The organism is Flavobacterium marginilacus (assembly GCF_026870155.1).
In the GTDB taxonomy this organism is placed as follows: Bacteria; Bacteroidota; Bacteroidia; order Flavobacteriales; family Flavobacteriaceae; genus Flavobacterium; species Flavobacterium marginilacus.
In genome coordinates this window covers 4,498,371-4,613,713 of record NZ_CP113975.1, presented here as the reverse complement: position 1 = coordinate 4,613,713, position 115,343 = coordinate 4,498,371, and the positions used below count along the sequence as shown (strand labels likewise).

Sequence of the window (115,343 nt, the reverse complement as noted above, 5' to 3'; positions counted from 1 at the left end):
TTCTTCAATTGCAGGTTATGTTCTTGGATTTGATGACACTCATTCTTTTAGTTTCTTGATTTTGCTGAAACTGGCAATTGGAGGATATTGTATGGTTGGGGCTTCCAATGCTTATAATCAGGTTATAGAAAAAGATTTGGATGCTCTGATGGACCGTACCAAAAATCGTCCTGTTGCATCTGGAAGAATGTCTCCCCGTTTGGCATTGATTGTAGCAAGTTTCCTTACGCTTTTAGGAATAGCTTTACTGTATACGATAAATCCAAAATCGGCCATGTTTGGTGCAATTTCGATTTTTTTATATACCAGTATTTATACACCGCTGAAAACATTAACACCGCTTTCTGTTTTTGTTGGTGCTTTTCCTGGAGCAATACCTTTTATGTTAGGATGGGTTGCTGCTACAAATGAATTTGGGATAGAAGCAGGAACCTTGTTTTTGATTCAGTTTTTCTGGCAATTTCCTCATTTTTGGGCTATTGGCTGGTTTTTATATGAGGATTATGAAAAGGCAGGTTTCTTTATGCTGCCTACTGGCAAAAAAGATAAAGGAACTTCACTGCAGATTATTTTGTACAGCGTATGGCTGATAATCGCATCATTGTTGCCTGCGTTGGGATATACAGGGCGTTTGTTTATTTCGCCGATAGCTGCAGTTTTGGTGTTATTTCTTGGACTTTGGGTTCTTTTTTATGCAGTTCGTCTGTATCAGATAAAAACAGCAAAAGCAGCGCGAACATTAATGTTAGTTAGTGTTTCGTATATAACGTTATTACAATTAGTATATATAGTAGATAAATTTTTAAGATAATTATGGAAGTTACAATGACAGCCGAAGATTATAAGTCAAGAACGGCAAGATCGTACAAGCTGATTTTACTGTTCGCTATGGTGAGCATGACAATGATGTTTGCAGGTCTCACTAGTGCCTATGTGGTAAGTCAGTCAAGAGCAGACTGGCTGAAGGATTTTCAATTGCCATCTGGTTTTTATTTTAGTACTATAGCTATTATTGGATGTAGTGTTACATTTCATTTAGCTAAAAAAGCAATTCAAAAAGACAATCAAAAGAAGACTACGTCGTTGCTTTTGGCTACTTTGGCTTTGGGTATTGCATTTGTAGTACTGCAGTTTGTTGGTTTTGGACAGATAGTAGAAAACGGGTATTATTTTACAGGAAGTGCAAGTTCTATTACTACAACATTTTTATACATTGTAGTAATTGTGCATTTATTGCATCTCGCTGGAGGTATGATATCATTGCTGGTTATTATTTATAATCATTTTAAACAAAAATATAATTCAACTCAAACTCTTGGAATAGAACTAGGTGCGATGTACTGGCACTTTCTTGATTTCTTGTGGGTTTATTTATTTTTATTTTTATATTTCTTTAAATAAGAAAAAAACGTAAATTTGGGAACTTTTTAACGAATAACTTTTATGGGAGCGACAGTTACTACTGCAAATAATGAAAAAACTTGGGGAGGCGGAAATGAGCCAATGGGAGCAAGTTATGGTAAATTGATGATGTGGTTTTTTATCGTATCGGATGCCTTAACATTCTCTGGATTTTTAGCAGCTTACGGGTTTTCTAGATTTAAATTTATTGAAACTTGGCCTTTGGCCGATGAGGTGTTTACACACTTTCCATTTTTACACGGTGTATCTGCACCTATGTATTATGTGGCATTAATGACTTTTATTTTGATTTTCTCATCTGTAACAATGGTTTTAGCTGTTGATGCAGGACATCAGATGAAAAAGGATAAAGTAGCCCTTTATATGTTTTTAACAATCATTGGAGGTCTTATATTTGTTGGTTCTCAAGCTTGGGAATGGAAAAATTTTATTAAAGGAGAATATGGTGCTGTTGAAACTACAGGAGGAAGTCTGCTTCAGTTTGTTGATAAAGAAGGACACCGTATTGCTTTAGAAGATTTTGCTGCTAAACTACCTGTTGAAAGAGAACAGTTATCTAGAGCTAAAGCAAAATGGTTTATGGAAGAATCTTCTATTCCTAGTTATACAGTTGCTGAGGTTCAGGCTGGTTTTAAAGCACATCCTGAAGTTTTGGTTAGAATTGAAACTTTAAATAAAAACAAAGAAAAAATTGTTCTTTCAAGAGAAGATTCTCAAAAGCGTTTAGATCAGGCAAAATTAGTAATTGAAGGAGCTAATCTTACTCATAATGAATATGGAAGCAAGCTTTTTGCTGATTTCTTTTTCTTTATCACTGGTTTCCACGGATTCCACGTATTTTCAGGTATCGTAATCAATATTATTATTTTCTTTAATGTTCTTTTAGGAACTTATGAGAAAAGAGGAAGTTATGAAATGGTTGAAAAAGTGGGGTTATATTGGCACTTTGTTGATTTAGTTTGGGTATTCGTATTCACATTCTTCTATTTAGTTTAATTTTAGATTTATTATTATGTCACACGAACATGTTTCTAACACAAAAAGAATCTGGACTGTTTTTGGAATTCTTTCTTTTATCACAACTATTGAGGTTGGTTTTGGTATCATCCGGCCAGATGCTCTATATATGCACAATTTTTTAACAATGAGTTTGTTGAACTGGTTGTTTATCATATTAACATTGGTTAAAGCTTACTATATCGTATGGGCTTTCATGCATATGGAAGGAGAGGAAAGATCATTAAGAAATGCAGTTGTTTATCCTTTAATTTTCTTAGTTTGTTATCTGCTTTTTATTTTATTGACTGAAGGAGATTATGTATTTGAGGTTTTTAAAAATTCTACAATTAAATGGAATTTTTAACTAGATATTAATTCAATATAAAAGGTGTCCATATTAGTGGATGCCTTTTTTTATTTTAATACAATAAATTTTATAATATCTAATGAAAAAAAATATTGTTCTTTTTGTGTTGTTTATATTACCTATCGTAGCATATCTTTTTTTTGCTTCGGGGGTTAATAGTTTTACAAAATTGCCAGTTATTACACCAAAGATTTCTGATTTTGGTAAATGGAAATCTCTTAATGGTGAAAAAGTAACTTTGAATAACAAAATCACAATTCTTGGTTTTTCGGGTACAGAAATTCTTAAAAACAGAGGTAATTATTTCAATTTAAATGAAAAGATTTACCAGCGTTATCATGATTTTAAAGATTTACAGTTTGTTGTCGTAGCTCCATTGGGAACAGAGGAAGAAGTTAAAAGTGTACTTAGTGCTTTGGGAACTTTTACAGATGTGAGTCAATGGCATTTTATTTTTACTACTCCTGAAGAGATTAAATTATATTACAGCGGACTGAAATTAAAAGGTAATTTAGATGCAGATTTAGGAACTTCTTATGTATACATTGTAGATAAGGAAAGGAATTTAAGAGGAAGAAAAGAAAAGAAAGATTACAAAGAAGGATACAGTACGTTTCATCCGGCAGAATTAAGTAATGAAATGCTGGATGATTTTAAGATTATCCTTTATGAATATAGAGCAGCATTAAAAAAGAATCATAACGCAACAAAACAATTAGATGTTAAAAAATAAATCATACATAGGGATTTCTTTTATTATATTGGTTTTTGGGATATATGCTATTCCAAAAATTGTTGATAGAGTAGAAAAAAACAGTATTGTTCAAGGTGACCGTTTAGATAAAGTGGACGGTTCTAAAGAATCTGATCAAAAGTTGGTAAAAGTTGGACCAGCTCCAAAATTTGAACTAATAAATCAGGATAACGTAAAAATTTCTAATGATTTTTATAAAGGGAAAGTTTATGTTCTGGAATTTTTCTTCGCAACCTGCCCGTCTATCTGCCCAAAAATGAATGCCAATATGGTGACGCTGCAGAATACTTTTTTTGGAAACCCAAATTTTGGTATTGCTTCGATTACTATAGATCCAGAGCATGATACTCCAGCTGTTTTAAAAGAACACGGAGAATTGTTAGGAGCGAAATCGGCGAACTGGAATTTCCTGACTGGTGACAAACAGTATATCTATGATTTATCTAATAAAGGTTTTAATATTTATGTTGGTGAAAACAGCAAGGTGCAGGGAGGTTTTGAGCATTCTGGACTTTTTGCTCTGATAGATAAAAATGGTAATATAAGATGCAGGAAAGATGATTATGGAAATCCTATTTTATATTATGATGGGTTAGAAAAAAAGGGAGTTAGAGAAATTCAGCAGGACATTCAGATTTTGCTCAAAGAATAAATTAAAGAAGAGATTAGTATACAATGGAAAATAATACCGTAGAACAAAAATATAATAAATGGATTGTGCTGTTATCAATAGCTATTCCTGTTGTGGTTGCCGTTCTTTTTAAAGTGAAGTTAAAAGATTTTGGGTTTGATGTGGTGCCATTAACGTTTTTGCCTCCTATTTACGCAGCAATAAACGGAATAACAGCAATACTGCTGGTTTCGGCCGTTATTGCAATTAAAAACGGAAACAGAAAGCGTCATGAGCTGTTGATGAAAATGGCTATTGGATGTTCCGTTGCTTTTTTAGCAATGTATGTAGTCTATCATATGACTGCGGAGTCTGTTAAATACGGTGGAGACGGAATATTGAAGTATGTATATTTCTTTATTTTAATCACGCATATATTTTTATCAGTTGTTATCATTCCATTAGTTTTGATAACTTATGTTCGTGCGTTAGCACATAAATTTGACAAACATAAAAAAATTGCAAAAATTACTTTTCCAATTTGGCTGTATGTTGCCGTGACTGGAGTAATTGTGTATCTAATGATTTCGCCGTATTATGTTTAAAATTATAAATTTCAAAACTCAAATTTCAAAATCCAAGATTAGAACTGTTCTTTTTGGAATCTGTTTTTTCTTTATTGGAGCGTCATCACATGCCCAATGCGCAATGTGCCGTGCGGCTTTGACTGGTGATGAAAACAAAACACAGGCGGCAGCTGTAAATGACGGAATCGTTTATCTTATGGTGATCCCATATGTACTTGTAGGTGGTCTTGGTTATTATATTTATCAAATGAAAAAAAAGAAACAGTGATTTTTGGCATTAATTATTTGCTTTGAATCGAATAGTATAAAATTAAATAAGGCTCAAAAAACTTTTTTTGAGCCTTATTTTTTCTGAATACTTAATTTTTTAACTGCTTTCCTATTTCAGTCCGTCAATTGAAACGTTTATTACACCATTTACTTTTATAAAAGCAATAATAGCTTGATTTGTCAGCTGTGTTTTCTCAAACTGAATGTCATCCATTTTTCCGTTAATGAAAACACCAGGCATAGGGGAATAATTTTTTAAGTAAACAGCCATGCTTTGTTTGGCTTCGTCTAGATTTTGTTTAATTGAATAACGGCAGCTTTCCTGCATCTTTTTTAATATGATTCCTTGAGCCAGCCAGTTAGCGGTTCTCATTAATCTGCTTTTGGTATCTAAAACATAATCTAATTTATCAAAATAGATTTCTTTGGCAGTGTCGTTATATTGAGGAATTCCATTTAGATAAACGGTTCCGTTTACAGCCCCTAAAAGATCCAAAGCAATAACAATTTTTCCGTCTTTATGCCAAATCGCAACATTTTTAACTTTTACTTTTTTGCTTCCTGAGCCAAATTCCTGTCCGACAAAATTTGCAGTCATTATTCTCGATGCTTCTTGATAAGTCGAAACGGCTGCTATGTTAGCTGTGATTTGTTCTGGAATTTTATCTACAGCTTTTAGTGTAATTTTGTTTTTTTCAAATTTTGATTCAGGTTTTTTGCCAATCAATGTCTCCATATTGCATTTCATGCCCATGTTAAGTAAAAATGAATCATTTTTAAGTTTAGCATTTGTTGAATATACTTCTAAAGGCACAATTCTAAGCCAGCTTTTATATTCTTGACTCATCTCAAAAGGTGTGCTTATTTTAGAAATTGCATCTAAAACATTTGGCTTGAAATCCATAGAATCTTCAATTGCTGTGTCTATGCTTTTTTCTATTTGTGATTTAAAAAGACTTACTGCCGGATTAATAAGGTAAGTTACCGGCATGTTTTTACCAAAAACGGTCATTGTTGGGCTTTCTACCCAGTCAAGAGATTTTAGACTTGTTTTGGAGCTAAGCTTCCAGTTGTTTAAGCTCACACTGCTCAACAATGTAATTACTCCGTTTAGATTAAATTCCTGATTTTTGTATAAATCAACTCCCATGGTTTTTGTCCCGATTCGGTATTTTACCCAAACTTTTAACGGTAAAACAGTTTTTATTTTTTCACCCTCTTTGCCATGGTCATTAACGATGGTTATTGGAGCCTGTTTCCAGACTTTTATTTCAATATTGTCATCTTCAATCTTGTTGTCTTCATAGATTAATCCGTTTAATAGAGTGTTTGTTTGGTTTTCAATATCCTTTAGTTTAATGCTGACCGGCAGATTGATAAACGAAGGAGTGCTTGTGTAAGTTAATGGTACAGCATCGTCTGGTTCAGGTTTTAAGGCTTCAATTTTTTGAGAGACAGAAGAACAGCTTATGTTTAAAGCTGATATTGCTGTGAAAATAATTAGGGCAGATAAATATTTTTGCATTTGTATGTTGTTTTTTACGGCAAATTTAATTAAACAAATATATTTTTTAAATGCAGCTGTAACATTTTTGTCGGAAATAAGTCTTATGTATTGAATTGATAAGCAGTATTTTTTTTCTTATTGATTTTTTGGACTTAGTTATTATGTTTTAAAAGATAGGCAATCATGATTGAAATTAAAGACTTACATAAATCATACAAAATGGGACATACTGAACTGCATGTTCTAAAAGGAATTAATTTCAATATCAAAGAAGGTGAATTGGTTGCTATTATGGGTTCGTCAGGTTCCGGTAAATCTACGCTGCTGAATATTTTAGGAATTCTTGATGAAGCCGATTCCGGACTTTATACTTTGGATAATGTGCCTATTAAAAAATTAAACGAAACTGTTGCTTCAAAATACAGAAACCAATTCCTTGGTTTTGTTTTTCAATCTTTCAACTTGATAAGTTATAAAAGTGCATTGGATAATGTAGCTCTGCCGTTGTATTATCAGGGGATAAAAAGGAAAGAACGCAATGAGATTGCAATGAAATATTTAGAAAAAGTAGGTTTGGCTTCGCATTCACACCATTTGCCAAGTGAACTTTCCGGAGGACAAAAACAGCGTGTTGCAATTGCCAGAGCTTTGGCTTCAAATCCAAAAGTATTATTGGCAGATGAGCCAACAGGGGCATTGGATACATTGACTTCTTATGAAGTGATGGAATTGATACAGGGAATTAATGACGAAGGAAAAACTATTTTGATAGTGACCCACGAGCCTGATATTGCTGCAATGTGCAAAAGAAATGTAGTCCTCAAAGATGGATTAATCATTGATGATAAAATGGTAGAACAAGTTAGAGCTTCTTCTTATGTTTAATATAGAGCGCTGGCAGGAAATATTTGAGGCTATCGCCAAGAATAAACTGAGAACTTTCCTCACTGGAGTTTCGGTTGCTTCGGGTATCTTTATTTTGGTGATTTTGCTGGGAGTTGGTAAAGGATTGCAAAATGGAATTGAAAAGCAATTTGAAAGAGATGCGGCTGGTGTAATTGAGGTTTGGTCCGGAACAACAACCAAAGCCTACAAGGGATTAAATCCTGGAAGAGAAATCCAATTTAGAAATAGCGATTTCGATCTTGCAGTTCAAAAATACGGTGACCAATTGGATAAAAATGGAGCTACTGCTACTGGCTGGGGAATTACCGTAAGTTATGGAAAGGAATCAGGAAATTATCAATACAGAGGTGTTAACACAGACGGTATGGAAATAGAAAATGTATCAGTTATAAAAGGCAGGTACATTAATGCAAATGATTTGAAAAACAATGTAAAAGCAGCTGTGATTGGACAAAAAGTCAAATTAGATCTGTTTAAAGAAAAAAATCCTATAGGAGAACAAATCACTGTGGCGAATATCAATTTTAAAGTTGTTGGAGTATTTACTGATCCTGGAGGGGAAAGAGAAGAAAGTAGAGTATTTGTACCTTTAACTACAGCACAGCAGGTTTTTGGATTAGGAGATAAAATAAGTTATATGGCTTATACTATGAAAAAGAAAGACACTTATGAGGAAGCTGTAGCCGAGTCCGAACAATTTAAAAATGATTATGGAAAATTATTGAGAAGTAAAAATGGTGCTGCTCCTGATGATGAAAGTGCTGTTGGAATTTTTAATTCTGTTAAAGAAGCCAAAAAGTTTTATGATTTAAATCTTTATATCCGATTGTTTTTTTGGTGGGTTGGAATATGTACGATCATTGCAGGTGTTGTTGGCGTAAGTAATATAATGATGATTATTGTAAAAGAACGAACTAAGGAAATTGGTATTCGAAAAGCACTTGGTGCTTCGCCAGTTTCAATTATTCTAATGATTTTGCATGAGTCTATTTTTATTACTACTATTTCTGGATTCATTGGATTATTAACAGGATTGGCTCTTTTAGAATTGGTTGGTCCCCATGCGCAAAGCGAGTATTTTCAGAATCCGCAGGTCGATTTTACTGTTGCGACATCAACCTTAATTGTTTTGGTCGTTGCAGGGGCTTTAGCAGGATTTGTTCCAGCTTACAGAGCAGCAAAAATTAGACCTATTGTAGCACTTAGAGACGAATAATTATGTTTGACAGAGAAAATTGGAACGAAATTTTAGAAGCTTTAACTGCTAATACATTCCGAACGCTGCTTACAGCTTTTGGTGTGTTTTGGGGAATATTCATTTTGGTGATATTATTGGCTGCATCCAATGGTTTAGAGAACGGTGTCAAAAAAGGATTTGATGGTATTGCTACTAATACCATGTTTATGTGGACACAGACTACATCAAAACCATATAAGGGATTACCTAAAACCAGAAGATATGATTTTAAAAATAGTGATGTTGATGCTTTAAAACAAAAATTTCCTGATTTATTGTATGTTTCTCCCCGTAATCAGTTAGGTGATTTTAATGGAGTAAGTAATGTCGTTAGAGGGACTAAAACGGGAGCTTATACTATTTATGGAGATTATCCTGAACTAGTAAAGCAAGAGCAGATGGATATTGTAAAAGGACGTTTTGTAAATCAGCAGGATATTCTTTTGAAACGTAAAGTGACTATAATAGGGCAGGGTGTAATTAATGAATTGTATAAAAATGCCGAAGAAGTAATGGGGACTTATATTAAAATAAATGGAGTCAACTTTATGGTAGTTGGAGTATATAAGTCGAAAGGGCAGAATAATGGAAATGCTGAATCGGCCCAGAAAAATATTTTCATTCCTTTTACTACATTTCAGCAGGCTTTTAATTTTGGAGATAAAGTAGGCTGGATGGCGCTTACTGCAAATGATGATGCCTCGATTACCGAACTTAGACCTGGAATTCTGGCGTTTATGAGAGAGAGACATTCTATTCACCCTGACGATGAAAGAGCTGTAGGTAATTTTGATCTATTTGCCGAGTTTCAAAAAGTGCAGGATTTGTTTATGGTACTTAAATTCATTGCCTATTTTGTTGGCACTTTAGTACTATTATCAGGTATTATTGGAATTTCAAATATCATGCTGATTGTGGTGAAGGAACGCACCAAGGAAATAGGAATTAGAAGGGCATTAGGAGCAACTCCCGGTGCTATTCGATCCCAGATATTATTAGAAGCAATCTTTTTAACAATAATTGCAGGTATGTTTGGAATTGCAACAGCTACTGGTTTAATTGCTGTTTTGAACATGATTTTATCCTCAATGCCATCAGAAGGGATGATGTTTGTTAATCCTAGTGTAGATTTAGTGGTTGTTTTTATAGCCTTGTTAATATTAGTGGGTTCTGGATTGTTAGCAGGTCTTATTCCTGCCCAAACTGCCATAAATGTCAAGCCAGTAGAAGCATTACGAACAGAATAAAAGTCAATCAAAAAATAATAATCGAATAAAAAATTTATAAAATGAAAAAAGGAGTAACCATAACCATATTGATTCTAATTGCAATAGTTTTTTTCGGGGCACTGTATTATTTATATGCCAAAAATCAGGAATCTCCTATCGTTTTTGAAACAGATAAAGTAGAAGTAAAAACTATTGTAAAAAGCACGCTTGCAACTGGAAATATTGTTCCTGATGAAGAGGTATTGATCAAGCCAAATATTTCTGGAATTATTGATGCAGTATTTATTAAAGCAGGAGAGTCTGTTAAAGCAGGTGATATGATTGCCAAAATTAGAGTGGTTGCCAATGTTTCTAATTTGAGTAATTCTCAAAATCAGGTGAAAACGGCTCGAATTGAATTAGATAACCAGGAGAAACTGTATCACAGACAAAAAACATTATTTGATAAAGGAGTTATTTCTGCTAATGATTTTGATGCTGCACAATTGGCTTATAATCAGGCAAAGCAAAACTATAGTGCATCAATCCAAGGATTTGATATCGTAAAAACCGGAACAAGTTCGGGATTAGGAAATTATGCCAATACATTGATACGATCTACTGTAAACGGAATGGTGCTAGACGTTCCTGTTAAAGTTGGAAACCAGGTTATTGAAAGTAATAATTTTAATGAAGGAACTACTATAGCGAGCGTTGCCGATATTGGAAGAATGATATTTGTTGGTAAAGTAGATGAATCTGAAGTTGGAAAGATAAAATTAAATATGCCTATCGAAATTACAGTTGGAGCAATTGAAAATAAAAAGTTTACTGCTGTTTTGACCTACATTGCACCAAAAGGGAAAACCGAAAACGGAGCTATTCAATTTGAAATTAAAGCAACTTTAACCAATAAAGATGATACTTTTATTAGAGCTGGATTAAGTGCGAATGCATCAATTATCCTTGAAAAAGCAGATAAAGTACAGGCAGTAAAAGAATCATTAGTTCAATTTGATAAAAAAACTTTAAAGCCGTATGTTGAAGTTCAGGTAAGCGGACAAAAGTTCGAAAGAAAAGACGTAACACTTGGTGTAAGTGACGGAATCTATGTTGAAGTAAAAAGCGGTATTAAAGCTTCGGATAAAATCAAAGTTTGGAATCAGGGATTGCTAAAAACAGAAGAAGTAAAAAAGTAAAACTCTAAAATAGCTTTTGATATAAAAAATAAGTTAAATATGCGTGGTTTTCTTATTACGCTTTTATTCCAATTAAAAATGAAAAAAATAAATTGTATAAAAATTGCTTTGGTATTCCTGATTGGATTCTCCTCTCAGGCACAAACTAAAGTATGGACTTTAGAAGAGTGTGTGAGATATGCATTAGATAATAACATTACGATAAAAAATTCGGAATTAGATCTTGAAAATGCTGATATTAATAGAAAAGATGCGTTTGGTAATTATCTTCCATCAGTAAATGGAAATGCTTCTCATTCTTGGAATATTGGTCTGAATCAAGATGTTACAACCGGAGTTTTACGTAATCAGACTACTCAGTATTCATCAGTTGGGATAAGTGCAGGAATTGATATTTATAAAGGTTTACAAAATCTAAATACGTATCGAAGAGCAAAATTATCAGTTATTGCATCTAAATATCAATTATTAAAAATACAGGAAGATGTTTCGCTTAATGTAGCGAATGCCTTTCTTCAGATTTTATCTTTTAAAGAAGATTTAAAAGTTAAAAAAGAACAATTAGCTATTGATGAAAAACGTTTAAAACGTTCTGAAGAAATGGTAAATGCCGGAACAATCCCTAGAGGTGATTTGTTTGATTTAAAAGCTACTATAGCGACTGATAAACAAAATATTACGGTTTCTGAGAATAATTTGCTAATTTCAAAATTAAGTTTAGCACAGCTTTTACAATTAAAAGAATTTGCAGATTTTGATGTTGTGGATGATACAAATGTTAAGGATGAAAATAATATTATGTCTCAAAAACCAATTGATATTTATAATAAAGCAAAAGAAACAAGAACTGAATTAAAATTAGCACAAACTAATCTTGAAATAGCTGAAAAAAATGTTGCTATTGCTAAAGGAGCATATCAGCCAACTTTGAGTTCTTTTTATGGTTTTAATACAAGGGCTAGTTATAGTGATCAAATTAAATTTGATGCAAATAACAAACCATATACTGTTGGCCCGGATCCAATATTTAACCAGTTTAGTAATAATAAAGGTCACAACTTTGGGTTTCAATTAAGTGTGCCAATTTTTAATGGTTTCTCTGTTAGAAATAATGTAGAACGCAATAAAGTAAGTTTAGAAAAATCTAAAATAGATTTAGAACAGAAAAGTTTAGATTTGCAGCGTAATGTTTATACAGCATTTACAGATGCAAAAGGAGCTCTTAATACGTATGAGTCAGCTACAGTTGCTTTGGAGGCGAGACAACAGTCATATAACTATGCTAGAGAAAAGTATGATGTAGGATTAATGAATTCTTTTGATTTTACGCAGGCACAAACATTGTTGACAAATGCTCAAACAGATGTTATAAGAACAAAATACGAATACATGTTCAGAATAAAAATACTTGAATTCTATTTCGGAATTCCAATTGTCCCAATTACCAAAAAATAGTTTATTATGTCAAAAAAAACAATTTATATCATATTAGGAGCAGCAGTAGTAATTATTGGATTATTAATAGGGCTTTCAAAAGCAGGAGTTATTGGAAATAAAGATAAAGGGAAGGAAGTAGAAATTGCCAATGCAGAAACCGGTACAGTAGTAGAAACGGTGTCTGCAACGGGTAAGATCCAGCCTGAAATTGAGGTTAAAATTGCCTCTATGGTTTCTGGCGAAATTATTGATCTGCCTATAAAAGAAGGACAGGTTGTCAAAAAAGGTGATTTATTAGTTAAAATAAATCCCGATTTATATACGTCTGGATTGAACAGGAGTGTTGCAAATCTGTCAGGTTCGAAAGCAGGTTTGAGCCAGTCTGATGCATCATTTAATGAAGCTAAGGCAAATTACGAAAGAAATAAAACACTTTTTGAGAAAGGAATCATTTCTAAATCAGACTGGGACAAGGCGGTTTCTTCGTTTGAAGTTGCAAAAGCTAATAAACAATCTGCATATTATAATGTTCAAAGTGCTTCGGCAACTGTAAATGAAGCTAAAGATAATTTAGGAAGAACAGTGATTTACGCGCCTGCAGACGGAACAATATCTGTATTAAATGTAGAGCTTGGCGAAAGAGTTTTGGGAACACAGCAGATGGCCGGTACCGAACTTTTGAGAGTTGCTAACTTAAATAATATGGAAGTTGTGGTTGATGTTAATGAAAATGATATTGTGAAAATAAAAGTGGGCGATTTGGCTAATGTAGAAGTGGATGCTTATTTGAAAAAACAATTTAAAGGAGTTGTTACAAGCATTTCTAATTCTGCCAGTACGGCTTTAACAGCAGATCAGGTGACTAATTTTAAAGTAAAAGTTAGAATTCTGAAAGATTCGTATAAAGATTTAGTGGTAGGAAAACCTGCTTCTTATTCTCCATTTCGTCCAGGAATGACTGCGACAGTTGATATTATCACGACTACAAAAACAAATGTAGTTAAAGTTCCGATAAGTTCTGTTGTGGTAAAATCTGATACAACAGCAGTTAAAACAGGACAGGCAGACGGTCCTGAATCTGATGAAAAAAAGCCAGCTCCTAAAAGTGATAAAAAACTGGAATGTGTTTTTGTAAAAGTGGGTGATAAAGCCAAAATCAAAATCATAAAAACAGGAATCCAGGATGATACTAATATTGAAGTGTTGTCAGGGCTTAAAAAGGGAGATGTGGTAATTACTGGACCTTATACTACAGTTTCTAAAGAATTAAACTCTGGTGATAAAGTATTTGTTCAATCTGAAGAGGGTAAGAAAAAATAGTTTTAATTACGGGTTTTTTCCAAAAAGAATAAAACACTTCTTGAAGTATTCAGGAGGTGTTTCTTTTTTTATAAATATTTCAAAAATCGAAGTAAATTTGCAGGAAGCAATTTGCAATCTAAATTCAATAATTTAAAATCAGCAATCAAAGTGTCTTATATCCTCAATATTGAAACCGCTACCAAAAATTGTTCTGTTGCCTTGGCAAAAAACGGAGAAACCATATTGTGCAAAGAAATTGCCGAAGAAGGATATTCTCATGCAGAACGGTTACATGTTTTTATTGAAGAAATTATCAGTGAAGCTGGTATTCAATTTAAGGATTTGGCTGCAATTGCCGTGAGTCAGGGGCCTGGCTCTTATACAGGTTTGAGAATAGGAGTTTCCGCAGCTAAAGGTTTGTGCTATGCGTTGAATATTCCATTGATAGCGGTAGATACTCTGCAGGCATTGGCTTCTAAAGTTAAAATCTCAGAAGGATTAATTGTCCCAATGATTGATGCCCGCAGAATGGAAGTTTATAGTGCTGTTTTTTCAGCAGATTTGAATAAAAAAAGAGAAGTTTTGGCAGAAATTATTACTGAAAATTCTTTTGAAGATTTTACCGAGAAAGTATATTTTGTTGGAGATTGTAACGAGAAGTGCAAAGCCGTTTTAACAAAAGACAATTTCGTTTTTTTAGATGAAATTAAGTATCCATCGGCTAGTGAAATGAGCGCTTTGAGTTTTGATAAATACAAAATAAGCGACACTGTAGATGTCGCTTATTTTGAACCTTATTATTTGAAAGACTTTTTAATTGCCAGTCCTAAAAAAAGTTAGGATTCATTATTTGTTGTTGTTCGATAGTTCTGAAACATAAGGCTGGAAAGTAATACCTGCATTATCAAAGGCCAATTTACAGTCTTCTAAAGTCGTTGCAACAACACTACTGAAATCTTCGTTTTTAGCCCAAGGTCTTACAGCCAGTTGAATAGAACTATCTGTTAAGTTTTTAACTGATACTTCTGCGGCAGGTGAAGGCAATACTTTTGGATTGTCAGCCAAAGCTTTAGTTATAATGTCCTTTGCTTTTTTTAAGTCGGTTCCATAAGATATTGAAATGGTCAAATCGGCCCTTCTTGTTCCCTGCATCGAATAATTAGTAATGATTCCGTTTGACAAAGAGCCGTTTGGAACAAAAATGGTCTGGTTGTTTCCGGTTACCAATTTGGTAACAAAAATTTGTATTTCAAGTACAGTTGCCATAACTCCCTGAGCTTCGATAGTGTCTCCCACTTTGAAAGGTTTGAAGAGAATAATCAAGATTCCACCGGCAAAATTAGACAATGAGCCCTGCAGCGACATACCAATTGCAAACCCCATAGTTGCCAGAATGGTAACGAATGAAGTAGTTCCGATGCCCAGTTTATCGATGACGGTTACAAATAACAGTCCTCTTAAAACCCAAAGTAAAATGTCGGCCAGAAATTTGGATAATGTTGGATCCAAATTTCGTTTAATCATTAATTTTCTAACAAGTCTATTGATTATTCGAATTGCATAGAGTCCAATAAATAAAATAATAAGAGCAGAAATAACCTCAGGGGAATATTCTGCTATTTTTTTTATGAAAAAATCGGCGTAAGTGGAAATGTAATTTGGATCTAAGGTCATATTTTAATTCATGAAATTCTCTATGAAGAGAGTTGTATATTGAACTGCAAAAATACGATTTTATATTTTTTATAAAAGCTATTCGTGATCTTCTTCTTCCTTTTTTAATGGAGTTTCAACAGTGTTTGGGTCAGAAGAAATTGTTTCTTCGTTGTGATTATCTAAGGTTTCAGTTTCTTTTGTTTTAGCATCGTTTATAATTGATTCTGCTTTTTCGATATATGGAGCCGCTGCCTCTTTTGCTTTGGCGAGAGCATCTTCTATAAAAGTTTCCGCTTTTTCTGCATGCGGCGCTGCAGTTTCTTTAATTTTGTTTACAGCATCTTCTATAAAGGCTTCTGCTTTTTCTGCATGAGGAGCAGTAGTTTCTTTGAATTTGTTTACTGCATCTTCTACGAAGGCTTCAGCTTTTTCTAAATGAGGTGCGGCGGTTTCTTTGATTTTAGTTACAGCTTCTTCTGCAAAAGCTTCTGCTTTTTCTGCATGCGGAGCAACTGTTTCCTTAATTTTCTCTACTGTTTCTTCTACAATGGCTTCTGCTTTTTCTACATAAGGCTGCGCATTTACTTTGGTTTCCTCAATAGCTGCTTCTGCATGATCAATTATTTCGTTTGCTGTTTCTTTGGCTGAGCCAAATAAATTTTTAAAGAATGATGATAGTCCCATGGTTTTTATTTAAAGTTAATGAGTCAAAAGTACCTTTTTTTTATGATTCTTTGAATATATTTTAAAGTAAAACGCTGCAAATCAATTTTTTTATATGGCTGTCTGCAAATAATACCATGTATTTTTTTCGCCACTGATTACACAGATTTTCACAGATTTCAGTACTTTTTTTTAATCTGTGTAAATCTTTTTAATCTGTGGCTAATTTGATTTGTTTGGTATCTTAGATTCAAGTAATAAATGCAACGTGAAAAAAAACTCTAGTGTTATTCTTTTGACCTAGGTCAAAAGAATAACACTAGAGTTGGCGAAAAAATCATCATATCTTTGGGTTGCAACACTCAAAATAGATGGCACATTTAACGTTAGAACAAAGATACAAAATAGAAGTATATAGAAATGCCGGTATCAGTATTTCCGAAATTGCTGAATTGGTAGATAAAAACAAATCAGTTATTTCTCGAGAAATAAAACGTAATTCTGATCAAAGAAGTGGTGTTTATAAAGCTGTTTTGGCGGATAAAAAAGCTTTAAACAGGCATAAGGTTAAGATCAAAAAATGCACTTTAACCTCAGAAGTTGAAGCAAATATTTTGTTTTATTTAAAGCAAGATTACAGTCCTGAACAAATTGTTGGCAGAGCAAAAATTGACAAAAGAGCAATGGTTTCTAAAGAAAGAATCTATCAATATATTTGGGAAAATAAACGCAAAGGAGGACTCTTATATAAACATCTTAGGACCAAGGGTAAAAAGTATAAAAAAAGAGGACATTTAAAGGATAAAAGAGGACTTATTATTGGTAGGGTCGATATTAGCGAGCGTCCAAAGATTGTAGAAAAGAAAAGTAGATTGGGCGATTTAGAGATTGATTTGGTCATTGGTAAGAATCACAAAGGAGCGTTACTAACTATCAATGACAGAGCCTCTGGAATACTTTTTATGGGAAAAGTAGAAAGCAAAGAAGCTAGTGCAATACAGCAGAAAACAATTGAATTATTGAAAGATTGGAAACCAATAATCAAGACCATTACTTCGGATAATGGAAAGGAATTTGCCAATCATCGGGCCATTGCAGAAGATTTAGATATCGATTATTATTTTGCCAAACCCTACCATAGCTGGGAACGAGGAGCCAATGAAAATTTAAACGGATTAATAAGACAATATTTTCCTAAAAAATCTAACTTTGAAAACATCGAAGAACAACAAATAAAAACAGTAGTTAATACATTAAACAACAGACCCAGAAAAAGATTTGGCTATAAAACACCTAATGAAATTTTCGCCGAAAAAATCAATAAATTGAATACTGTTGCATTTATATGTTGAATCCACCTATTAGTTAAGGATAGTCATATTTTTTTTAAAATAAACTTGTTCGAATCTGATTGAAAATTAAATCGTATTAGCGGCAGTGTTCAGGCAGATATTTTTTGTGGCATAAAAAAAGCGTCTCATTTCTGAAACGCTTTTGAATGTTTTTTGACATTTAGACAGCTTCGACTTTGATTCCTTCATCATTCAGCATGCTCTTCAGCATATTTTCAATACCGCTTTTTAACGTAAAAGTAGAAGATGGACAGCCATTGCAGGCTCCCTGCATAATTACTTTTACTGTTTTTGAATCACCATCATAAGAGTCAAAAAGGATATTTCCGCCATCGGCAGCAACTGCCGGTTTTACGTATTCTTCTAAGATATTGATGATTTTTTGAGAAGTTTCGTCAAGGGAATCAAATGATTCATCTTTGGCTTTTTCGTCTTTAACAATGTTTTGAATTAAATTTTCGTCAAGAACAGTTCCGCCGTTTTCAATAAATTGTTTGATGAAAGTTCTTAACTCCAGTGTGATATCCTGCCATTCATTAATATCATATTTTGTAACCGAAATATAATTTTCGTCAATAAATATTTCCTTTACATATGGAAATTTGAATAGTTCTGTTGCAAGCGGTGAAGGCGCACTTTGATCTATGTTTTTAAATTCAACTGCATTTTTTGTAATCATTTTATTGACTACAAATTTTAGCGCTGCAGGATTTGGAGTAGACTCGCCATAAACAGTAATTGCTTGTTTTTTTGGTTTGTTTTCATCAGCGTTAACAATAACTCCGCCTTTATTTACATAGGCTTCTATCTGTTCAGCAACTGCTTCTTTTACATCGTCCCATTCTACTATGCTGAATCTTTCGACAGCAATAAAATTTCCTGATATGTATACAGTTTTTACAAACGGCAGATAAAAAAGCTGCTGTGCAAGAGGAGATGATTTGGCTTCGTCTATGTTCTTGAATTCGTAATTTTCATTTTGAGTGATGAAGTCTGGAAACTCAAATTTTATAATAGTCGGATTTTGTGTTTCTTTTATCGTTATTTTAGTCATGATTCGTCGATTTTTTGCAAATTTACTAAAGTTATTTTCCACGATTAACTATATTTGATTTTTTAATGAATAAATTAACAAAAGTTTTTATTGACGAATTAATTTTATAAAATTCCTTCTAAATGTACCACAAAATCAAGTTAGTAATTGTTCTCTTTTTTATTAGTTTAAGTAGTTTTTCACAGGAAGGAATACCAATATATTCAGATTATTTGTCAGATAATTATTATTTGATTTTTCCATCAATGGCCGGTGCAGCAAATTGCAGTAAACTAAGACTTACTGCAAGAAAGCAGTGGTTCGATCAGGAAAATGCTCCTGCACTCCAGACGTTAAGTTATAATGGCAGAGTAGGAGAGCGGTCAGGAGTTGGTGCTATACTTTTTAATGACGTAAACGGATATCATTCTCAACTCGGTTTCAAGGCGACTTATGCGCATCATATACTGTTTTCGAGAGATGAAGTAGATTTGAATCAGTTATCTTTTGGGGTTAATGTTGGAGTTAATCAAAGCCAGCTGGATGAAACTGAATTTCAGAATTCTGGTGATTATGATCCAGCCCTTGGAAACATACAGCAGCATGCTTCCTATTTTAATTTAGATATTGGAGCATCTTATAATTTACTTGATTTTAGTTTGAATGCAGTTATTAAGAATGTTTTAGAAACACGCCAAAAACTTTATACCGAATATGAAAGCGACAATTTGAGAAAATTCGTCATTAGCGGCGGTTATATTTTTGGGAATCCTGATAAGGTTTTGTGGGAGCCTTCTTTGTTGTATCAGTATGTAGACAAAACAAAGGAAAGTGCATTGGATATGAATATTAAAGCGTATAAGAATTTAGAAATGGGACAATTGTGGGGAGGCTTGTCTTATAGAAAAAGTTTTGATGGCGCTGAATTTACTAATGGCGGAGGTACTAACAGTCAGAAATTACAATATTTAACTCCTGTTTTAGGTTTTAATTACAAAACCTTTATGTTTGCTTACACATACACCCATTTATTAGGCGAAATACAATATGGTAATTCTGGATTTCATCAGCTTACTTTAGGGTTTAACTTTTCATGCAGGCCTCAAAAGTACGATTGTAACTGTCCGGCAATTAATTAATTATAGTTTTAAAATGGTAATAAAATCTGTTAACGGTAAAACACCGAACATACCAGAAGATTGTTATGTGGCTGAAAATGCTACTATAGTAGGTGAGGTCACTTTTGGCGCAGAATGCAGTGTGTGGTTTAATGCCGTAATCCGTGGGGATGTTAATTTTATTACAATTGGTAATAAAGTTAATATACAAGATGGGGCAATTGTTCACTGTACTTATCAAAAGCATCCTACTATTATCGGTAATAATGTTTCTGTCGGACATAATGCGATTGTTCATGGATGTACAATACATGATAATGTACTAGTTGGAATGGGAGCAATAATTATGGATAATTGTGTTGTAGGCAGTAATTCAATTGTGGCAGCCGGGGCCGTAGTTACCCAAAATACCGTTATAGAGCCAGGTTCTATTTATGCTGGTGTGCCGGCTAAAAAAGTAAAGGATATTGACCAGTCCAATTTTGCTGGAGAAATAGAACGTATATCCAATAATTATGTGATGTATTCGAGCTGGTTTAAAGAGTAAAGCAATTCGAGTTAAATATTTATTTTTTCAAAGAAAGAAGCTTTATAACTTTCGCTGATAGGAATTCTTTTATCTGTTATCAGTACTTTGTTTTTTTGAATTGATTTTACATGTTTAATATTGATAATATACGAACGGTGAATCCTTGCAAAGCCTTTAGAAGACAATAAATTTTCCAATTTTATTAAACTGATCAGCGTTAATGTATATTTATTGTCGCTGGTGTAAATTTTTACATAATCTTTCAGTCCTTCGATAAATAAAATTTCAGAAAAATTAATTTTTACATTCTCATATTCAGCTCTGACAAACATAAAATCATGTTCAATTTCTGGTGCATTTGTTATTTGGTTTGGTGCCGAAAGGCTTTTTGGAGCAAAAATCTGCTGTGCACGCAATACTGCTTTTAAGAATCGGTTGAAAGGAATTGGTTTTACCAGATAATCTACAGCACCAAGATTAAAACCTTCGACTGCATAATTAGAATAAGCGGTTGTAAATATGATCAATGGTTTTTTTTCGATAGCATTGATAAAATCAATTCCAGAAAAATGTGGCATTTCTATATCTAAAAAAATTAAATCTACATCTGATTGATTAATTATTGATATCGCATCTATCGCATTAGTAAAAGTGGTTACCAGTTCGAGTGAATCTACTCTTCCAACAAATTCAACCAATAAATCTACTGCTAATGGCTCGTCGTCTATAATAACACATTTCATATTTCCTCCTGTTTTTATAATGTTGGTACAAATGTATTTGTTTATGACTGAATCTGGTCTAATTGTAAAGTCAAATGGACGGTATATTTTGAATCTTTAGTTTTTAAATCCAGCTGATGTGTGTTTGGATAAAGCAGATTAAGCCTGTTTTTGATATTTGCCAAACCAATTCCTGAATTTTCAGGATCTTTTTTATTGTTCTCAATTTTATTTTCTATCCAAAAAGAAAATACATTTTCTTCAATAGTAATTACAATTTTCACATAAGCAGCTCCTTTATAGTCGGTTCCGTATTTGAATGCATTTTCTATAAATGAAATCAATAGCATGGGTTCTATAAACTTATCTTTAGTGTTGCCATGAATGTTTATACTAATGTTTTCAATATTATTAAGCCTTAATTTTTGTAACTCAATATAGTTTTTAATATAATCGATTTCCTTTTCGAGCAAAACATATTTATTATCTGTTTCATACAGCATATACCGCATCATTTCGGATAAAGTTACGATAGCATCGGGAACCAGATCCGATTTTTTATGCGCTAATGAGTAAATGCTGTTTAATGAATTAAATAAAAAATGAGGATTTGTCTGGGTTCTCAAATAGTTTAATTCAGTTGCAGTTCTTTGGCTTTCAGCAATCAATGTGTTTTGCTGGTCATTGTAAAACTCAGATAATGTTTTGATTATTGTACTTATTGCTATAATTAAAATATAAAAGACTGAAGGTACAATTTTGAAGAAAAAAGGCTGCTCCCGTCTGTGCATCCTATGATTAATATTATCATATGGATAAGGAAATTTTTTGAGATTTATGCTATTCGGAGATCGAAATTCTCTAAATTCTCGAAAATCTGGTGTGAAAAATTGGTGTCTGATAAGCATGAAAGCGACAATCAGTACCAATATTATACAGATATAATAAACGTATTTTTTTTGTAAAAGAAAATTAGTTACAAGATATGTGTAATTAAGATAAAATAGGGCTATTCCAGTAAACCATTGAATGAAGAAATCGGTATTAATGTGACTAGGACTTTCATAAAACTGAATAAGTGAGGTACTGATAAAAAAACACCAAATGGCACTATGTATCAGTATTTTATTGGAGCCGCTATTTTTTATTGACACGAAGTTCATCTACAATTTTATTTTTAATAAAATTAAATCATTTTTTGTAATGGTAGGGGAATTGTTAGAGTTCAATTTTTCTAGTACCAATTCTCCCACAGCTAAAGCTTCTTTTTCAGTTTCAAAACTTTTGGACTCACTAATTACAGGTATAATTGACTGTTTTATAATTATTTTACTATTATTGGTAATTTGGTAGCCCCAGCCGTTAACCGTTTTTATGGATTGAATTTCTAATCTCTGTTCTTTTCTGCAGAAAATAAACAGCAGCAGTCCAATTATAAAGATAATCAGACTAAAATTTAAAATATATGACAAATTCTTCTGGGATTTTTTCCAGAAGAATTTGTCGTTACAATTATTAATTATCATCGTCATTTTGCTCTTCTTTTGGTTTAAATTCCCATACATCGTCAAAATAAGAAGTTCCTGATTTTCCTAAGGCAATGAAGCCTCTTTGTCCATCTATTGTAATTCCTACAGCATCTGATCTTCCTGATCCTTCAAGTGCAGTTTTGGTTGTCCAAATATCAGTTTTAGGATTGTACTCCCAGATAGTATTGCCGCTTGATCCGCAGGCAATATAACCTAATCCGTCTATAGTAAAGCTAGACGCATTGGCTCTTGTAATCGAATAAGTGTCGTGATCGCTCTCATCATCATCAAGATCTCTTTTTCTGGTCCATACATCTGTACTAGGATCGAATGCCCAAAAATCCACTTGATTGACACCGCTGTTTATTCCTGTTCCTAAATAGGCAATGTCATTAATTACAAATACAGTAGCATTTCTTCTTTTGTTACCGCTAAATCCATTTACCTGCGTCCAGGTATTATCAGTGTCGTTATATTGGTAAAAATCTTTTAAATAATTACCGTCATATCCAGTTCCAAAATAAGCTTTACCGCCCACTTGAAAACCTACAGCACTATAACGTGCTGTTCCTCCAAAATCTGCTTTTTGAGTCCAGGTATTTGTGTCTGGATTGTATTGGTAAAAATCTTTTAATTTATTAGTTCCATCATAACCAAGACCAATATATCCTTTTCCGTTTAATTCAAATCCGCTTGCAGAGCTTCTGGCAATACCTGTAAAATCTGCTTTTTGTTCCCAATAATCGCCAGTAGAATTGTAAGCCCATAAATCTTTTAGATATTCATCTCCTGTATAACCAGTCGTTACATAAGCAAAAGTGCCAATGACAAAGCTGGTTGCACTTGATCGGGCTGGACCGTCAAATGCTGATTTTTTCACCCAGTTTCCTAGTGTTTCTTCATCATCATCATTACTGCATCCAATGAAAATTAAGCTGATAAGTAATGTGGTAATAAATATACCTTTTTTTAAATGTTTCATAATGTGCATGGTGTTTATTAAAGTTTGTATTTAATGCTTATAGAAAAAACGCCTCCGTTTTTTAAAGTCTGATTTATTTCAGCTGTTTTATTTTCATCCGAAAATTTAAATTCTTTGTTTGTCGAATACCCTCCTTTGAAATTAACAAACCAAGAAGTGTCTATGTTTCTTTCATATTGAAGTGTGGTTTCCATCTGTGAAAATCCAGCTCTAGCCATACTTGTTTTATCATCTGAAATTAGGTTAGGATTCAGGTTGTAAACGCTTCCGCTAAAGTCATTTCTTAAACTAAACGAATCACGAATTGAACTAGAATAGGATAATGCTGTATTTGGAAAACCTAATTTTAATGAAACGTCCTTGTTGAATTGATGATTAAAAGCAAATGTTGGCAGTAGTTGAGGTTTCCCAAAAACAGTCATTCTTTTTATTCCCAAATCAATACTGCTGCTGTTGCTTATTGTCTGACTAATTTCAGCGCCTCCCAAAATTGTTGCATCGGTAATGCTGATACTATTCTGAAAGTTAACAGTAGGCTCGAAGCTTAAATTCAATTTTGTTTTTTTTGAAAATTGATGTGAAAATTCAAAAGCATTGCTAAAACTATTAAAATGAGTATTGCTGTAATTAGTGTTATAGTCTGCTAATAGATAGGTTTCTATTTCGTCAGTAATTGTTGTGCTCTTGTATTTAAAAGTATTTGTCAATTTAGTTGCAGCGCTGATGTCTTTAAAAAACTGCATTCCAATTTCAGTTTGTTTTATTGAGCCATTATCTATTGGTTCAGTTTTGGTATTAAATTCAAGAATATATCCATTTTGCGCATAAGCACTAAACAGCGGAGTTAGAATTAGAATCGTAATAAAGTTGTGTATTCTCATTATTTAATTATTGGTTCAAAAGTAGCTGTGTTGTTAATTAATAAAAAAGAATATATATGCATGGCTTCATTTTATAGACAAATTGGCTATTATATGGGCTGAACCTCTATTTTGGGCAGATTTGCAGTATGTAGACTGATTTTTTGTTTTTATAGATAGTTTTTCGGGGCTGGTATATGTTATTAGGACTGCTGGAATGGGGGCTTATATATTTGCTCAAAAAATAGATATGTACAAGTTCTTGTTTTTAATTTTTTCGGCTTTGTTCATTGTTTCTTGTGACTCTGATGCAGATCAAGGCGATTTTGTTGTTGGAGCAGATTATTTAGCGATAAAGAATAAAGTGATTTCTATAGACACTCTTACTATAGATGTTTCTACTATTAAAATGGATTCTTTGGTTACTTCAAGTGAAAGCAGAATTTTAGTAGGGAATTATGATGATCCGCTTTTTGGAAAAATAAAGTCAGATAGTTATTTCCAGGTTTCGGCAAATTCTTTTAGTCTCATTAGTCAAAGTTCAGATACTGATGCTACGGGATATGTTTTCGATTCCATAGCAATGATCATGAGATATGACGATTACTATTATGCTGATACGACAAAGGTTCAAACGCTGAATATTCATCGGGTATTGAAGAATTTTAAGCCCAATGTTAATGATAATAGTTTTTATAACAGTTCCAGTCTCGCTTATAATGAGACTAGTTTAGGAACGATTACTTATCGTCCCAAGCCCATAGGCAAAGACAGTATCAATATAAAGCTGAGCAATGAATTTGGAACGGAACTTTTTAATAAGTTTAAGAATAATGAAATAGAAAACTCAACAGATTTTACAGAGTATTTAAAAGGATTTGTGTTAAAATCGACTTCTGCTTCATCTTCTAGTATAATTGGATTTAATATGTCCAGTGTACTTCGTCTGTATTATTCTAAAGGGAAAAAAGGAGAGACTGGAGATGATTATGTAATGGATTTTACAATATCTGATGCAGCTAAGCAGTTTAATGCTGTTTCATCTGATAGAACTGGAACCTTAATTCAGGATTTGCCTTTGTCCAAAATGAATTTGTCCAGTATATATACCGGCAACAGTGGATTCATTCAGTCGGGCACAGGAATAGCGTGCAGAATTGATTTTCCTAACATAAAACAATTAAAATATATCTCGGAGAAAGGAGCTATTGTTGATGCAAAACTAATGCTTAAGCCTGTTAAAAATTCGTATTCCGAAATGTTTCCGCTGCCTAAAACCCTTAGTATTTATGTGGTTGATAAATTAAATCGGACAAAGTCAGTTCTTACAAATTCCAGCGGCGAAACTGTAGTCGCAACTCTGAATACTGATAATGATGAATTTGACGAGAACGTTGGCTATCAATTTTCTCTTGGTTCTTTTTTACAAAAAGAAATGCTAAAAGAGTCGGATTCTAAAAGCGGGCTGCTTTTTACTCTGCCAGCTTTATCTAAAGTTGTCGGGAGGGTTGCTCTGGGCGATCAGACAAACAAGGAGAGTAAAATTAAATTACAAATTTATTATATAACATATTAATGAAAAAAAGTGGATCGTTTCTAGTTTTAGCTTTTTTTGCTTCTTTTTGGTCTTATTCCCAAAGTATTGCAACATCTCCATATTCCCTTTTTGGATTAGGCAGTATGTATGAAAGTAATTTTGGATTAACTGCAGGATTGGGCACAGCGGGAATAGCTTTGCCTTCTGATGGTTTTATCAATAATAAAAATGCTGCATCTTTAATTAATCTTCCTGCCAATAATTTCTTTTTTGAAATCGGCGGTACTGGACTTCAATCGTCTTTTGAAAATAATCTCAAAAAAGAAAACAGAAATAATTCTCAGTTTTCACATTTTGCTTTTGCTTTTCCAATTACTAGTAAATCTGCTTTTAGCATAGCAATGATGCCGTATTCCAGTTCTTCTTTTAAGATTTCTGGATTAAAAATCCCGATAATTGACGGCAGCAGTGAATATTATTATTTGGATGTATTGGGAACAGGAGGTCTGAATAATTTAGATTTAGCATATGCTTACAAATTGAGTAATAAATTATCATTCGGTTTTTCTGCTTCGGTTCTTTTTGGGAATACTACAGATAAAAGAAGTTATATCATTAATAATTCGGTTACAAATATTGATAACAAGATAAGTTATGGTGGTATTCGGCCTGCTTTAAGCTCGCAGTTCAAAATGAATCCATCATTGACTTTGGGATTAAATGTAAAATCACCAGCAAGAGTAAATGCTGCCAAAACTCAATCAGTTAGTGTTGTGAATGATTCTGGGACTTCAGATATTGAAACAGATCAGCTGTCAGATACGGATGATTTTTATTTGCCTTTGGATATTGGATTCGGAGTTAATAAATCATTCAAGAATAAATTTAATGTGGCTTTTGACTATGAAAAAAGTTTCTGGAGCGCTACGAATCAATCCGATATGTATGGTAATTTTTCCGATCAGGAAAAATTTTCATTGGGTTTTTCATATTTAAAAGCAAAAACATCCAGAAACTATTTTGACAGAATAAAGTTTGTTGCAGGAGCTCACTATGATACAGGTTATTTGGTTGTAAGTAATAATAAAATTGAAGATAAGAATTTTTCTATTGGCGCTTCTTTCCCATTGGATCATTTATCATCAGCTTTATTCATTTCCTATACTTATGGAAGTAAAGGGCAGATAACTAATTCACTGATACAGGAAAATTATCATAAACTGACACTGAACCTTAATTTAGACGGTATCTGGTTTGTTAGAAAAAAGCTGGACTAGTTTAGAAATCTTTTTTTTCAACTTTGTATTTGTTTTCTAGAATTTCGGTCAGAACTTTTGGGCTTGTGTTTGTGTAAAAAACAGGCTCACTTTTTTCCGCAGCTGAGAAACCAACTTTATCACTGAGGATTTTTTGGGTTTGTCTGGCAACAGCCTGCCCCGAATCAATGATGTGAATGTGTTCTGGAAGAATTTTTTTTATCTGAGGTATTAAATACGGATAATGACTGCAGCCTAATACGAGATAATCAATGTTTTCTTTAATCATTGGGGTAAGATAGGAATGAAGTAATTCTGTCATTTCTGGAGAATCGATTTTACCGTCTTCTATCAGTTGGACTAAACCATGGCCTATTTGTTCGATAATTTTAGTGTCCTGGTATTTCTCTGTTGTTTTATTAAAAAGTTCGCTGTTAAGTGTTCCTTTTGTGGCTAGTATTCCTATTGTCTGTGTTCTGGAGTTAGTTGCTGCAGGTTTTATGGCTGGTTCAATGCCAATAAACGGAATGCTGTATTTTGCTCTTAATTCCTGAATTGCATTTGTAGTGGCTGTATTGCACGCAACAACAATTAATTTACATCCCATTTCTATCAATAAATCAGTGTTTTTCATGCTTAATGCAATGATCTCATTTTTTGATTTTTGTCCGTAAGGAGCATTTTTGCTGTCTGCAAGATAAATGGTTTGTTCGTTAGGCAGTAATTCATGAATGGCTTTCCAGATAGATGTTCCTCCAATTCCTGAGTCAAAAACACCAATAGGGTTATTGTTTGTCATGCTTTTAGATTTAAAAATAGAGCGTTATTTACAGCTGTTTTTTAGAAATTGTTTATTGATAATTGTTTACTGTCTAAAGTGAAATTCAGTAGAATAAATATACTGCATTTTAGACCATAAAAAAAACTGCTCACTCTAAAATAGTTTAGTGTGAGCAGTTTTTAAATCTTTTTTTAGATTAAAAACCTAAATCTTTTTTTACGTCAACAGTAATATTTGTTCCGTCTGCAAGTAAAAGATTAGTGCTGTCAAGTACATACTGGAATCCTTTTGCTTTACCAACTTTTTGGATAGAAGCTTTCACTTTTTCCATAATTGGTTTCATGATTTCACTTTCTTTATTTTGTAATTCTTTTTGAGCGTTGTCTCTAAAGTCAACTATTCTTTTTTGCATATCTTGAACTTCTTTTTGACGTTCTTGATTTACAGCCTCAGTAACTTTTGTAGATTCTTCTTCGTATTTTTTTAATTTTGCTTGGTATTCTTCAACCATTTTTTTGTAATCAGCATCATAAGTAGTACCTAACGTTTGTAATTGCTTTTGAGCATCTAATATAGCCGGCATTTTTCCCATAATTTCATTTACATCAACATGAGCCACTTTTGTTTGAGCTTTTGTAATTTGTGTAGCCCCTATAAATAGTATTGCAGCAATTAGTAAAGTTTTGAATTGTTTCATTGTTTTAAATTTAGTAATTAATTAGTATTTATTATTTCTTTTTTATTTTACTTCATTCGCTTTTTTAAGCGCTTCTTTCTCTTCTATTTCTTTTAATCTCTTTTCTTCGAGCGCTTTTCTGTTTGCTTCTCTTTCTTCTAGTATTTTTTTTCTTTTTTCTTCTAATGCTTTTTTGCGTTCTTCCTGCGCACTTGGTTTGACTTCTTCAGTTCCTGTTTTAGCTGTTTCTGTACTTACAGATGGATCTGTAGTTTTTGTATCAGTGTTTGATGGCGCAACAACTGTGCCATTTTTTTTGGCTTCTTTTTCAGCTAACAGTAATTTCCTTTTTTCTTCGTATTTTTTTTTAGCTTCTTCTTGTGCTGCTTTTTTATCGGCAACCAGTTTCTCTCGTGCAGCCTGTTTGTCTAATATCACTTTTTCTCTTGCAGCCAGTTCAGGGTTTTCATCTATAGCATCTTCTTTTTCTTCTTTGAGCTGTTCTTCTTTGAGCTGTTTTTTAGTTAATTGTTCTCTTTTTTCAGTTCTGTTTAATATTCGGATTACCTGATCACTAATGTCAAATCTTTTTGCTGCGAAAAGGATAGTTAGATGTGAAGATTTATCAAATATAAAGTCGTACTTTTTTGCCTCAGCAATATCTTGAACCGCAGTGAAGACTTGATCTTGTATGGGTTTTACTAAACCTGCTTTCTGGATTATCAAATCTCCGTTTGGACCAAATCTTTTTTGCTGGTAATCTAGTTTTTCGGTTTCAAGAAACTTTATTTCGGTTTCTCTTTCTTCTATCAATTCAGCCGTTAATAAAGGTTTTTCTGCTTTTAGAGCTTCATTAAGTTTATTAATTTCTAATTTTTTTGTTTCAATTTCCTGCTTCCATTTTTGAGCCTTTTGTTCTAATTGAGCTTTGGCTTCGATATAGTTTGGTACATTCTGTAATATGTATTCCATATCAATGTAGCCTACTTTATTTCCTCTGGTCTGCGCATTAATTGCTGTTGAAACAATTGCGGATAAAATTATAAATAAAAATTCTTTTCTCATAATTTTTAATTTTAGAAATTTTAAACCAAATTCACTTAAAACTGTTGTCCTATTATGAAATGTGTTTGCCATCCGCTTGGTTTTATCTGTCCAGGAACAGCATCATAACCATAACCAAAATCAATTCCTAATAAACCAAACGCTGGCATAAATACTCTTAACCCAACTCCTGTAGAACGATTTAAATTGAAAGGCTGATAATCAGATAAATTAGCATATGCCTGACCAGCTTCTGCAAAAGTTAAGGCGTAGATAGAGGCAGATTGTTTTAATGTAATTGGATAACGCAGCTCTAATGAAAATTTATTATAAATGGTCGCTCCATAGGAATCTCCATTTGAATTGGCAGGCGTCAAAGATCCATTTTCATACCCTCTTAATCCTATATTTTGTCTTCCGTCTATAGAACTTCCAGCCATACCGTCTCCTCCTAGATAGTATCTTTCAAAAGGAATCATTCCTCGATCCTGATTATATGCTCCCAAAAATCCAAATTGAACTAAACTGCGTAATACTAATTTTTTATATAAAGAGGTGTACCAGTCACCTGTAAACTGTACTTTATAGTATTCAAGCCATTTGTATTTTTCCTGATCTACTTTTCCAGGATCAGCAACAGCATCTTGATAATTATCTACTTTATTTGCGACAGTTCCTGAGGAAGGCAGTTTGTCTAAGTAATCACCAGTAGAAACAACTCTGTCATTGTTGTCTACGTATGATGTTCCAGCATATTTATATTTATATTTCTCTTGTTGTCCTAATGTCGCATAATCGATTCCATTGAAAAGCGAATATGGAAGAGTGAATTCACCAGTTATTGAGAATTCCGAACCATAAGTTGGGAATATTGGATTGAGTCCTTTGCTGTTACGTGTTAACCCTATATTGTATGATAGATTCTTTGAACTTCCGTTTGCAAAGGTAAATAAGCCGTAATAGTAATTATGCAGATCGTATTGCTGGAACCTTACCGATTGAGATAGGGTAAAATAGTTATCTGGAACAGTCAGTCTTTTTGCCATACCTACGGATAATGACATAATGTTAATGTATTTTGATTTGTCAATTCTCTGTGTTTGATAGTTAGAGCTGTACTGCTGGCTAAAAGCAAATGAAGTACTAAATGAAACAGGTTTTTTTCCTCCAAACCAAGGTTCTGAAAAAGATAAACTATAAGTCTTGTAATACGAACTTGCCTGTAAACGCAATGCTACCTTTTGACCGTCTCCCATTGGAAGAGGGCGGTAAGCATCTTTATTAAACAGATTTTTTGCCGAAAAGTTATTGAATGATAACCCAAGAGTTCCTACGAAACCACCTCCGCCATATCCCCCTTGGAGTTCTATCTGGCTGGCTCCTTTTTCTACAACATTGTATTCAATATCTACAGTTCCAGCTCCAGAATCAACATTTTTGAATTTTGGTTCTATTTTTTCAGGGTCAAAAAAGCCTAATTGACCAATCTCTCTAATAGTTCTTACTAATTCTCCTTTGTTATATTTTTCTCCAGGTACTGTTCTTAACTCACGATAAATAACTTCGTCGTTTGTCTTATCATTTCCTACTACAGTAATTTTATTGAAATAAGCAATTGGTCCTTCGGTAATACGAATTTCAAAATCAATTTTATTATCTACTGTTTTAGTTTCTACCGCATTAATGTTTGAGAATAAATATCCATTGTTTTGGTATAAATTGGTTATATCATCACCATCTGGTTTAGATTTGTCAGCAATTCTTTCCTGTAATAGTACCCCGTTATATACGTCTCCTGTATTAATACCAAGCATGCTTCTTAAGCCTTCGTCTGAATATACTGTATTACCAATGAACTTAATATTACCAAAATAGTATTTAAGTCCTTCTTCAACTTTTATTTTAATATAAATTGCATTTTTTTCTTCATTATATGCAACAGAGTCGCTTACAATACGGGCATCGCGATATCCAATTTTTTTATAGTTGTTGACTATTTTTTCCAAGTCTTCTTGGTATTTGTCCTCAATATATTTTGATCTCTTTAAAAAGTTGATGGAGTTTTTGACTTTTGTGTTCTTCATTGAACTTAAAAGTTTTTTTCTCGGGACTTCCTTGTTTCCTTCAAAATCAATCTTATATATTTTTATTTTGTCGCCAACATCTACTTTTACGAGCATGTTTACCTCGTTAGACTTTAAGGTGTCTTTAGATGTAGTTATATGAACTTTGGTATTGAAAAAACCATCTTTTTTGTATTTTTTCTCAATGTAATTTTTGGTAGTTGTAATTAAATTTTCAGTTACAATTTTACCATTTGTAAGACCATTATCCTTAATAAAAGTTTCGGTTTTGCTTTTTGATACTCCAACAAATTTTACTTGATTTATTTTAGGCAGCTCTTTTATGTTTAAGTCAAGGAAAATGCTGTCATTTTCTATTCTGTTTACATAAAAAGATATCTCGTCAAAAAGACCAAGTTTTCCAAGTTTTTTTATGGAACTGCTGATTTGTTCACCAGGAATTGTAATTTCCTGTCCTTTCTCTAATCCGGCAAATGTCACAACGGTCTGTGGGTTGAAACTTATGTCTCCAACAACTTTTACATCTCCCAGTATGTATTTTTTACCTTGGTCAAAAGGCACCCTGTCCTGTGCTTTAATTTGAGTGAAAGTTCCTAATATTATAAAGGTAAGGACTAGTTTTATGCTTTTATGTAACACTAAAAAATTATTTAATTTGTTCGCTTGTTTTTCCAAATCGACGTTCTCTTTTTTGATAACTAATGATAGCTCCATATAAATCTTCTTCCTTAAAATCAGGCCATAACACATCAGTAAAATATAATTCTGAATAGGCTATCTGCCATAACATAAAGTTACTTATTCTATGTTCACCACCAGTCCTTATTAATAAATCTACATCAGGTAAATTATGCGTGTAAAGATGCTCATTAATAATTGAATCGTCAATAGTGTCTATTGAAATTATATTATTTTTAACTTTATTGCTTATTTCTTTTATTAGATGTGTTAATTCTTCTCTAGATCCATAGCTTAGAGCAAGGGTTAGTGTCATTTTTGTATTTCCTTTGGTCTGCTCAATACAGTCGGATATTACTTTTTGAGCAGCAGCGGGCAGTTTGTCTATGTTGCCAATAGCATTCATTCGAATGTTATTTTCCAGCATTGATTTGAGTTCTTTCTTTAATGATCGTACCAATACTTTCATTAAAGCTTCTACTTCATATTTTGGTCTGTTCCAATTTTCGGTTGAAAAAGTATATAACGTGAGGTATCTGACTCCTAAATTGGAGCACTCTTCTATGATTTTTGTTAAAGATTCTGAGCCGCTTTCGTGTCCAATTGTTCTTAGGAATCCCTGCTGTTTTGCCCAGCGACCGTTTCCGTCCATGATAATGGCTACGTGTCCGGGAATATTGTCTGTATTTATTTCGTTTTTTAGCATCTTTTTTTAATCTGCACAGTAACATGGTTTTTCTCCAAAAGTATAAGTTAGTGTTATACCTGAGAAAACATACCAGTCATTATTATTTAAATTTCCAAATTTTGGTAAACCGCTGTCACTAGGATTACTGCCATCTATATTGTCTGTAAATGAATATCTTGCTCCAGTCTCCAGCCCTATAATAAAACTTCTTGATAAATTAGTTTTAACACCTAAGGTTATTGGAATGGCAATTGTACCCTTTGAACTGTTTTTTTTTGTTTTTCCTGATTCTATATATAGGTCATCATAAAATAAATAGCTTAGACCTGTATATACATAAGGAGTAAATTTTGGTCTTTCCTGATGCAAATTAAAATCAAAAAAATTAAATTCAATTCCAGCTGCTAATTCTTTTATGTTATTTGTAAAGCTGTATCCTCTGTTGTAACGGCCTGGTTCTTTTGAGTTACTGTCATCACCTGAAATTTGTGACTGAGTATACGAAAATCTATAAGCGTGCCTTGGGCTTCTGTTCCATTTATACAAAATGCCAAAAGCAGGTTCATTTGGGGCAATATAAGTTGTTGAGCCTACATCTCCTATATAATTACTCCCTCCAAGAAAAATTCCTATTTCATGTATTTGAGCATGAATGGAATTAATCATGAAAAAGCATAGAAAAGAAATGAAAATTTTCCTCATATAATTAATAAATTGCCTGCAAATATAATAATAATCAATAGTATTCAACATTCATCCGATGAATACTGTCTTTTTTTAGACGAGATCTCTTATTTAAAGTATGAATCTCTTAATTGTAACGATAAAATGATTTATTCAGTATATGATTTTTTAATTTCTTCTATCTTCGCCCCAAAGGAGTTTTGTTCTTAATGTTTTAAAGAATGTTTCTCCTGGAATCTCTACCATGTTTATTTCAAAATCAGTTTTTTTGATGCTCAGAACAGAATCATTTTTGACACTCATAATTCTAGAATCCAAAGAAACTAAGTATTGTTCTTCTCTTCCCGATACTTTTAATCTGATTTCAGTTGTATCTGGAACGACCAGTGGTCTTGCATTTAAATTATGTGGAGCAATTGGTGTAATTACCAGACTTTTTACATCGGGTGTCAAAATTGGACCGCCACAGCTTAGTGAGTAGCCGGTTGTTCCTGTTGGAGTGGCAATAATTAGCCCGTCCGCCCAGTATGAATTTAGAAACTCATCGTTTAGATATGTGTCTATAGTTATCATCGAAGTTGTGTCTTTTCTGCTTACTGATATTTCATTCAGTGCAAAATTAAGTCCTTCAATAGCTGTATTGTCTGGAGAATAGGATATGCTTAATAGGGTTCTTTTGGAAATTTTATACTTTTTATCAATAACAATCTGCATGAAGGCGGCAATGTTTTCCTTTTGTACCGTTGCCAAAAAACCTAATCTGCCGGCATTTATGCCTAATATTGGAATTCCGGAATTTCGTACCAGTGTTACAGCTCTTAACATCGTGCCGTCGCCTCCTATACTGATCAGCATGTCAAAACTGGAATCTAAAACATCATGAGAGGAAAAAGTTTTATACTCTTTTTCGATGATTTTTTTTTCATACAGCATGTTCAAGAAATCGGATTCAATAGCCATTTCTACATTATTATTGTTGAAAAATACAAAAATGTCTTTTATAATTGGTTCTGTGCTAACCAAATAGTATTGGCCATAGATAGCTACTTTCATTTTTTTGATTTTTTTGATTGTTATTGATTTGGGGGCTTTTATTCAATAACTACATATTCAGGTATTTGTCTAAATAATCCGAACGTTCTTTAAGGCTGTTAATGTAATTGTCTTCGTTATGCTCTGAAATGATATCGTAATTATATCTTCTGAAAGTCTGAATAATTTCGTTCAAAGAACCAACGCTGATTTTAAGAGTAATTTCGATAGTATTTACATCTGAATTAGAAATAAACAGTCCTAAAAGTTTGCCATTGTTGCTTTCTACAATCTGTGTTATTTGACTCATCGAATAGTCTATAGCATTTTTACTAACAATAATAATAGCGCCTGGTTCTTTTAAAAAAGGGGCTTCATGAAAAAATTTAATAACATCTTTAATTTCATAATACCCAATATATTTATTGTTTTCATCTAGAATAGGAACCAGATTAGCATGGTTTTTTGCAAAAACTTCCAAAACATCCAGCCAGATCATATTTGCTCTTGCAAAAAAATGTTCTAGAGTATATCTGTAATCAGTGATTTTTTTATCACTGTCAAAGGTTTCAACATCATCGGCTGCAATGCTTCCAATGAAAACTCCTTCTTCAATAACTGGAAAATGCGAAAAGGTTAAGCCGTCAAAAAAATCCTGAACCGCTCCAATAGTTTCTTGGGTGTCAATTGCTTTGTAGTCGTTCGTAATGTAATCTTTTAAATCAGTCATAAATTTTCGCTCAATAAACGATGCAAAATAATCAAAAATAAGCTAAATATGCTACCTTTTACTTTGTATTTTTGTGATTTCAAAATAATAATGCATTCGATTAATACTTTTTCTATGACAAAACTTAGCGTTAATATAAATAAAATTGCCACTTTGCGTAATGCCCGTGGTGGAAATGTTCCTGATTTACTTAAAACAGCATCTGATATTCAGAAGTTTGGCGGTCAGGGCATAACAATTCATCCACGTCCGGATGAACGTCACATACGTTATCAGGACGCACGGGATTTAAAATCTATTGTTACTACAGAATATAATATAGAAGGAAATCCGCAGCATAATTTTATCGATTTAGTTTTAGAATGTAAACCAGATCAAGTAACCTTGGTTCCAGATGCTATTGGAGCAATTACATCTTCTGCTGGATGGGATACCATAAAAAATCAATCGTATTTAGCTGAAGTTATCAAAGAATTTCAGAGAAACGGGATTAGAACTTCCATTTTTGTTGATCCAATTAGTGAAATGATCCAAGGAGCAAAAAAAACAGGAACCGACAGGATTGAATTATATACCGAAGCTTTTGCGCATCAATACAGTCTGGGTAATGAAAAAGGAATTGATCCTTATGTGAAATCGGCAATTTTGGCTAACGAATTAGGTTTAGGAATTAATGCTGGCCACGATTTAAGTTTGGATAATATTAAGTTTTTTAAGCAAAATATTCCGGGATTATTGGAAGTTTCAATTGGTCACGCTTTGATTGCCGAGGCGCTTTACCTTGGATTGGATAATGTGGTTAATATGTATCTGCAAAAGTTGAAATAGTTTTTAAAATTAGTTTTTTGATTCCGGAACGCAGAGTTTAATTCTGCAGTCTAAAATCTAAAATCTGCAATCTAAAATAAAAATGCTCTACTCTAAAATAGAAGGTTCAGGAAAGCCTTTACTTATAATTCACGGATTTTTAGGGATGTCCGATAATTGGAAAACGTTAGGAACTCAATTTGCTGCTGATGGTTTTCAGGTTCATTTATTAGATTTACGCAATCACGGGCGCAGTTTTCATTCGGACGAATTCAGTTATGAAATCATGGTTCAGGATGTTTATGCTTATTGCCAAGAAAATGCTCTCGAATCGATTGATGTGATTGGTCATTCTATGGGGGGGAAAACCGCAATGCTTCTGGCTGCAGTTTACCCAGATTTAGTTGATAAATTAATAGTTGCCGATATTGGACCTAAATTTTATCCTCCGCATCATCAGGATATTTTGGCAGGATTGAATGCTGTAGATTTTTCTGTTAAGCCCAGCCGTAATGAAGTAGAAGAAATAATGAAAAATTACATTCCAGATTTTGGAACTCGTCAGTTTTTAATGAAAAGTTTATTTTGGCAGGAACCCGGACAGCTTGCTTTCCGGTTTAATTTAAAGGTTTTTAATGAAAAAATTGATGAAATAGGCAAAGCCTTAGCTTCTGATCAGGTTTTTGAAAAACCAGTGCTTTTTATCAGAGGAGGAAATTCCAATTATATACTTGACAGCGATTTTGATGGCATTCATAACCATTTCCCAGATTCAAAAATATTTACTATTCCAAACGCTGGGCATTGGCTGCATGCAGAAAATCCTAAAATTTTTTATGAATTTGTAAGTCTTTTTTTAAAATAATGAAGTAATATTTATTACATTTATAAAAATTTTAAAACATATAACTATGAATTTAATTTTGAGAATAATTATTACTGCAGGATTAGTTTTTGGAATTGCTCATTTCTTACCGGGTGTTCATGTAGCTGGCCCGTTTACTGCAATGGTGGTGGCAGTTGTTTTGGGGTTACTTAATATTTTTATTAAGCCTATCATGGTATTGTTGACTTTGCCTTTTACAATAGTAACTTTAGGATTGTTTTTATTGGTGGTAAATGCTTTGATTATTTTATTGTGTACAAAGATAGTAGGAGGATTTGTAGTAGACTCATTTTGGGTTGCTATGTTTTTTAGTATCATATTATCATTATCTCAATCTATTGCTTATTCTATTATTGGAAATGATAAAAAGTAGTTTTTTAGACAATCGTTTATATCGGAAGTTAAAAACAATGTATTTTATTCCGATTTTAATAGAATAAATAGTTTGAATCTTCATATAAAGATGAACTGGATTTGGGTTTTTTAAGATGCCAAATGCTTTTTTTATTAAAGAATGTTCAGTTAAAAGAATTAATTTTAGGTGAAAAAATAGTGAGTATTTAATAATTTTATAATCAAAAATAGAAATCATGAAAACATTAATTATTGTATTAACCGCATTCTTTGCTATGGGAACTGCGGTATCGGCCCAAACGGCAGCACCTCCAAAAAAAGAAGTTCAAAAAACGATGTTTACCTGTCCAATGCATCCTAAAGAAATGAGTGACAAAAAAGGAAAATGCAGTAAGTGCGGCATGGATTTAGTTGCCACTAAAGAAACTGTACATAAAACAGCCGGAAAAGAAAAACAGCCTGCAAAAAGTAAATATGTCTGCACAATGGACGGTTCAGCATCAGATAAGCCTGGGAAATGTCCAAAATGCGGAATGGCAATGACTGAGAAAAAGGAAGATAAAAAAAAGTAAAACATAAATTAGTAGTTTCCCAACAGCCTTAATATAAGGCTGTTTTTTGTTTGCAGCATAATTTGATTTTAAGGTTTGGCTTGACAGGCATAATAAATTTTGATGTGATAAATCAAAAGATATTCTTAATTTGTAGATTTGAAAAAAATAATAATATGCTGGAACTTTCAGAAATCTGGGTATATCCTGTAAAATCGTTAGGCGGAATTCAACAGCAGGAATCAAATGTTACAGATCGTGGTTTGGAGCTGGACAGACGCTGGCTTTTAGTCGATGCGGATGGCCGTTTTTTATCGCAGCGTGAATATCCAGAATTGGCACTTTTTAAACCTGAAATAGCTGGGGATTCTCTAAGAATTACTCAAAGAGTTCTTTCGGAATCGATTGATGTGCAGCTTCGTCCCGTTTTCTCTAAAGAAGAAAAAATTGAAGTAACGGTTTGGGAAGATACTATCGAAGCATATGAAGTTAGTAAGGATAGTTCTGATTGGTTTACAAAACTATTGGGTTTTCCGGTACGGTTGATGTATATGCCGGATGACAGCGAAAGAAAATTAGACCCAGATTACTCAATTACCGGCAATGAGATTACTTCTTTCTCGGATGCTTATCCTTTTTTGATTATCGGGCAGTCTTCGCTGGATGATTTGAATGGAAGACTGGAAACAAAAGTTCCGATGAATCGATTCAGACCCAATTTTGTTTTTACTAATGGAGAGGCTTTTGAAGAAGATAATTGGAGAGAATTTAAAATTGGCAATATTTCTTTTGTTGGAGTGAAGCCTTGTGACCGTTGCGTGATGACCACAGTTGATCAGGAAAAAGGCGTGGTTTCAGGAAAAGATCCTTTGAAAACATTAGCCCAATATAGAAATTTTGGAAACAAAGTATTGTTTGGACAAAATGTCATTGGATTGGGATTAGGAATTGTTTCGGTTGGTGATGAAGTGAAGGTTTTAAGTAAGAGCAAATAATAACGATAATAACCGCAAAGAGTGTAAAGTATTACGCAAGGTTCGCAAAGTTTTGCGGACTTTGCGTTTTTTTTCTTTGCGGACCTTGCGGTTAAAACTCAAATCAATCTTTTTTATGTTGTTCAGTTTGGTTTTGATTTTTAAGAATGATATTATCTCCTGTGTTCATACCGTTTGATATTCCAATCATGAAAGCGGTAATAATCATTATGAATTTTCTTTTTAGCCAATGGGATGGCTGTTTGGATTTCTCCAAATGAGTTTTGTTATTAACCTGAACTCGATTAATAATTTTGGTTGAAAATTTTGTAGAAAAAGGTAAAATTTAGTATATTTAAATTTCTGACAATTAAATATTTAACTAAACTCTACCTTATGATTTGTTTTGATAAAATTACAGATATTTTTTCTATTGTTGATGAATTTTGCAAAGATTTTGATAAAACCACACAGTCTTTTCTGCTAGGAAAACCTTCCAAACGTCCTTCGATTATGTCAAAATCAGAAGTAATTACAATTTATTTACTTTTTCATTTGAGTGGTTTTCGCTGTTTCAAGCATTATTACATTTTTTATGTCCAAAAGCATATGCAAAATGAATTTCCTAATACAGTTTCTTATAATCGCTTTTTAGAACTAATGCAAAGTGTTCTTTTGCCAATGACAATTTTTGCCAAAACCTGTTGCTTAGGCAATTGCACAGGCATTTCGTTTGTAGACTCAACACCAATTAGAGTTTGTAAAAACAAACGAATCAGTAGAAACAAAGTTTTTAAAGGTATTGCCACTACAGGGAAATCTACAATGGGCTGGTTTCATGGGTTTAAACTCCACATCATCATTAATGACAAAGGAGAATTGTTAAGTTTTGCTGTAACTCAAGCCAACGTAGATGATAGAGAGCCACTGAAAAATGAGGGCTTTTTGAATGCTATTTTCGGAAAACTATTTGGTGATAAAGGATATATAAGCGAGAAACTCTCTCAATTATTATTTGTTGATGGAATCCAATTAATTACAAGTATTCGAAATAATATGAAAAATAGTTTGATGGAAATGAGTGATAAAATTTTACTCCGTAAACGTTCAATAATAGAAACGGTTAACGATGAACTTAAAAATATTTGCCAAGTTGAACATTCTAGACATCGTTCATTTACCAACTTTTTGTCAAATCTTATCGCTGGAATAATTGCTTATAATTTTCTGCCTAAAAAACCTTCTTTGAAATACGAAACGATTAAAACTAACCAATTGGCTGTATTTTATTAATCGAGTTCAGGTTATTAAGTTTATACATTTTGTAAATGATAAATGATTAGACATTTTTTATCATCGTTATGCATGGAATTGCATAAATGCTTAGAAAGGATTTCTACGCTATGTATAAATTAATTAGAGAAGTGGTTGCTGGAATTAATGACTTTGCTTAAAAAAGTCATTTGCGCTTTAGCTGCGCTTATGTTTTGATAAAGTAAATTTTGTAATTTTTGAAGATTCCGAGTTTTAAGATTATGGATGTCATGAAATTCTAGATATGCTGAAATAATCGAAAATGCAATCTTTTCAGGGGAATGTTTCTGATGGAATACGTAGGATTTGGAATCCTTAGGATCAAATTCATTTCCAGTCTTAAAATATGAAACCTGATAATACTCCGCAGAATTTGATTTAGAATGTAAAATACCGTCATTCACCATCAAGCCAAAAGCCATAAAGAGTGAAATGAGATATTTTAAATACTTTGTCAATTTATAAAGTTTGAATTATCTATTGCGATGCTAAATTACTATTTTTTTCGTGCAGTTAATATAGTATGTGTTTCTTCATTAGATTCTGGTCTTTTATATTTTACTTTAAATACTGTTAGATCTTCAAATGAATTGTCGAGGAGTTGTTTTTTTAACTGGTCTAATTCATAGAAATAGAAATAACTTCGGTCGCCACTACTACTAGTTTGAAAGTCTGATTTATCAGGGTTGCCTTCAACAAAACTGATGTATAAAAATCCATTGTTGTTCAGTAATTGAGTAGCGCCATGAATTAGTTTTTTGCCATCGCTATGTGATAAATAAGGCAAGCAAAAACCACAAATTATTCCGTCATATTTTGCTATTAGCTCGCTTATATGTCGAATATCCATTACACTGAAACTTGCAGCTGGATTGTTCTTTTTTGCAAGTTCAATCATGTTTGGCGCAATGTCAATTCCGTGTATGTTAAAGTCGGGTCGCTTGGATAAAAGATATTTTGTAATATTCCCAGGACCACAGCCAATTTCTAATATTTCAGCTTTCTCTTTGAGTATTGAATCACATATAAAGTCATAAGTCTTGTCATATAAATCTAAGTTCATAAACTTTTCTTCGTATAGTGAAGCAATTTTGTTCCAGGTTTCAAATGTTTCTTTATAGTTGTCCATTTAAGTGTATCGTTCTGTAATGTACTATGTTTTGTTAATAGGTTTGATTAAACTTCTCTTGTTCGTCGTGCTAATATATAAACAATTCTTAGCAAATTGTCAAAAGACACATTTATGAAATTGAAGTCATAAACAACAAAAATCTTTATAATTTCACCAAATCCCGCGTGAAGGATTGAAGTGAAAAGCCCACAGCCCAGTGAAGCAATAGCGGAACTGAGCGAGGACTTGTAGCGGAAAGCCTGACCCTTTTGGTCAAGCCCAAATTATTTTAACCAATTGTATTTGTGGTATAAACGGCTTAAAATCACAACAAATTCCTGTAAAATTCAAAATCTTAAAATACTTGTTTGGGTTGCAAAAGTTTTGTAATTTTGCGACCCAATTTTATAATGTAAATTAAAGAAGAAGATGGATATCAAAAGAGTAGCAATAGACGCTGTGAATGAAACGATTGTGATGACAGTTGTTCACATGGATTACAAAGGACAAGTAGCGAAAAGAATAAACGAAAAAATGCCTTTGGCGACTGTAAAAGGTTTTAGAAAAGGACAAGTACCAAAAGACCTTGTTGAAAAACAATACGGTAAAGCTATCAAAAAGGAAGAAGTTAAGAAAGTAGTGGATTTGGCTTTGGAGCGTTTTGTACAATCTGAAAGATTGAACCTTTTGGGAACTCCTCTTGCTAAAGAAAACGAAAACTTGGATTGGGATGCAGAAGAATTGGTTTTTGAATACGAAATTGGTTTGGTTCCTTCTTTTGAATTGGATCTTGAAGCTAAAAATGATATCGTAAAATATGTTGTTACTGCCGATGATAAATTAATTGATGGTCAAGTAGCTCGTATCCAAAAACAATTTGGTAATGCAAATCCAGTTGAAAAAGTAACTGCTGATGCTGATGTTACTGGAACTTTTACAAATGCTGAAAACGGAATTGATAATAAAACCACTTTATCTTTAGATGTATTCAAAGACAAAGCGACTGCTGATTTATTTATCGGAAAAGAAGTTGGAGATGTAGTTACAGTAAACACAAAAGGTTTATTCCAAGACGATCACCAATTGATGGATTACCTGAAAGTTGGTCACGATAATGTACATGATTTAGCAATTGATGTTGATTTTACTATCTCTGCTATCAATGTTTCTGAGCCAGCTGAATTGAACCAGGAATTGTTCGACAAATTATTCGGAGAAGGAAATGTTGCTTCTTTGGAAGATTTGAAAGCAAAAATCAAAGAAGATGCTGAGTCTCAATTTGCACAGCAGGCAGACCAAAAATTATTGGCAGACGTTCAAAACTTTTTGGTTGAAAATACCAAATTTGACTTGCCTTCTGAATTCTTAATCAAATGGCTGCAGACTGTTGGAGAAAAACAATTAACTCCAGAAGAAGCAATCGTAGAATACGCAAGATCTGAAAGAGGTTTACGTTTCCAATTGATCGAAGGAAAAGCAATGGCTGCAAGTAATATCCAGATTACTTTTGATGATTTGAAAGCGTTTACAACAAATGCAATCAAACAGCAAATGGCGCAGTTTGGACAAACAAACCCAACTGATGAAGAAGTTCAGGGAATTGTGGCTAGAGTTTTATCTAACCAAGAAGAAGTAAAAAGACTTTCTGATCAAGTGGTTGCTGCTAAATTATTGGATTTATTCAAAGAAAAAGCAAACCCAACTACTAAAGAAGTAACTTACGAAGAATTTATCGCCGCGTCTTACGGAGAATAATTCAGCAGAAAGTCAAAAGTTTTAAAGTCAAAAGTTGTGGAGTGGAACTTTATTAGTTGTATTCCAAATTTTAAGATTTTATTACAGATATGGAAAGATAAAAAATAGTTATATTTGAGCGTCAAAAGATAATTTTTGACGCTCTTTTTTTAAGTTTTAAGCTTACGTCTTAAATTTTTATTTCATAAATTTCAAACTTATAAAATATAATAAGAAGACAAATTGGCATCATTTATAAAAAGGGTATGAACTTTGTTTTATTCGTTTAAAGTCACTTTCAGACTTTAGACTTTCAAACTTTTAAACTTAAAAACATGGACTACGGAAAAGAATTCAAAAAATTTGCGATTAAAGGTCAAGGAGTAAATGCAATGTACTATGATAAAATAGTATCGGCAATGAATCCAAAAGGCATGACTCCCTATATAATTGAAGAGCGTCAGCTGAATATTTCTCAATTGGATGTTTTTTCAAGACTGATGATGGACAGAATTATTTTCCTTGGCACAGGAATCGATGATCAGATTGCAAATATTGTTCAGGCACAATTATTATTTCTGGAAAGTGCAGATGCTTCAAAGGATATTCAGATTTATTTGAATTCACCTGGAGGAAGCGTTTATGCTGGTTTGGGGATTTATGATACCATGCAGTACATCAAACCAGATGTTGCTACTATCTGTACTGGAATGGCGGCTTCTATGGGAGCGGTTCTTTTGTGTGCGGGTGCAGCAGGAAAACGTTCGGCTCTGCCACACTCAAGAGTAATGATTCACCAGCCGTCAGGAGGAGCACAAGGTGTTGCTACAGATATGGAAATCAACTTGCGTGAAATGCTGAAACTGAAAGATGAATTATACCACATCATTTCACATCATTCAGGTCAAACTTTTGACAAAGTGCACAAAGACAGTGAACGCGATTACTGGATGATCGCTGATGAAGCCAAAGAATACGGAATGATTGATGAGGTATTGAGAAGAGGATAAAAAATAGTCGAAAGACGAAAGTCGAAAGTCAAAAGCAATGCTAAGACTTTCGACTTTAAGACTTTCGGCTTTAGACTATAAAGAATGGCAAAACAAGTATTACAATGTTCTTTCTGCGGAAGGAAAAAACCGGAAACCAATTTATTGATTGCTGGAATCGATGCACACATTTGTGATAAATGCATCGAACAAGCACACGGAATTGTTCTGGAAGAATTAAAAACAAACAGAGGTTCGAAACTCGTCGGTGATTTAATTTTAAAGAAACCAAAAGAAATTCGTGCTTTTCTGGATCAATACGTAATTGGGCAGGAGCAGACCAAAAAAGTAATGTCTGTTGCGGTTTATAATCACTACAAACGTTTGATGCAGCAGCAGTTGGACGATGAGGTAGAAATTGAAAAAAGCAATATCATTATGGTAGGGCAGACTGGTACAGGTAAAACTTTGGTTGCAAAAACAATTGCCAAAATGCTGGATGTACCTCTTGCCATTGTTGATGCAACGGTTCTTACCGAAGCTGGTTATGTTGGGGAAGATGTTGAGAGTATTTTGACACGTCTTTTGCAGGCTGCCGATTATGATGTAACCAAAGCTGAAAGAGGAATTGTTTTTATTGATGAAATTGATAAAATTGCCCGTAAAAGCGATAATCCTTCCATTACCCGTGATGTTTCGGGAGAGGGAGTACAGCAGGCCTTATTGAAATTATTGGAAGGAACTGTTGTTAATGTACCGCCAAAAGGAGGACGTAAACATCCAGATCAAAAATTTGTTGAGGTAAACACGCAGAACATTTTGTTTATTGCCGGTGGTGCTTTTGATGGAGTAGAACGTATTATTTCAAAACGTTTGAACCGTCAGGCAGTAGGTTATTCGACTTCCAAAAATGCGGATAATATTGATAAAGACAATTTACTGCAGTACATTATTCCAAAAGACATCAAGGATTTTGGATTAATCCCTGAGATTATTGGACGTTTGCCAGTTTTGACACACATGGATCCATTGGACAGAGAAACACTTCGTGCGATTTTGACGCAGCCAAAAAATGCTTTAATCAAGCAATATCAAAAATTGTTTTTGATGGACGAAGTTGATTTTACTATTACTGATGAAGCTTTGGATTTTATTGTTGAAAAAGCATTGGAGTACAAGTTAGGTGCCCGTGGACTGCGTTCATTATGTGAAGCAATCTTAACAGACGCTATGTATGAACTGCCAAGTTCTGATGATAAAAAATTAGAGATCGATATGGAATACGCCAAAGAAACATTGAATAAAAATTTATTGAAACGTTTGGAGATTGCTTCTTAATTCAAGCTCAAACGGAATCAAAATAAAATTCAAAAGCATCTGTTTCTTAGCTTAAAAAAGTGTAGACATTAGTTTTAAGGCTGTGAAAATATTCTAATAAAAAATAATTGATACATTTGTACTTTGCTTGGAACTTTTTAAATAAGAATTATCAATGAGCACAACTGAAATAAAATTGTACGATATTTTCAGGAAAGACCTTAAGTTGTCTGATGAAAAGGCAAGAATTTTTGCTGAAATAGTGCAGGAAACGGTTGTCAATGAAGTAAAACACCAGCAAACAGAATTTAAAAGTCAAAATAAAGAAGATTTATTAAAACTTGAAATGCAGCTAACTGCAAAGATTGAACAATCCAAATACGATTTAGTAAAATGGTTTGTAGGGCTGTTTTTCGCTCTTGCAATGATGATTATTGGGTTGTATATCAAAAAATAAGTTAGAATTTTAAAACAAAAAAGCCCAAAAAATGAATGCTTTTTGGGCTTTTTTTATTCGGTAATGTGATCAAAAACAGCCTGTAAATAATGCCGGATAAAGTAAAACTAATCGTCGACTTCGTTGTTAATAGCTCTGAAACAGCCCATTTCTGAAGGAATTTCAGTTAGTGAGTCAATTTGAAATTATTTTTTCAAAAGTGTGTTTTTCTTTTCCTTTTAAATGGATGCTTAAATTGATTTAAATTTGCCTATCAATACTGCTGTTTAATTTATTTCAAATTTATATTTTTTTACATCTTCTTTATCGCAGGCAATCGGGATGCCTTGAGAATCCAGAATGAATGCTTCCTGAATATCGGTTTTATGAAGTGTGGAACCGCTGGCTATCAATTTACAGCCATTTTTGTATTTGATAAAAGGACTCTTGTTTCATGCTGAAATCCCCAGACATTTTATGGCTGTCAAAAGCTTCGCTAAAAAGCAGTCATGATTGTTTCTTTATTTTTCTTTCAAGTTTAGAAAAAAAATTTCTGTTCCTGATTCTCTAAACTGCAATTTTAGGCTTTTGTATTTATTCTGCGATGAAATTTTTACAGCTTCAATGCTTAGAAATAGTAATCAAAATGATTTTCTTTTCAATATTATAGATTGCTTTCTGCCTGCGTTATACAGTAGCTTTTTTGTAGTTAAAAAAGAGTTTTGTTTTAGAATATTTGTTAAATTTATGGGAAAAATAATTTGTTATGATAACGGTTAAATGCAAAATAGATGCTTCAATAGATGAAGTATGGAAATTATGGACTACTCCAGAACACATTACAAAATGGAATTATGCCTCTGATGACTGGCACACTCCTTATGCTGAAAATGATTTGCGGACTGGAGGGAAATTCAAGTCTACTATGGCTTCAAAAGACGGAACGATGAGTTTTGATTTTGAAGGCGAATATACAAAAATGGAAAATCATTCCTTGATAGAATATAAAATGGCAGACGGCCGAAAAGTTGATATTTATTTTGTTAGCCTGGAAGATGGAGTCGAAATTATTGAAAGTTTTGATCCCGAGAATATAAATTCAGAAGAAATGCAGCGGGAAGGATGGCAGACTATTTTGGATAATTTTAAAAAATATGCAGAGTGTCTTTAAAAATAATATTAGGAAAATAACAAACAATTAAAATTTTAAAAAATTATGGCAGCAGTTAATCCGTATTTAATTTTTAATGGAAATTGCGAGGAAGCATTTCTATTTTATAAATCTGTTTTTGGTGGAGAATTTCCGTATATCGGAAAATTTAGTGATATGCCTTCGGATGAAAACAGCCCGAAATTATCAGAGGCAGATGCAAATAAAGTCATGCATGTATGTCTGCCGATAGGTGATACCGTTTTGATGGGAAGCGATAGTAATGATGCCAGCGGTGATGTTGTTTTTGGTTCCAATGTTTCGATTTCGATTAATGCAGAAAGTACTGAGGAAGCTGATAGAATTTTTAACGGGCTTTCAGCGGGAGGAAATCCTTTCATGCCAATGAATAAAACCTTTTGGGGCGCTTATTTTGGAATGTTTGTGGATAAATTTGGAATTCACTGGATGGTTAATTTTGATGAAAATCCTGCTAAATAAAAGTCTTTAGATATGAAAGTGCTGAAATTTATAGGGATTGGAATAGTTGGAATTATTGCTTTGCTTTTGATTATAGCAATGGTTGTTCCAAAAGATTATTCGATATCGGCTTCTACAACAATTAATAAACCGCAGGCAGTGGTTTTTGATTATGTGAAAATGATTAAAAATCAGGAAAAATACAGTGTCTGGGTAATGAAAGATCCAAACGTAAAAATCGAATATACAGGAATTGACGGAACTGTGGGGGCCAAATCCTCCTGGGTGAGTCTGGATGATAACGTAGGCGAAGGTTCTCAGCAGATTACAAAAATAACAGACAGCAGAATTGATGTTGCTTTACATTTTGAAAAACCTATGAAAGGTGATAATACAGCCGCTACAATTGTCGAAGCTGTTTCTGATAATCAGACCAAACTGACTAACGAATTTTACGGACATGCTGATTATCCTCTTAATTTAATGTCTTTTGTCTTTAAAGGTTTTGTCAAAAAAGACCAAGAACAAAATTTGGCAAATGTGAAAAAGATTTTGGAAAGCCAGCCTTAATTTATTTTTTACCATTAAGAATTAAGAAATTTAGATTATATGCCTGAACTTCTTAGTGATTTTATACAAAAAAGAAGACCGTTCAATGATGAATTTGAACGGTCTTCTTTTTTATGCAGGCTTTATTTTTGACTATTAAACCTAAGAAGTCAAGCTTAATAATCTTAATATCTTAATGGTAAAAAATGTTTAAACGGTAATTAAATGTTTAAACGATATTTACTTCATCATGCCCCCGCCGCTTTTTACTTTTTCGGTTTCAATATTGGTGTTTTCATTCTGCATTTTCAGATTTCCGAAATTGTAAGTCAATGATATACGGAATGTTCTGGAATCTTGTTTTTGTCTAAAGGAGGTATTCAAATTTTCGCCGGCAATCAATGCATTTACTTCATTTTGATTGAAAACATCAAAACAATGCAGGCCTATTTTTAAATTCTTATCCATGAAATCCCTGTTGAATGAAATGTCAAACTGCTGAATAGGTTTGGTTATTTTGTAAATCTGCCAATTTCCCGGAGGAAGGTAGAAATACATCATTGAGTTCTTTATTTTCCAAGGAAGCATAATCTGCGACTGGAATGCATAATTAAAAATAGCTTTATTGGTATAAGGGAAGTCATAGCCTTTAATATCCGATTTGATATAGTTAAAGTTCACAAAAATGTAATTCATCTCATCGATGTTACCCATTCGTTTTTTAAATTCTTCTTTTCCTTTGAAAATATAATCTAACGGAATCGGGAAATTGGCATAAGCACTAAAGGTATTAAAATGATCAAACTGCTGATACGTTTGGTTGCTCACAGGTTTAGCTGCATCGGCATCGGCACTGAAAACAAATAGGTTGTTGTCTTTGGAAGCAGTGTAATTCATTCCCAGCTGTATAAACTGCATCGCTGTAATTTTGAACTCATAGTTGTTCAAATACGTTGGATCAAGGAAAAGGTTTCCTTGCGAAGTGTTGTATTGATCAAAAGCATTCCCGTTGTTTGGATCCAGATTATTGTAATTCGGCTGATTGATTTTTTTAGAATACGAAGCCGAAATATTTACATTGTCATTTACTTCATAAATAGCACTTGCATTTGGAAACAGATTGGTATTTTTGAATTTTATCGGTTCCGTCAGAGTATTTGTGATTCGTTCTACATGGTAATCTTCAAAACGCAGTCCAGCGGTAAAATTGAATTTTTTTATCTTTTTTCGGGCTTCGGCATAGAACGCCAGATTGTTTTCCGAGTAATCGAAATCAATCCTATTTGCTGCTGAATTGGTGTAATAATTCCCAAGGTCATTTACTTCCAGCACATTGAATTTACCGCCAGTATTGATTGAAAAATCCATTTTTTTGAATGGAATTGCAAAATCATATTTCAGGTAATAATTTTTTAAATCAAAATTAAGACCGCTGTTGGCAAATGAATCTGCATTGGAAATATGATCAATCGCATTCGATTCTGTAATTGGTTTTTTGTCAAATAAATTGCTGAAAGCGGTAATATCAAGCGTTCTTCCTAAAGTGTCAAGTTTGGTCTTGTACTGCAGACTGATTTCGTGATTATTGTTTTTGTTTTTTGTCGTTCCCTGATTGAAATAATCAATGCCATCGCCCATTGTTGTTGCATCATAAACGGATCTGTCATTGGCATAATTTCCGTTGTAATTGAATAATAAATTCGATTTTTCAGTCAGTTTGTAATTGGTGCCTAATCTAAAATACAAGTTTCTGTTTGTGTTTACGGTAAAGTTTTCCTGTTTTAGATACTGCATTGGATTAAAAGCGGTAAACTCCTGTAAGTTGCTGGTTTTCTGTTCGCTGTCAATGTAATTATAGCCCAGCATTGTCTGCCAGCTCAATTCTTTTTCTTTTCCGTTTAAAAGAATCTGCGGGCTTGGTTTTTGGTATTTATTAAAATTATAATTGATGTTAAAACTGGCATTAACACCTTTCATTCTTTTGGAACTTGTAACGATATTAATTACCGATCCGCTGGAATTAGCATCAAATGAAGCGCCTGGATTGTAGATTAATTCTACTTTTTCGATAGCGTTGGCTGGCAGTGTGTTTAGGTAATTTTGTAAATCATTACCAGATAATGTGCTTGGTGCGCCGTCGATATAAATAGTAACCGCTTTTCCGTTTAGAGAAATTCCGCCGGTTGGTGAAGTAATTACGCCAGGTAATTTCTTTACGGCTTCAAGACTGCTCCCGCTGTTGAGCATGCCGTTATCTTTCACGCTGATTGTCGTTTTGTCCGAATCTACCTTGATGTATTTTTTTTGGGCAGTTACAGTCACTTCGTTAAGAGCATTGACTTTTTCCTTGATGGAATCTTTTTCGACTTTTGGAGAATTTTCTCCATTTGTCTTGGCTTCCTGCGCAAATATAATAGTTGTGCTAAGCAGCAATAAGGCTAATACTGTTGATTTCATTAATTGAATGATTTTTTGATTGATGATTGCATACAAGACCTTCAAAATCAAAAAATGTTACAAGAAGAGATAGAAATATTTAAGAAAAGTTTTGAGTATTGGATGGATTTGCTGTTTGCACGCATCGTTTGCCGCCACTTCCGCCACATACACGACTAGAAGAACAGGAGGAAACGATTAAAATAATTAGAAGAAAGAATAGTTTTTTCATTAGAAGTTAACAAAGTGCTGCATTTTTTTCAATTGCTCAAGATAGTCTCTTTTGTTGGATAAACGGGGGATTTTGTGCTGACCTCCCAGTTTATTGCATTCTTTGAGCCAATCATAAAATAAACGCTCTCTGGCGACATTAATCACCAGCGGATTCAGTGTCATATTGTTGTAGCGTTTGGCTTCGTAATCAGAGTTTAAAGACTGTAAAGTTTCGTCTAGAATTTTTTGAAAAGCGGTGATGTCTTTTGGTTCCTGTTTGAATTCAATCATCCATTCATGAGCTCCTTTTTCCTTGTCTTTCATAAAAATAGGCGCAACCGTATAATCGACTACCTCGGTTTGGGTTATTTTGCAGGTTTTGGCAATAGCCTGATCAGTATTTTCGACCATTAATTCTTCTCCAAAAACATTGATGTGATGTTTGGTGCGTCCAGTCACTCGAACGCGATAAGGATCCAAAGAAGTAAAACGTACAGTGTCACCAATTAAATAACGCCACAAACCGCCATTGGTAGTAATCACCATAGCGTAGTTCTTAAACAATTCAACATCGGCTAATCGAATTGCTTTTTGGTCTGGTGTGCCAAAAGTGTCCATTGGAATAAATTCATAAAAAATTCCATAGTCCAGCATTAACAGTAAATCGCTGGAGCCATTTATGTCCTGAATGGCAAAAAAGCCTTCGGAAGCATTGTAAATTTCGTAATATTTGAATTGGTTTTGCGGAAGAATTTTTTGGTATTGATCACGGTACGGGTCAAAACTCACACCTCCGTGAAAGTATACTTCCAAGTTGGGCCAGACTTCCATTAGGTTTGTTTTTCCGGTTTCTTCCAATACTTTATTCATAAGTACCAGCATCCAGGAAGGAACACCGGCAAAGCTCGTCACATTTTCATTTAGGGTTTCCTTGATGATAGCATTCATTTTGGTTTCCCATTCGCTCATTAAGGAAATTTTACTGCTTGGCGTACTGCTGAATTCAGCCCAGATAGGCATGTTTTCAATCAAGATGGCCGATAAATCGCCAAAAAAAGTATTCTTGTTTTCATAAATCTGGGAACTGCCTCCAAGACGCAGACTTTTGCCTACAAACATCTCCGATTCTTCATTGTTGTTCAAATACAAACACAGCAGATCTTTACTGCCTTTGTAATGACAATCTTCGAGCGCTTCATTGCTTACCGGGATAAATTTGCTTTTGGCATTGGTAGTACCGCTGGATTTGGCAAACCATTTTACGGGAGTGTTCCAGAGCACGTTTTGTTCGCCCTGACGGGTACGTTCTATAAATGGTTCCAAATCTTCGTAGGAAGAAATCGGAACTCTTTCGCTAAAGGTTTTGTATGATTTTATTGAGGAATACTCGTATTGTCTGCCAAAAACCGTTTCTTCGGATGACCGAATTAAATTCATCAGCAATTCTTCCTGAACCTCATTTGGATACTTCAGGAAAAGCTCAATTTGGTGAATTCTTTGTTTCAAGAACCAAGAAGCGATAGAATTTATAATGGATAAAGGCATGGAGATTTTAGATTTTAGATTAACGATTTTAGATCTCGGATTTTTTCCTAAATAGAAAAAGACAGAAATTTAAAATTTGAATATCGATTGACAAATGCTAACTTTGCTCTTGTACCAAAAATAGTGTTTTTTTGTAAAAAACAATTCGATTTTTATCAAATATTCAAAACTCAAGCGAATAGTCCAGCCATTTGCAATCATAAATTAACAATCTAAAATCCCAATGACATACCAAGGAGTACTTTCTAAAATGCAGACAGAATTCGGGAATCCCATCCAATATTATCTGGTTTTCGAAAACAGTTTTTTAAACATGAATCAGCTGTTAAACAAGGAGCTGGAAATTAATTTTGAAGGCTACCAATGTTTGAACTGCAATAAAAAGAAGAAAATTTTCCGTCAGGGATTCTGTTACGACTGCTTTTATTCGAGTCCGGCAGTGGGCGACTGGATCATGAAACCCGAGCTGAGTACCGCACATCTTGGCATTGCCGACCGTGATTTGGAATACGAACAAAAAGTGCAGTTACAGCCTCACATCGTTTATTTGGCCTTGTCCAGCGAAGTCAAAGTAGGGGTAACACGCAAAACGCAAATGCCTACAAGATGGATTGATCAGGGAGCGACTCAGGCGATTTCAATCGTCGAAGTGCCCAACCGATATTTGGCTGGAATCACCGAGGTTGCCCTAAAAAATCATTATGCTGATAAAACCAACTGGCGTAAAATGCTTCAAAACGATGTCCTGCCTGTTGATTTAATTGCCGAGAAATTAAAGCTTGAAAATCTCATCCCAGCCGAAGTGCAGGAATTTTATCATTTGGACAAAAATGACTTGTACGAAATGCATTTCCCAGTTTTAAGTTATCCCAAAAAAATAGCCAGCTTAAGTCTGGAGAAAACACCTCATTTCACAGGAAAGCTGGCAGGAATCAAAGGGCAGTACCTGATTTTTGAAGACGGAACTGTTTTCAATGTACGTGGTTTTGAAGGTTATGTAGTTTCGATTAATGTATAAAATTTATTGTCATTTGGGCGTGCCATCAAGTTTAGCGGTATAAACAAGATTATTTGTTTTAGAAATAAATTCGATATATTTGAGATTGGAAAGTAAATAATTTTGTTTTACTCATTTTTCAGCGTTTTTATAGAAGTTTATCACGTATTCTATTAGTTGGTGACAATTTATCGAGAACTATACGCAAACTATTCTAAATAAAAAGTATATGGATTATAACGAACAAATATCGAATTTAAAATTACTTCACAATTTGGAATCATTTCGCAATGAATTTTTGATTGATTTACTTTCAGATGTCAAACAAAGCAGTGGAGAAAATTACAAATATTATAAGAAAAGAAGACGCTGTTTTGTACCCAAAATTTTAATTGTTATACTAGAAAAATATCCGTTGACAAATTTTTATATTTCTATTTCCAGACTAATAGAAAATACAGAAAGTCAGAATCTTTATCATGAAATTTACATAGATTTCAATTTAGAGGAAGATCATCTTTTTAATCTTCAAGATTTAAAATCATTTAATAATGCTAAGTTTTTAAATTTTTACAAAACTGATGTTGAAGAGATACTTTCTGCAAATTTCAATGGATTGACTATTACTTCAACAAAAGAATTTTTAAATAGAATTAAATTAAATGAAAATATAGATTTTAAAATTAAATTTGGGAGATCAAAACAGGAATTGTTTATAATTTAAACTCCCAAAGGCTACAACATCACTAGGACAATTGTCTTAATGTAAAGATGGGTTTGTATTTTGATGATTTGGCAATTGAAAATAGAGTCTAAATAAATTTTAAAAAACATTATGGAAGATTCAAAAAACAAACCAGAAGACACAACTCCAAAAGTAACAGGAATCGGCGGGATTTTCTTTTTCTCTGACAATCCTTCAGAAACCAGAGAATGGTATGCTAAAAACTTAGGGCTTGATGTCAATGAATGGGGTTCCACTTTCGAATCTCGAAATATAGACAAACCCAATGAAGTAAATCAATTGCAGTGGAGTCCTTTTCAGAGCGGAAGTGAGTATTTTTCTCCATCCAAAAAGGAATTCATGATTAATTACAGAGTTCAAAATATCGAGGAACTTGTGGGAAATCTGAGAGCCAACGGCGTGACTATCCTTGATGAAATGGAAACCTTCGATTATGGAAAATTCATTCACATCATGGACTCTGAAGGAAATAAAATAGAACTTTGGGAACCAATTGATGAGGTTAGGTAATAGTAATGATAATAATCAAATTTGTCGAATTCACTGAATTGTACGCACAGTTTGTCATTCCGAGGAAGGAGGACACGAGCGATAGCGAACTGGCGAAGCAATCTCCGTTAGAAACTCGACAAAGATAGGGTATTTTGATTGCGGAATTACTTGCGAAGATTCCTCGTTCCTCGGAATGACAATATGTTAACTGGGTGTTTGTAGGTATTAGGTGCTTTTATAGAAAAACCTACAAGGTCTCGAAAAAGACCTTGCAGGAATAAAAAAAGCCGTCTCCAAATTTGTTTTTGTGAGACGGTTTTTCTAATTTAATTTTGAGGTGTTGTTGGCTCTGCTGGTTTTTTCTTTTTGAATAAACCATTTAGTAAATCGCCGGCTTTCTTTTTAATATCTTCTTTTTGAGTATTGGTTTTAGTAGTGTCGGTATCCGTTTTTTGGTTTTTACTCAATAATTTTTCTAGTTCTGAAGTTCCTTTTTTCAGCAGTTTATCCGATTGCTGCTTGGCTAATTCTTTCGTGAGGTTAGTCATCACGGTTTTCATATCGGTTGAGATTTTAGGATTACTGAAATTACCAGTCATTAATGCAGTTACCGGAATATTCTCAAATTTCGCAGCATCGGCTGGAGACATTTTCGAAATAAAAGCATTGGCTTCTTTGCCTAAATATTTAGCAGGAACATTAAACTTGATATTGTAATCCATATTTTGATCAAAACCATGGCTGCCGCCAACAGTCGCTTTTATATCCTGATATTTTATTTCAAATGGTTTGACATTTACTTTTCCATCTTTAAAAGTCAATGCAGCCTTGATGTCATTAAGATTTACTTTATTTAAATCAACAAATTTAACATTGGAAGTCAACGCTTTTAATACTGTCGAATTATTCGAATTTATAGTTGTTGAAAGCAATTGCCCGATCAAATCTCCTGAAATTGTTTTCAAATCCGGAGTCATTTCTGCAGCGTCCAGATTTCCGTTTAATTTGATAGTGGTGTTTATTTTTCCATTTACGATACCTGCAATTGGGGCTATTTTTTTCAGCATATCCAATTGGGTAAAACTCTGCTGGATATCAACTTGATTTAAATTTAAATCCATATCAAAAACCGGCGTTTTTCCTTTGGTCGAAACAGAACCATTGGCTCCAATTGTTCCTCCAAAAATGGATGTTTTTACATCTGTCAAGGAAACTTTTTCATCTTTAATGGTCATTTTACCCGAAACAGCTTTCAATGTCAGGTTGTCGTACAAAACCGTATTTGCTTTTGCGGTAAGCGTACAATTTAAGAAAGCCGGTATTTTTAAAGGCTCAGATTTAGCTGTTTTTTTTGTAGTTTCTTTTGCTTCTGTTGTTTCAGCATTAGCGGGAGCTGTGCTGGCAGTCATAAAATCGCTTACAGCAAGCTGATTGGATGATAAATTGAAATTTCCTTTCAGCTCTTGTTTCCTGAACATAAAGCCATAAAAATTGTCTAAAACTCCTGTTACGCTAAGGTCGCTTTTCCCTGTTTTGGCATTAAATTGTTTCAGGTTAACCTGACTTGGGTTGAATTGTACCAAAGCATTGCTGATGGTCATGTTTTTGCCGTTTCCGTCATCATAATTAAATCCTGTTAAGCCGATAGTTCCTGCATTATTGATGTTTTGATACTGGCTTTTTTCAACTGAAGCCATGTCAAATTTGGTGGTTACATTGGCTTTAAGGATACCGGTAAGCGGTTTTTCAAGTTTTATAGGATAGGCTTTAGAAAGATTGGCTAAATTGATAGTTCCTTTCAAAGCAGCGTCAACAAGTGCATTGGTACTGATATTTTTTATATTGGCTTTGGCATCAAAAACGTCTTGATCGATTCTAAAAGAAAGTTTGTCCAGATTAACATAAGTGTCATTCATGATACCGGTTTCATTTACGATTTTGGTGTCAATTACAATGCTTTGCACCGATTTTGGCAGGTTCGGATATTGAAATGATCCATTATTGGAAGCAATGGCAATATTGAATTTTGGAATAGTAGTGTCCGTAAGTGTGCCTTTTGCAAAACCATTAACCGTAAAATCTCCTGTAGTTTTTACGCCTTCCAAGCTGGAAGAATAAGCAGCAGGAATCAGTCCTAAGAAGTTTTTGAAAGAAGAAGTTGGTGTTTTGAATTTCAGGTCATACACTTGTCCTGCTTCGGCCATTTGTATAAAACCGTCAAATTCTAATGGGAGCTGATTGATTAAGGCTTTATTCTCTTTGAAAGTATATTTGCTTTTCTCTAAATCAATACCAAGAACGGCATCCAGTGACAGTGCAACGTTTTTCATGTAATTGATTTTGCCCATGTCAAATGATACTTTGGCAGTCGATTTGGTGTCTAAATCCAGCTTTGAACCGCTAAAATCTCCTGTTCCTTCATGGTTTAAACTGTCAATAATCATTCTCATCTGCGATCCTTCATCAAAATATTGAAACTTGAAATTCTCAATTTGATATTTCTGAATTTTCAATGACATTGGATCACTTTTGGTATCTTCTTTGGGTTTGTTGTCCTTTAGAGCAATATCAAAATTTCCAATTCCTTCTTTGTTGAATATAATATTAATAAAACCATTTTTAGATGTTATTCCTTCTATTTCCATGGCTTCTTCCTTTCCCTTAAATAATTCTTTGATAGACATTTTTAAGTTCAATTCTCCCAATGAAACCAATGTGTCTCCTTCAAATGGAGCTTTGTTGATAATTAACAGCTTGTCTAAAACAACTGTAGCTTTGGGGAAATTTTTGAATAAACTCAAATCAGCATCTGCAAAAGAAATCTTGGCGTCTACTTTTTCGTTGATAGCCTCAGTAATTTTGGCTTTTATTTGGTCTTTAAAGAAATATGGAATTGCAAATAAAGAAGCTGTAAATACAACTAATACAATTCCGGCGATTTTTAGAATTTTCTTTAGCATATAAGTTTAGTAATTTGGGTTATTATTACAAAAATAAGTTTTTAAGAGATTAGGATTTATAAAAAATTCATAAAAAATCCGTTTAAGTATTTCTCAAACGGATTTATGAAAATGGATTACCAAATAGTTTTTATGTCATATTTTGGCATGAATTCATCTTTTGTTATGAATGTTAGTTTCCCAAAAATAAATTGAGCAATCATTATTCTATCGAAAGGATCTCTGTGAATGAATTCTAAAGAGGACAATACAATAAGGCTTTCTATAGAGATGGGCAGGATTTCAATTCCGTTTTTGTTTATTGTTTTTAGAAAATTTACAAAGCCGTCTTCAAAATTAATTTTATTGATACTGACTTTTATTGATAATTCCCAAATGACAGCAATGCTGATGAATATTTTATTCTTAGGATTTTCAATTGCTGTTTTTGCTTTCTCTGATAATTTTTCATCTGCTTCAAAATACCAAAGCAGTGTATGCGTGTCAAGCAGCAAATTCATTTATATGTAATCTTTAAAATCTTCCAAAGGATCGTCAAAACCATCAAGAATTTTAATTTTTCCTTTCATAGATCCATAAACAGGCTGTTTCTTTTCTTTTTTTTCTGGTAGTTTGGCTAATAATTGATCAATAAAAATATTTACTTCCTCTTGTAAAGAAAAAGGTAATTGGTCAATTTTTAAATGTAAATTATTAATTTTCATGATGTTTAATTTATAGTCAAATTTACATTTTTTATTTTAAGATGTCAAATTCTATTGAATGTTTATCTCAAAAGGCATTCTGGCCTGGATCCCTTTTTGAAGCTGTACTTTTTTAACCTGCTGCAAAAGGAAATAATTTTCTTCGCCTATTTCTTCTTTAATTAAAGCTTCTTTTGATTTGGCAAAAGGAATGTTTGCAAATACATCGGCAAAATCTTTTTCGTATTCAGGAAAATTCTGAGTTGAATAGTCTTTTATCTTGGCCAATGAAGCAGCTTCTTTTATAGCGTCATTTAAATTCCCGATTTTATCAACTAAACCAATTCTTTTCGCTTCAATACCAGTCCAGACACGGCCTTGTGCAATAGAATCTACTTGGGCAAAAGTCATTTTTCTGCCTTCGGCAACATGGGTTACAAATGTTTTGTATACGCGCTCGATTCCTTCTAAAGTTACTTTTTTGTATTTCTCGTTTAAAGGAACAAACGGACTATAATTAGAATTTTCATTTGTTGTTACCTGTTCCGTATTAATTCCAATCTTGTTTGACAATTGGCTGAAATTTGGTAAAACTCCAAAAACTCCGATAGAACCTGTAATAGTATTTTTTTCGGCAAAAATAGTATTGGCATTGCATGAAATATAATATCCGCCAGAGGCAGCATAATTACCCATAGAAACCACAACGGGTTTTACTTTTTTGGTCAATTCGATTTCTCTCCAGATTAAATCCGATGTCAGAGCACTTCCTCCTGGGCTGTCCACACGAAGCACAACCGCTTTGATGTCCTTGTTTTTTCTGGCTTCCTGAAAGGAACGACGCATAGAACCCTCGCCAATTACGTCAACATCACCTTCACCGCCTTGAATTTCGCCCTGAGCGTAGATAACAGCTATTTGATTATCTGTATCTGAAAGGATTGATGTAGTTGCTGTTTTTTGAGCATAATCAGTAATGGAAACTTTGTTATAATCTTCATCAGCTGACACTTTTAAAATGTTTTTGATAGCCTGATGATATACATCTTCGTACGCAACAATATCGATAAGTTTATTGGCTTTGGCCATTTCCGGAGTTCTTGCTAATAAGCCGGTAGCAATTTCGTTTAACCTAGCCGTTGAAATATGACGGCTTGCTGAAATATCATCGAGAACTGAACTCCATACAGAATTTAGCAAAGCAGTAGTCTGTTCTCTATTGGCATCACTCATTTTATTTTCAAGGAAAGGTTCGACGGCACTTTTGTATTTTCCGTGACGGATAACTTCCATTTTTACTCCTGTTTTTTCCTGTAAATCTTTGAAGAACATTATTTCGGTAGATAATCCTTTGAAATCAAGATCGCCGGCCGGATTTAAATAAACTGTATTGGCAACAGAGTTCAGATAGTAATCTCTTTGTGAATAATCATTGGCATAGGCCATAACAAATTTTCCGGATTTTTTGAAGTCATTAAGCGCTTCTCTCAATTCTTTGCTTTGCGCTAATCCTAAAGAAGAATTTTGATTTAAAATCGATATTCCTTTGATGTCGCTGTCTGTTTTTGCTGCACCAATGGCATTGATAATATCACTAAGACCGATTTTTTTCTTTTCTGAAAAGACATCCATCCATGGGTCTTTGTATTTGCCCGCATAATCATTGGATATATCTTCTAAGTTTAATTCGATAACCGAATTGCTTTTGACTTCAACTCCTTCAGCTTCGCCTCCAAAAAGAGCGCCAATGAGTAGTATGCCAAAGAAAAAAAGCATGAAAAAAACAAAAATACCAATGATGGTAGCCATTACATTTCCTAAAAATCTCATAAATTCTATTTTATTGATATGTATTTAAATGCGCTGATTTGTTACAGCTGTGAATGAAAATAAATTGAAACACTGCGGGCAAATATACTGCTATTCTAAAATTCTTTTAGTTAATTTGTGCTTAATATGGAACTACAGCATCAAGTCATTTTATCTTTGGGGAGTAATCAGGGCAATCGGTTAAAAAACATCGAATTGTGTCTGGAGTTAATTCATCAGGAAATCGGAACTATTATAAAAGTGTCCAATTTGTATGAAACACCTTCTTGGGGATTTGAAAGTGAAGCATTCTATAATTGTGCTTTGGTTATGCATACTTTTAAAAAAGCCGAACAGATTCTGGAGGAAGTTTTGGCCGTTGAAAAGCAGCTGGGCAGGATACGCAACGAAAATGCGGGTTATCAATCGAGAATCATTGATATTGACCTGATTGCTTTTGATTCTGAAATAATCGATTCCGAACATCTGCAGATTCCTCATCCTTTGATGCAGAACCGAAAATTTGTTTTACTTCCTTTTCAGGATTTAAAGCTAGACTGGGTTCATCCTGTTTTAAAAAAAACAATTCCCGAATTAATTGAAATAACGCCTGATGACAGCGTTTGCGAGATAGTTCAGGAACTGATAAGCCCTTTACATTCCATTCGGTTAAACCAGTATAATTACATTGCTATCGAAGGGAATATTGGTGCAGGGAAATCAACATTGGCACTAAAAATGGCTCAGGACTTTAATGCTAAAACAGTTTTGGAGCGTTTTGCAGACAATCCTTTTTTGCCCAAATTCTATAAAGATCAAAACCGGTATGCTTTTTCGTTAGAAATGTCTTTTTTAGCAGACAGGTATCAGCAGTTATCTGATGATTTATCGCAGTTTGATTTGTTTAAAGATTTTATTATTGCAGATTATCATATTTTTAAATCGCTCTTATTTTCTAAAATTACATTAGAAGCCGATGAATTTCGATTGTATCGTACGCTGTTTGACATCATTTACAAAGAAATGCCAAAACCGGATCTATATATTTACCTGTATCAAAATACTGATCGCTTACTGCAGAATATAAAAAACCGCGGCAGAAGTTATGAGCAGGATATCACTGCCGAATATCTAGACAAAATAAATAAAGGCTACTTAGAATACATCAAGACCCAGACAGATTTGAATGTTTTGGTTGTTGATGTTTCCGACCGTGATTTTGTAGGCAGTCAGGAAGATTATATTTATATTCTTAATGAAATTCAGAAGAAAAGTAATCTGTGATTATCTCTTCAGAGAAAAATGACCTTTTACTTCCGGACTGTTTTTATCTAACTTTAGTACATACCAATAATCAGAAGCGGGTAACAGATTTTTGTTAAATGTACCATCCCAAGTGTAGTTGTAACTATTAAGAAGTGTGATTAATTTTCCGTAGCGGTCAAAAACAGTTACTTCGCCTAAAGGATAATTTATTAGGCCTTTTACTTCCCAAACATCATTATAGCCATCATTATTTGGTGTGAAAAATTTAGGAATGATAATTACTATAAATGTTTTCTGATCACTGCTGCATAAATTAACTTCACGGACATATGCTGTCTGCAGTCCGCTTGGTGCATTCGTGAATACATTAGAGCTTTGATAATTAATGCCGTCTATTGAAAATTCAAAATATTTCTCGTTCTGGACAAGTTCTATAGTAACAGTTGTTTCATCAACTTTTACATTTTTTATTTCGGGTATATTGTTTTCTGAAACAGAAATTGTTTTTCTGCTGGTGCAGTTTTGAGGAGCAGGACTGGTTACATCGACTGTATAAATTCCTTTGTTAACGACATCTATAGTCTGTGTTACGGCACCAGTTGACCAAAGATACGTCATGTTTGGTATACCGGCATCTAAAGTAATAGTTTGTAATGCACACTTTATGGGAGTTTCATTACTTACAATTGGAAGGGGATAAATAATTAAAGAGACAGGCTGTTTTGTACTGTTAATGCACCCGTTATTGACAGCTTCAGCATAATAAGTTGTATTGGAAGAAATAGATGGAGTTATATATACTAATCCTGATCCTACAATATTTCCTCCTGTTTGTGAGTACCAATTTATGGTTCCTTCAGTAGGAGTGGCTTGAAGCGTGAATAATCCTGATCCGCAATTGGTCGAAGGAGAGTTGGTGCTGATGATACTTGGAGTGTTAATGATTTTAGCCTCTACTGCTGTTCTGGCAGTCGTACAGCCGGCAGAAGCAGTTTCTACATAGAAATTGCTGGTGGCAGTTAAATTTGGACTTGTAAAACTAGAACCGCTGCCTATGAAATTTCCTCCTGTTGAAGCATCATACCAATTGATAGTGCCTGCTGTAGCTGTTGCTTGAAGTGTTACTGTTCCAGCATCACACCTTGATCCGGGAGTGGTGCTTGATATTGCTGCGATTGTCAAAGTTGTACTTGCAGAAAGCTTTAATACAGGATCGCCGGCAGTTCCGCCATATTCGACAACATAGCCTTTAGGGTAATAAGGTCCTGGCGGATCTCCTTGTTCTGGTAAATCGTTCCATGTTCCAGGGTTTCCTACTGACGGATCTGTTATGTGTGCGTAATCTTCATTGTTATTAGAATCATTTGGTTCGTTAGGTGAATTCCAATTTGCATAATTTGGAGTGGTGCCATTGCCTTTGCCTTGCCAAAAAATAGTACCGGCTTCGGGGCCGGTCATCCATTTCCAAGTTCCTTCGGTTTCCATATCTGATCCGCCAATCCACCCGGCTCCAGGTGCTTGTGCTCCTGCGATTTGAGCTTCGTCAGCGGCTGTTAATGTAGCTAAATATCCTTTTAATCCATAATATGTTTTGCTGTCAGCGGCTAATTTTGCATTTGTCCAGCTGATTCCTAAGTTAGGTACATACTCATAATAATGGCCGTTTCTTGGTAAAAAGTTTGCCTGTCCAATACTGATTGAAAAGTTTCTGACACCGCTTGGTGTGGCCGAAGAACTGCTAAATTGAACGTCTCTTATCGCTTTTTCTAAATCAATATACGTTGCAGGTAAGCCTGTTGGACTGTTTAGTGTTAATTTGCCCTCATTGATATTCCAGCTGCTTTTTATAGCTGGATGCGCAGATGCATTATTAAGAAATAATTGGTCTTCTCCTTTAATATAACCTGAAGAGATTTGAATATAAATGGCATCGGTAGCTGTGTCGTCAATATCTGTTATTGATACACTGGTTACTATATTGACATTCGTTAAAGGGCAATAGGTCTGATTGCCAACAGCAGTCAGAACCGGAGCTTCATTAGCTAACGAATGTTTGGAATATTTGGATTTTTTAAATAGTTTTTTAGGTGCAGAATCTGCATAGCTGAATGACTGAGCAAAAAACGCAAAAAACAGCGTTATAAGTAATATAGATCTGATTTTCATTTTATAAAAATAAGCTTTTATATCAAAATGCAAAACTTTGGTTGAAAGATTATTAGATAAAATAATGTCTAGTTGTGAAATTAACTTTTAGAAGTTAAATTGTTTGAATAAATCCCATACTACAATACCGGCACTTACTGAAATATTTAATGAATGTTTCGTTCCCAATTGCGGAATTTCAATGCATCCGTCGCACAAAGCTACAGCTTCCTGTGCTACGCCATAGACTTCGTTTCCAAATACTAAAGCATACTTCTGATTTTTGTCGACTTTAAAATCCTGCAGAAAGACTGAGCTTTCTACTTGTTCAATGGCGAGAGTTATGATATTTTGTTTTTTTAGGTCTGCAATAACTTCCAGCACATTCTCATTATGTTCCCAAACAACTGTTTCTGTAGCACCAAGAGCAGTTTTGTGAATTTCTTTATTTGGAGGTGTTGCGGTGATACCGCATAAGATTATTTTTTCAATCAAAAAAGCATCGGCTGTCCTGAAAACGGATCCTATATTATGCAGACTTCGAATATCGTCCAAAACCAAAATCAATGGTGTTTTTTCTGATTTCTTAAAATCTTCAACAGATTTTCTTTCCAGTTCGCTGTTTTCAAGTTTTCTCATGTAAATAGTGTTTATAAAAAAGGCTTCCCAAAATCAGGAAGCCTTTATTTTATTTGATAAAAAAAGTAATATTAGCTTTTTGTTGCAGCTGGTGCAGCATCTGGTAAAACAGTTCCTTTTATAGTAAGTACTTTTGTTGGCTGTCCTTCAGCATTTGAAGTTACAGTTACAGTTTTTGTAAATGTACCTACTCTGTCAGTCGCATATCTTACTCCAATAACTCCTTTAGCTCCAGGAGCGATTGGTTCTTTTGGTGTTGTAGGTACTGTACATCCGCAAGATCCTTGAGTGTTTGTGATAATTAATGGTTTGTTGCCATTGTTAGTGAAAACAAACTGACGGTTTGGCTCAGCATTGTGGGCGATAGTTCCGTAATCAATCGTTTCGCTTTCAAAAACCATTCCTGCACCTTCTACTTTTGGTAAAGCGACAGTAGTTGTTTTTGCTTTTTTAACCTTCTTTGAGGTCTCTTGTGCGTTAGAAAACGTTGTTCCTAAAACGGTTAGCATAGCTAATAGAAATATTTTTTTCATAATATCATTGAAATTGGTTCGCAAATTTATACAAATTAACAAAAATGAATTGTAAATTTTTCTTAAAACTAATTTAATTTTTTTCGTCTTAGTTTTTTGTGGTTTAAAATTATAAATTCGCTGAGTTTTTTATTCATTCAAATACAACAATTTTGGCAGCAAAAGATAAAATAGTCAAAGAGACTCCATTAATGAAGCAGTACAACGAAATCAAAAGGAAATATCCTGATGCGTGCCTGCTGTTTAGGGTTGGGGATTTTTATGAAACTTTTGGAGAGGATGCTGTTCGGGCTTCGAAGATTTTAGGAATCACATTGACAAAAAGAGGCGCTGGTTCTGAAACAGAGACTGCACTTGCCGGTTTTCCGCATCATTCGATTAATACTTATCTGCCTAAATTAGTAAAAGCAGGACTTCGAGTGGCTATCTGCGATCAGCTGGAAGATCCCAAAATGACCAAAACTATTGTTAAACGCGGTGTTACAGAGCTTGTTACGCCTGGAGTTTCAATGAATGATGAGGTTTTGCATTCGAAAACAAATAATTTTCTTGCTGCGGTTTATTTTGCTAATAAAATAATTGGGGTTTCTTTTCTGGATGTTTCTACCGGAGAATTTCTTACTGCACAGGGAAATGCTGAATACATTGATAAATTACTGCAGAATTTCAATCCGAGTGAGGTTTTAGTTCCAAAAAATAATAAAAGTGAATTTCGTGAGATTTTCGGAGAAGACTTTCATAATTTTTATTTAGAAGATTGGATTTTCAAAGAAGATTATGCGGTTGAAACGCTGACTAAACATTTTCAGACAGTTTCTTTAAAAGGTTTTGGCGTTGAGGAATTAAAAGAGGGAATCATCGCATCGGGGGCGATTCTTTATTATTTGTCCGAAACACAGCATAACAGAGTACAGCATATTACTGCGATTCACAGAATTGCCGAAGATGCTTATGTCTGGATGGACCGATTTACGATCCGCAACCTGGAATTGTATCATAGTTACAATCCAAATGCTGTCACACTGCTGGATGTAATTGATAAAACGCTTTCGCCAATGGGAGGACGTTTGTTGAAACGCTGGCTGGCATTGCCTCTGAAAGACAGTAATAAAATAAAAAGCCGTCATCAGGTGGTTTCATATTTAAATGAAAACCAAGATGTTTTAAAGAATATTCAACATCAGATTAAGCAGATTTCTGATCTTGAGCGTTTGATTTCCAAAATTGCAACAGGAAAAGTTTCGCCCCGAGAAGTGGTTTATTTGAAAGAATCGCTGGATGCAATTATTCCGATAAAAACTTTAGCATTATCAAGTCCGCAGGAAGCAGTAAAAGTTATCGGTGACAGTCTGCACAGCTGTGATCTGCTTCGCGAAAAAATACAGACAACTCTAAATCAGGATGCGCCTGTGGCTATTGCTAAAGGAAATGCTATTGCCAAAGGAATTAATGCCGAATTGGATGAGCTTCGTGAAATATCAACTTCCGGGAAACAGTTTTTGGAAGGAATCGAAAAGAGAGAGTCAGAACGAACTGGGATTTCTTCGTTGAAAATATCATTCAATAACGTATTTGGTTATTATATTGAAGTCCGAAATACACATAAAGATAAAGTTCCTGAAGAATGGATCAGAAAGCAGACACTGGTAAGTGCAGAACGATATATTACTGAGGAACTGAAAGAATATGAAACAAAAATTCTGGGAGCGGAGGAAAGAATTCAAAAGATAGAAAGTGATTTGTTTGAACAATTGGTGAGCTGGATAGCAACATACATCAAGCCGGTTCAGATGAATGCTAATTTGGTAGCACAGTTAGACTGTTTGTGCTGTTTTACACAATTGGCAATAGAAAATAAATATGTTTGTCCCGAGATAGATGAAACATTCGAATTGGATATCAAAGAGGGGAGACATCCTGTAATTGAAAAGCAATTGCCTGTCGGAGTTCCTTATATTACAAATGATGTTTATCTGGATAGAGAAACACAGCAATTGATTATGATTACAGGACCCAATATGTCGGGTAAGTCTGCTATATTACGTCAAACGGCTTTGATCGTTCTGCTGGCGCAGATGGGAAGTTTTGTGCCTGCAGAAAGCGTCAGGATGGGAATCGTGGATAAAATATTTACGAGGGTAGGTGCTTCGGATAATATTTCGATGGGAGAATCTACTTTTATGGTGGAGATGAATGAAACGGCTTCTATTTTGAATAATATATCTGATCGAAGTCTGGTGCTTTTGGATGAGATTGGAAGAGGAACGAGTACTTATGACGGAATTTCAATCGCTTGGGCAATTGCTGAGTTTTTGCATGAGCATCCATCGAAGGCTAAAACATTGTTTGCGACACATTATCACGAATTGAATGAAATGAGCGAAACAATGCCTCGAATTCAGAATTACAATGTTTCTGTGAAAGAACTGAAGGATACAGTGCTTTTTATCCGAAAACTGGTAAAAGGAGGAAGTGCGCATAGTTTTGGTATCCATGTGGCAAAAATGGCCGGAATGCCTCAGCTAGTGATTTCAAGAGCGCAAAAAATGCTGAAGAAACTGGAAAAAAACCATTCGAGCGATGTTTTGAATGGCATAAAATTGGAGAAGGAAGAAATGCAGATGAGCTTCTTTAATCTGGATGATCCATTGCTTGAGGAAATTAAGGAAGAGATCGTTAACTTAGATATAAACGCCATAACTCCTGTAGAAGCATTGATGAAACTCAATGAAATTAAAAGAATGCTGTCGAGAAAATAATTTTTTGCAGGTTTAAAGTTATCGTTGTCAGAATGTTAGTTTTTATCTTTAATTTTTTTGAAAAAAAGGTTTGTGTAATTGAATAAAAGTTCTAAATTTGCAACCGCAATACTAACCAAGTGTTGCGGTTCTTTTTAAGAATGAAATGCGAAAATAGCTCAGTTGGTAGAGCGCGACCTTGCCAAGGTCGAGGTCGCGGGTTCGAGCCCCGTTTTTCGCTCATCGTGTTATGCTCGGATGGTGAAATTGGTAGACACGCTGGACTTAAAATCCAGTGAACAGCAATGTTCGTGCGGGTTCAAGTCCCGCTCTGAGTACAAGAAAGCTTCAAACTATGTTTGGAGCTTTTTTTATGTGCAAAATTCATTGTGAATCATTTAGTTTGAAAGTCAGGAATTTGAATTTTTTGTAATTTAAATCTGCAATCTGAATTCTTAAATCTTAAATCTGAAATTAAATGGGGGCTTTTGTTATTAGTAAGAGATTTGATGATCAGTATAAGTTTGTGTTTACTTCTAAAAAAGGGAAGGTGATTTTTACAAGCATGAAGTATGAGCTTAAATTTGAATGTGAAGAAGCGATTGAATATTTTAAAAGTAATATTGGCTTAGCGTCTTTCGAAAAGCACAGATCAGCTGGCGGGAAATATTTTTTCAGGCTCTTTTTAGATGATGCGCCTTTTGCTTTAAGCAGAAAATATACAACTGAATTAAGGGTTCAGAAGGGGATTGATGAAATTATGAAACATGCCTCAGTTTCTGAGATATTGGATTTTTCAGATAATGATCTGATTTTTTTGGATTGACTTCTTATGAAAAAAGCCGTTTCAAAATTATTGAAACGGCTTTTTTTATGTATGATTGAAAAAAATATTAATATCTTCCTCTGTCTCCACCTCCACGGTTATCACCACCGCGGTTGTTTCCGTAACCACCGCGAGAATCACGGTTGTTGTTGAAACTTCTTCTTTCACCTTCTGGTTTTGGCTCAGATTTGTTAACAACGATTGCACGTCCTTGAACAGTTGCTCCGTTCAATTCGTCAATTGCTTTTTGAGCTTCCGCATCATTTGGCATCTCAACAAAACCAAAGCCTTTACTTCTTCCAGTAAATTTATCAGTGATGATTTTAACTGAATCAACTGCTCCGTATGCCTCGAAAGACTCTTTTAAATCTGCTTCCTCAATACTGAATGGAAGGCTTCCAACAAAAATATTCATATGTACTTATTTATAATAATTGAAACAAATGTACTCTATTTTTTTTCTAATCAACTATGAATTAGCTTATTTATTGGATAATTTGTGAAAACATTCTGTTTTCTTGTCTAGTTTGCTTTTTAATTTAACATTTCAAAACTTTTTTTTCAATATATTAATTTCAAAATCAGCTTAAATAGGGTTTGTTATTATATATGTGTTTTGTGGTTTTCTTTTTTTAATGTTTGACAATGTTAATTTTTTATAGGCAAAAAATTAAAAAGAGGCAGTGTTCTTTGTTAAATTGGTTTCCGTTGTAACAGGGACTTTATAAAAAACTCCTTTTTGAAAATTTACATTCGGTTTGGCAGAAGGATTTGTGGATTCGTTTTTAGCATTAAAATTAAATTCGCCGGTAACTGTATGATTTACGGCATCCCATTCTGTAATTGTAATTTGTCCGTTACCTATATTTTTGCCGGTTGAAAAAACCGTAGTGACGCCGTCCGTTTTTTCTGTCAATGCTACTTTGCTGGCAGTATCTGTTCCAAGCGGATACGTTTTAACTGCATTGCCAGCTGTTTTTAATAGTAAAGCGTCATTTTTTTGATAAGCTATGATTGTTAATGATCCATCAGATGATTGAGTGATATTAAATAAACCGGCTCTCCAGATTATATTGTCTTTTAGTCCTTGAACCGCGGGGTTGTTGAATTTTACCTGATCTTCACAGGATGCTAAAATAAACAGGAGTATTGTAATCAAAAAAAATCTGCGCATATATTTCAATTTTTATGTTAAAAATAGAGGGCTTTTTGAATTCATGAAGTCGTTTTCTCTTTTCAAAAATAAAATAAAAATATAACTAATTAAACAGTTGCTTATTAAAAGAATAAACTTTTTAGATTGTTTCAATAAAAGATGTATCTTTGCACCCTTAATTAATCGAGGTCGAGTACCTCAAAATTTAATCATACGATTATGTCAGTAAAAATTAGATTACAAAGACACGGTAAAAAACAAAAACCTTTTTACTGGGTTGTAGCAGCTGATGCTCGCTCAAAAAGAGATGGTAGATACCTAGAGAAAATTGGTACTTACAATCCAAACACAAATCCTGCAACTATCGAGTTAAACTTGGATAGTGCTGTAAAATGGCTGCACAATGGTGCTCAGCCTACTGATACAGCAAAAGCTATTCTTTCTTACAAAGGAGCTTTGTTGAAACACCACCTTGATGGAGGTATTCGCAAAGGTGCTTTGACTCAAGAACAAGCTGATGCAAAATTAGCAGCTTGGTTAGAAGCTAAAGCTGGAAAAGTTGATGCTAAAAAAGATGGTTTATCAAAAGCTCAGGCTGATGCTAAAGCAAAAGCTTTGAAAGCAGAACAGGCTGTAAATGCAAAACGTATTGCTGATGCTGCTCAAGCAGAAGCTGATGCTATTGCTGCTGCAACTCCTGCTGTTGAAGAAGAAGTTGTTGCTGAAGCTGAAGAAGCTCCTGCTGCAGAAGAAAACAACGAATCAGAAGCATAATTTAGTAGGCGAAAATGCGTAAAGAAGATTGTTTCTATTTGGGCAAAATCGCCAAAAAATTCAGTTTCAAAGGTGAAGTCTTAGCTTATTTAGATACAGACGAACCTGAGTTATACGAAAACTTGGAATCAGTGTTTGTTGAATGTAACAAACACTTGATTCCTTTTTTTATTGAAAACTGTTCACTTCACAAAAACGATTTTCTTCGTATCCGTTTTGAAGATGTAAACACTGAAGAAGCTGCAGATGGTCTTTTAGGCAGTGATCTTTACCTTCCTCTTAAAATGCTGCCCAAACTTACGGGTAATAAATTCTACTTTCATGAAGTAATTGGTTTTGAAGTAGAAGATAAACGTCTTGGTTATGTTGGTGAAATTCAGTCTATCAACGATACTACAGCGCAGCCTCTTTTTGAAGTTCTTAAAGGAGATGCCGAAATCTTAATTCCAATGATTGATCATTTCTTGGTTAAAATTGACAGAGAAAACAAAAAAGTCATTATGGATTTGCCTGAAGGATTAATTGAAATGTATTTGTAGAAAATTAAATCGGTAATTTACTTCGTCAATTCGCTTTGCTCGTGTGTTTAATCGGTTAATCTAAAAAATCTGCAATTAAGGAATCACCAAACTAAAATCTCTATGCCAAAATTTGAATTCAAACAATTTTCTGTTGAACAGGATAGATGTGCTATGAAAATTGGAACTGACGGCGTTTTACTAGGTGCTTGGACTCCTATTGTTAATAATCCTTTCAGTGTTTTAGATATTGGAGCTGGAACTGGAATAATTGCTTTGATGCTTGCGCAAAGAAGTGCGGCGGAACAAATTGATGCTTTAGAGATTGACGAAGAGGCTTACGAACAAGCTGCGGATAATTTTGAAAACTCTCCTTGGAACGATCGCTTGTTTTGTTTTCACGCTGGTCTGGATGAATTTGTTGAAGAGCCGGAAGATGAATACGATCTGATTGTTTCCAATCCTCCTTTTTATAGTGAAGATTATAAATCAAGTGACGATCAAAGAGATTTAGCGCGCTTTCAGGACGCTATGCCTTTTGAAGAATTAATAGAAGCAGCTGCTTTACTGCTTTCCGAAAACGGAATATTTACAGTTATCATTCCTTTTAAAGAAGAAGAGAAATTTATAGCTCTTGCAAAAGAATATGAATTATTTCCCTTGAAAATCACTCGGGTTAAAGGAACTCCAAACAGTGAAATCAAACGCAGTTTGTTGGCTTTTAGCCGAAATGAAATTATCAATTTCCCTGCAGATGAATTAATCATTGAAACTGCACGGCATATTTACACTCCAGATTATATCGAACTGACAAAGGACTTTTATTTGAAAATGTAGTTTTTAATATTTTCTTCTTTCTTCTCAAAATAAAACAGCAATTGTTTGGCTTTGCCGATTGTGCTTCTGACTCTCAGAATAATCTTCATTTTTTTTCTTAATCGAAAACAGGATATTGCTTTTGGAGCGAGGGGAACTTGGTTTTTAAAAGACTGGCTGTATTTACTCTATGAATTTGATATGACTTGGAGAAAAGACGGTACGCAGGATTTTGGACAGATGACTAAATTTACTATTGTTCCAACGTTTGTGTCAACTGTGGTAAAAGATGTTTGGGCGAGACCTCATTTCAGATTGGTATATAGTGTAGCACATTATAATAAATTTGCAGCTGATAATCTTTATTCTCTTTATCTCTCGTAAAGCGGAACTAAGAGCTGGGAACAGTATTTAAGTGCAAAAGTTGAATGGTGGATTTGGTAAAAAAATAAAAACTCCAGTAATTTGAGATTTAAAATCACACTTTACCGGAGTTTTTGTTTATACTGATTTGTGAACTATTCTGTTACTTTGATATGCAGAAAGTGTTTTCTGAATCTACATCTCCATCTGGAAAATTTTTAGCATGAAACGTTCTTCTAACGGTAAAACAATCACCGTCAATACTGATAATCGTCATTACGATTTTATCTCCAACTTCCATTTGTGATGGTACAAGTTTTTTAGTACAGGTAACTTCATATTCACAGTCGCTTAACCACTTTACGCTCCAAACTAACTGAAGCACTCCGTTGTCATAACTTTCTTGAGTTGCGCCTTTTATCACAAATGTTTTTTTAGGATAATCCGGGTTATACGCTTTGATGTTTTTAAGTTTACTGCAGTCCAGTGTTTGAGAGAATCCTATTGATCCTGCAAATAATAATAAAATAAGTGTTAGTTGTTTTTTCATAATTTTAATTTAGGCTGATTTGGGGTAAAACAGTTGATTGTTATTTGTTAATTTGTATCGCAATATTACAAAATAGTATTGCTCCATCCAATATTTAATTTAGCCTTTTGAGTCATAACTGTAAAAATTTATTCGTGGCTATTTTTGATTTTCTTTGTCTTAAGGTCATTCAATTGTTTTTTTCTGACAAAATTTCAAATAAAATTATTTTACAACATTATGAATTAGTTTTGTTATATTTCTTTATGTAGATTTGTATCAATAAAATACATTAATATGAGACCCGATTTATTTCAAGCGCCAGATTATTATAATTTAGATGATTTATTAAGTGAAGAGCACAAACTTGTCCGTGATTCTGCGCGTGCTTGGGTAAAACGTGAAGTTTCGCCTATTATTGAAGAATATGCTCAGAACGCTGAATTTCCAAAGCATCTTATAAAAGGATTGGGAGAAATAGGAGGATTTGGACCATATATTCCTGTAGAATACGGCGGAGCTGGATTGGATCAAATCTCGTATGGTTTAATAATGCAGGAGATAGAACGCGGTGATTCAGGTGTTCGTTCTACATCGTCAGTGCAGTCTTCTTTAGTTATGTATCCTATTTGGAAATATGGGAACGAAGAACAGAGAATAAAATATCTTCCAAAACTGGCTACTGGCGAATTAATGGGATGTTTTGGGCTTACAGAGCCAAACCACGGTTCAGATCCAGGGAGCATGATTACCAACTTTAAAGACATAGGCGATCATTACCTTTTGAATGGTGCCAAAATGTGGATTTCGAATGCTCCATTTGCAGATATTGCTATTGTTTGGGCCAAAAATGAAGAAGGAAGAATACATGGTTTAATAGTTGAACGAGGAATGGAGGGTTTTACCACTCCGGAAACGCATAATAAATGGTCGCTTCGTGCATCATCAACTGGGGAATTGATTTTTGACAATGTAAAAGTGCCTAAAGAAAATTTACTTCCTAATAAATCTGGATTAGGTGCGCCGCTTGGATGTTTGGATTCTGCCCGCTATGGAATAGCTTGGGGAGCAATTGGAGCGGCGATGGATTGTTATGACACTGCTTTGCGTTATGCTAAAGAAAGAATCCAGTTTGATAAACCAATAGCAGGGACTCAATTACAGCAAAAAAAACTGGCTGAAATGATTACTGAAATTACCAAAGCCCAATTACTTACTTGGAGACTTGGAGTTTTAAGGAATGAAGGCAGAGCTACTACGGCGCAAATCTCAATGGCCAAAAGAAATAATGTAGATATGGCTATTCATATAGCACGTGAAGCCAGACAAATGTTAGGCGGAATGGGAATTACAGGAGAATACTCCATTATGCGTCACATGATGAATTTGGAATCTGTAATTACTTATGAAGGAACTCACGATATTCATTTGCTGATTACTGGAATGGACGTCACAGGAATTCCTGCTTTTAAATAAAATGATATAAATACTAAAATAATTATAAAATTGATACTAAAGCTTCTTGTAAACAGGGAGCTTTTTTAATTTTGCAGAAAACAATAATAGTCCAAAATGAATATTGAAACAATCAACAATAATATCCAGATTCAAAAACAGCAATTATTAAATCATTCCTTATATGAAAAAATAAAAACTATTGATGATCTGCATTCTTTTTTGGAATGCCATGTGTTTGCTGTTTGGGATTTTATGTCGCTTTTAAAGGCGTTACAAAACAAATTAACCTGCACAGCAATACCTTGGTTTGCAACACCGCATCCAGAAACGAGGTATTTAATCAACGAAATTGTATTGGCAGAAGAAAGTGACTTGAGCATGGACGGGAGACATTTAAGCCATTTTGAAATGTATCTGGAAGCGATGCAGGATTGCGGAGCGAAAACAGTTTATATTGAACAGTTTTTATCAGAGGTTAATTCGCTTCATAATATATTTGTGGCAATCAAGAAAAGTAGTCTGCATCCAAATATTAAAGCTTTTCTGGATTTTACATTTAAAGTTATTGAAGAAGGAAAGCCTCATGAAATTGCGGCAGCATTTACTTTTGGCAGAGAAGATTTAATTCCTGCTATGTTTACAGAAATTTTGAAGCAATTTCAGTCCAATTTTCCGAATTATAAGTTAGATAAACTTCTTTATTATTTTGAAAGGCACATTGAATTAGACGCGGACGAGCATGGTCCTATGGCTATGACAATGATAAAAGAACTTTGTGGTGAAGACCCAAAAAAGTGGTTAGATGTGCAGAATATTTCGATTTTGGCTTTAGAAAAAAGAATAGCTCTTTGGGATGCAATCGAAGAACTGATTGTTTCAAAACCCGAAATGGTTTAACGTTGAAAAAAGGAAACTGTCGTCACGCTTTTTTATTTTTCATCGAATAATAAAAAAAAAACTCAAAGTCTTATAAGGGATTTAAGCTTAATAGACTTTGAGTTTTTTTTATTGCGTCACTTTGTGAAAGGGCTGTTTATTTTCCGTTGAATGTAGTCATGGTATTTTCTAAACCTGCAGTTCCAAACGATTTTATGATTTCGGAAGCGACTTCCAGCCTTTCGGGAAGTTTTGCTTTCTCGTTGTCATCCCAGTCTCCAAGTACGTAATCAACCTGTTGTCCTTTTTTGAATTCGTCGCTAATGCCAAATCGGAAGCGGGTGTATTCTTGTGTGTTTAAAACGAGATTGATGTTTTTTAGTCCGTTATGCCCGCCGTCGCTTCCTTTTTTTCGGATGCGGATGGTTCCAAAGGAAAGATTTAAATCATCGGTAATGACAAAAATATTTTCAAGCGGAATGTTTTCTTTGTCCATCCAGAATTTGACGGCTTTACCGCTTAAATTCATGTAAGTGTTGGGCTTGAGTAATAAAAAGGTTCTTCCTTTAAATTTGTATTCGGCTAATGCGCCCAGTTTTACGGTTTCGAATGAAAGCCCCTCTTTTTTGGCTAGGAAATCTAAGACTTTAAATCCAATGTTGTGTCGGGTGTTTACGTATTCGGAGCCGATGTTGCCTAGGCCTACGATTAAAAATTTTTTCATATTATCTGTGTTCTCTGCTGTTTTTGGTGATGAAAACAGGTCTTGTATCCATTTTATCATGTTGCAAAAATAGGCTTAATTGGATAATTTGTCAATGAGATGATTAGATAATTTGAATAAAGAAAATAGAATAAAGAGGAAAGAATAATTCTAAGAATGTATTATTACTTTTAACTGAGCCCTGATGGAAGGGAAAATCCTTTTATTTTTTTCTTTAGAAAATAAAAGATTTGGAAGGAGAGCGGGAAACCATATCTCCTAGAATGCCTTGTCTTTCGCTTTATATCAAAAAAAAAGCACCAACCTTTCGATTGATGCTTTTGATATAGATTGAAAAAGTATTATTTTTTCTTTTTTGCTGGAGCTTTTGCAGCTTTTGCAGCTTCTTGAGCAGCTTTCATAGCCGCACGAGAAATCTTCACTTGACAAATTACTGTATTGTCTGGGTGCATGATTTTGAAGTTTGGCGTTGGCACTTTAGTAACGTATAATTTGTTACCCATGTCAAGAGGAGTGATGTCAGCCTCAACAAAATCAGGAAGGTTAGCTGGTAAAGCTTTAACTTTTAATTTACGGTTGTTAAGACGTAAATCTCCACCTGCCATAACCCCTTTTGAGTTACCGATGATTTTTACTGGAACTTCAATAGTGATTTCTTTGTCATCATGGATTTGAAAGAAGTCAACATGTAAAATTTTGTCAGATACCGGGTGAACCTGGATATCTTGTAATACAGCATTGAATGATTTACCATTCGCAAGCTCAATCACAACTGTGTGTGCGTTTGGAGTGTAAACCAAGTTCTTGAAAGCTATAACTTCCGCTGAAAAATGAACTGCTTGACTTCCTCCGTATAATACGCAAGGAACCAATCCAGCATTACGTAAGGCTTTAGTAGCTACTTTGCCCACGCTTTCTCTTTCTGATCCTTTAATTGTAATCGATTTCATTGTAAATATTTATATAGTTATTAATTAAACTCTTCGTTATAAGCTTTAAGCACTAGGCTTTAGGCTTTTTTGTAATTGATTATTGCATTGCTTAAAGCTTATTATTTAATTACATTAAAAACTTCCCGCTAATGGAATTATTGTGGTGTACCATGTGCATTACTTCGGCAAAAAGAGGCGCACAGCTCACTACTCTTATTTTGTTTGATTGTTTTTTTAACGGAATAGAATCGGTTACGATTAGTTCAAGTAATTTTGAATTTTCTATTTTTTCATAAGCACCTCCGGATAAAATGGCGTGTGTGCAAATTGCTCTTACACTTAAGGCACCTTTTTCGATCATTAAATCGGCAGCTTTGGCTAAAGTTCCTCCTGTGTCAATCATGTCATCTACTAGGATTACATTTTTGCCTTCTACAGCTCCAATAAGTTCCATTGTTTCGATAATATTTGCTGCCTTTCTTTGTTTGTAGCAGATAACCACTTCAGAATCCAAAAACTTAGAATATGCATAAGCTCTTTTTGATCCTCCCATGTCTGGTGAAGCAATCGTTAAATTTTCAAGACCTAAACTTTCTACGTATGGTAAAAATATAGTGGATGCAAAAAGATGATCTACAGGTTTTTCAAAGAATCCTTGTATCTGGTCTGCATGCAGATCCATTGTCATTATTCTTGTTGCTCCGGCGGCATCCAGTAAATTAGCTACCAGCTTGGCTCCAATCGGAACTCTTGGTTTATCTTTTCTGTCTTGTCTTGCCCAGCCGAAGTATGGCATTACAGCTGTAATGTGTCTTGCTGATGCGCGTTTTGCTGCGTCAATCATTAATAGTAGTTCCATTAAATTATCTGCAGAAGGGAACGTTGAGCAAACAATAAACACGCGTAAACCTCTGATAGACTCTTCATAAGAAGGCTGAAATTCACCGTCACTGTAAGTTGACATGGTTACTTTTCCTAATGGAATTCCGTATTCTTTTGCAATTTTTTCTGCAAGATATTCACTTTTTGAACAAGCAAAAATTTTAGCTTCTGGTTCTAGGTGTGACATTTAATTTGTTGTTTTGTAGTTAGTTGTGAATTCCTTTTTTTAGGAGGTGCAAATTTAGAAAATAAAATTAACTCTGAAAGGAAAAATTTAAGTATTTTTATTAGAATGTTTAAATATTTTTTCTACATTTGCACCGTGTTAAAGGAAAAGATAATTGTTAATGCTGATTGTCTCTTTATTGCGTTGAAATAATTGTTTATTATTTCATGTCTAGCTAAGCCCGGATGGCGGAATTGGTAGACGCGCTGGTCTCAAACACCTGTGGGAAACCGTGCCGGTTCGACTCCGGCTCCGGGTACAAAAACCTCTTCGAAAGAAGAGGTTTTTTTGTTTTAGGGCTTTTGCTTAATGCTTTTTAAATAAAGAGCGCTGTTTTTTTTTTTTTTGTGAAGTTGGTTTTTTTTTGTAAATCCATAAAAAAAACCATCCTTGCGAGATGGTTTTGCGGGTATATTTAAAACTTGAATTTTTGGGGTAATTCAAAAAAAAAGCTGCAATAAATGCAGCTTATTTTTTTCTAGTGTAATTTAAAATTACTTAGCTGGAGCAGCAGCTGGAGTAGCAGCAGGTGCAGCAGCAGTAGTGTCAGCAGCAACAGCAGTAGTATCAGCAACTACAGCAGTAGTATCAGCAACTACAGCAGTAGTATCAGCAGCAACTTCTTCAGTAGCAGGAGCTTCAGCTTTTTTACAAGATACAACAGTTAATACAGCAACAACAGCTAAACTTAAAAATACTTTTTTCATCTTAATTTAATATAAAGGTTAATTATTAATTCGTGGCAAAGATATAAAATTTTTAATATGTAAAATATTTTTTCATTTATTTTTTAAAAATATTTTCTATCAGGACGTTAGTATTTTGGTTTATGGAGTGAAAAATGAATAAAAAGTGATTTTTCTTTAAAGATTCTCATTTTTCATTAGGTTTTGTACTTATGTTCCATAGTTTGTTTATTGTCTTTTTATCAATTTTTTATGTCGATAATTTGGCTCAAAATACAATCGGTGGCTCCTTTGTTATTTTGTACAAATTCGGCACAGATTTTTCCTTTTTGATGTCTTGTTTCTGTGTTTTGAATTAGTGTTGAGAAAATGATTTCGAGTTCTGAGAAATTTTTTACCGATGCACAGCCTTTGTTTTCAACCAGTTTAACAGCTTCATCGAAATGTGAAAAATTAGGCCCTATTACTATTGGTATTCCAAATGTGGCAGGTTCTAAAAGATTATGGATGCCCTTTCCAAAACCGCCCCCTACATAAGCAATGTCGCCATAACTGTAAATCTTGGTTAGAATGCCTATAGTGTCAATTATAAAGACTTCAAATTGTGACAGCTCTTTGTTTTCTTTTTCTGAAAATAAAACTGTTTTTTTTGTGATGCTGTTTTGTAACTGCTGAATTTGTTCAGGTTTAATATTGTGCGGTGCAATGATGAATTTTACATCATGCGGACAGGAATTAATGTAGTCTGTTAGTAATGATTCGTCTTTTGGCCATGAACTTCCAATAACTATTGTTGTTTTATTGTTTTTGAACTGTGCAATAAATTCAAGAGTGTTGTCTTTGTCTAATATTGCAGCAACTCTGTCAAATCGGGTGTCTCCAGAAATTGTGACATTGGTTTTTCCTAGCTGGGTAATTAGTTTTTTTGAATTTTCATTCTGCACAAAAAAGTATGTGAAGTTATTCAGTGCTTTTCTGTAAAAGCCTCCGTACCATTTAAAAAATAATTGCTGTTCTCTAAAAATACCAGAAATTAAATAAGTAGGAATCTGCTTTTTTTGCAGCTGATCCAGGTAATTAATCCAAAATTCGTATTTGATAAAAAAGACAAGGTCGGGATGAACTAGTTCTACAAATCGTTTTGCGTTCTGCGGTGTGTCCAAAGGCAGGTAAACTGTCGCATCGGCAATTGTATTGTTTTTGCGTACTTCATATCCTGAAGGTGAAAAAAAGCTGATGATAATTTTATGGTCCGGGTGTTTTTCTTTGATTTTTTCAATTACAGGCAGTCCCTGTTCGTATTCACCTAAAGAAGCTGAGTGAAACCAGATTGTTCGGTCATGAGACGCTATTTTTTGTTTTAAAATTAAAAAAACATCCTTTCTTCCGTCTACAAAAAGTTTCATTTTTGGACTAAAAAGAACTGTGATTTTTACTAAAAACTGGGCTAATTGGGTAGCTAAATTGTAAAGGAAATGCATTTGTAATTTTTTTGTAAAAATACATTTTCTTTATATTATTTTCTCCCGTAAAGAAAGTTTAACTTTTGGATATAAAGAACCCGCTTTTTATTTCATCGAAAAAATACTTTTTGTTGTGGGTTTGATTGGTTTAAACTCATTAAATAACTATTTTTGTGGTGCTTGTCTTGAAGCTGTTAAATTGTAATAAAATTTAAGCTTAAGATGGGCTTGCCTCAATATAATTGATCCTTGTTAAGAGATAGGATATTAAAAAAGAATACATGAAAAAAATACAAATGGTTGACTTGAAAAGTCAATATGATAAAATTGCAGCAACTGTAAACGCTTCTATCCAAGAAGTTTTGGATACTAATACTTATATTAATGGACCACAGGTTCATCTATTTCAAAAAAATCTCGAAGAATATTTAGATGTAAAACACGTAATTCCATGTGCAAATGGAACTGATGCGCTGCAGATTGCCATGATGGGCTTGGATTTAAAACCAGGCGACGAGGTAATTACTGCAGATTTTACTTTTGCAGCCACTGTTGAAGTTATTGCTTTATTGCAGCTGACACCAGTATTGGTGGATGTCGATGTGGAAAATATGAATATTTCTATTGAAGCCATTAAAAAAGCCATTACTCCAAAAACAAAAGCAATTGTGCCGGTACATTTGTTTGGGCGTTCTGCCAATATGGATGAAATTATGGCAATTGCCAAAGAACATAATCTCTATGTAATTGAGGATAATGCGCAGGCTATCGGAGCTAATTACACTTTCGCTGATGGAACAAAAAAGAAAGCGGGGGTTATTGGTCATGTAAGTTCAACTTCATTTTTTCCTTCAAAAAATTTAGGATGTTATGGTGACGGCGGTGCTATTTTTACCAATGATGATGCTTTAGCGCACAAAATAAGAGGAATCGTTAATCACGGAATGTACGAGCGTTACCACCATGATGTAGTGGGAGTAAATTCAAGATTGGACAGTATTCAGGCTGGAGTCTTGAATGCAAAACTACCTTTCCTGAACGAGTACAATACGGCACGCCGATTAGCAGCTTCAAAATACAATGCAGCTTTTGAAGGAAATGAAAATATTGTTACTCCAGCATTTGACTTAAATGGAGATGATCACGTTTTTCATCAATATGTTCTTCGAATTATTGATGCCGATAGAGATGCATTGATGCAGCATTTATTAGATAAAGGAATTCCTTGTGCTATTTATTATCCAATTCCGCTGCATTCGCAAAAAGCATACGTGGATGTACGTTATAAGGAAGAAGATTTTCCGGTAACAAATCAATTGGTAAAAGAAGTAATCGCATTGCCAATGCACACCGAATTGGACGATGAGCAGATTAAATTTATAACTGACAGTGTGAAGGAGTTTTTAAAATAAAACAGCATGAGATATGTCTTTATAATTCTTACCGCAGTTTTATTTCAGTCTATAGGTTTTTCTCAAAATAGTTCCAAATCCAATGAAGAAACAGCAGTGGCTTCCCGTGTGGAGACGCTGCGTCTGGCAATGATCGATGCTGATGGTAAAAAACTGAAAGAACTAACTTCTGAAAGTTTAAGTTACGGACATTCCAGCGGTAATATTCAAAATCAGGCTGTGTTCATCGAAAAAATCGTGAATGGAGAATCTGATTTTGTCACAATTGAATTTCAAAACCAGACTATTGAAATTGTGGGCGATGCAGCAATTGTACGTCACAATTTAGCTGCTCATACCAAAGACGGCGGAGTAGATAAAGATATAAAAATTGGTGTAATGCTTATTTGGCAGAAACAAAAAAACAAATGGTTATTAATTGCCAGACAAGCTTATAAATTGCCTTTATAAACATTAAAATTTAAAACAAAAATCCCAAATTATCAGTCTGATAGTTTGGGATTTTTTGTTTTAATTAATTAGTTGTAAATTCGTTATGTTAAAATGAAAGTCATGAATCCTAAAAAAGAAAATTCGAAAAAAAATAAAGTAGAAGAGCCTTCTGTGGCTTACGAATCTTATAAAATTAAATTCAAAGGGATTGATAGGGATACTTTTGAATTTGATGAAGAATTTAAAAATGGCTATACTGCAGAAGAAGCCAAAGCGGAAATGCATAAAAGAATTTGAAGCTGGTGGGGTAAATAAAATGTAGAGATACACCGCAGTGCATCTGTACAGTAAAACAAAAAATCCCCACAAACATAAGTTAAGTTCATGAGGATTCTGTTTTTATAACAATAATTGCAGTCTGCAATCTGAATTTAAGCGTTCGCTGTAGCAGCTTCTTTATTAATTTTTCCGATTAATCCAGTCAAAACTTTTCCAGGACCAACTTCGGTAAACAAAGCCGCACCGTCAGCAATCATCTGCTGTACAGATTGTGTCCATTTTACAGGAGCAGTCAATTGAATGATTAAGTTTTTCTTGATCTCGTCAGCATCCGAAACGGCTGATGCAGTTACGTTTTGATATACTGGGCAGATAGGAGCAGAGAATGTCGTAGCTTCAATAGCTGCAGCCAATTCTTCTCTTGCCGGTTCCATCATTGGTGAGTGAAAAGCTCCTCCAACAGGTAATAATAGCGCTCGTTTTGCACCTGCAGCTTTCATTGCTTCGCAGGCTTTTTCTACTGCAGAAAATTCTCCTGAGATTACTAATTGCCCTGGGCAGTTGTAATTAGCAGCAACTACAACTCCGTCGATAGAAGCGCATACTTCTTCAACGATATTATCTGCCAGTCCAAGAACTGCAGCCATTGTAGAAGGTGTTATTTCACAGGCTTTCTGCATTGCTAAAGCTCTTTGAGAAACTAATTTCAGCCCGTCTTCAAATGACAAAGCGCCGTTGGCAACCAATGCTGAAAATTCGCCCAAAGAATGTCCTGCAACCATTTCTGGTTTGAAATCTTGCAGAGTTTTAGCCAAAATAACCGAGTGCAAGAAAACCGCCGGCTGTGTAACTTTGGTTTCTTTCAATTCTTCGGCTGTACCTTCAAACATAATGTCTGTAATGCGGAAACCTAAAATATCATTTGCTTTTTCGAATAATTCCTTTGCTAATGGTGAGTTTTCATATAAGTCTTTGCCCATTCCTGTGAATTGTGCACCCTGACCTGGAAATACGTATGCTTTCATAAAATCCTGTTTAAAGTTTAAGGTTTCAAGTTGTGAAATTTGAAATCGGATGCAAAAATAGTGTTTTTTTAGGATTTATGTCAAAAGATAAAATTGACATAAAACAAAACCTCCATACTTGCAAATAAAGTATGGAGGTTTTGTATGTATAGAAAATCAGTTTGCAGAATGAATTATAATTTTATCAATTGCAGTTCGATATTCAGTTTTACTTCTTCACCTACTAAAACACCGCCGGTTTCTAGAGCTGAATTCCAGTTCAATCCCCAGTCTTTACGGTTTATTTTGCTGGAAATATTCAATCCTGCTTTAGTATTTCCCCATGGATCTTTCATTAATCCACTGAATTTAGCTGGGAATTTCACTGATTTTGTTATGCCTCTTAAAGTTAAATCTCCAGTCAGTTCATAATCATCACCCTCTTTAGTGAAAGATGTTGCTTTGAAAGTCAGTTTTGGATGATTTTCAGCATCAAAAAAGTCACCGCTTTTCAAGTGATTGTCTCTATCAGTGTTATTAGTATTGATTGAATTGATATCTGCCGAAAATTCAATTCCTGCATTTTCGAAGTTGTCATCTTCAGTTGTGATTGATGCATCATAAGTTCCAAATGTACCTGAAACATTAGTAAACATCATGTGTTTTACTTTAAAACCAATTTCTGAGTGTGTTGGGTCAATTGCCCATTTTGTAGCTGCCATAATTTTATTTTTATTAATTAAAATTTATTTGTTTCATTTTGATAAGGCAAATTTACAGCGATACTGCCGAAGGGACACTTAACCTAGATTAAGAAATAAAAACGATAGTATTAATTTAGTGAGTGATTTTCAAATTGGATTCTATTATTAATTTTTGGAGCAGAAAGATTAGGTATTTTCAGCCAGCATTAGTCCCGCTATCCGTTACAATCTTGTGAACCGAACCCTGGTTTCACAAGGATTTTTACTTCTATCGGGCTCAAAGGAAATATTTTTGCTTTTTTTGTAATCATTCAAAAAAAACAATCCAAGATTCAATGATAACCAATAATTTCATCCATTGGAGATAATAATCCACTTCTAAGTTCTAATTAAAAGTTTCTATCAAAGAGAATTTTTCCAGCCACTTATTGAGATTCGAAGAATAAATCTCACGGTATTTAGAGATGATCTCCTGATGTTTCAGCTGAAAATCGTTATCCATCTCGTAGTTCCAGTTATTGTCTCTAAAAACGGTTTCAAAATTAAAAACATTTCCAGCCAGCATTTTATAATCAGCAGCTAATTCCTGATGCTGTTCTGAATCAAGAATGGGTTTGATTTCGGTATCATAAAAAGTCATAGCTGTTTCGTTCACCGCCAATCCTTTTTCTATCCAATGCTGTTCCAAAGCATCTTCTTCATACTTAAAAAAATCAGTAATATGTTTGTCCGAAAACCAATCAGGAAGTTTTATATTAGGCTGATTTTCATTCGATTCATTAGTATCAGTTTGAAGCTGTGCATTTGTAAGGATAGAAGAATTGTATAAATACCATTCAGAATCCATAATTAAATAAATAAGTTTTTTGGTGTTTAATTTGGCAAGCCAAGTCCTGTATCTAACAATTCCATTTGGAAATAATCCCACGTCAATAACCATTTTGCGTGCCTTGCCATTAATTTTGACCTCAATTACAGGAGCCACATGATAACCCCAATCGATTGTTCCGGTTGGAGAGCTATTTTTTTTATCAATAAAAGAAATCTGTCGGCTGTTTGTAGAAGAATAAACAACAGGGGCAAAAACCCAGATTTTGGCACAATAACATCCTTTCGATGCTAATAACAGTCTGATGTAATGCGAAATATTATGACAGTTAGCCTGCTGATAGCCAAAAGGAAGCCCCGATTTTTTAATTTCTGAAAACAAAGCATTAGCTGTATCTTGATCAAGAACAGAAGCTTTTCCAGGCGTTAAAAGTGGATGCTTTTTGATAATCTTTTGTATTAAATAATTTTAATGTTATACTACTATTATGGACGAAGTTATAAAAACTATAGAGGAGAGAGTTTGTACCAAAATAAGAAATTGTTATAAAATTTCAATTAAAAAATCAAATCACAGGTATTACATCAACCTCAACTTTTACTTTATGATCGCCGGTACTAAAAATAATTCCTTTCATCGGTGACACATCGGCAAAATCTCTTCCATAAGCGGTTACGATATGGCGCTGCTGCGGAATCATATTATTAGTTGGGTCAAACTCGCACCAGCCCATTTCTGGAATATAGACCGATATCCAAGCGTGCGAAGCGTCTGAACCTTCTAATTTTGGTCTGCCCACTGGCGGTAATGTTTCAATATAGCCGCTTACGTAACGCGCAGGAATCCCCACGCTCCGTAGACTGGCAATTGCCAGATGAGAGAAATCCTGACAGACACCTCTTCGTTCTTTGAGAACTGTTTTTAGTGGCGTATTGACATTGGTAGAGCCAGATTTGAACTGAAAATCAGTATATATTTTTTTAATTAAATTTAATACTGCTTCAAAAAGAGGGATCTTTGGAAGCAGACAGCTTTCGGCAAAAGCGGTGATTTCGTCGTCCCAAGTGATAAATTGACTTGGTAATTGATATTGCAGAACTTCAATTTTGAGTGCGCGGTCTGTTGTGAATTTTAATCTGGCTTCTTCGCAGGTTATTGGATTTAAAGTTAGCTGTGTCGCATTTTTCAATACTTCGACTTCACTCGAAACAGTAACTTTTAGTGATTTATGCGATTGATGAAGCGAAAAATAATGCTGAATATTTCCAAAATAATCCGTGCGGGAATATATTTTAGAGGGTTTTGGCTCAATTTCTATCTTGAAATTTTTGCATATCTGTTTCGCAGAATTCTGAGGCTGAAGACACAAAATACTCTGGTAATTGTGAACCTCATTGATGTAGGTATAAAGTGTCTGATGTTTTAGTTTATATTTCATCGGATTCGCTATTTTTAAGTGTATCTAAAACGGAATGCTGGATTACAGAATGATTAAAATATAGGCTGGATAAATTATTGGAAACATCGCACATCAGTTCAAAAACATCCGAAAGCGTCTGGTCTAACTCTGGTCGGAATTGTGTTTTTTCATCAACTTGTATCAGACTGTCTGCATCAATTAAGTTGATAATTGTACTGGCTTTCAAAGCTGATTTTTCGGCAATGCTTAATCGGTTTGGCTCATTGGTCTTTGGTAATTTAGAAAGATAATGAGTGAGAGTGTTTAGCAAAAAAGAAAGTGTGTACGTTAAGTTTTTCTCTAAAAACACCATATTAATTACGGCTTTTAGACTCAAATGCGATTTGTATATATTTCGGTACTGCGCCAGTAAATGATGATTTTCTAATATGGCTTCCATAAGAACAGCTTCGTCTTCCTCGGCTTTTTTATAATTGAAAGCACTACGGAAAACCGAAATCAACGATAAAATCCGTTCTACATTTTTCCCGGCTTCCATCAGATAGAAACCATTGTCACGAGGCAGTGTTTCGTAAATATTTCCATAAAATGAAAAAAGACGAATGTGCAGTTTATCTAAAGAATGATTTACATGATTGATGTTATTGGTTTTTTTAAGCGTAAAATGAATGTCTTCCAGTAAATTAATAATCTGTCGGGTGTCGTTGTTCCATTTTTCGCTAACCTGGTTAATCGTGTTGAGCAATGACTGCATATTATAAACGACCGAACCTGTTTTTTTGGAATCATTAATCAGCAGAAGGAGTTCTGTAATTGGATTTACAAAAATAGCTTCGTTATCAAATACTTCTCCGCCTTTAGCTTCTTTTCCAACAAATCCTGGATAAGTCTGCGTAAGATGTGTCAGTGATTTTAATAAAACGACTAAAAACTCAGGCTGTTCATTGCCGTGTTTGACTACATTTTCGTTGAGTCTGTTCAGAATGATTTTCAGAAAACTGCGCAAAGCCATCGTTCTTTCGCACAAGCGGCCTAACCAAAATAAATTTTCGGCATTTCGGCTCGTCAGCGAATTATTAAGCTGGTTGTTAGTGTTTTTTCGTTCAACTGATTTTTCCTGATATTCCGTTGGAGCATCTGTTATAATCCAAGTGTCTTTTGAAATGCCACCTAATTGGTTTGAAATTTCAAATTTGTCTTTCACCGCCGAACTTCTGGTTAAACCGCCCTGCATTACTTGGTAATCATCACCGTCTGCTATCAAAAAAGCACGGATTGCAGCATATCGGGGCTCTATAGTTCCATTTATAAATGCAGGAGTTGTGGATAAACTCACTTCTTCCTGAGCGACATATTCTTTAGGATTTTTTTGAATCAGATTTTTTAATTCTTCAAGCTGTTCTTTGTCTAGTAAACGGGCATAAATTGATCTGAAGCCTTGTTTTCGATTGGTTTTTTTTATGATTAATTTGGGCAGATTGGTTAAAACATAATCCAATTCTTTGCTGTGTCCGCACCACCAAGTAGCTATCGAGCTGATTAATAAAGGTTCTTTCAGCAGAAATTTACAGGCATTCTGCATAAAAGCCATTAAGCCGTAATTTTCTAAAATACTGGTTCCGGGAGGATTCACAACGGAAACATTTCCTAAACGGATTACCTGCAGTAAACCGGGAATTCCAAGGAGAGAATCTCTGCGTAGTTCCAGCGGATCACACCATACGTCATCCAGTCTTTTGATAATTACATCAACCCGCTCCAATTGATCGATAGATTTCAGCCAGACAAAACCATCCCTGACTAATAAATCATTTCCCTGAACCAAAGTATAGCCTAAATAAGAGGAAAGATAAACGTGTTCAAAATAGGTTTCGTTTCCGGGTCCGGGAGTCAGGAAAACCACATTTGGATTTTCATTGGAGTTATTTCCTAATGAATCAACGGTTTGCTGTAATTGGCTAAAGTAGGGTGAAAGCTTTTTTCGATAGGTTTTTTTATTGAGTTCAGGTAAAACCTTACTCATTACAACTCTGTTTTCGAGAGCATATCCCGCACCCGAAGGCGCTTGCGTCCGATTGTCCAGCAGCCACATTTTTCCGTCGGGACCCCGGGCTAAATCTACTGCATAATTCAGTAATTGTTTATTCGATTTTTGTTTAATGTCAAAACAAGGCAGTAGAAAACCAGCATTGTCAAAAACTAGTTCAGCGGGAATTATCGCATTTTTGATTAAGGTTTGAGGGCCGTAAAGATCTTTTAGAATTAAGTCTAATAATTGCGCCCTTTGTTTTAATCCTTTTTCAATAGTTTTCCATTCCGATTCGTGAATTAAAAATGGAATAGGATCTAGTTTCCAGGCTCGGTTCGATTCCTGATTTGAATCATAAACATTATACGTAACTCCGTTTTCTTTTAATTTTTTTACAATTTCCTGATTCCGTAACTCTAATTCATCAATTCCAATGGATTCTAAGGTGTCAAAAAGCCCTTTCCAATACGGTTTTATCTCTCCGTTTTGGTCAAGCACTTCGTCGTATGAATTGATTTTTTCTTTATATGAATGGAGCAGTCCCAGTGAAATATCTTGAATCATTTGTTAGTCAGTCAATGGATTACATTTTTATAATTGGCAAAATAATAGCTTTTAAAGTGAACAGCAATGCAATTATCTTATTCTTTTGCTTTCCAGTAATGCCTTAAATCTAAAGTGTAAGGATATTCGGGATTAATAAGCTCTATAGGAGTGTCAAGCCGCAGATCAGATTTTGATTCTATTAAAAAACGAGATGCCGAAGTACTGTTTGAAATCATTTCTTTTTCTTTTTCGATTTCTTCAAGTGCTGTTGAAGGTGTATGTCCAAAATCCCAAAAACGGCTTATTTTTCTTGATTCAGCTTCAAAACTATTGATAGGGAAACTCTCAAAACTTCTTCCGCCGGGATGCGTTACAAAATAGGTACAGCCGCCAATTATTTTATTGTTCCAAGTATCGGCTAAGTCAAAAACAAGCGGTACATCAATTCCGATATTAGGATGCAGTGCCGATGGCGGATTCCATGATTTATAACGGATTCCTGCAACATATTCACCTTTGGTTCCGGTGCTTCTTAATGGGATTCGGCATCCTTTGCATAATAAAATATGACGGTCGGGAACAATTCCGGAAACTTTTACCTGTAGACGCTCCAGCGAGGAATCGACAAATCGGGCGGTTCCGGTGCTGGACAGTTCTTCGCCAAGTACGTGCCAAGGCTCTATTCCTAATCTAATTTCCAATTGGACATTGTCAATTGTCACAGTACCGTGATGCGGATATCTAAATTCGAAGAAAGGATCAAACCATGAAATATCAAAATTATATCCCGCGTCTTTTAAATCGTTTACTACATCAATCATATCCAGATAGGCGAAATGCGGTAACAAAAACTTGTCGTGCAGTTCCGTTCCCCAACGAATTAATTTTTTCTCATATGGGTTTTTCCAGAATTTGGCAACCAAGGCACGGACTAATAAATTCTGAACCAAATTCATGTGCTTGTGCGGAGGCATATCAAAAGCCCTTAATTCTAATATTCCCAAACGCCCTGTTGACGAATCGGGAGAATATAATTTATCGATGCAGAATTCCGTACGGTGTGTATTTCCAGTGATATCAGTCAGCAGGTTTCTAAAAATCCTGTCCACCATCCAGAAAGGAACTTCTCTGTCTTTTGGTATTTGTTCAAATGCAATTTCCATTTCATAAAGACGCTCATCACGGCCTTCGTCAATACGCGGTGCCTGACTTGTTGGTCCTATGAATGGCCCGGCAAAAAGGTAGCTCAAAACAGGATGATGCTGCCAGTAGGTAATTAAACTCTGCAGTAAATCAGGTCTTCGCAGCAAAGGGCTGTCTTCAGGTCTTTCGGCTCCTAAGGTTACGTGATTTCCTCCTCCGGTTCCAGTATGACGGCCATCAACCATGAATTTATCTGTGCCTAAACGGGACAGAAAGGCTTCTTCATATAATGCCGTTGTATTATCTACAATTTCCTGCCAGGATTTGGCCGGATGTACATTTACTTCTATTACGCCGGGGTCTGGAGTAACCATCATTTTCTCCACTCTGTAATCCGTTTTTGGCTGATAACCTTCGATTCGTACAGGCATCTGTAATTTTTCGGCAGTATTTTCGATTGAAGTTATTAAGTCGATATAGTCTTCTAAATAATCAGTTGGCGGCAGAAAAATGTACAGCATCCCATCGCGTTCTTCAACGCACATTGCTGTAATGAAAGTGTCCACTTCAAATATTGTAGGATCTTCTTCTTTTTTAGTCTCTTTTTTGGCTGACACTTTTTTGACTGCTTCAAAAATTTTTGAAATCGTTCCGTAGCGTTTTTTTACTTTTTCAGAATAGTCTCCTAGAGCGGGTAAATCTTCAAATAAACTTCTGTCAACAACCGTTTCTCTCTTATTTTTGGAAGTTTTTGGAAGTGAATCTAAAGGTAACCGCAAACCGATGGGAGAATTTCCGGGAATCAAAAAACAATTTCCTCTCCTGAATTCCCAAGCACAGCTTTCCCAATTGTCCTGAGTATAATTTTTCCGTATTGGCAAAACAAAACCTGACGGATTGTTTAAACCTTTTTCTAAAACTTTGGCAAGATTATGACGTTCAATAGAATCCTTTAGATTTACTTTCAATGGATCTAAATTCACTGGAAGCTTACCTTCTTCAAGAGCCCAGTAGATTGGGTCTTCATAGGCGGGTAATATATTTATAGTATCAATTCCTAAAAATTTGGTCAATTCGACAGCAAATTTCTCAGCATCGTGAAAAGTAAATTGAGTTTCACCTTCTTTAGCTACCAAAGCATCGTTTTTCCACAGAGGAAATCCGTCTTTTCTCCAGAATAATCCATATTGCCAGCGGGGAAACAATTCTCCGGGATACCATTTTCCCTGTCCAAAATGCAGCAAGCCTCCGAAAGCAAACCGCTGTTTTAATCGTAGTGCTAAATCGTAAGCCAGTTTTCGTTTCAGCGGGCCGTCTGCGGCTGTGTTCCATTCGGCTCCCTCAAAATCGTCAATAGAAATAAAGGTTGGTTCACCGCCCATTGTCAGGCGGACATCACCTTCAATCAAGTCTTTTTCGACTGCATGTCCTACCGTCATGATTTCTTCCCATTGTCTGTCAGAATACGGTTTGGTTACCCGTGGATCTTCATGAATTCGCGTTACTTTGTTTTCAAAATCAAAACTTACGTCACATTTTTCGGTAGCACCAGTTACAGGCGCCGCGCTTAAATAATGAGGAGTACAGCACAACGGAATATGTCCTTCACCTGCAAAAAGACCGGAAGTAGGATCAAGTCCAATCCAGCCTGCACCCGGCAGATATACTTCTGCCCAAGCATGTAAATCAGTAAAATCATTTTCGGGTCCGGAAGGGCCGTCAAGAGATTTTATGTCTGGTGCTAACTGTACAATGTAACCGGAAACAAAACGTGCAGCTAAACCAAAGTGTCTCAGAATATGAATTAACAGCCAGGCAAAATCTCTGCAGGAACCGCTTTTCAATCTTAATGTTTGCTCAGGTGTCTGTACGCCAGCTTCCATCCTCAGATTGTATGTCAGTGTTTTATAAACCACTTGGTTGAGGTAAACTAAAAAATCATTTATTTCTAAAGAATCATTTACTTTTATGCCTTCAATGAATTTTAAGAATATCGGACTTTCTTCACTTAGTTTTAAGTAAGGGATCAATTCCTGTTCGAGAAGAGTGTCGTATTTAAATGGAAACTTCTGAGCATATTCTTCTATAAAGTAATCAAAAGGGTTAATGACTTGAAGTTTTGCAATTACTTCGACCTCGACTTTTAATTCTTTGATTTTATCGGGAAAAACAATTCTGGCCTGATAGTTTCCAAAAGGATCCTGCTGCCAATTAATGAAATGATTCTCTGGACTGATTTTAAACGTATATCCTTCTATTGCAGTTCTTGAATGTACTGCAGGACGAAGTCTGAAAACATGTGGGAATAATTTAACGCTTCGGTCAAATTTATATATTGTTTTGTGGGAAATGGCTATTTTTATGGACATAAGAAAGTTTTTTTTATGACATAATTCCGTTTATACAAATATTGAAAAAAAAACACTGTTTAACGAATTTTAATGATAATAATTTATTAAAAATATGCTTAAATACTTTTGAATAAGTAATTTTAAATCTTTTTATTGATAATGTGTTAATGTTTATGATTGAAAAACGGCTCCAAAAAGTATAAAATGTTACGGCAATGTATATTTATAGTTTACACCGCTTTATTTCATTTTGGCTTTGTAACTTAGTATTTCAATAATTATTACAAATTAATAAGCAGACTGACGAGCATTATTAATATCAGAAATTCAAAAAAATAGATAAATATGTCAAACATTGGATTAATTATAGAAGAACGCTCGGCCGATATTGGGAACTTTCTTGTAGGCAGACTGCTGCCTTTTCGTGAAAAAAGGGCAGTGGGACCTTTTGTGTTTTTGGATCACATGGGACCGGCACTACTTAAAGATTATCAAAATTTAGATGTTCCTCCGCATCCGCATATCGGACTTTCGACTCTTACTTATTTGTTCGAAGGAGCCATACTGCATAGGGACAGCGTGGGAACTGAAATGGAAATTACTCCGGGCGCTGTCAATTGGATGACAGCGGGAAAAGGAGTAGTGCATTCGGAACGTACACCCGAATATTTGAGAACTACCGATAAAAGTCTTCATGGACTGCAGATTTGGGTTGCACTGCCAAAGGAAAAAGAAAACATCGAACCCTCATTTGTACATGTAGAAGCCAAAGATATTCCTGAATGGCAGCAGGATAATGTTACAATAAAACTGATTGCCGGAGAAGCTTTTGGAAAAAAATCACCTGTCCCAGTTTACAGTCCGCTGTATCTGATCGAAATTAAAAGTACATCCAAAGCTACTCTGAATACAGGAAAAGATCTTTTTGGAGAAAGCGCTTTGTATATTCTGGAAGGCGAAATTATAAATGAGGGAAATAACTATGGTTCAAAACAAATTTTGGTTGCAAAGGAAAGCAGTCTCTGCCAGTTCGAAATGAGTGAGAACAGTACCGTTTATATTTTTGGAGGAGAACCATTTCCCGAAGAACATTTCATCTATTGGAATTTTGTTCATTCTGATAAAGCCGTAATTGAAAAAGCAAAGCAGGACTGGATCGATCAAAAGTTCCCAAAAGTTCCCAATGAAACAGAGTTTGTTCCCCTGCCGCAGCCCAGAGTGAGATAGTTTGTTTTTTATTTACGGACTATTAAAAATTAGGGCATGACCGCAAGGGTCGGGCTTTCCACTGTATCTTTTCTTTTCCTAAAGAAGGAAAAGAAAAGGATGCCGTTTCAATCCCTCATGCAAATCCTACTTTCATAATAACTTTTCCGAATAACAGAAGAATATTTGGTATAATTATTTTAAAAATTTTTCTAGAGCAATGCGGCGCTATTGTATTGGAACTGCACTATTGATCTGGATGACCCGTCCAGAGAAATAGGAAGACTCGCAGAACCTTTATTAGCTCCTTTAGAAGAAAAGAGGGAAGGCTATGTGCCAAATGTGGTATATTCCTGTGGTTCCATAATTCACAATAACAGTCTTATACTGCCTTATGCCGTGTCCGATTATTCGTCTACTTATGCTGTAGTTGATATGACCGAACTGCTCGAAGCATTACTGAATAGTAAAAATAACTCTATATGGAGTTACCTAAGACTTAGTTTATATACTATTTTTATGGTTTCTTAAAAATTTTAAAATGACTGAAAAGGAAAAAATGCTTTTGGGCGAAATCTATTTTGCCAATGATAAACAACTTACCGAAGAACGTGCAAGAGCCAAAAGACTATTGCACAAATTGAACGTTACCGAATATTTGATGAATGGAAAATCACGGGCAATTCTTCGGGAACTGATGCCAAATTCTCATAAACGATTGTATATAGAACCGCCGTTTCATTGTGATTATGGGTATAATATTCATTCGGGGGAGAATGTCTATTTTAATGTCAACTGCGTGGTTTTGGACACTATGAAAGTGACTATTGGCAACAATGTTTTCTTTGCGCCAGGCGTGCATGTTTACACAGCAACACATCCGCTCAATGCCATTGAAAGAAGAACTGTCGAAAGTTCAAAACCTGTTTCTATTGGCGATGACTGCTGGATAGGAGGGAATTCGGTGATTTGTCCGGGAGTTACAATTGGTAACGGCTGTGTAATCGGTGCGGGATCTGTGGTAACAAAGGATATTCCCGAAAATTCTTTGGCAGTTGGGAATCCCGCCAAAGTGATTCGGAAATTAAATGAGGAATAAGGGAGTTTAAAATTGTTTAATCGTTTGGATTGTTTAAGTTCTTCTGCGCTAAGGACTAATTACTAAGGACTAATTACTTCTTATTCATATAAAAACTCAACGCTCCCGATGGACATTTATTGATAGTTTCGATAATTTTTTCAGTAGTTGAGTTTTCTGGCAAAATCCACGGTTTCTCTTTTGGATGAAAAACATCGGGATTGTTCTTAACACACATCGCAGAATGTATGCATTTTCCGGATTGCCAAACAATGGTTACTTCTCCATTGCTGTATTCTTTTTTGATGTCTTTTGGATCCATGACTAAATAGATGTGTTGATTAGTATCTTATTTTTTAAGATTTTAGAAATTGGACATTTTTCGGCAATAATTAACAATCTGTTTTTGGTATCTTCGTCAACAGTACTTGGAAAACTGATTGAACGACTAATGGCTGTTGTTAATTCCGAATCATTTTCCTGAGAGATATTTAGGGAAATATTTATCTCTGGAATATCCCAGCCCTTTCTATCAATATACATTCTCAAAGTTGAAAGTGTACAGCCTGCCAAGGAAGCTAATAATGTCGAAAATGGATCTGGTCCTAAATCATTTCCACCAACATTTTTAGGTTCGTCCATTAGTAATTTGCCATTGCGCCAAGCAATAGTGCACAAATATTTTTGAGTACCAATATTTCCTGTGATATTATTTTCTAATAGATTTTCCATAAAATATGTTTTTTGATGAGGGTTATAAAACGTCTCTAAATTCGGGAGTTTTATCAAATACTTTTTTTGCAAAAGGACAAAGCGGAATAATTTTGATGTTTTTTTCTCTTGCAAATTCAACTGCTTTGGCTACCATTTTTTTGCCATAGCCTTTTCCGTTATTGCCTTCGTTTACTTCGGTATGGTCAATAATGATTTTATCTGGACCTGCAAAAACAAAAGTCATTTTGGCTTCGGCTTTGCCATTAATATCGATGTGGAAAAAACCGTTTTTGTCGTTTATCTCTAATTGTACTTCTTCGTTCATTTTTCTTTAAGTTTCTAAGTTACAAAGTTGCTGAGTTTCTAAGTCTTTTCTTAGTGACTTAGAACCTTAGAGACTTAGCAACTTAATTAATATCTCATTGGAATTTCCATTAATAAAAATTTTGCGTCAGTGCTGGCTTTGATGTTCAATGTTTTGAAATCGGTTATACCTAAACCATCACGGGTTTCCAATTCCTGACCGTCAATAGTTATGTTTCCGGAGATTACAAAAGCATAAAGACCGTTTCCTTCTTTTTTTAATTCATATTGTTTTTCAAATCCAGCTTCAAAATCAGCCAAATGAAACCAGGCATCCTGATAAATCCAGACTCCTGCATCATCAGGATTTGGAGATAATATTTGGGCAAAATTGTTTTTTTGCTCAGCAGTGTCCAAAGTGATCTGCTGGTAACGAGGTTCCACATTTCTTATTTTTGGGAATAACCAGATTTGGAAAAGTTTTGTTCTTTGGTCAGCATTTGGATTGAATTCACTGTGCTGAATTCCAGTTCCTGCACTCATTACCTGTACATCGCCGGTTTTGATAGTTTCAGCATTTCCCATACTGTCTTTGTGAGCTAAATCTCCTTCAAGCGGTATAGTAATAATTTCCATATTGTCGTGAGGATGTGTTCCAAAACCCATTCCGCCATCGATAGTGTCATCGTTTAAAACGCGTAACGCTCCAAATTGTACTCTATCTGGATTGTACCAGCTTGCAAAACTAAAGCTGTGGTAAGCGTTTAACCATCCGTGATCTGCGTGTCCTCTTGTATCTGCTTTGTGTAAAACTGTAGTTGCCATGATATAAATGTTTAGTGATTTTTGTTATACAAATTTACGTCAGATGTAAGCAAAAAGCACTTAATGTAGATTAAGAAGTTATGCCAATGGTATTATTTAGCACTATCAGCAAGTCTTATGAATTCGGCTTTATATCCGTCTTCATCATTAGATAAGCCTGATTTAGCTAGGTTTTTTATTTCTTCAATAGAGGTGTTTGTAATTAGCTTTGATTCTTTTAACTTTAGACCAAACCAAGCTACAGCAGTGCTGAATTTAAAATCCGAAGAGGCATTTCTTAATCCAATTGATGAATTAGTAATGGTTTGAATCATTTCTATGCTTTTTTCTCCATCGGGTTTTTTATATCTAAATTTTACGGTTGCCAGTTCATCATCATAGTTTACTGCTGCCGTTTTATTTTTCGTATATTTTAATTCATCAGGGATAAAATTACTTTTAACGCCTGTTGGAATTATTTCGTATAAGGCCGTAACCGTATGCCCGCTCCCTAATTCACCAGCATCAATTGCATCATTTTTAAAATCTTCAGCTTTCAGTTTTCGATTTTCATAACCAATCAGTCGATACGCCTGCACATGCTTTGGATTGAATTCTATTTGAATTTTTACATCTTTTGCAATAGCAAACATAGAACCTTTGAATTCTTTGCCTAGAAAACGGCTGGCTTCTTGCATGTTATCAATATAGGCGTAATTTCCATTTCCTTTATCCGCCAAAATTTCCATTTTACTATCTTTATAATTGCCCATTCCAAATCCTAAAACGGTTAAGAAAACTCCTGATTTTCGTTTTTCTACAATTAAATCTTCCATGTCTTTATCCGTAGAACTTCCAACATTGAAATCCCCGTCAGTTGCAATTATCACTCGATTATTTCCTTCTTTTATAAAGTTTTCTTCTGCCAGTTTATATGCTAATTCAATTCCTTCGCCGCCGGCAGTGCTTCCGCCGGCATGTAATTCGTCAAATGCATCCATAATAACTTTTTTTTCATCACCCGATGTTGGAGGCAAAACAACTCCGGCAGAACCAGCATAAACCACAATAGAAACCTTGTCTTTGGCTCTTAATTCTTTGACTAAAATCCGCATTGATTCTTTTAGCAGCGGCAGCTTATTTTCTTCATCCATTGATCCAGAAACATCAATAAGAAATACCAAATTAGATGTTGGTAAATTCGTCATTGGGATATTTTTTCCTTGTAAACCTATTTTTAATAATTTATGATTTTCATTCCATGGACAGGTGCTGTATTCCGTATTGATGGAGAAAGGATTACTGTCTTTAGGCTGAGGATAGCTGTATTTAAAAAAGTTCACCATTTCTTCTACGCGGACCGCATCTGCTGGAACTTTTTGCCCATTATTTATAAATCTTCGAATGTTGGTGTAAGAGGCATTATCGACGTCTATCGAAAAAGTGGAAAGAGGAGCTGTTTTTGGAGATTCAAAAGGGTTTTCTTCTACTTCTGCATAGCTTTCATCGTTCGTTTCGGCAGCAGGTGTTTCTAAAAATTCTTCGGCTGGTGCTTCACTCATAACGACTGCATCGACAGCAATCTCTTCTGTACTTTCTGCTTTTTTACAATTGGTTAATAATAGCAGTAAAAATGATACTAAAATAAAATGTTTTCTGTTCATTAGGAATGTTTTAGAAGTTGAAAAAGGGTGGTTTAAACAGGAATTAATCATCAAAAATTTAAACAGAATTGTTTTAATAATATTGTATTTGAGTTGTTAAATCTTGTTAAATTATGGTTGAATGGAATAGGTATGTATTTGCTCAATAGATGAGTACTTAAGTTGTAATTGTTTTTAGCGCTATTTCCGCAGCATTTTACTTTTCATCTTACTAAAAAACTCAGGAGTTACTCCCAGATAAGAAGCAATTTGTTTTTGAGGGACACTATAAATTAAATTGGTGTATTTTTTGCAGAATTTATCAAAACGCTCTTCGGCGGTTAAACTTAAATTGTCCATTAACCGCTGTTGGTGTGCTACCAATGAATTTTCGGTTAAAATCCTGAAAAAACGCTCTAGCTGCGGTATTTCTTTGTACAGGATTTCCTGGTTCTCTTTGGATAATATTACCACTTCGGCATCTTCTATTACCTGAATAAAAAGGTTTCCAGGTTTTTGCGAAAGCAGACTGTACATATCACTTATCCACCAGCCGCTGGCCGCAAAACTTAAGACATGTTCTACAATATTGTCATTGATATTAAAACTTCGGATTACACCCGAATTAACAAAATAGGATTGTCTGCAGATTTCGCCTGCATTGAGCAGAATAGTTTTGGCTTTGTATTGCTGTGTTTCTGTTTTGGACAGAAAAAGTTCCTGTTCTTCAGGAGTTAAAGTAACGTGCTTGCTGATGTTTTCGAGGATCGCCTTCATTCTCTCAAAAGTACAATTATTTCTGTAAAATAGTAAACAAAAAAAACGCTAGGGAAGCATTGCTCTTGTGGTTCTTGGACTATGTATTAAGTTATAAAACTGTCTCGCAGAGCCGCAAAGTCGCAAAGTTTAGAACTTATTTCTCTGCGAGATATTTTAATTCTAAAAGCAATATAGAATGATAAATTTGCGGGTTTGTCTGGTTTTTAAAAAAATCTATTGGTAGAGTTGTACAAAAAAACCTGCAAGAAACTTTGTTCTTACAGGTCTTGGGCGAAGACCCAATTATTTAACCTATAAAATATAATAGTCTTCTTTACTTTTTTTTGCTTCTATGCGGTGCGTGTTTGACTCGAAATGCTCTGATGTATTGGAATATTCATCATTATATTCATTGACCATCTGCATTAAATTTTTCTCAATGTTTTTGGCAATTGCAGAAACAGGAGTATCAGTTGGTTTGTTTTCGAATGGATCCTGCAGATGAATTGCCATTTTTTCTACCAGGAAAAATGCCGCCGCTATTATAGTTACAAGTGGTATTTCTAGCCATCGCAGCATGGTAGGCAAACTAAACGGAAGCAGTATGATGAATAAAAAGATAGTCATATGAATGTAAAGTCCATATGTTGTTGGGAAAATGGTTGTTTTTATACGTTCGCATTTACCCATGTGATCGCAGAAATTAGTCAGCGTTCTGTCTAATTCAATTTGCTGAAAAGCATTTATTTTTTCTTCACGGAGAGCATCTTTTAGGTCTTTTCCGTGCAGCATCAGTAATGCATTGGGTACGTGTTTGTGTTTTTTGATATAGTCAAATTCCTCAGGAGTCAGTAATCCTTTGATAGGTTTGTATGCATTTTCCCCTCTCAAGGCATTTCCTAAAGCATAACACCACGCTGCTTGTCTTTTTGCCATTTTTTCAATGAAATTATTAGCCTCAATCGAAAAAATTGGGTCTTTGTAATAGGTAATAAGCTGTCTTATAAATGATCGTGAATCGTTGGTTACCGCTCCCCATACTATTCGTGCTTCCCACCAGCGATCATAGGCCTGGTTGGATTTGAATGCAAGTAATAGTGAAATTACCGTTCCGATTACTGAAGGTATGGCTATCGGAATTTCGGTATTCAGTTCGGGATTAAGTCTGTGAAAAATATCAAAAAGGCAGGTGTATACCAATACTATTGCAAGTTCAAATTTAATTTTCCCTAATATATAGCTTAGCGGTATTTTCTTTTTTAGTAACATGATGCTTGTATTAAACGGTTTCTTCGTGCAGTGATAAAATTGGGATGTCAAAATGCTGATTTAATTGACTTTGTTTTTTGTTTTTAATTGTTGACCGTTCGGAGGTGCGGGTTTCAATTACAAAATCAATATCGTTTTTAGATAAAACTTCTTTTAGCAGAAAATGGATATATTCTGAAGTTTCCTGTTCTTTTTTTAAGACCTGACTGATTTTTTGCAGCGGAAACTGGTCCTGCATGTATTGCTGAATATCATCAATATTTAATCGGGAATAGACGTTTTCTAAATAAATTGCCTTGTTCAGCTGTGTAGTCTGATCGTTGATTAACCTTAAAATGGATATTTTTTGGTTCTCAATAATCTGCACCAAATTAGTATGTACCGTTTTTTTGCTTGTAATTACTGATTTGGTCAGCAGCACTAAATCAATAGAATGAAACTGCAGAAAGTTTTTTAAAAGTGGTGCAGTGATTCCGGACTGACGCTGGAATTCTAATTTGCAATTTGGAAAATCCGCAATTAAGTCACGGCAATTGTCTAATACGGCTAATTCTTTGTGGGTTATCTGGCTGTCTTGTTCTCTCAGGTATTGAGCTGCTGAGAACGAATTAATTTCATCAGTAACTAAAAAAAGAATGATTTTTACATTTTCATTTTTAGAATGATTAATGGCTGTTTTAACTGCTGCTATTGTGTCAGAAGTTAGTCGTGTAGGGATTAAAAAGTTTTTCATAAGTACGTTTGTTTTTTGTACTTACAAAGTAAATCCTGCTATATTAGAGCCAGTTTAAAAGAACATTAGAAAATTCTAAGAATTCACATTAGAATTTTTAATGTTGGTCTTTTTGAACAAAATAGTTACAATTGTCCCTTTGTTTTTTTCGGACTGGATCTGTAATTCACCATTGTGCATTCGGATGATTTTCATGGCTAATGGCAGTCCCAGTCCGTAACCAATATATTTACTGGCCTCTTTTCCTCTGAAAAAGGGTTCGTAAAGATGCGGAATATCTTCGGATGGAATTCCAATACCGATATCGCTGATTACAATTTTGATAATGTCCTTGGTTGCACTAAGATTAACAAAAACTTCCTTGTTGTCCGAGTATTTTACACCATTTGCGACAATGTTGTTGATAGCCAATTCCAATAAATTTTTATTGCATGGAATCGATAGATAATTACTGTCTTTTGCAGAAACATCCAGTTTGATGCTCACTTTATTATCTGGGAAGAAAGTGTCCAAATCTGTTTTTACTTCAAATAATAAATCGTCCATACGAACCACATTTTGGACTTGCTTAGTACCGTCGTAACCGGTTTGGGTAAGTTTTAAAAGGCTTTCGGTCAGGCTTCCTAATTTTGACGACTGTCTGTAAATGTTTTCCAGTGAAGTGATGTATTCCTCTTTTTCTCTTTCTTTCAGAAGCATAATTTCCGCTTCGGCAATGATGGTCGTGATTGGTGTTTTTAGTTCGTGGGAAGCATTATTGATGAAGTTCGTCTGAATTTCAAAAGACGTTTCCAGCCGATCCAGCATATCATTAAAAGTCGAAGTCAAATCGGCTATTTCGCCGGTGTTTCCCTCATTCTGCAGTCTTCGGGATAAGTTGGAAGCACTGATTCTTTTTACCTCCTTGGCAATATTCGAAACTGGAATGATTACTTTTTTGGCTAATAATCTTCCCAGAAATAAAGATATAATAAAGAATACGGCAATTCCAATAATCATAATTCTCGAAATATAAACCGTTGTCAGATGCCCTTTTCGGTCTACGGCTGCGATGATAACAATGTATCTTTGACCATTTTCAGTAAAAATCTGGCCTAAGTAATATTTGTTGTCTATTTCAAAGGATTCTTTTCCGTTTTTTAAAACATTGGTATAAAATTCGTTGGGCAGGTTTAATTTGGTATTGTATTCAAAAGTGTTTTGGCTGTTTACTTTAAGCACAAAATCCTCTTCTTGAATTAATTCTTCCAGCCCATTTTTTTTAAGCTGTTTGTAGTACTTGATTTTTTCAGGATCTTTCTGGAAATGAATTGAAGCAACAATTTTTGCACGGTCTTCCAAACGTTTCAAAAAGTAATATTGATTGTTACTCCTAAATAAGAAGAACACCAGAATACAAAGAAAAATGGTGCTGATAGTAGAAAGAATAACGTACGAATAAGTAATTTTCTTTTTTATATTATTCATTTTCAGTTTGTAATATATAACCAAAACCTTTGATGGTCTGGATCATTTTGGTGTTATAAGGTTTGTCGATTTTTTTTCGCAGATAATTAATATAGACATCCACAACATTGGTATTCATATCAAAACTGATGTCCCAGACATTGTCAAGAATCTGATTTCGGGAAACGATCGTTCCTTTGTTTTTGGCCAAATAATAAAGCAGTCTGAATTCTTTGTGTGTTAGGAGAATAGGATTGCCGTTTCGGTATACCATTTTGGTTTTGCCGTTTATTTCTAAATCTTCGAGTTTTATGATGTCTGGTTTTTGAGTATCGAGATTGGCTCTTCTTGCCAATGCCATAACCCTTGCATTGAGTTCGGTGAATTTAAAAGGTTTTACCAAATAATCATCGGCACCGTTTTCCAGTCCGTTCACGATATTTTCAGAAGTTCCCAAAGCAGTCAACAAAAGGATGGGAACAAAGTTTTTGATTGCCCGTAATCTTCGGCAGATTTCGATTCCGTTAACTTTCGGGAGCATAACATCCAGGATCACAACATCAAAATCGTTGTTCTGGATCATTTCCAAGGCAGTTTCTCCGTCAAGACAGACACTTACCTCAAAATTATTTTCGGTAAATCCTTTTCTTAAAACGGATAACAGATTGGGTTCGTCCTCAACAATCAATAATTTCATTTACAAGTGTTTGTTTTTGCAAACATAAAAAAATGTAAATGTAATTTTCAGTAAGTTGGGATTTCTTAAGGTTTTTTTTAGAAAGTTTTTTGGAAAGATACTTTATTCACTGTTTTTCCAAAACGTTAAAAGGGTTCTGCCACAAATTACACAAATGAACACAAATTAAAAGCAGTTTATAATTTGTGTTCATTTGTGTAATTTGTGGCTAATTTTTTTGAGCCTTCCCTTAAATGGAATAATTTTTAAACATATAAATCCACAATAATCTTGAAAGGCGGATGTTAAACGAAGCCATAACTAAAATCACTGCAGTTATAATGCCAATGATCCGTAAATCGAATGTTTCGGCAAAAAACTGATGTGCAATCAAGTAAGTTGCAATTCCCTGCGCTACAGTCAGTCCATAGTTTACATACATCGCACCAAAAAAATAGCCAGGTTCTTTCTCGAATTTATAATGGCAGTGCGGGCAATATTGATTCATTTTTGGGAATCCAATATTAAAAAAGATATTTTTTTCGTTAAATACTTTTCCTTCATGGCAATGAGGACAGTCGTTATTCAGGATATGAAGCAGTGCGTGTGACATCTTTTAATTTTTTTTCAAAGGTATTTCATATTCGTGTCACAGCTATTTTCTATATTCGCTAATTATAGCACAAAAAAGACATTGGTAATTATGAAAAAGTATCCTGTATATTCTATTGAACGGTTTAATTGGAATGCAGTTAGCAGTGATTTTTATATTAATACCTTCAAAAATCATTTAGCTCATCACAGTTTTGTCGAAGAACCGCATAGACATAATTCGTATGTGCTGGTGCTTTTTACCCATGGATCAGGTACACATGATATCGATTTTGATGTTTTCAGTATTAGACCTGGGAGTATGTTTTTCCTGCAGCCCGGGCAGATGCATCATTGGAGTTTATCTGATGATATTGATGGTTTTGTTGTTTTTTATTCGCAGGAAATGTATAATCTGTATTTTGGACAAAAAACAATAGAGGTATTTCCATTCTATTCTGCACTGGGAAATTCGCCCGAAATGATTTTTGATTCCAATGAATTGAATGGGATTGTGCCTTATTTTTATGCGATGCTGGAAGAATCTCAGGGAAATAGAATTATGAAACATGATAAAATTCTGAATCTATTAGACAGTATTCACATCGAAATTACAAGAAAATACAATGAGCAGTATGTTTTGGAAACCCACTCGTATAATTCAAGAATCAAGGATTTTTATCTGCTTCTGGAAAAACATTTCTGGACCGAAAAAGCACCTTCTTTTTATGCTTCTCAGCTTCACATCACGTTAAAGCATCTGAACAGAATCTGCAATGAAATCTTGAAAAAGACAACTACTCATGTTATTACCGACAGAATTATTCTGGAAGCCAAACGAATGCTGATGGATAAAAAAAGAACAGTCAGCGAAATTGCTTCTGAGTTAGGTTTCGATGACTATTCTTATTTTGTAAGGCTGTTTAAAAAGCATTCCGGTATGACGCCGACAGCTTTTCGGGTTTCTAAAAAGTAACTAAGATTGTACTTTGACTAATCGGGCAGCTTCTTTTGCTTTTGCTGCTATTTCTTCAATATTTGTATCAAGAGTGTCATTGACTAAAGCTACTCCCATGCGGCGGTAGGGTCTTGAGGTTGGTTTCCCAAAGATCCGGAAATCTGTTTTGGGTAAAGCTGCGATTTTTTCTATTCCTGTAAATGTTGGATTTTCCGAATTTTCCGAAGCTAGAATTACTGCACTGGCACCGGCTTTTTCTAATGTAATTTCAAAAATTGGCAGACTCAGAATAGCACGCAGATGCAGTTCAAATTCATTAAAGTTTTGAGTTCCTGCCAAAGTTACCATGCCGGTGTCGTGAGGCCTTGGTGATAATTCAGAGAAATAAACACCGTCATCGGCAAGGAAAAATTCCACGCCAAAAAGTCCTGCACCGCCCAGAGCTTCGGTCACTTTTTCGGCCATATCCTGTGCTTCGTATAAATCTTTTTCGGATACTTTTGCAGGCTGCCAGCTTTCCTGATAATCGCCTCGCTCCTGTCTGTGACCGATTGGCGCACAAAACAGGGTAGGATTGCCGTTCTGTACCACTGTCAATAAAGTGATTTCCGAATTGAATTTGACAAAGGCTTCGACAATCACTTCTACCACATCGCCACGGGAGCCTTCTACAGCATATTGCCAGGCTTTGTCGATATCGGCTGCAGTTTTTATCGTCGATTGTCCTTTTCCAGAGGATGACATTAATGGTTTTACTACGCAGGGCATTCCCACGGCTTCAACGCCTTTGTGCAATTCCTCGGCAGTTGTGGCATAGCGGTAATTAGCGGTTCGCAAACCCAGTTCTTTAGCTGCTAAATCACGGATTGCTTTTCTGTTCATCGTAAAGTTGGCCGCTTTCGCAGAAGGAACTACGGTGATTCCTTGTTTTTCGTAGTCATAGAAACGCTCAGTCCTGATAGCTTCTATTTCTGGAACAATGAAATCAGGCTGGTGCTTGGCAACAATCCGATCCAAAGCTTCGCCATCAAGCATGTTTATGACTTCGTAACTATGTGAAACCTGCATAGCGGGTGCGTTTTCGTAGCTGTCAACAGCAATTACGGTCTGCCCGATGCGCTGTGCTGCGATTGTGAATTCTTTTCCTAATTCGCCTGAGCCGAGGAGGAGTATTTTCATTGAAAGTAGTTTAGTAGGTTTATGAGGATTATTGCCTTATCCAGTTGTAAATTATTGTAACAAAAATACGGTTTTGTGTGCGAATCTTTTGGAATATTTTCTGGTATTTGTTCGTTATTCTGAAAAAAATGAGCAGTTATGGTTTGTCAGTTTTCCTGTCTGAGGGAAAGAAGCCAATGTCATTAAGTTAAGATTTTTTATACCTCAGAGAGGTCGAATGTTTATAGAAAGAATGTTCGATTTTGACAATGACCCCAGCGGGGTCGAATGTTTCTTTGTGTCGTACAACCCCGCTGGGGTTGCTGTAACGCACATTTTTGATTTCTATAAACATTGAAATCCTCCGGATTTCTCTTAACTTAATGACATTGGGATAGAAGCCAATGTCATTAAGTTAAGCTTATTTCACTCTCGCAAAGACGCTGAGACGCAAAGTTAAAATCGGATTCCTTTGCGTCTTAGTGCCTTTGTGAGAGCTGTATTTAAATAAAAACTTAGCAAGAAAATCTTAATTTAGTGGTGTATTTAAATAAAAAAAGTTTCAGATTTCAAGTGGTAAAACTTGAAATCTGAAACTTTTAAAACTTTAAACTATTTTTATTTATGCTGTTACTTCAGAGAAAGACAATGCTTCTTTAATTCTGCGTAATGCTTCTTTTAATAAATCATCGCTGGTTGCATAAGAGAAACGGATACAGTTTGGATTTCCAAAAGCATCTCCTGTTACTGTAGCAACGCAGGCTTCTGCTAAAAGATACATCGAAACGTCGTTTGCATCTTTGATTTCAGTTCCTTTTAATGTTTTTCCGAAGAAAGAAGAAACGTCTGGGAATACGTAGAAAGCTCCTTCAGGAACGTTAATTTTGATTCCTGGGATTTCTTTCAATAATCCAACCACTAAATCTCTGCGGCTGTGAAATGCCTGAACCATGTGGTTCAATACGCTTGGATCAGCATCTACAGCAGTAATTGTAGCACGCTGTGCCACAGAATTTGCTCCTGAAGTTACCTGTCCTTGAATTTTAGTACACGCTTTTGCGATGAATTCCGGTGCTCCAATGTAACCAATTCTGTATCCAGTCATAGCAAATGCTTTTGCTACTCCGTTTACGGTAATTGTTTTTTCTAACATTCCAGGGATTGAACCAATACTGCAGAAAGTTCCTGAGAAATTGATGTGCTCATAGATTTCGTCAGCAACTACATAGATATTTGGGTGTTTTTTCAATACTTTAGCCAATGCTGTCAATTCTTCTCTGCTGTAAACAGATCCAGAAGGATTACATGGAGAAGAGAACCACATCATTTTTGTTTTTGGTGTGATAGCTGCTTCCAATTGTTCTGGAGTGATTTTGAAATCAGTGTCTACAGAAGTTGGAACTTCTACAGGAACTCCGCCAGATAATTTTACGATTTCAAAATAAGAAACCCAGTAAGGTGCCGGTAAGATAACTTCGTCACCGTCGTTAAGCATTACCTGAGCAATGTTATATAAAGATTGTTTAGCTCCTGTTGAAACTACGATTTGTGATGGTTTGTAATCCAATCCGTTGTCTCTTTTGAATTTTCTGCAGATAGCTTCTTTTAAATCCTGGTATCCATCAACTGGAGAATAGGTGCTGTAGTTCTCATCGATTGCTTTTTTTGCAGCTTCTTTGATGAAATCTGGGGTGTTAAAATCTGGTTCACCCAAACTTAAACTGATGATGTCTTTTCCTTGCGCTTTTAATTCTCTTGCCAATGCAGCCATCGCTAATGTCTGCGATGTAGCTAAATTGTTAATTCTGTCTGAAAGTGGATTGCTCATTAAATTGTAAATTTTTTGGTTTATTCTCTATTAGATAATTATTATAGTGCGGGCTTTAGTCCCAATGTTCTTAAGTGTTTGAAATGTGCAACAACAGCTGCAGTCATTGTTTTGTATTCGTAATAAGGCAATTGGCATTCCTTAGCCGTTTGTTTTACGATTTTTGCAATTTTACCATAATGAACATGGCTGATGTGCGGAAAAATATGATGTTCAATCTGATGGTTCAGACCGCCGGTATACCAGTTTACGATTTTGTTTTTTGGTGCAAAATTCACCGTGGTGAATAATTGGTGAATCGCCCAGGTGTTTTCCATTTCGCCAACTTCGTTTGGCTGTGGATTAGCAGCTTCGTCAACTACGTGTGCCAATTGAAATACAATACTAAGGATTAATCCGGCTGTGTAGTGCATAACAAAAAAACCAACGAGGACTTTCCACCAGGTGATACCAATGATCATTGGCAGCACAATCCAGATTCCCATATAAATGATTTTGGTGATGATTAATGTTGTCCAGAGGATTTTAGGACTTTTTGGCTCTCCATACGATAATTTTCTTTTCAGGTAATTTCTCATTTGTTTAAAATCAGTTGTAATCGCCCAGTTAAAGGTCAATAAGCCATATAAAAATACAGCGTAATACTGCTGGAATCTATGGAATTTATGCCATTCCGCTTCTTTAGAAAAGCGCATGATTCTGCCTGCTTCCAAGTCTTCGTCATGACCTATTATATTAGTGTAAGTATGGTGCAAAACATTGTGCTGTACCTGCCAGTTATGAACGTTTCCAGCCAGGACATAAATAGTTCCTCCCATAAATTTATTAACCCAGCTTTTGGTAGAATACGATCCGTGGTTGGCATCGTGCATAACGTTCATTCCTATTCCGGCCATTCCTATTCCCATAACAATAGTTAACAGTAAATGCACCCAAAAAGGCATGTCTAAAGTAAGTATCAAAAAGTAAGGAACAAGAAAAACAGTAAATAGAATTACGGTTTTTAAATGGATTTTCCAGTTACCTGTTTTCTCAATGTTATTTTCTTTAAAATAGCTGTTCACACGAGAATTTAATGTTCTGAAAAATTTTAAATTGTCTTGCTTAGCAAATGTAGGTGCTGTATTACTCATATAATTTTTTGAATGTTTGCAAAGGTAACCAATATAAATTTTCAACATACAATATTGAGTTAAATATTTATAAGTGAAAAGCAGTACTTTTGTTAAAAATTTTTAAGATGGACGAGATTATAAAGTATTTTCCCAACCTGTCTGATAACCAGATAGAACAGTTTCGAAAACTGGATTTTTTATACCACGATTGGAACGAAAAAATCAACGTTATTTCACGCAAGGATATTGACTCTTTATACACCAAACATATATTGCATTCATTGGCTATTGCCAAAGTAAATAAGTTTGAACCGGGTACTTATGTACTGGATGTGGGAACAGGAGGCGGATTTCCGGGTATTCCGCTGGCGATTCTTTTCCCAGAAACCCGTTTTTATCTTATAGATGTTATTGCGAAGAAGATTAAGGTGGTAAAAGCCGTTGCCGAAGCTTTGGAATTAAAGAATGTAAAAGCAGAGCAAATCCGAGCCGAAAATGTGAAAGGGGATTTTGATTTCATTGTAAGCCGTGCAGTGACCAATATGCCTGATTTTGTTTCGTGGATAAAAACCAAAATCAAGAAACAGCACAAACATGAACTTAAAAACGGAATTCTTTATCTGAAAGGCGGTGATTTAACCGAAGAACTGAAAGATTTCCCAAAAGCTACAGAATATAATATTGCTGATTTCTTTGAAGATGAATTTTTTGAAACCAAAAAAGTGGTGCATTTGCCATTGAAGTTTGTGGTGTAATAAGCTGTAAAATTGAAAGTTATAAAGTCGAAAGAAAAAATAGAATTAAATGATAAATAAGTTAAAGTCATTTTGCTTTTTGCTGGTGTTTTTTATTTGTGCCAACGGAAATGCACAAAACTTTGAAGTAGGGAATTGGTTTCTGTATTTTGGAAATCAAAAAATAAATAATCGATGGAATTTTCATAATGAAGTGCAATATCGGAATTATAATTTCGCTGGCGATTTAGAACAATTGCTTTTAAGAACGGGGATTGGTTATAATTTATCCGAAAACAATAATAATGTTTTGTTAGGGTATGCTTTTGTTCATTCGGAGCCATATATTCCTGGAACGGATGATAAATTGAAAACAGATGAGCATAGAATTTTTGAGCAGTTTATCACTAAGGGTCAATTTGGAAGAGTATATATGCAGCACCGATATCGTTTCGAACAGCGGTTTATTGAAGATGTTTTCAAGATGCGTTTGCGATATAATCTCTCTTTAAATGTTCCAATGAATAAAAAAGAGATGGATAAAAATGCCATTTATGCTTCTGCCTATAATGAAATTTTTATAAATACCGAACCTAGTTATTTTGATAGAGACCGTATTTATGGTGGATTAGGCTATTGCTTCAGTAAGAGTTTAAAAATGGAAGTGGGTGTAATGTCACAAATCCTGCAAAACTCCAGCAGGACTCAGTTTCAGATTATGTTTTTCAATAGTTTACCTTTTTAGGTTTCCGGATATTTTAAAAAATTAAACCCCACAAGACTTCAAAATAATTTGAATCTTGTGGGTTTTTTGTTATTTCGGCACATTCAACCGCTGTTATTTTTCGTTCATGTACTTTTATTTGGTGAATCTGCAGTAGAGGAATATCTTTACTACAGCACTAACAACTTTTATTTTGAAAAAAGGAACAGGAATATCTGCATATTGGAAAATCCAACTCGTTGCATGGATTATGACTTCTTTGTATTGGGGTTTTTCGGCTTACTTTAACGGTAATTTTATTTGGGGATTAGGCTTGGCTGATTTAATACTCGATGTATCCATCGGAATTACACTGACCCATCTTCACAGAAATTTTGCTTTAAAAAAGGGATGGAATAAATTAAATCTAAAAATACTGGTTCCAAGAATTGTACTAAGTGTTTTGGTACTTTCGGTATTGTATGTGTTTTTGATTGTTGGTAAACTTTATCTCGTGCGCCTGTTTATTTTAAAAAGTTCAACTGTTTCATTTTTTGAGTTTTTCAAATCTGCGCAATTACAGATTTTTATCACAGGTGTCAGATTAATGTCTATTTGGGTATTGGCGTACCATCTTTATCATTATTCGAGACTTGAGCTGGAAACGGTAAAAGAAAATGCCCGATTGTCGATTGTGATAAAAGAAGCACAATTGAATAACCTTAGCGCACAGCTTAATCCGCATTTACTTTTTAATTCATTGAACAGTATAAAATTTTTGGTATTGGAAAATCCACATTCGGCAAGGCGGGCAATTGATTTATTGTCTGAGTTGCTAAGGAATTCGTTAAACAGTAATATTGGGAGATTAGTTTCCTTAAATGATGAAATTAACCTTGTTAATGATTATTTGGAATTAGAGAAAATACGATTTGAGGAACGTCTGCAAATAAATATTGAAACACGTTTAAATCTGTCAGAGCATTTAATTCTGCCTTTGAGTATTCAGTCGCTGGTTGAAAATGCAATTAAACATGGAATTGAAAAAAGAAAAAATGGTGGATATATTTCTGTGACCGTTGAAGAGGAAAATGATTTTATAAAAATCAGTGTTCAAAATTCGGGTAAGCTAAGTAACGAGATTAAAGATTCCGGCATAGGTCTGAATAATCTGAGAGAGCGGCTGTTGTTGCAGTATAATGGGAAAGCTTCTTTTGAAATTGGAAATCGGGAAGACGAAACGGTTTTGGCTACTATTTTAATCCCATCAAAATGAAAAAGATAAAAGTTATAATAGTAGATGATGAGCGTTTGTCAAGGGAAGAATTAAAAAATGCATTAAAGGCATATGAAGATTTTGTTCTTGTCGGTGAAGCGGAAAATGCTGATGATGCCAGGGATTTAATTGAATCGGAAATGCCTGATTTGATTTTTTTGGATATTCAGATGCCTGAAAAATCAGGTTTTGATTTATTGGAATCCTTAGAGCCTGTTTAAAAATTTAAAATAAATAATTGTTATGGGTTAAAGAAACCGATTGAAATTTGTCTTTTTGTAGTGACCAAACCATAAAAAGATGTATCCAACCGATTTGACAGAAACCCAGTGGCAATTTATAAAAAAGACTTTAGAATTCGATGATAGAAAGCGGAAATATAATTTGAAAATCATTTGGAATGCGATTAATTATCTCGTAAAAACAGGTTGTCAGTGGCGAATGTTACCTAAAGATTTTCCAAAATGGCAATTAGTGTATTATTACTATTGGAAATGGTCAAATTTGGAATGTTTTGATTTATTACTGTCAAAATTGCGAGAAAAAGTCAGGTTTAATAGAGGTCAAAATACAATGCCAAGTCTAGGAATAATGGATAGTCAAAGTGTACGATGGGGAAATAATCGTTCCTTAAATAGTTTTGATGGCAATAAAAAAGTAAAAGGAATTAAACGGCATATTGTGGTTGATAAAAATGGGTTTCTTTTGGCAATAATGGTAACAGTTGCCAATGTCCATGATAGTAAAGCGGCAGATTTACTAATGAGGACGCTTCACTATTTTTTATGTCCTATAAAAGTAATCCTTGCCGATGGTGGTTACAGAGGCGAAGTGATTGAAAACATAAAAAATAAATTTGGCTATATTATTCAAGTGGTAATGCGTTCAGATGATAGAAAAATGGGGTTTAAACCTATACATAAAAGATGGATTGTAGAGAGAACATTCTCTTGGTTTGACAACGACCGAAGATTATGTAGAAATTATGAACTACTTTTTGAAACATCCGAGAATATGGTCAAAATTGCAACTATAAAATTATTATTAAATAAAATTTAAACAGGCTCTTAGATAATGTTCCCGAAGTATTATTTACTACAGCTTATAATCAATATGCTGTTCAGGCTTTTGAGGTAAATGCTTTAGATTATCTAATGAAACCCATTAGGGAGGAGCGTTTTGCAAAAGCAATTGAAAAAATAAGGAATATTATAAAAGTGAAATTTTCTTTAAATAATTCTGTTGAAAAGGAACGGAAAATTTTTATCAAGGATGGAGAGAAACGATTCTTTATTCAATTGGATGAAATTTATTTAATTGAATCGCTGGAAAATTACACCAGACTTTTTTTTCAAGACAAAAAAGCACTTCAAAGACGGTCACTTCGTCAATGGGAAGAAATGCTCGATGCCACTATTTTTTTCAGAATCAACAGAACCGAAATTATAAATGTCAATTATATTCAGGAAGTCAATAAAACAATCAGTGGCAGGTTGGAAGTAAAGCTAAAAACGGGCGAACTATTAGAAGTATCAAACAGACAGGCAGTTAAATTTAAAAATTTAAACCAAATTTAAATTTGGGCATGACCCTGCGTAAAAACTACGGGTCGGGCTTTTCGCTCCCGCTTTTTTTAATTTGGCGAAGAAAAATCGCCAAATTAAAAAAGAGCTCCACTACAATCCCTCACGCAAAAAAAAACTAATCAATGAAACCAATTTTAAATTTTGTATTTCTTATTTTGATGATATCAAATGCATTATCACAGCAAACAAGTCTAACAAGATCTGAAGATTTAGAAAGCGCATATGATGTTCAGGACAGCGTGATGATTAAAACACGGGATGGTGCATTTATATCGGCAATGGTAGTTCGGAAAAAAGGAGTTTCATCTCCCAAACCGGTCATTTTTCAATATACTATTTATGTCAGAGACAAAGGAAGAGACCTAAAATCCTTGAAAGAAGCAGCAGACAACGGATATGTGGGAGTTATTGCCTATACAAGAGGGAAGAGGTTTAGTTCAAGCGAGATATTTCCCTATGAGAATGACGGAGATGATGCATATGATGTGATTGATTGGATCAGTAAACAGGAATGGTGTAATGGAAGTGTAGGCATGTATGGCGGAAGTTATAACGGATTTACTCAATGGGCAGCTTGCAAAAAAATGCATGCTGCTCTTAAAACTATAGTACCCTATGTTGCCAATAGACCAGGGATGGGACTGCCGATGGAAAATAATGTTTTTGTAAACCCAAATTATGAATGGTCGATTTATGTGGGGAATAATAAATATCTCGATACAGTTGCGGGCAACGACAGACAACGTTTTAGGAAAATGATGTTTAAATGGTGGGAAACCGGAGTTGCCTACAAAAAAATAGATAGTATTGATGGTACTCCAAACAGACTTTTTCAGAGATGGATAAAGCATCCGTCATTTGATGAGTATTGGCAGAAGATGGCACCTTACAAAAAAGAATTTGAACAAATAAACATTCCAGTTCTGGCTTTTGACGGATATTACAATGATTCTCAAAATTCAAGTTTGTATTATGTAAGGGAGCTTCAGAAATATAATCCGCAGATTCCGGTCTATGTAGTGATTGGGCCATATGGCCACTTTGGCACTCAAGTGGGAGGTGAAGTTGAGTTGTACGATTACAAAGTTGATCCCCTTGCACTAATCAATATAAAAAAGATAACATACCAATGGTTTGATTATATTCTGAAAAAGGGTAGCAAACCAGAAATATTGAAAGATAAAATTAATTATGAGGTTATGGGGGCAAATGAGTGGCGAAGTGCTCCTTCTCTTGATAAAATGAGCAATGATTTTTTGAAGCTGTATTTAACAGCTGACAAATCCGGAAATTTTTATGCATTAAATGGAGAAAAACCAATTCAAAAAAAATACCTGTATCAGGAAGTTAATTTTGCTGACAGGCAAACGCAAAATAATGAGTATTATCCGGATCCTATTATTAGAAAAGAAATTGATGCCAGTAACGGATTTGTTTTTATAAGTGATCCTTTGAAAGAAACGATGTTAATTAATGGTTCTTTTTTGGGTGAAATAAAGGCTAGTATTAATAAAAAAGATATGGATATTGGTGTTACACTATATGAATTAATGCTGGATGGGAACTATTTTCATTTATCCTATTTTCTGGGTCGTGCCAGCTATGCAAGAGATATTACAAAAAGAAATTTACTGAAGCCAAATGAAATAGAATCAATTCCATTTTCAAATACACATTTGGTAAGTAAACAATTGAGTGCAGGCAGCCGTTTGGTCGTTGTACTGAATGTAAATAAAAACCCTTTTTCAGAACTGAATTATGGAACAGGAAAAGTGGTTACCGAGGAAACTGTTAAAGATGCGAAAGAACCATTAAAAGTAAAATGGTATAACGATAGTTTTGTGAAAATTCCCGTTTTGAAATAATAAACAAACCCCACAAGAACCTGATTCCTGTGGGGTTTGTTATTTTTAAAGTTTTAAGACTTTCGACTTTCCAACTTTTAGACTAATAATACTATTCTCCCAAAAACGGATATCTGTAATCTGTTGGAGTTACAAATGTTTCTTTAATAGTTCTTGGAGATGCCCAACGCAATAAGTTCAATGCCGAACCTGCTTTGTCATTAGTTCCAGAAGCTCTTGCTCCACCAAATGGCTGCATTCCTACGATAGCTCCAGTTGGTTTGTCATTGATGTAGAAGTTTCCAGCTGCATTTTGTAAAGCAATTGTAGCTTCTTCAATAGCATAACGATCCTGACTGAAAACAGCACCAGTTAAAGCATATTCAGAAGTAGAATCAACTAATTTCAATGTTTCAGCCCATTGAGCATCTTCGTAAACAAAAATCGTCATAACTGGTCCGAATAATTCGGTTTCCATTGTAGTATAGTGAGGATTTGTTGTTACTATGATTGTAGGTTCAACAAAGTACCCAACAGATTTATCGTAATTACCACCAACGATAATTTCTGCATCAGCATCTTTTTTAGCTTGGTCAATAAAACTTGCCAGTTTATCAAAAGAACCTTCGTGAATTACGGCTGTAATAAAGTTTCCGAAATCTTCAGGAGAACCCATTTTCATAGATTTTACATCTGTGATTAATTGCTCTTTAACAGCTGGCCATAAACTTTGCGGTATATACGCTCTTGAAGCTGCAGAACATTTTTGTCCTTGGAATTCAAATGCACCACGGATAATTCCTGTAGCTACTTGTTTAACATTGGCACTTGGATGCGCGATGATAAAGTCTTTACCACCTGTTTCTCCAACAATTCTTGGGTATGTTTTGTAATGGTGAATGTTTGTTCCAATTTTTGCCCAAATATCTTTAAATACATCTGTTGAACCTGTAAAGTGGATTCCGGCAAAATCACGGCTTGCCAAAACAGTATCAGTAATCATTAAAGCATCTCCAAAAACAACGTTAATAACACCGTCTGGAACTCCTGCTTCTTTGAAAACATCGATTATAACTTTTGCAGAAAATACCTGGCTGTCGCTTGGTTTCCAAATTACAACATTCCCCATCATAGCAGCGCTTGCAGGAAGATTTGCAGCGATAGCAGTAAAGTTAAACGGCGTAACCGCATAAACAAAACCTTCAAGCGGTCTGTATTCTAAACGGTTCCACATGTCAGATGACGATTT

117 protein-coding genes and 3 tRNA genes (2 of these 120 cut by a window edge) are annotated in these 115,343 nt (G+C 34.5%); 62 read left to right on the top strand and 58 right to left on the bottom strand.

The genetic code is table 11. The features are described from left to right. From cyoE to OZP07_RS19205, 8 genes are all read left to right on the top strand, one after another. Positions 1–811: the 3' portion of a heme o synthase gene (gene cyoE / locus OZP07_RS19240; protein WP_281636373.1), read on the top strand. 92 nt of this gene lie to the left of the window's left edge; only the last 811 of its 903 coding nucleotides appear in the window; the start codon falls outside the window, past its left edge; its stop codon occupies positions 809–811. 2 nt (positions 812–813) lie between these two features. After that, the gene (locus OZP07_RS19235) at positions 814–1,401 is read left to right on the top strand and encodes a cytochrome c oxidase subunit 3 (protein ID WP_194641893.1); all 588 of its coding nucleotides are present in this window, start codon (positions 814–816) and stop codon (positions 1,399–1,401) included. A gap of 42 nt (positions 1,402–1,443) precedes the next feature. Next, positions 1,444–2,418, top strand: a complete 975-nt coding sequence (locus OZP07_RS19230; protein ID WP_281636372.1) for a cytochrome c oxidase subunit 3 — start codon at positions 1,444–1,446, stop codon at positions 2,416–2,418. Between the two features lie 16 nt (positions 2,419–2,434). Continuing rightward, on the top strand, positions 2,435–2,785 hold the full coding sequence (locus OZP07_RS19225) for a cytochrome C oxidase subunit IV family protein (RefSeq protein WP_281636371.1): 351 nt from the start codon (positions 2,435–2,437) through the stop codon (positions 2,783–2,785). An 82-nt stretch (positions 2,786–2,867) separates the two neighbouring features. Further along, positions 2,868–3,521, top strand: coding sequence for a hypothetical protein (locus OZP07_RS19220; RefSeq protein WP_281636370.1), 654 nt, complete (start codon positions 2,868–2,870; stop codon positions 3,519–3,521). Then, positions 3,508–4,194: an SCO family protein gene (locus OZP07_RS19215; protein WP_281636369.1), complete on the top strand. Its 687-nt coding sequence runs from the start codon at positions 3,508–3,510 to the stop codon at positions 4,192–4,194. Before OZP07_RS19220 ends, OZP07_RS19215 begins: the two co-directional genes overlap by 14 nt. A 23-nt stretch (positions 4,195–4,217) precedes the next feature. After that, on the top strand, positions 4,218–4,757 hold the full coding sequence (locus tag OZP07_RS19210) for a DUF420 domain-containing protein (RefSeq protein ID WP_281636368.1): 540 nt from the start codon (positions 4,218–4,220) through the stop codon (positions 4,755–4,757). Then, a complete protein-coding gene (locus tag OZP07_RS19205) occupies positions 4,750–5,007 on the top strand; it encodes a hypothetical protein (protein WP_194641887.1) in 258 nt (85 codons plus the stop codon). The genes OZP07_RS19210 and OZP07_RS19205 overlap by 8 nt, the downstream gene beginning before the upstream one ends. A 111-nt stretch (positions 5,008–5,118) precedes the next feature. Here the strand turns inward: OZP07_RS19205 and OZP07_RS19200 are convergent, their stop codons facing one another. Next, the gene (locus tag OZP07_RS19200; protein WP_281636367.1) at positions 5,119–6,534 is read right to left on the bottom strand and encodes a DUF4403 family protein; all 1,416 of its coding nucleotides are present in this window, start codon (positions 6,532–6,534) and stop codon (positions 5,119–5,121) included. A 165-nt stretch (positions 6,535–6,699) separates the two neighbouring features. On the opposite strand from OZP07_RS19200, the gene OZP07_RS19195 reads away from it, so the two are divergent. The 7 genes from OZP07_RS19195 to tsaB all read left to right on the top strand — a co-directional run bounded on the left by OZP07_RS19195 (position 6,700) and on the right by tsaB (position 14,645). Then, positions 6,700–7,401, top strand: a complete 702-nt coding sequence (locus tag OZP07_RS19195; protein ID WP_194641885.1) for an ABC transporter ATP-binding protein — start codon at positions 6,700–6,702, stop codon at positions 7,399–7,401. Then, entirely contained in the window at positions 7,394–8,638 is a 1,245-nt protein-coding gene (locus OZP07_RS19190) for an ABC transporter permease (protein WP_194641884.1), read from the top strand. Before OZP07_RS19195 ends, OZP07_RS19190 begins: the two co-directional genes overlap by 8 nt. Before the next feature lie 2 nt (positions 8,639–8,640). After that, positions 8,641–9,906 (top strand): ABC transporter permease, encoded by a 1,266-nt coding sequence (locus tag OZP07_RS19185; protein WP_194641883.1) that lies wholly within the window; start codon positions 8,641–8,643, stop codon positions 9,904–9,906. Between the two features lie 41 nt (positions 9,907–9,947). Next, positions 9,948–11,066: an efflux RND transporter periplasmic adaptor subunit gene (locus tag OZP07_RS19180; RefSeq protein ID WP_194641882.1), complete on the top strand. Its 1,119-nt coding sequence runs from the start codon at positions 9,948–9,950 to the stop codon at positions 11,064–11,066. A 78-nt stretch (positions 11,067–11,144) separates the two neighbouring features. Then, entirely contained in the window at positions 11,145–12,521 is a 1,377-nt protein-coding gene (locus OZP07_RS19175) for a TolC family protein (RefSeq protein ID WP_194641881.1), read from the top strand. Between the two features lie 6 nt (positions 12,522–12,527). Beyond that, positions 12,528–13,823, top strand: coding sequence for an efflux RND transporter periplasmic adaptor subunit (locus tag OZP07_RS19170; RefSeq protein ID WP_281636366.1), 1,296 nt, complete (start codon positions 12,528–12,530; stop codon positions 13,821–13,823). 150 nt (positions 13,824–13,973) lie between these two features. Next, complete coding sequence (gene tsaB / locus OZP07_RS19165; RefSeq protein WP_194641879.1) at positions 13,974–14,645, top strand: tRNA (adenosine(37)-N6)-threonylcarbamoyltransferase complex dimerization subunit type 1 TsaB; 672 nt, start codon at positions 13,974–13,976, stop codon at positions 14,643–14,645. 6 nt (positions 14,646–14,651) lie between these two features. Here tsaB and OZP07_RS19160 read toward each other — a convergent pair whose 3' ends face one another. Further along, positions 14,652–15,479, bottom strand: coding sequence for a mechanosensitive ion channel family protein (locus tag OZP07_RS19160; protein WP_194641878.1), 828 nt, complete (start codon positions 15,477–15,479; stop codon positions 14,652–14,654). Positions 15,480–15,557: 78 nt separating this feature from the next. After that, complete coding sequence (locus OZP07_RS19155; protein WP_281636365.1) at positions 15,558–16,145, bottom strand: hypothetical protein; 588 nt, start codon at positions 16,143–16,145, stop codon at positions 15,558–15,560. 350 nt (positions 16,146–16,495) lie between these two features. Between OZP07_RS19155 and OZP07_RS19150 the strand changes: the two genes are divergently transcribed. Beyond that, on the top strand, positions 16,496–17,476 hold the full coding sequence (locus OZP07_RS19150) for an IS30 family transposase (RefSeq protein WP_281635297.1): 981 nt from the start codon (positions 16,496–16,498) through the stop codon (positions 17,474–17,476). 160 nt (positions 17,477–17,636) lie between these two features. Here OZP07_RS19150 and OZP07_RS19145 read toward each other — a convergent pair whose 3' ends face one another. Next, complete coding sequence (locus OZP07_RS19145) at positions 17,637–18,530, bottom strand: NifU family protein (RefSeq protein ID WP_281636364.1); 894 nt, start codon at positions 18,528–18,530, stop codon at positions 17,637–17,639. Positions 18,531–18,652: 122 nt separating this feature from the next. Here OZP07_RS19145 and OZP07_RS19140 point away from each other — a divergent pair, with 122 nt between their 5' ends. Next, positions 18,653–19,648, top strand: coding sequence for a PorP/SprF family type IX secretion system membrane protein (locus OZP07_RS19140; RefSeq protein WP_281636363.1), 996 nt, complete (start codon positions 18,653–18,655; stop codon positions 19,646–19,648). A gap of 13 nt (positions 19,649–19,661) precedes the next feature. Then, positions 19,662–20,174 (top strand): gamma carbonic anhydrase family protein, encoded by a 513-nt coding sequence (locus tag OZP07_RS19135; protein ID WP_281636362.1) that lies wholly within the window; start codon positions 19,662–19,664, stop codon positions 20,172–20,174. Between the two features lie 11 nt (positions 20,175–20,185). Here the strand turns inward: OZP07_RS19135 and OZP07_RS19130 are convergent, their stop codons facing one another. The 5 genes from OZP07_RS19130 to OZP07_RS19110 form a co-directional block, all read right to left on the bottom strand. Next, on the bottom strand, positions 20,186–20,899 hold the full coding sequence (locus OZP07_RS19130; protein ID WP_281636361.1) for a LytR/AlgR family response regulator transcription factor: 714 nt from the start codon (positions 20,897–20,899) through the stop codon (positions 20,186–20,188). 41 nt (positions 20,900–20,940) lie between these two features. Continuing rightward, positions 20,941–21,669 (bottom strand): sensor histidine kinase, encoded by a 729-nt coding sequence (locus OZP07_RS19125; RefSeq protein WP_281636360.1) that lies wholly within the window; start codon positions 21,667–21,669, stop codon positions 20,941–20,943. Positions 21,670–22,041: 372 nt separating this feature from the next. Continuing rightward, positions 22,042–22,410 (bottom strand): DUF4907 domain-containing protein, encoded by a 369-nt coding sequence (locus OZP07_RS19120; RefSeq protein ID WP_228520896.1) that lies wholly within the window; start codon positions 22,408–22,410, stop codon positions 22,042–22,044. Continuing rightward, positions 22,394–23,389 carry a Kelch repeat-containing protein gene (locus OZP07_RS19115; RefSeq protein WP_281636359.1) on the bottom strand — a complete coding sequence of 332 codons (996 nt, stop codon included), beginning with the start codon at positions 23,387–23,389 and terminating at the stop codon, positions 22,394–22,396. The genes OZP07_RS19120 and OZP07_RS19115 overlap by 17 nt, the downstream gene beginning before the upstream one ends. 17 nt (positions 23,390–23,406) lie before the next feature. Then, complete coding sequence (locus tag OZP07_RS19110) at positions 23,407–24,270, bottom strand: DUF6268 family outer membrane beta-barrel protein (RefSeq protein ID WP_281636358.1); 864 nt, start codon at positions 24,268–24,270, stop codon at positions 23,407–23,409. A gap of 229 nt (positions 24,271–24,499) precedes the next feature. Here OZP07_RS19110 and OZP07_RS19105 point away from each other — a divergent pair, with 229 nt between their 5' ends. Then, positions 24,500–25,825 (top strand): DUF4270 family protein, encoded by a 1,326-nt coding sequence (locus OZP07_RS19105; protein ID WP_194641934.1) that lies wholly within the window; start codon positions 24,500–24,502, stop codon positions 25,823–25,825. Further along, complete coding sequence (gene bamG, locus OZP07_RS19100; RefSeq protein ID WP_281636357.1) at positions 25,825–27,063, top strand: BamG family beta-barrel-assembly machinery protein; 1,239 nt, start codon at positions 25,825–25,827, stop codon at positions 27,061–27,063. The genes OZP07_RS19105 and bamG overlap by 1 nt, the downstream gene beginning before the upstream one ends. A 1-nt stretch (position 27,064) precedes the next feature. On the opposite strand, the gene murI is transcribed toward bamG, so the two are convergent. The 8 genes from murI to OZP07_RS19060 all read right to left on the bottom strand — a co-directional run bounded on the left by murI (position 27,065) and on the right by OZP07_RS19060 (position 35,439). Next, positions 27,065–27,841: a glutamate racemase gene (gene murI / locus OZP07_RS19095; protein WP_281636356.1), complete on the bottom strand. Its 777-nt coding sequence runs from the start codon at positions 27,839–27,841 to the stop codon at positions 27,065–27,067. Positions 27,842–28,019: 178 nt separating this feature from the next. Continuing rightward, entirely contained in the window at positions 28,020–28,520 is a 501-nt protein-coding gene (locus OZP07_RS19090; protein ID WP_281636355.1) for an OmpH/Skp family outer membrane protein, read from the bottom strand. Between the two features lie 42 nt (positions 28,521–28,562). After that, positions 28,563–29,564, bottom strand: coding sequence for an OmpH/Skp family outer membrane protein (locus OZP07_RS19085; RefSeq protein WP_281636354.1), 1,002 nt, complete (start codon positions 29,562–29,564; stop codon positions 28,563–28,565). A 35-nt stretch (positions 29,565–29,599) separates the two neighbouring features. Further along, positions 29,600–32,341 (bottom strand): outer membrane protein assembly factor BamA, encoded by a 2,742-nt coding sequence (gene bamA, locus OZP07_RS19080; RefSeq protein WP_281636353.1) that lies wholly within the window; start codon positions 32,339–32,341, stop codon positions 29,600–29,602. Next, the gene (gene uppS, locus OZP07_RS19075; protein ID WP_194641864.1) at positions 32,274–33,011 is read right to left on the bottom strand and encodes an undecaprenyl pyrophosphate synthase; all 738 of its coding nucleotides are present in this window, start codon (positions 33,009–33,011) and stop codon (positions 32,274–32,276) included. The genes bamA and uppS overlap by 68 nt, the downstream gene beginning before the upstream one ends. A gap of 6 nt (positions 33,012–33,017) precedes the next feature. Further along, positions 33,018–33,695, bottom strand: a complete 678-nt coding sequence (gene porG / locus OZP07_RS19070; protein WP_281636352.1) for a type IX secretion system protein PorG — start codon at positions 33,693–33,695, stop codon at positions 33,018–33,020. A 150-nt stretch (positions 33,696–33,845) separates the two neighbouring features. Then, positions 33,846–34,730, bottom strand: coding sequence for an NAD kinase (locus OZP07_RS19065; protein WP_194641862.1), 885 nt, complete (start codon positions 34,728–34,730; stop codon positions 33,846–33,848). Positions 34,731–34,779: 49 nt separating this feature from the next. Next, a complete protein-coding gene (locus OZP07_RS19060; protein WP_281636351.1) occupies positions 34,780–35,439 on the bottom strand; it encodes a CBS domain-containing protein in 660 nt (219 codons plus the stop codon). 114 nt (positions 35,440–35,553) lie between these two features. Here OZP07_RS19060 and OZP07_RS19055 point away from each other — a divergent pair, with 114 nt between their 5' ends. From OZP07_RS19055 to OZP07_RS19025, 6 genes are all read left to right on the top strand, one after another. Beyond that, positions 35,554–36,267, top strand: a complete 714-nt coding sequence (locus tag OZP07_RS19055; RefSeq protein ID WP_281636350.1) for a pyridoxine 5'-phosphate synthase — start codon at positions 35,554–35,556, stop codon at positions 36,265–36,267. Between the two features lie 82 nt (positions 36,268–36,349). Then, positions 36,350–37,111, top strand: coding sequence for an alpha/beta fold hydrolase (locus tag OZP07_RS19050; RefSeq protein ID WP_281636349.1), 762 nt, complete (start codon positions 36,350–36,352; stop codon positions 37,109–37,111). 46 nt (positions 37,112–37,157) lie between these two features. Beyond that, complete coding sequence (locus OZP07_RS19045) at positions 37,158–37,505, top strand: phage holin family protein (RefSeq protein WP_194641858.1); 348 nt, start codon at positions 37,158–37,160, stop codon at positions 37,503–37,505. Positions 37,506–37,722: 217 nt separating this feature from the next. Continuing rightward, positions 37,723–38,058 (top strand): heavy metal-binding domain-containing protein, encoded by a 336-nt coding sequence (locus tag OZP07_RS19040; protein WP_281636348.1) that lies wholly within the window; start codon positions 37,723–37,725, stop codon positions 38,056–38,058. A 155-nt stretch (positions 38,059–38,213) separates the two neighbouring features. Further along, positions 38,214–39,032 (top strand): MOSC domain-containing protein, encoded by an 819-nt coding sequence (locus tag OZP07_RS19035; RefSeq protein ID WP_281636347.1) that lies wholly within the window; start codon positions 38,214–38,216, stop codon positions 39,030–39,032. Between the two features lie 375 nt (positions 39,033–39,407). Continuing rightward, positions 39,408–40,304, top strand: a complete 897-nt coding sequence (locus tag OZP07_RS19025) for an IS982 family transposase (RefSeq protein WP_281635207.1) — start codon at positions 39,408–39,410, stop codon at positions 40,302–40,304. A gap of 119 nt (positions 40,305–40,423) precedes the next feature. Here OZP07_RS19025 and OZP07_RS19020 read toward each other — a convergent pair whose 3' ends face one another. Continuing rightward, complete coding sequence (locus OZP07_RS19020) at positions 40,424–40,783, bottom strand: hypothetical protein (protein WP_281636346.1); 360 nt, start codon at positions 40,781–40,783, stop codon at positions 40,424–40,426. A gap of 38 nt (positions 40,784–40,821) precedes the next feature. Then, a complete protein-coding gene (locus OZP07_RS19015; protein WP_194641853.1) occupies positions 40,822–41,454 on the bottom strand; it encodes a class I SAM-dependent methyltransferase in 633 nt (210 codons plus the stop codon). 411 nt (positions 41,455–41,865) lie between these two features. On the opposite strand from OZP07_RS19015, the gene OZP07_RS19010 reads away from it, so the two are divergent. The 4 genes from OZP07_RS19010 (at position 41,866) to OZP07_RS18995 (ending at position 45,933) form a co-directional block, all read left to right on the top strand. After that, positions 41,866–43,191, top strand: a complete 1,326-nt coding sequence (locus OZP07_RS19010) for a trigger factor (protein WP_194641852.1) — start codon at positions 41,866–41,868, stop codon at positions 43,189–43,191. Positions 43,192–43,505: 314 nt separating this feature from the next. Further along, on the top strand, positions 43,506–44,180 hold the full coding sequence (gene clpP / locus OZP07_RS19005) for an ATP-dependent Clp endopeptidase proteolytic subunit ClpP (protein ID WP_281636345.1): 675 nt from the start codon (positions 43,506–43,508) through the stop codon (positions 44,178–44,180). Between the two features lie 84 nt (positions 44,181–44,264). Continuing rightward, complete coding sequence (gene clpX / locus OZP07_RS19000) at positions 44,265–45,497, top strand: ATP-dependent Clp protease ATP-binding subunit ClpX (protein WP_281636344.1); 1,233 nt, start codon at positions 44,265–44,267, stop codon at positions 45,495–45,497. Between the two features lie 154 nt (positions 45,498–45,651). Continuing rightward, positions 45,652–45,933, top strand: a complete 282-nt coding sequence (locus OZP07_RS18995; RefSeq protein WP_194641939.1) for a hypothetical protein — start codon at positions 45,652–45,654, stop codon at positions 45,931–45,933. Between the two features lie 266 nt (positions 45,934–46,199). Here the strand turns inward: OZP07_RS18995 and OZP07_RS18990 are convergent, their stop codons facing one another. Then, positions 46,200–46,325, bottom strand: a complete 126-nt coding sequence (locus OZP07_RS18990) for a hypothetical protein (protein ID WP_255549677.1) — start codon at positions 46,323–46,325, stop codon at positions 46,200–46,202. A gap of 353 nt (positions 46,326–46,678) precedes the next feature. Between OZP07_RS18990 and OZP07_RS18985 the strand changes: the two genes are divergently transcribed. Genes OZP07_RS18985 through OZP07_RS18975 form a run of 3 tightly spaced genes read left to right on the top strand, consistent with a single transcriptional unit; the run spans position 46,679 to position 48,112 of the window. Then, the gene (locus OZP07_RS18985) at positions 46,679–47,083 is read left to right on the top strand and encodes an SRPBCC family protein (protein ID WP_281636343.1); all 405 of its coding nucleotides are present in this window, start codon (positions 46,679–46,681) and stop codon (positions 47,081–47,083) included. Between the two features lie 45 nt (positions 47,084–47,128). Next, positions 47,129–47,563 (top strand): VOC family protein, encoded by a 435-nt coding sequence (locus OZP07_RS18980; protein ID WP_281636342.1) that lies wholly within the window; start codon positions 47,129–47,131, stop codon positions 47,561–47,563. 12 nt (positions 47,564–47,575) lie between these two features. Then, positions 47,576–48,112, top strand: a complete 537-nt coding sequence (locus tag OZP07_RS18975; protein ID WP_281636341.1) for an SRPBCC family protein — start codon at positions 47,576–47,578, stop codon at positions 48,110–48,112. A 219-nt stretch (positions 48,113–48,331) separates the two neighbouring features. Here OZP07_RS18975 and OZP07_RS18970 read toward each other — a convergent pair whose 3' ends face one another. Further along, complete coding sequence (locus tag OZP07_RS18970; protein ID WP_281636340.1) at positions 48,332–50,548, bottom strand: TonB-dependent receptor domain-containing protein; 2,217 nt, start codon at positions 50,546–50,548, stop codon at positions 48,332–48,334. Between the two features lie 210 nt (positions 50,549–50,758). Further along, complete coding sequence (locus OZP07_RS18965; RefSeq protein ID WP_194641845.1) at positions 50,759–52,285, bottom strand: GH3 auxin-responsive promoter family protein; 1,527 nt, start codon at positions 52,283–52,285, stop codon at positions 50,759–50,761. A gap of 223 nt (positions 52,286–52,508) precedes the next feature. On the opposite strand from OZP07_RS18965, the gene OZP07_RS18960 reads away from it, so the two are divergent. The 3 genes from OZP07_RS18960 (at position 52,509) to OZP07_RS18950 (ending at position 54,537) form a co-directional block, all read left to right on the top strand. Next, positions 52,509–53,303, top strand: coding sequence for a DUF2797 domain-containing protein (locus OZP07_RS18960; protein ID WP_281636339.1), 795 nt, complete (start codon positions 52,509–52,511; stop codon positions 53,301–53,303). Between the two features lie 208 nt (positions 53,304–53,511). Further along, a complete protein-coding gene (locus OZP07_RS18955; protein ID WP_281636338.1) occupies positions 53,512–54,006 on the top strand; it encodes a hypothetical protein in 495 nt (164 codons plus the stop codon). 111 nt (positions 54,007–54,117) lie between these two features. Further along, positions 54,118–54,537 (top strand): VOC family protein, encoded by a 420-nt coding sequence (locus OZP07_RS18950; protein WP_281636337.1) that lies wholly within the window; start codon positions 54,118–54,120, stop codon positions 54,535–54,537. A 308-nt stretch (positions 54,538–54,845) separates the two neighbouring features. Here the strand turns inward: OZP07_RS18950 and OZP07_RS18945 are convergent, their stop codons facing one another. The 4 genes from OZP07_RS18945 to sppA form a co-directional block, all read right to left on the bottom strand. Then, complete coding sequence (locus OZP07_RS18945) at positions 54,846–57,479, bottom strand: AsmA-like C-terminal region-containing protein (protein ID WP_281636336.1); 2,634 nt, start codon at positions 57,477–57,479, stop codon at positions 54,846–54,848. Between the two features lie 116 nt (positions 57,480–57,595). Then, positions 57,596–57,979, bottom strand: a complete 384-nt coding sequence (locus OZP07_RS18940; RefSeq protein WP_281636335.1) for a type II toxin-antitoxin system VapC family toxin — start codon at positions 57,977–57,979, stop codon at positions 57,596–57,598. Further along, a complete protein-coding gene (gene vapB, locus OZP07_RS18935; RefSeq protein WP_281636334.1) occupies positions 57,980–58,183 on the bottom strand; it encodes a type II toxin-antitoxin system VapB family antitoxin in 204 nt (67 codons plus the stop codon). Positions 58,184–58,234: 51 nt separating this feature from the next. Further along, entirely contained in the window at positions 58,235–59,992 is a 1,758-nt protein-coding gene (gene sppA, locus OZP07_RS18930) for a signal peptide peptidase SppA (protein WP_281636333.1), read from the bottom strand. A 126-nt stretch (positions 59,993–60,118) separates the two neighbouring features. Between sppA and folK the strand changes: the two genes are divergently transcribed. Then, positions 60,119–61,255, top strand: coding sequence for a 2-amino-4-hydroxy-6-hydroxymethyldihydropteridine diphosphokinase (folK, locus tag OZP07_RS18925; RefSeq protein ID WP_281636332.1), 1,137 nt, complete (start codon positions 60,119–60,121; stop codon positions 61,253–61,255). Here folK and OZP07_RS18920 read toward each other — a convergent pair whose 3' ends face one another. The 3 genes from OZP07_RS18920 to OZP07_RS18910 all read right to left on the bottom strand — a co-directional run bounded on the left by OZP07_RS18920 (position 61,256) and on the right by OZP07_RS18910 (position 64,554). Further along, on the bottom strand, positions 61,256–63,403 hold the full coding sequence (locus OZP07_RS18920; RefSeq protein WP_281636331.1) for an Ig-like domain-containing protein: 2,148 nt from the start codon (positions 63,401–63,403) through the stop codon (positions 61,256–61,258). Positions 63,404–63,490: 87 nt separating this feature from the next. Then, the gene (locus OZP07_RS18915) at positions 63,491–64,021 is read right to left on the bottom strand and encodes an RNA methyltransferase (protein WP_194641835.1); all 531 of its coding nucleotides are present in this window, start codon (positions 64,019–64,021) and stop codon (positions 63,491–63,493) included. A 71-nt stretch (positions 64,022–64,092) separates the two neighbouring features. Next, complete coding sequence (locus OZP07_RS18910) at positions 64,093–64,554, bottom strand: DUF1573 domain-containing protein (RefSeq protein WP_281636330.1); 462 nt, start codon at positions 64,552–64,554, stop codon at positions 64,093–64,095. Between the two features lie 152 nt (positions 64,555–64,706). Between OZP07_RS18910 and mutS the strand changes: the two genes are divergently transcribed. The 4 genes from mutS to OZP07_RS18890 all read left to right on the top strand — a co-directional run bounded on the left by mutS (position 64,707) and on the right by OZP07_RS18890 (position 68,118). Next, the gene (gene mutS, locus OZP07_RS18905) at positions 64,707–67,313 is read left to right on the top strand and encodes a DNA mismatch repair protein MutS (RefSeq protein WP_281636329.1); all 2,607 of its coding nucleotides are present in this window, start codon (positions 64,707–64,709) and stop codon (positions 67,311–67,313) included. Positions 67,314–67,460: 147 nt separating this feature from the next. Beyond that, positions 67,461–67,533, top strand: a tRNA-Gly gene (locus tag OZP07_RS18900). An 11-nt stretch (positions 67,534–67,544) separates the two neighbouring features. Further along, positions 67,545–67,630: transfer RNA gene (locus OZP07_RS18895), tRNA-Leu, on the top strand. Between the two features lie 140 nt (positions 67,631–67,770). Continuing rightward, positions 67,771–68,118 (top strand): YegP family protein, encoded by a 348-nt coding sequence (locus OZP07_RS18890; RefSeq protein ID WP_194641832.1) that lies wholly within the window; start codon positions 67,771–67,773, stop codon positions 68,116–68,118. A 67-nt stretch (positions 68,119–68,185) separates the two neighbouring features. Here OZP07_RS18890 and rbp read toward each other — a convergent pair whose 3' ends face one another. Both rbp and OZP07_RS18880 read right to left on the bottom strand, forming a co-directional pair. Beyond that, the gene (gene rbp, locus OZP07_RS18885; RefSeq protein WP_194641831.1) at positions 68,186–68,533 is read right to left on the bottom strand and encodes an RNA-binding regulator; all 348 of its coding nucleotides are present in this window, start codon (positions 68,531–68,533) and stop codon (positions 68,186–68,188) included. A gap of 255 nt (positions 68,534–68,788) precedes the next feature. After that, on the bottom strand, positions 68,789–69,292 hold the full coding sequence (locus tag OZP07_RS18880; protein WP_281636328.1) for a DUF6252 domain-containing protein: 504 nt from the start codon (positions 69,290–69,292) through the stop codon (positions 68,789–68,791). Between the two features lie 201 nt (positions 69,293–69,493). Here OZP07_RS18880 and OZP07_RS18875 point away from each other — a divergent pair, with 201 nt between their 5' ends. From OZP07_RS18875 to OZP07_RS18860, 4 genes are all read left to right on the top strand, one after another. Continuing rightward, positions 69,494–70,048 carry a 30S ribosomal protein S16 gene (locus OZP07_RS18875; RefSeq protein ID WP_194641829.1) on the top strand — a complete coding sequence of 185 codons (555 nt, stop codon included), beginning with the start codon at positions 69,494–69,496 and terminating at the stop codon, positions 70,046–70,048. 14 nt (positions 70,049–70,062) lie between these two features. Beyond that, complete coding sequence (gene rimM, locus OZP07_RS18870; protein ID WP_194641828.1) at positions 70,063–70,587, top strand: ribosome maturation factor RimM; 525 nt, start codon at positions 70,063–70,065, stop codon at positions 70,585–70,587. Positions 70,588–70,689: 102 nt separating this feature from the next. Beyond that, positions 70,690–71,403: a tRNA1(Val) (adenine(37)-N6)-methyltransferase gene (locus OZP07_RS18865; protein WP_281636327.1), complete on the top strand. Its 714-nt coding sequence runs from the start codon at positions 70,690–70,692 to the stop codon at positions 71,401–71,403. 45 nt (positions 71,404–71,448) lie between these two features. After that, a complete protein-coding gene (locus OZP07_RS18860) occupies positions 71,449–71,766 on the top strand; it encodes a carbohydrate porin (protein ID WP_281636326.1) in 318 nt (105 codons plus the stop codon). 142 nt (positions 71,767–71,908) lie between these two features. Here the strand turns inward: OZP07_RS18860 and OZP07_RS18855 are convergent, their stop codons facing one another. Beyond that, positions 71,909–72,295, bottom strand: coding sequence for a hypothetical protein (locus OZP07_RS18855; RefSeq protein ID WP_194641825.1), 387 nt, complete (start codon positions 72,293–72,295; stop codon positions 71,909–71,911). A 276-nt stretch (positions 72,296–72,571) separates the two neighbouring features. On the opposite strand from OZP07_RS18855, the gene OZP07_RS18850 reads away from it, so the two are divergent. After that, positions 72,572–73,750 carry an acyl-CoA dehydrogenase family protein gene (locus tag OZP07_RS18850; protein WP_281636325.1) on the top strand — a complete coding sequence of 393 codons (1,179 nt, stop codon included), beginning with the start codon at positions 72,572–72,574 and terminating at the stop codon, positions 73,748–73,750. A 96-nt stretch (positions 73,751–73,846) separates the two neighbouring features. Continuing rightward, positions 73,847–74,629 carry a DUF3050 domain-containing protein gene (locus OZP07_RS18845; protein WP_281636324.1) on the top strand — a complete coding sequence of 261 codons (783 nt, stop codon included), beginning with the start codon at positions 73,847–73,849 and terminating at the stop codon, positions 74,627–74,629. A 136-nt stretch (positions 74,630–74,765) separates the two neighbouring features. Here OZP07_RS18845 and pth read toward each other — a convergent pair whose 3' ends face one another. The 3 genes from pth to OZP07_RS18830 all read right to left on the bottom strand — a co-directional run bounded on the left by pth (position 74,766) and on the right by OZP07_RS18830 (position 77,333). Further along, entirely contained in the window at positions 74,766–75,392 is a 627-nt protein-coding gene (pth, locus tag OZP07_RS18840) for an aminoacyl-tRNA hydrolase (RefSeq protein ID WP_194641590.1), read from the bottom strand. Between the two features lie 281 nt (positions 75,393–75,673). Continuing rightward, entirely contained in the window at positions 75,674–76,282 is a 609-nt protein-coding gene (locus OZP07_RS18835; protein ID WP_194641591.1) for a 50S ribosomal protein L25/general stress protein Ctc, read from the bottom strand. A 109-nt stretch (positions 76,283–76,391) separates the two neighbouring features. Next, complete coding sequence (locus tag OZP07_RS18830; RefSeq protein WP_194641592.1) at positions 76,392–77,333, bottom strand: ribose-phosphate pyrophosphokinase; 942 nt, start codon at positions 77,331–77,333, stop codon at positions 76,392–76,394. Positions 77,334–77,551: 218 nt separating this feature from the next. Between OZP07_RS18830 and OZP07_RS18825 the strand changes: the two genes are divergently transcribed. Continuing rightward, positions 77,552–77,631, top strand: a tRNA-Leu gene (locus OZP07_RS18825). A 235-nt stretch (positions 77,632–77,866) separates the two neighbouring features. On the opposite strand, the gene OZP07_RS18820 is transcribed toward OZP07_RS18825, so the two are convergent. Together OZP07_RS18820 and OZP07_RS18815 are read right to left on the bottom strand one after the other, a co-directional pair. Beyond that, positions 77,867–78,079: a hypothetical protein gene (locus OZP07_RS18820; RefSeq protein ID WP_194641593.1), complete on the bottom strand. Its 213-nt coding sequence runs from the start codon at positions 78,077–78,079 to the stop codon at positions 77,867–77,869. 221 nt (positions 78,080–78,300) lie between these two features. Further along, a complete protein-coding gene (locus OZP07_RS18815) occupies positions 78,301–79,539 on the bottom strand; it encodes a 3-deoxy-D-manno-octulosonic acid transferase (RefSeq protein ID WP_281636323.1) in 1,239 nt (412 codons plus the stop codon). Between the two features lie 263 nt (positions 79,540–79,802). Between OZP07_RS18815 and OZP07_RS18810 the strand changes: the two genes are divergently transcribed. The 3 genes from OZP07_RS18810 (at position 79,803) to OZP07_RS18800 (ending at position 81,662) form a co-directional block, all read left to right on the top strand. Continuing rightward, the gene (locus tag OZP07_RS18810) at positions 79,803–80,933 is read left to right on the top strand and encodes a DegT/DnrJ/EryC1/StrS family aminotransferase (RefSeq protein WP_194641595.1); all 1,131 of its coding nucleotides are present in this window, start codon (positions 79,803–79,805) and stop codon (positions 80,931–80,933) included. 6 nt (positions 80,934–80,939) lie between these two features. Then, positions 80,940–81,383: a nuclear transport factor 2 family protein gene (locus OZP07_RS18805; RefSeq protein WP_194641596.1), complete on the top strand. Its 444-nt coding sequence runs from the start codon at positions 80,940–80,942 to the stop codon at positions 81,381–81,383. 102 nt (positions 81,384–81,485) lie between these two features. Next, positions 81,486–81,662 carry a hypothetical protein gene (locus OZP07_RS18800; protein ID WP_281636322.1) on the top strand — a complete coding sequence of 59 codons (177 nt, stop codon included), beginning with the start codon at positions 81,486–81,488 and terminating at the stop codon, positions 81,660–81,662. Positions 81,663–81,796: 134 nt separating this feature from the next. Here OZP07_RS18800 and fabD read toward each other — a convergent pair whose 3' ends face one another. The 6 genes from fabD to OZP07_RS18770 all read right to left on the bottom strand — a co-directional run bounded on the left by fabD (position 81,797) and on the right by OZP07_RS18770 (position 91,688). Then, positions 81,797–82,669 (bottom strand): ACP S-malonyltransferase, encoded by an 873-nt coding sequence (gene fabD, locus OZP07_RS18795; protein WP_281636321.1) that lies wholly within the window; start codon positions 82,667–82,669, stop codon positions 81,797–81,799. Between the two features lie 173 nt (positions 82,670–82,842). Then, positions 82,843–83,370: a YceI family protein gene (locus OZP07_RS18790; protein ID WP_281636320.1), complete on the bottom strand. Its 528-nt coding sequence runs from the start codon at positions 83,368–83,370 to the stop codon at positions 82,843–82,845. A 367-nt stretch (positions 83,371–83,737) separates the two neighbouring features. Beyond that, positions 83,738–84,562, bottom strand: a complete 825-nt coding sequence (locus OZP07_RS18785) for a protein-glutamine glutaminase family protein (RefSeq protein ID WP_281636319.1) — start codon at positions 84,560–84,562, stop codon at positions 83,738–83,740. 184 nt (positions 84,563–84,746) lie between these two features. After that, on the bottom strand, positions 84,747–85,619 hold the full coding sequence (locus OZP07_RS18780; protein WP_281636318.1) for a transglutaminase family protein: 873 nt from the start codon (positions 85,617–85,619) through the stop codon (positions 84,747–84,749). After that, complete coding sequence (locus tag OZP07_RS18775; RefSeq protein ID WP_281636317.1) at positions 85,609–88,194, bottom strand: circularly permuted type 2 ATP-grasp protein; 2,586 nt, start codon at positions 88,192–88,194, stop codon at positions 85,609–85,611. Before OZP07_RS18775 ends, OZP07_RS18780 begins: the two co-directional genes overlap by 11 nt. A gap of 77 nt (positions 88,195–88,271) precedes the next feature. Beyond that, positions 88,272–91,688, bottom strand: coding sequence for a transglutaminase family protein (locus OZP07_RS18770; protein ID WP_281636316.1), 3,417 nt, complete (start codon positions 91,686–91,688; stop codon positions 88,272–88,274). 327 nt (positions 91,689–92,015) lie between these two features. Between OZP07_RS18770 and OZP07_RS18765 the strand changes: the two genes are divergently transcribed. From OZP07_RS18765 to OZP07_RS18755, 3 genes are all read left to right on the top strand, one after another. Beyond that, positions 92,016–92,897, top strand: coding sequence for a pirin family protein (locus tag OZP07_RS18765; protein WP_281636315.1), 882 nt, complete (start codon positions 92,016–92,018; stop codon positions 92,895–92,897). Positions 92,898–93,107: 210 nt separating this feature from the next. Then, positions 93,108–93,407, top strand: coding sequence for a glycoside hydrolase family protein (locus OZP07_RS18760; RefSeq protein ID WP_281636314.1), 300 nt, complete (start codon positions 93,108–93,110; stop codon positions 93,405–93,407). Between the two features lie 10 nt (positions 93,408–93,417). Beyond that, positions 93,418–93,975 (top strand): sugar O-acetyltransferase, encoded by a 558-nt coding sequence (locus OZP07_RS18755; RefSeq protein ID WP_281636313.1) that lies wholly within the window; start codon positions 93,418–93,420, stop codon positions 93,973–93,975. 73 nt (positions 93,976–94,048) lie between these two features. Here the strand turns inward: OZP07_RS18755 and OZP07_RS18750 are convergent, their stop codons facing one another. The 11 genes from OZP07_RS18750 to OZP07_RS18700 all read right to left on the bottom strand — a co-directional run bounded on the left by OZP07_RS18750 (position 94,049) and on the right by OZP07_RS18700 (position 102,914). Further along, entirely contained in the window at positions 94,049–94,276 is a 228-nt protein-coding gene (locus OZP07_RS18750; RefSeq protein WP_194641605.1) for a (4Fe-4S)-binding protein, read from the bottom strand. Positions 94,277–94,278: 2 nt separating this feature from the next. After that, positions 94,279–94,686, bottom strand: a complete 408-nt coding sequence (locus OZP07_RS18745) for an OsmC family protein (RefSeq protein ID WP_281636312.1) — start codon at positions 94,684–94,686, stop codon at positions 94,279–94,281. Positions 94,687–94,708: 22 nt separating this feature from the next. After that, positions 94,709–94,993 carry a GNAT family N-acetyltransferase gene (locus tag OZP07_RS18740; RefSeq protein ID WP_194641607.1) on the bottom strand — a complete coding sequence of 95 codons (285 nt, stop codon included), beginning with the start codon at positions 94,991–94,993 and terminating at the stop codon, positions 94,709–94,711. Between the two features lie 86 nt (positions 94,994–95,079). Further along, positions 95,080–95,796: a pirin family protein gene (locus tag OZP07_RS18735; RefSeq protein ID WP_281636311.1), complete on the bottom strand. Its 717-nt coding sequence runs from the start codon at positions 95,794–95,796 to the stop codon at positions 95,080–95,082. 92 nt (positions 95,797–95,888) lie between these two features. Next, positions 95,889–97,439, bottom strand: coding sequence for a vWA domain-containing protein (locus OZP07_RS18730; RefSeq protein WP_349293645.1), 1,551 nt, complete (start codon positions 97,437–97,439; stop codon positions 95,889–95,891). 180 nt (positions 97,440–97,619) lie between these two features. Then, the gene (locus OZP07_RS18725; RefSeq protein ID WP_281636310.1) at positions 97,620–98,195 is read right to left on the bottom strand and encodes a Crp/Fnr family transcriptional regulator; all 576 of its coding nucleotides are present in this window, start codon (positions 98,193–98,195) and stop codon (positions 97,620–97,622) included. 294 nt (positions 98,196–98,489) lie between these two features. Further along, the gene (locus tag OZP07_RS18720; protein ID WP_281636309.1) at positions 98,490–99,446 is read right to left on the bottom strand and encodes a bestrophin family protein; all 957 of its coding nucleotides are present in this window, start codon (positions 99,444–99,446) and stop codon (positions 98,490–98,492) included. A 10-nt stretch (positions 99,447–99,456) separates the two neighbouring features. After that, positions 99,457–100,179, bottom strand: a complete 723-nt coding sequence (locus OZP07_RS18715; protein WP_194641612.1) for an adenine nucleotide alpha hydrolase family protein — start codon at positions 100,177–100,179, stop codon at positions 99,457–99,459. Positions 100,180–100,254: 75 nt separating this feature from the next. After that, on the bottom strand, positions 100,255–101,646 hold the full coding sequence (locus OZP07_RS18710) for a sensor histidine kinase (protein ID WP_281636308.1): 1,392 nt from the start codon (positions 101,644–101,646) through the stop codon (positions 100,255–100,257). Continuing rightward, complete coding sequence (locus tag OZP07_RS18705) at positions 101,639–102,322, bottom strand: response regulator transcription factor (protein WP_281636307.1); 684 nt, start codon at positions 102,320–102,322, stop codon at positions 101,639–101,641. The genes OZP07_RS18710 and OZP07_RS18705 overlap by 8 nt, the downstream gene beginning before the upstream one ends. Positions 102,323–102,551: 229 nt before the next feature. Further along, complete coding sequence (locus OZP07_RS18700; protein ID WP_281636306.1) at positions 102,552–102,914, bottom strand: DUF983 domain-containing protein; 363 nt, start codon at positions 102,912–102,914, stop codon at positions 102,552–102,554. A 90-nt stretch (positions 102,915–103,004) separates the two neighbouring features. Between OZP07_RS18700 and OZP07_RS18695 the strand changes: the two genes are divergently transcribed. Further along, positions 103,005–103,868 (top strand): helix-turn-helix domain-containing protein, encoded by an 864-nt coding sequence (locus tag OZP07_RS18695; protein ID WP_281636305.1) that lies wholly within the window; start codon positions 103,005–103,007, stop codon positions 103,866–103,868. Here the strand turns inward: OZP07_RS18695 and purT are convergent, their stop codons facing one another. The 3 genes from purT to OZP07_RS18680 all read right to left on the bottom strand — a co-directional run bounded on the left by purT (position 103,869) and on the right by OZP07_RS18680 (position 107,969). Then, positions 103,869–105,029, bottom strand: coding sequence for a formate-dependent phosphoribosylglycinamide formyltransferase (purT, locus tag OZP07_RS18690; RefSeq protein WP_281636304.1), 1,161 nt, complete (start codon positions 105,027–105,029; stop codon positions 103,869–103,871). Between the two features lie 601 nt (positions 105,030–105,630). Then, positions 105,631–106,836 carry a pyridoxal phosphate-dependent aminotransferase gene (locus OZP07_RS18685; RefSeq protein ID WP_281636303.1) on the bottom strand — a complete coding sequence of 402 codons (1,206 nt, stop codon included), beginning with the start codon at positions 106,834–106,836 and terminating at the stop codon, positions 105,631–105,633. A gap of 41 nt (positions 106,837–106,877) precedes the next feature. Then, on the bottom strand, positions 106,878–107,969 hold the full coding sequence (locus OZP07_RS18680; RefSeq protein ID WP_281636302.1) for a fatty acid desaturase family protein: 1,092 nt from the start codon (positions 107,967–107,969) through the stop codon (positions 106,878–106,880). Positions 107,970–108,076: 107 nt separating this feature from the next. Here OZP07_RS18680 and rsmG point away from each other — a divergent pair, with 107 nt between their 5' ends. The 7 genes from rsmG to OZP07_RS18645 all read left to right on the top strand — a co-directional run bounded on the left by rsmG (position 108,077) and on the right by OZP07_RS18645 (position 114,115). Next, complete coding sequence (gene rsmG / locus OZP07_RS18675; RefSeq protein WP_194641620.1) at positions 108,077–108,706, top strand: 16S rRNA (guanine(527)-N(7))-methyltransferase RsmG; 630 nt, start codon at positions 108,077–108,079, stop codon at positions 108,704–108,706. 49 nt (positions 108,707–108,755) lie between these two features. Next, positions 108,756–109,430, top strand: a complete 675-nt coding sequence (locus tag OZP07_RS18670) for a DUF2490 domain-containing protein (RefSeq protein ID WP_281636301.1) — start codon at positions 108,756–108,758, stop codon at positions 109,428–109,430. Between the two features lie 172 nt (positions 109,431–109,602). Continuing rightward, the gene (locus OZP07_RS18665) at positions 109,603–110,664 is read left to right on the top strand and encodes a sensor histidine kinase (protein WP_281636300.1); all 1,062 of its coding nucleotides are present in this window, start codon (positions 109,603–109,605) and stop codon (positions 110,662–110,664) included. Beyond that, entirely contained in the window at positions 110,661–110,885 is a 225-nt protein-coding gene (locus tag OZP07_RS18660) for a LytR/AlgR family response regulator transcription factor (RefSeq protein WP_281636299.1), read from the top strand. The genes OZP07_RS18665 and OZP07_RS18660 overlap by 4 nt, the downstream gene beginning before the upstream one ends. Before the next feature lie 79 nt (positions 110,886–110,964). Continuing rightward, positions 110,965–111,723, top strand: coding sequence for an IS5 family transposase (locus OZP07_RS18655; protein ID WP_281636298.1), 759 nt, complete (start codon positions 110,965–110,967; stop codon positions 111,721–111,723). Between the two features lie 95 nt (positions 111,724–111,818). Next, positions 111,819–112,241: a LytR/AlgR family response regulator transcription factor gene (locus OZP07_RS18650; RefSeq protein ID WP_281636297.1), complete on the top strand. Its 423-nt coding sequence runs from the start codon at positions 111,819–111,821 to the stop codon at positions 112,239–112,241. Between the two features lie 131 nt (positions 112,242–112,372). Next, entirely contained in the window at positions 112,373–114,115 is a 1,743-nt protein-coding gene (locus tag OZP07_RS18645; protein ID WP_281636296.1) for a CocE/NonD family hydrolase, read from the top strand. 91 nt (positions 114,116–114,206) lie between these two features. On the opposite strand, the gene pruA is transcribed toward OZP07_RS18645, so the two are convergent. After that, a protein-coding gene (gene pruA / locus OZP07_RS18640; RefSeq protein WP_281636295.1) for an L-glutamate gamma-semialdehyde dehydrogenase crosses the window boundary here: on the bottom strand, positions 114,207–115,343 show its 3' portion. The gene runs 492 nt beyond the window's last position; the window shows 1,137 of its 1,629 coding nt (coding positions 493–1,629); the start codon falls outside the window, past its right edge; its stop codon occupies positions 114,207–114,209.

Bases quoted from the DNA above. Each gene is read 5' to 3' on its own strand.
- sppA (WP_281636333.1), bottom strand. From the start codon at position 59,992: ATGAGATTTTTAGGAAATGTAATGGCTACCATCATTGGTATTTTTGTT.
- OZP07_RS19025 (WP_281635207.1), top strand. From the start codon at position 39,408: ATGATTTGTTTTGATAAAATTACAGATATTTTTTCTATTGTTGATGAA.
- OZP07_RS18875 (WP_194641829.1), top strand. From the start codon at position 69,494: ATGTCAGTAAAAATTAGATTACAAAGACACGGTAAAAAACAAAAACCT.
- OZP07_RS18985 (WP_281636343.1), top strand. From the start codon at position 46,679: ATGATAACGGTTAAATGCAAAATAGATGCTTCAATAGATGAAGTATGG.
- OZP07_RS19105 (WP_194641934.1), top strand. From the start codon at position 24,500: ATGTACAAGTTCTTGTTTTTAATTTTTTCGGCTTTGTTCATTGTTTCT.
- rbp (WP_194641831.1), bottom strand. From the start codon at position 68,533: ATGAATATTTTTGTTGGAAGCCTTCCATTCAGTATTGAGGAAGCAGAT.
- OZP07_RS18910 (WP_281636330.1), bottom strand. From the start codon at position 64,554: ATGAAAAAAATATTTCTATTAGCTATGCTAACCGTTTTAGGAACAACG.
- OZP07_RS18815 (WP_281636323.1), bottom strand. From the start codon at position 79,539: ATGCATTTCCTTTACAATTTAGCTACCCAATTAGCCCAGTTTTTAGTA.
- OZP07_RS19085 (WP_281636354.1), bottom strand. From the start codon at position 29,564: ATGAGAAAAGAATTTTTATTTATAATTTTATCCGCAATTGTTTCAACA.
- OZP07_RS18955 (WP_281636338.1), top strand. From the start codon at position 53,512: ATGGATTATAACGAACAAATATCGAATTTAAAATTACTTCACAATTTG.
- OZP07_RS18855 (WP_194641825.1), bottom strand. From the start codon at position 72,295: ATGAAAAAACAACTAACACTTATTTTATTATTATTTGCAGGATCAATA.
- pth (WP_194641590.1), bottom strand. From the start codon at position 75,392: ATGATAAAATGGATACAAGACCTGTTTTCATCACCAAAAACAGCAGAG.
- OZP07_RS18800 (WP_281636322.1), top strand. From the start codon at position 81,486: ATGAATCCTAAAAAAGAAAATTCGAAAAAAAATAAAGTAGAAGAGCCT.
- OZP07_RS19170 (WP_281636366.1), top strand. From the start codon at position 12,528: ATGTCAAAAAAAACAATTTATATCATATTAGGAGCAGCAGTAGTAATT.
- OZP07_RS19050 (WP_281636349.1), top strand. From the start codon at position 36,350: ATGCTCTACTCTAAAATAGAAGGTTCAGGAAAGCCTTTACTTATAATT.
- OZP07_RS18695 (WP_281636305.1), top strand. From the start codon at position 103,005: ATGAAAAAGTATCCTGTATATTCTATTGAACGGTTTAATTGGAATGCA.
- OZP07_RS19065 (WP_194641862.1), bottom strand. From the start codon at position 34,730: ATGAAAGTAGCTATCTATGGCCAATACTATTTGGTTAGCACAGAACCA.
- OZP07_RS18810 (WP_194641595.1), top strand. From the start codon at position 79,803: ATGAAAAAAATACAAATGGTTGACTTGAAAAGTCAATATGATAAAATT.
- OZP07_RS19015 (WP_194641853.1), bottom strand. From the start codon at position 41,454: ATGGACAACTATAAAGAAACATTTGAAACCTGGAACAAAATTGCTTCA.
- OZP07_RS18705 (WP_281636307.1), bottom strand. From the start codon at position 102,322: ATGAAATTATTGATTGTTGAGGACGAACCCAATCTGTTATCCGTTTTA.
- OZP07_RS18745 (WP_281636312.1), bottom strand. From the start codon at position 94,686: ATGGAAAATCTATTAGAAAATAATATCACAGGAAATATTGGTACTCAA.
- OZP07_RS19230 (WP_281636372.1), top strand. From the start codon at position 1,444: ATGGGAGCGACAGTTACTACTGCAAATAATGAAAAAACTTGGGGAGGC.
- OZP07_RS18830 (WP_194641592.1), bottom strand. From the start codon at position 77,333: ATGTCACACCTAGAACCAGAAGCTAAAATTTTTGCTTGTTCAAAAAGT.
- OZP07_RS18670 (WP_281636301.1), top strand. From the start codon at position 108,756: ATGATAAATAAGTTAAAGTCATTTTGCTTTTTGCTGGTGTTTTTTATT.
- OZP07_RS18740 (WP_194641607.1), bottom strand. From the start codon at position 94,993: ATGAACGAAGAAGTACAATTAGAGATAAACGACAAAAACGGTTTTTTC.
- OZP07_RS19090 (WP_281636355.1), bottom strand. From the start codon at position 28,520: ATGAAACAATTCAAAACTTTACTAATTGCTGCAATACTATTTATAGGG.
- OZP07_RS18865 (WP_281636327.1), top strand. From the start codon at position 70,690: ATGCCAAAATTTGAATTCAAACAATTTTCTGTTGAACAGGATAGATGT.
- OZP07_RS18770 (WP_281636316.1), bottom strand. From the start codon at position 91,688: ATGTCCATAAAAATAGCCATTTCCCACAAAACAATATATAAATTTGAC.
- OZP07_RS18660 (WP_281636299.1), top strand. From the start codon at position 110,661: ATGAAAAAGATAAAAGTTATAATAGTAGATGATGAGCGTTTGTCAAGG.
- OZP07_RS18680 (WP_281636302.1), bottom strand. From the start codon at position 107,969: ATGAGTAATACAGCACCTACATTTGCTAAGCAAGACAATTTAAAATTT.
- OZP07_RS18880 (WP_281636328.1), bottom strand. From the start codon at position 69,292: ATGCGCAGATTTTTTTTGATTACAATACTCCTGTTTATTTTAGCATCC.
- OZP07_RS18720 (WP_281636309.1), bottom strand. From the start codon at position 99,446: ATGTTACTAAAAAAGAAAATACCGCTAAGCTATATATTAGGGAAAATT.
- OZP07_RS19190 (WP_194641884.1), top strand. From the start codon at position 7,394: ATGTTTAATATAGAGCGCTGGCAGGAAATATTTGAGGCTATCGCCAAG.
- OZP07_RS19140 (WP_281636363.1), top strand. From the start codon at position 18,653: ATGTACCACAAAATCAAGTTAGTAATTGTTCTCTTTTTTATTAGTTTA.
- clpP (WP_281636345.1), top strand. From the start codon at position 43,506: ATGGACTACGGAAAAGAATTCAAAAAATTTGCGATTAAAGGTCAAGGA.
- OZP07_RS18750 (WP_194641605.1), bottom strand. From the start codon at position 94,276: ATGGATCCAAAAGACATCAAAAAAGAATACAGCAATGGAGAAGTAACC.
- fabD (WP_281636321.1), bottom strand. From the start codon at position 82,669: ATGAAAGCATACGTATTTCCAGGTCAGGGTGCACAATTCACAGGAATG.
- OZP07_RS18775 (WP_281636317.1), bottom strand. From the start codon at position 88,194: ATGATTCAAGATATTTCACTGGGACTGCTCCATTCATATAAAGAAAAA.
- OZP07_RS18650 (WP_281636297.1), top strand. From the start codon at position 111,819: ATGAAACCCATTAGGGAGGAGCGTTTTGCAAAAGCAATTGAAAAAATA.
- OZP07_RS19110 (WP_281636358.1), bottom strand. From the start codon at position 24,270: ATGAGAATACACAACTTTATTACGATTCTAATTCTAACTCCGCTGTTT.
- OZP07_RS19145 (WP_281636364.1), bottom strand. From the start codon at position 18,530: ATGACTAAAATAACGATAAAAGAAACACAAAATCCGACTATTATAAAA.
- bamG (WP_281636357.1), top strand. From the start codon at position 25,825: ATGAAAAAAAGTGGATCGTTTCTAGTTTTAGCTTTTTTTGCTTCTTTT.
- vapB (WP_281636334.1), bottom strand. From the start codon at position 58,183: ATGAAAATTAATAATTTACATTTAAAAATTGACCAATTACCTTTTTCT.
- murI (WP_281636356.1), bottom strand. From the start codon at position 27,841: ATGACAAACAATAACCCTATTGGTGTTTTTGACTCAGGAATTGGAGGA.
- OZP07_RS19040 (WP_281636348.1), top strand. From the start codon at position 37,723: ATGAAAACATTAATTATTGTATTAACCGCATTCTTTGCTATGGGAACT.
- bamA (WP_281636353.1), bottom strand. From the start codon at position 32,341: ATGGAGCTATCATTAGTTATCAAAAAAGAGAACGTCGATTTGGAAAAA.
- OZP07_RS19225 (WP_281636371.1), top strand. From the start codon at position 2,435: ATGTCACACGAACATGTTTCTAACACAAAAAGAATCTGGACTGTTTTT.
- OZP07_RS19045 (WP_194641858.1), top strand. From the start codon at position 37,158: ATGAATTTAATTTTGAGAATAATTATTACTGCAGGATTAGTTTTTGGA.
- OZP07_RS18915 (WP_194641835.1), bottom strand. From the start codon at position 64,021: ATGAGAAAACTTGAAAACAGCGAACTGGAAAGAAAATCTGTTGAAGAT.
- OZP07_RS18765 (WP_281636315.1), top strand. From the start codon at position 92,016: ATGTCAAACATTGGATTAATTATAGAAGAACGCTCGGCCGATATTGGG.
- OZP07_RS19185 (WP_194641883.1), top strand. From the start codon at position 8,641: ATGTTTGACAGAGAAAATTGGAACGAAATTTTAGAAGCTTTAACTGCT.
- OZP07_RS19125 (WP_281636360.1), bottom strand. From the start codon at position 21,669: ATGCACAGACGGGAGCAGCCTTTTTTCTTCAAAATTGTACCTTCAGTC.
- OZP07_RS18735 (WP_281636311.1), bottom strand. From the start codon at position 95,796: ATGGCAACTACAGTTTTACACAAAGCAGATACAAGAGGACACGCAGAT.
- rsmG (WP_194641620.1), top strand. From the start codon at position 108,077: ATGGACGAGATTATAAAGTATTTTCCCAACCTGTCTGATAACCAGATA.
- uppS (WP_194641864.1), bottom strand. From the start codon at position 33,011: ATGCTAAAAAACGAAATAAATACAGACAATATTCCCGGACACGTAGCC.
- OZP07_RS18820 (WP_194641593.1), bottom strand. From the start codon at position 78,079: ATGAAAAAAGTATTTTTAAGTTTAGCTGTTGTTGCTGTATTAACTGTT.
- OZP07_RS19195 (WP_194641885.1), top strand. From the start codon at position 6,700: ATGATTGAAATTAAAGACTTACATAAATCATACAAAATGGGACATACT.
- OZP07_RS18710 (WP_281636308.1), bottom strand. From the start codon at position 101,646: ATGAATAATATAAAAAAGAAAATTACTTATTCGTACGTTATTCTTTCT.
- OZP07_RS19175 (WP_194641881.1), top strand. From the start codon at position 11,145: ATGAAAAAAATAAATTGTATAAAAATTGCTTTGGTATTCCTGATTGGA.
- OZP07_RS19160 (WP_194641878.1), bottom strand. From the start codon at position 15,479: ATGACCTTAGATCCAAATTACATTTCCACTTACGCCGATTTTTTCATA.
- OZP07_RS19200 (WP_281636367.1), bottom strand. From the start codon at position 6,534: ATGCAAAAATATTTATCTGCCCTAATTATTTTCACAGCAATATCAGCT.
- OZP07_RS19135 (WP_281636362.1), top strand. From the start codon at position 19,662: ATGGTAATAAAATCTGTTAACGGTAAAACACCGAACATACCAGAAGAT.
- OZP07_RS18805 (WP_194641596.1), top strand. From the start codon at position 80,940: ATGAGATATGTCTTTATAATTCTTACCGCAGTTTTATTTCAGTCTATA.
- OZP07_RS18890 (WP_194641832.1), top strand. From the start codon at position 67,771: ATGGGGGCTTTTGTTATTAGTAAGAGATTTGATGATCAGTATAAGTTT.
- OZP07_RS18845 (WP_281636324.1), top strand. From the start codon at position 73,847: ATGAATATTGAAACAATCAACAATAATATCCAGATTCAAAAACAGCAA.
- folK (WP_281636332.1), top strand. From the start codon at position 60,119: ATGGAACTACAGCATCAAGTCATTTTATCTTTGGGGAGTAATCAGGGC.
- OZP07_RS19055 (WP_281636350.1), top strand. From the start codon at position 35,554: ATGACAAAACTTAGCGTTAATATAAATAAAATTGCCACTTTGCGTAAT.
- OZP07_RS19205 (WP_194641887.1), top strand. From the start codon at position 4,750: ATGTTTAAAATTATAAATTTCAAAACTCAAATTTCAAAATCCAAGATT.
- OZP07_RS19060 (WP_281636351.1), bottom strand. From the start codon at position 35,439: ATGACTGATTTAAAAGATTACATTACGAACGACTACAAAGCAATTGAC.
- OZP07_RS18700 (WP_281636306.1), bottom strand. From the start codon at position 102,914: ATGTCACACGCACTGCTTCATATCCTGAATAACGACTGTCCTCATTGC.
- OZP07_RS19215 (WP_281636369.1), top strand. From the start codon at position 3,508: ATGTTAAAAAATAAATCATACATAGGGATTTCTTTTATTATATTGGTT.
- OZP07_RS19120 (WP_228520896.1), bottom strand. From the start codon at position 22,410: ATGACGATGATAATTAATAATTGTAACGACAAATTCTTCTGGAAAAAA.
- OZP07_RS19220 (WP_281636370.1), top strand. From the start codon at position 2,868: ATGAAAAAAAATATTGTTCTTTTTGTGTTGTTTATATTACCTATCGTA.
- OZP07_RS18940 (WP_281636335.1), bottom strand. From the start codon at position 57,979: ATGAATTTGCTGCTTGACACGCATACACTGCTTTGGTATTTTGAAGCA.
- OZP07_RS18945 (WP_281636336.1), bottom strand. From the start codon at position 57,479: ATGCTAAAGAAAATTCTAAAAATCGCCGGAATTGTATTAGTTGTATTT.
- OZP07_RS18965 (WP_194641845.1), bottom strand. From the start codon at position 52,285: ATGCCTTTATCCATTATAAATTCTATCGCTTCTTGGTTCTTGAAACAA.
- purT (WP_281636304.1), bottom strand. From the start codon at position 105,029: ATGAAAATACTCCTCCTCGGCTCAGGCGAATTAGGAAAAGAATTCACA.
- OZP07_RS18970 (WP_281636340.1), bottom strand. From the start codon at position 50,548: ATGAAATCAACAGTATTAGCCTTATTGCTGCTTAGCACAACTATTATA.
- OZP07_RS19130 (WP_281636361.1), bottom strand. From the start codon at position 20,899: ATGAAATGTGTTATTATAGACGACGAGCCATTAGCAGTAGATTTATTG.
- OZP07_RS18755 (WP_281636313.1), top strand. From the start codon at position 93,418: ATGACTGAAAAGGAAAAAATGCTTTTGGGCGAAATCTATTTTGCCAAT.
- OZP07_RS18835 (WP_194641591.1), bottom strand. From the start codon at position 76,282: ATGAAATCGATTACAATTAAAGGATCAGAAAGAGAAAGCGTGGGCAAA.
- OZP07_RS19180 (WP_194641882.1), top strand. From the start codon at position 9,948: ATGAAAAAAGGAGTAACCATAACCATATTGATTCTAATTGCAATAGTT.
- OZP07_RS18790 (WP_281636320.1), bottom strand. From the start codon at position 83,370: ATGGCAGCTACAAAATGGGCAATTGACCCAACACACTCAGAAATTGGT.
- OZP07_RS19035 (WP_281636347.1), top strand. From the start codon at position 38,214: ATGCTGGAACTTTCAGAAATCTGGGTATATCCTGTAAAATCGTTAGGC.
- clpX (WP_281636344.1), top strand. From the start codon at position 44,265: ATGGCAAAACAAGTATTACAATGTTCTTTCTGCGGAAGGAAAAAACCG.
- OZP07_RS18780 (WP_281636318.1), bottom strand. From the start codon at position 85,619: ATGAAATATAAACTAAAACATCAGACACTTTATACCTACATCAATGAG.
- OZP07_RS18715 (WP_194641612.1), bottom strand. From the start codon at position 100,179: ATGAAAAACTTTTTAATCCCTACACGACTAACTTCTGACACAATAGCA.
- OZP07_RS18730 (WP_349293645.1), bottom strand. From the start codon at position 97,439: ATGAACAGAAAACATTTTATTTTAGTATCATTTTTACTGCTATTATTA.
- OZP07_RS18960 (WP_281636339.1), top strand. From the start codon at position 52,509: ATGACATACCAAGGAGTACTTTCTAAAATGCAGACAGAATTCGGGAAT.
- OZP07_RS19115 (WP_281636359.1), bottom strand. From the start codon at position 23,389: ATGAAACATTTAAAAAAAGGTATATTTATTACCACATTACTTATCAGC.
- OZP07_RS18950 (WP_281636337.1), top strand. From the start codon at position 54,118: ATGGAAGATTCAAAAAACAAACCAGAAGACACAACTCCAAAAGTAACA.
- OZP07_RS18920 (WP_281636331.1), bottom strand. From the start codon at position 63,403: ATGAAAATCAGATCTATATTACTTATAACGCTGTTTTTTGCGTTTTTT.
- OZP07_RS18980 (WP_281636342.1), top strand. From the start codon at position 47,129: ATGGCAGCAGTTAATCCGTATTTAATTTTTAATGGAAATTGCGAGGAA.
- rimM (WP_194641828.1), top strand. From the start codon at position 70,063: ATGCGTAAAGAAGATTGTTTCTATTTGGGCAAAATCGCCAAAAAATTC.
- OZP07_RS19210 (WP_281636368.1), top strand. From the start codon at position 4,218: ATGGAAAATAATACCGTAGAACAAAAATATAATAAATGGATTGTGCTG.
- OZP07_RS18685 (WP_281636303.1), bottom strand. From the start codon at position 106,836: ATGAGCAATCCACTTTCAGACAGAATTAACAATTTAGCTACATCGCAG.
- OZP07_RS18975 (WP_281636341.1), top strand. From the start codon at position 47,576: ATGAAAGTGCTGAAATTTATAGGGATTGGAATAGTTGGAATTATTGCT.
- OZP07_RS18645 (WP_281636296.1), top strand. From the start codon at position 112,373: ATGAAACCAATTTTAAATTTTGTATTTCTTATTTTGATGATATCAAAT.
- OZP07_RS18725 (WP_281636310.1), bottom strand. From the start codon at position 98,195: ATGAAGGCGATCCTCGAAAACATCAGCAAGCACGTTACTTTAACTCCT.
- OZP07_RS19010 (WP_194641852.1), top strand. From the start codon at position 41,866: ATGGATATCAAAAGAGTAGCAATAGACGCTGTGAATGAAACGATTGTG.
- OZP07_RS19235 (WP_194641893.1), top strand. From the start codon at position 814: ATGGAAGTTACAATGACAGCCGAAGATTATAAGTCAAGAACGGCAAGA.
- porG (WP_281636352.1), bottom strand. From the start codon at position 33,695: ATGAGGAAAATTTTCATTTCTTTTCTATGCTTTTTCATGATTAATTCC.
- OZP07_RS19150 (WP_281635297.1), top strand. From the start codon at position 16,496: ATGGCACATTTAACGTTAGAACAAAGATACAAAATAGAAGTATATAGA.
- OZP07_RS18850 (WP_281636325.1), top strand. From the start codon at position 72,572: ATGAGACCCGATTTATTTCAAGCGCCAGATTATTATAATTTAGATGAT.
- OZP07_RS19155 (WP_281636365.1), bottom strand. From the start codon at position 16,145: ATGGGACTATCATCATTCTTTAAAAATTTATTTGGCTCAGCCAAAGAA.
- OZP07_RS18655 (WP_281636298.1), top strand. From the start codon at position 110,965: ATGTATCCAACCGATTTGACAGAAACCCAGTGGCAATTTATAAAAAAG.
- OZP07_RS18995 (WP_194641939.1), top strand. From the start codon at position 45,652: ATGAGCACAACTGAAATAAAATTGTACGATATTTTCAGGAAAGACCTT.